This is a genomic window from Pedococcus cremeus, from assembly GCF_900111375.1.
Classification (GTDB): Bacteria; Actinomycetota; Actinomycetes; order Actinomycetales; family Dermatophilaceae; genus Pedococcus_A; species Pedococcus_A cremeus.
Genome location: NZ_FOHB01000005.1, coordinates 1 through 115343 on the forward strand (window position 1 = coordinate 1; position 115343 = coordinate 115343).

Here is a 115343-nt window from a genome sequence, read left to right on the forward strand (position 1 = left end):
GTGTGCCGGTGCGCGGGCTGGCTGGGACTGGCGGGAGCACGGAGCGAAGCGGAGTGCGGATGGAACGTCCGCGCACCGGCACACCCGTAGCGCGCACCCAGCGGCTCACCTGAGCGTGTGACGGGCGCGCGCCACGGACGAGTCATCTGAGCGTGCGTCGAGAAGTGCTCACCGTGCGAGTCACCTGTCGACCGAGTCCGCTGTGGGTGCCAGCTGTGGCCGGTCGGCCAGAGGGTCAGCGGCGGTCCTCGTCCTCGCGGTCCCGCTCCTCGTCCTCGTCGCGCGGCTCGATGCGGCACATGCGCTGGGTCGCCATGCCGGCCGCGGCGAGCAGGACGGCGCTGGCACAGAGGGCGAGCAGCCGCCAGAACAGCGCGCGGTACGACGGCAGGTCGATGTCGGGCGCGAGCAGCAGGATCTGCGCGGCGTAGAAGCCGAGCACGCCGGCCCCGGTGAGCGCGGCGGCCTGGGCGAGCACGAGCGTGCGCGCGGCCCGGATGGGACTCAGGGTCCGGGTGGCCCGCCCCTGGAGGAACCGGCGGATGGGCAGGCCGGCGGCGAAGACGAGCGCCGCGGTGACGAGGAGGATGACCGACGAGATCCACGTCGACGGCGGCAGCAGGTTGCCCCTGCCGAGGTAGATGCTCCAGCCCATCCAGGACAGCGCGCCCACGACGAGCGCGACGCCGACCAGGTGCGAGATCTTGAGTCCGCGTCCCTCGTTCACCATGCGCGAGTCACCACGAGTCGTCCAGGAGGTCGCCCTCGGGGCCCGGCCGCACGCCGGAGGTGTCCATCTCCGCCACGAGGTCCTCGACGCGCCGCACCCCGCCGTCGACCCGCAGGGTGGCCTCGGGATCCGCCTGCAGCCACGGCACGAGCACGAAGGCCCGTTCGTGGGCTCGCGGGTGCGGAAGGGTCAACGTGGTGTCGTCCGTCCGCACGTCGGTGTCGAACGCGGGGTCGCCGTACTGGATGAGGTCGAGGTCGAGCGTGCGCGGCCCCCACCGCACCTCACGCGTGCGCCCGTGCACGTGCTCGATGTCGTGCAGGAACCGCAGCAGTGCCCGCGGCGACGCCGAGGTGGTGCCCACCACGACGGCGTTCAGGTATGCCGGCTGGTCGGGTCCGCCGACCGGGTCCGTCTCCACCACGGGAGACACCGCGTCGATGTCGACCGCGCCGAGCAGCGCGACGACGGCATGGTGCAGGGTCTCGAGGGACTCGCCGATGTTGGAGCCGAGGGCGACCACCACGGGCGTCTCCCGCTCCCGGCGCACCCGCACCAGCACGTCGGTGAACGGATGGCCGACCGGAGCCTCCGGCTTGTGCACCACGACCTCGACGGCCTCGACGAGCGGCCGGGTCAGCACGGAGGTGGCGATGCGCTCGGCGACGGCCTCGATGAGGTCGAGAGACTCGCCCTCGATGATGCCGACGACGTCTCCGGCCACCTCGGCGTAGTTGACCGTGTCGGCGAGGTCGTCGCTGGCACCGGCCGGGGCGAGGTCGACCTCCATGACGACGTCGACGACGAACGTCTGGCCGTCACGCTTCTCGTGGTCGAGCACGCCGTGGAAGCCCTTGGCCGAGATGCCCTTGATGACGATCTGGTCGCTCATGGTGTCCCGCTCACGGTGCCTCGCTCACGGCTGCGGCCACCCGCAGGGCATCGAGGGTGGTGGGCACGTCGTGGACACGCACGCACCACACCCCGGCCTGGGCGGCATACAGGGATGTCGCCGCAGTCGCGGTGTCGCGCTCGAGCGGGGGCCGGGGAGGGCCGCCCTCCGGCACCCCGAGCCGCCCCAGGAAGGTCTTGCGCGAGGTGCCCACGAGCACCGGCAGGCCGAGCCCGACCACCTGGTCGAGGTGGCGCAGCAGGCTCCAGTTGTGGGCCGCGAGCTTGGAGAAGCCGAACCCGGGGTCGAGGACGAGGTTCTCGCGGGCGATGCCCTGCGCCTGCAGCTGCTCGACCCGCACCGTCAGCTCGGCGCACACCTCGGCGGCCACGTCGGCATACACCGCCTTGTCCTGCATGTCGCGGCTGTGTCCGCGCCAGTGCATCGCAATGAACGGGACCGCTGCGGATGCCGCGACGGCGGCCATCTCGGGGTCGGCGAGGCCGCCGCTGACGTCGTTGATGACGGCCGCGCCGGCCTCCACGGCCCGGGCCGCCACCTCCGCGCGCATGGTGTCGACCGACACCACCGCTCCGAGGCCAGCGAGCTCGCGGACGACCGGCAGGACCCGGCGCAGCTCCTCCTCCACCGAGGGACGCTCCGCGCCCGGCCGGGTCGACTCACCTCCGACGTCGAGGATGTCGGCGCCCTGCTCGAGCAGCTCACGGCCGTGGGCGAGCGCCGCCTCCGGCTCGAACCACTGGCCACCGTCGCTGAAGGAGTCAGGGGTCACGTTGACGACGCCCATCACGAGGGGCGTGGTGCGCGGCTCGAGGGACAGGCTCATCGCGACGCCCCCAGCCGGCCGAGCTTCGGCCAGGTGAGGAAGGCCTCTGCTTCCAGGGCGGCGAGCGCGGCACGGGGAAGGTCGCGCCCCGTGGGGTAGATCAGGAAGCGGGAGCGCCACTGCGGCTGGAACTTGGCGTTGAAGCGGTACAGGCTCTCGATCTGCAGCCAGCGCGAGGCGACGTGGAGCACCCACCCCCAGAGCCGGGCGATCGGACCGGCACCGAGGCGCTCACGCTCCTCGAGGCCGGAGCGGAAGGCCGCGAAGTTGAGGGACACCTGCTTCACGCCCAGGCCCTGAGCGGCTTGGAGGACCGCGGCGATCATGAGCTCGTTGACGCCGGGGTCGGCGTCGCGGTCGCGGCGCATGACGTCGAGCGAGATGCCGTCGGAGCCCCACGGGACGAACTGCAGGAACGCGCGCACGACCCCATCCTGCCGTGCCGCCACGAACACGCAGTCACCGTCCTCCCGCTCCAGCAGCCGCCCGAGCGCCATCGAGAAGCCCCGCTCGGTGTCGGAGCTCCGCCACGCCTCGGCGTCCACCAGCACCCGCCGGCGAACCCCCTCGTCCACCTCGGACGCCCGGGTCACCTCCACGACGTAGCCGGCCCGCTCGACGCGGCGCACCATCTGCCGCACGTTGCGCATCGGCCGGCCCTCGAGGGTGAACGTGGTGGTGTCGACCACCGCCTCGTCGCCCAGCTCGAACGCCGAGAAGTCGGTGTCCCGCACCCACGCGCGCCCGGCCCGCTCCGAGCAGGCCAGCACCACGGGGGTCCAGGCGTGCTCCTCCGCGCGCTCGAGGAACGCCTTCATGGCGCCCGGCCACGCCTCCGGGTCGCCCATCGGGTCACCGCTGGCCAGCATCACTCCGGAGACGACGCGGTAGGCGATGGCTGCCTTCCCGCTCGGTGACCAGACGACGTCCTTGTCACGACGGAGGTTGAAGTAGCCCAGCGAGTCGGGGTGGCGCGAGATGAGCTCGCGCAGCCGCTGCTCGTCGTCGTCCGACATCGCGGGCCGCGGCTCCGGCGGCCGCAGCGCTAGGTAGACCGGCGTCAGCAGGGTCATGAGGCCGAGGCCGAGCAGGACGGAGAAGACGACGTCGCCGGCTCGGTCGGAGGTGAACTGCAGCGGCCCGGTGACCCCGACGAAGCCGTAGACGAGCTCGGTCAGCAGGTCGGTCGTCGAGGGCCAGCCCCCCACGATGTCGTCGCGCGCCATGAAGATGACGAAGCTGCCCGCGACCAGGGAGAACGCCAGCAGGCCGGCGAAGGCACCGACCGAACGCCAGCGGGTCTTGGGGTCGCCGAGGGCCCGGAAGGAGGAGCGGTAGCGCACCAGCAGGGCCAGGCCGAGCAGCGACAGCACGGCTGACGCGGGCTCGGTCTTGACGATGTGCAGCGCCGTCGACATGGCCAGCAGGGCCACGGCGGCCCGCCACGCGCGCACCTTGCGCCGCTTGAGCGAGTGGCCGAGCACGATGAGGAAGACGCCCGAGACGATCGTGGCGGCGGCCGCCGCGTCGGACAGCGCCCCGGGCAGCAGCTCGGCGAGCCACTGGGTGCGCACCCGCCAGCCGTGGAAGAGGCCGGTCAGGAGGTCGACGACACCGACGAGGTAGGTGAGGTTGCCCAGGACCCGCGGAGCACGGGGGGAGGTGGGGCGGGTCGAGGACTGCTCGGTGGTGGGCGACCCAGTGGTCACCGCTTGCCACCGAGGAGGAGCGACATCGCCTCGGCGCGGGTGGCGGCGTCACGCAGCTGGCCGCGCACGGCGGAGGTGATGGTGCGGGAGCCGGGCTTGCGGACACCGCGCATCGACATGCACAGGTGCTCGCACTCCACGACGACGATCACGCCCTGGGCCTCGAGGTGCTCGACGAGGGCGTCGGCCACCTGGGTGGTCAGCCGCTCCTGCACCTGCGGACGGCGGGCGAAGACCTCCACGAGCCGGGCGATCTTCGACAGGCCTGTGACCCGGCCGTCACGCGCTGGGATGTAGCCGACGTGAGCCACCCCGTGGAACGGGACCAGGTGGTGCTCGCAGGTGCTGTAGACCTCGATGTCGCGCACGATGATCATCTCTTGGTGCTCGATCGAGAAGGTCGCCGACAGCACCTCCTCCGGCGTCATCCGCAGGCCGGCGAACGTCTCGGCGTAGGCCCGGGCGACCCGGGCCGGCGTGTCGACGAGCCCCTCGCGGTCGGGGTCCTCCCCCACCGCGATCAGGAGCTCACGGACGGCCGCCTCGGCGCGCGCGAAGTCGATGTCGTTGCGCGCGCCGACGGCGTCGCCCTCGGCCTCAGTGCGAGTTGGGGTCGACATGGCCGCCCTCGGGAACCTCGATCGTCTTCGTCGGCGGGTGCTCCTCGTGGTGCGGGTAGGCACCTGCCTGAGCGGCCTCGTCCACGGCGGCGGCCGTCTTCTGCTGGCCGTCCGCGCTCTGGACCGCGCCGTCGCCCTGCACCGCGCCGTTCTGCGAGCCGTTCTGGGCGGCGCGCTCGGCCGGGGTCAGCACCGGCGGCTGGTCGGACAGGAGCCGGGTCTCGCTCGAGAGCCAGGTCGGCCTCAGCGGGCGCTTCTTGACCGGAGCGAAGAGCTCCGCGAGCTCCTTGGCGTTGAGCGTCTCCTTCTCGAGGAGCTCGAGCACCAGGTGGTCGAGGATCGCGCGGTTGTCGTTGATGACGTGCCAGGCCTCGTCGTGGGCGGCGTCGATGAGGCGACGGACCTCCTCGTCGACGACGCTGGCGACCTCCTCGCTGTAGTCGCGCTGGTGGCCCATGTCGCGGCCGAGGAAGACCTCGCCCTGGCTCTGGCCCAGCTTGATCGCGCCGATGCGCTCGCTCATGCCGTACTCGGTGACCATCTTGCGGGCCATCGCGGTGGCCTTCTCGATGTCGTTGGCGGCGCCGGTGGTCGGGTCGTGGAAGACGACCTCCTCCGCGACGCGGCCACCGAGGGCGTACGAGAGCTGGTCGAGGATCTCGTTGCGCGTGGTCGAGTACTTGTCGTCGGTCGGCATGACCATCGTGTAGCCGAGGGCCCGGCCACGCGGCAGGATCGTCACCTTGGTGACCGGGTCGGTGTGGTTCATCGCCGCGGCGACCAGGGCGTGCCCGCCCTCGTGGTACGCCGTGATCTTCCGCTCCTTGGCGGACATGATCCGGGTGCGCTTCTGCGGGCCCGCGATGACGCGGTCGATGGCCTCGTCGAGCGCCGCGTTGTCGATGAGCTTCTGGTCACCGCGCGCGGTGAGCAGGGCGGCCTCGTTGAGGACGTTGGCCAGGTCGGCACCGGTGAAGCCCGGGGTGCGGCGGGCCACGGCCAGCAGGTCGACGCCGGTGGCCATCGGCTTGCCCTGGGCGTGCACCTCGAGGATGCGGTGGCGGCCGATCATGTCCGGCGCCTCGACGGCGATCTGCCGGTCGAAGCGGCCCGGGCGCAGGAGCGCCGGGTCGAGGATGTCGGGCCGGTTGGTGGCGGCGATGAGGATGACGTTGGTCTTGACGTCGAAGCCGTCCATCTCGACGAGCAACTGGTTCAGCGTCTGCTCGCGCTCGTCGTGACCACCGCCGAGGCCGGCGCCACGGTGGCGGCCGACGGCGTCGATCTCGTCGACGAACACGATGGCGGGGGCGTTGGCCTTGGCCTGCTCGAACAGGTCGCGGACGCGGGAGGCACCGACACCGACGAACATCTCGACGAAGTCCGAGCCGGAGATCGAGTAGAACGGCACGCCGGCCTCGCCGGCGACGGCGCGGGCGAGCAGGGTCTTACCGGTTCCGGGCGGGCCGTAGAGCAGGACGCCCTTGGGGATCTTCGCCCCCACCGCGAGGAACTTGGCCGGCTCGGCCAGGAACTCCTTGATCTCGTGGAGCTCCTCGACCGCCTCGTCCGCGCCAGCGACGTCGGAGAAGGTGACCTTGGGGGTGTCCTTGGTCGCGAGCTTGGCCTTGGACTTGCCGAACTGCATGACGCGCGAGCCGCCGCCCTGCATCTGCGACATGAGGAACCAGAAGAGGCCGAGCAGGATGATGATCGGGAGCAGCGACCCGAGCAGCGCCAGCAGCGGGTTGGTGTCCTTGACCTCCATGTTGTAGCCGCCCGGCGGCTTGTTCGCCGCGACGAGCTTCACGAAGTCCGGACCGGCCGCCTCGACGTACTGCGTGCGGACCTTGGTCGCGTTCTTGACGCCGTCGCCGTTGGAGTACGTCTGACCGGACTTGAGGTCCATGTCGACGACTTCGTTGTTGGTGATCTGGATGCGCTCGACCTTCTTGTCGGTGATCAGCTGCTCAGCTGCCGACGTGTCGATCCGCGTGTAGCCACCACTGTCGCTGAAGGAGAACACCATGAGGGTGGTGGCGACCACCACGATGACCCAGAACAGCGGGGTCCGGAGAATGCGCTTGAAGTCCATGTGTGTGCGGGGTGCTGCCACCCCGAGCCTCCTGCTCGATCAGCGAACGCGCCGGGCCCTGACGGGACGCGACGTAGTTGACGACGGTACACGGGCGTGATCGCCGCCTGTGGGGGTCAACGATGCAGTTCCCACGGGTGTTCCGCCACCGAAACCCTCAACGTGCCCGTCAGGGCCCGTCAGGAGTAGACGTGCGGGGCGAGGGTGCCCACGACCCGCAGGTTGCGGTACTTCTCGGCGTAGTCGAGCCCGTACCCGACGACGAACTCGTTCGGGATGTCGAAGCCGACCCAGCGGACGTCGATCTCGACCTTGGCCGCCTCGGGCTTGCGCAGCAGCGTGCAGATCTCCACCGAGGCGGGCGAGCGCGACTCGAGGTTGGCCTTGATCCACGACAGGGTCAGGCCCGAGTCGACGATGTCCTCGACGATGAGGACGTGTTTGCCGGTGATGTCGGTGTCGAGGTCCTTGAGGATGCGGACCACGCCCGAGGACTTGGTGCCCGAGCCGTAGGACGAGACCGCCATCCAGTCCACCGGGGCGGTGCCGGGCAGGGCCCGCGACAGGTCGGCCATCACCATGACCGCGCCCTTGAGCACGCCCACGAGCAGCAGGTCCTTGTCCTCGTACTCGGCCCAGATCTCCTTGGCCAGCTCGTCGAGCTTGGCGAGGATCTGCTCCTCGGTGATGAGCACCTTCTCGAGGTCGGCTCCCATGTGGGCAGCGTCCACGTTCCTACTCCTGTTGTCGGTTCGGTGTGATCGCAGTGCGGCGGTTCGCCTATTCAACCGGAGGCCGGCGGGTGATGGACACCCGGCCACCCGAGCGGCGGACCGAGAGCGGCCCGGGCACGCTGATCGGCCCCTGCCCGTGCCAGTGCGTCAGCAGGGCGTCGCAGGCCTCGACGTGCGAGAACGCCACCTGGCCGGCGGGGGCGCCGGCGGCCACGACGAGCAGCCGCCACAGCCGCGTGCGCACCGCCCGGGGCACCGCGGCCAGGGCGGCCACGTCCCAAGGGCCCTCCCCCAGCTCCTCGGCCGCGGCAGCCGCCTCGGCGTCGAGGTGGTCGGCGTCCTCGCGGAGCCGGTCTGCGGTGCGGGCGAGGGCGGCGGGGACCCCGGGTCCCAGCGCGGCCTCGAGGGCGGGCATCACCGAGCGTGCGCGGACCCGCGCGTATGCCGGGTCGTCGTTGTGCGGGTCCTCCCAGGCTTCCAGCCCGCTCGCCGCACACGCGGCGGCCGTCTGGGCCCGGGAGAGGCCGAGGAGGGGACGTGCGTAGCGGCCGCGCCGCGGCGGCATACCGGCGAGGGACCGGGCGCCGGACCCGCGAGCCAGCCCGAGGAGCACCTGCTCGGCCTGGTCGTCGCGAGTGTGCCCGAGCAGCACGAGCTCGGCGCCCAGCCGCTCGGCGGCCTCGTCGAGGGCCGCGTAGCGGGCCGTGCGCGCCGCGGCCTCAGGCCCGACGCGGGCGGGGTCGACCGCGACCCGCGCGACCTCGACCGGGTCGAGGCCCAGGGCCCGGCACTGCAGGGAGGCCCGCCGGGCGACGTCGGCCGACCCGGGCTGGAGCCCGTGGTCGACCACGACCGCGCCCGCCTGCACGGCCAGCTTGGGCGCCTCGAAGGCCACCGCGTCGGCGAGCGCGAGCGAGTCGGCTCCGCCGCTGCAGGCGACGAGCACGCGGGCGCCCGGGTCGAGCGTGGACAGCACGCCGCGGACGGCGTGCCGGACCGCCGCCACCACCGGCTCGGGACCGGTCATCGCAGCGTCACCGGCCGCTCCCCCGCCGTCACCGGTGTCTCAGCCGTGGACCCGGGCGACCCAGGTCGAGGGGTCCTCGATCTCACGCGGCAGCGGCAGCGTCTCGGGCGAGGTCCACACCTGGTTGAAGCCGTCGACACCGACCTGGTCGACAACCGACCGGACGAAGACCGCCCCGTCGCGGTACTGGCGCATCTTGGCCTCGAGGCCGAGCAGGCGGCGCAGCAGCCGGTCGAAGGCCCCGACGCCCTTGCGCCGCTCGTTGAAGCGCGCCCGGATCTGCGCGACCGAGGGGATGACCTGCGGCCCGACCTCGTCCATGACCACGTCGGCGTGGCCCTCGAGCAGCGACATGACGGCGGTCATCTGGGCCAGCCGCTCGCGCTGCTCGGGGGTGGCGATCAGCTCGGTGATGCCGGCGCCACCGCTGCGGAACGCCTCCGGCAGCTGCTTGGAGAGCCGGCTGACGATGTCCTGCAGCTTCTCGGGGTCCGGAGCCATCTCGGTGGCGAGCGCGCGGGCCCGGTCGACCATGTGGTCGCGCAGCCACGGCACCGCGGTGAACTGCACGCGGTGGGTCTCCTCGTGCATGCACACCCAGAGCCGGAAGTCGTCAGGGTCGACGCCGAGCTCACGCTCGACGTGCACCACGTTGGGGGCGACCAGGAGCAGCCGGGGCGTGCCGCCGGGCGCGAGGTCGTACTGGCCCAGCACCTTGCTCGCCATGAACGCCAGCAGCGCACCCGCCTCAGCGCCGGTGACCTTGCCGCCCACCGCGGCCACAGTCGGCGAGGGCTGCTGCTTGCGGCGCCCGACGATCTTCGCGAACACCGGGTCGACCATCGCCGACATCGAGTCGGCGTTGAGGCTGATCCACGTCGGCCGGTCGACCACGAGCGGAGCCGGCGCCTCGCCGGGGGCCTGCAGGCGGGCCGTCTCGGCCACCGGCTGCTGGGCCCGGGCAGCCGCCGCGCGGATCGAGGCCACCACCCCGGCCGCCTCGTCGGGGCTCACCTTGGGGCCGGCGGGAACGATGCGCGCCCCGGTCTGCTTGGCGAACTCCCAGTCCACCGGGCTCTGGCTCGTGTCGGTCATGCTCATCTCCCCACCGTAGGTCAGCGGCAGCCGCAGGACGCGAGGGCCGCCACGAACCGGTCCAACGCGGCACGTGCCCCGAGGGTGCCGGCGAAGCTCCCGGGCACCTTGTCGGCCATGACGACGAAGGTCAGGACCCGCCCGTCACGGTCGACCACGGTGCCGGCCAGGCTGCTCACGCCGGTGAGCGTGCCCGTCTTGGCCCGGGCGATGCCGGCGGCGGACCTGCTGCGCTGGCCGCCGAAGCGGTCGTGCAGGGTGCCGTCGAGCCCGGCCACCGGCAGGTGCGACAGGGTGTCGCGCATCGAGGGCACGGTGCCGCTCGCACCCAGCGCCAGCACGTCGCCGAGCACCCGGGCCGGGACGGCCTGGCCGGAGGTCAGCCCGCAGGTGTCCTTCAGCCGGACGCCGGTCAGGTCGACACCGAGGCCCTGCACGGTGCGGTGGACGAAGGCGACCGCAGCCCCGAAGGTCGCTGCGCCACCCGCCTTGACGGTGGCCTGCCGCGCCAGCGACTCGGTGAGGGCGTTGTCGCTGTCGTCGAGCGCGAGCGCGAGCACGTCGCCTACGGGCGCCGACTCAACGCGGCCCAGCTCGGTCGCCTGCGGGGCCGCCGTGGCAGCCCGTGCCGACTCCGGTGCCGCCGTCGCCGTGATCCCGGCCTTGCGCAGCGCGGTGACGAAGGCGGCGAGCGTGGCGTCCTCCGAGCGCAGCGGCGAGGGGTGGCCCGGCTTCGGACGCTGCGAGGCGAGTCCCAGCATCGAGACGCCCTGGGTGTAGCCGGCGTAGACGTCGGCCATGCTCCACCCGGGCGCGTAGCGCGGCCCGGCGGCATACCTCATGTCGAGCCGCACGGTGACCTTGCCGGTGCCGGCGGCCTGGAGCGCGGTGGCCACCTGGGTGGCGAGGTCGGCGAGCCCGGCCCGCCCGGCCACGGCGGTGGGGTTGCCCTTCCCGGGGGCGAGGAGGGTGTCGCCGCCGGCGACGAGGACGACCTCCGACGGTGAGCGGCCCTGCACGACGCGGGTGGGCAGAGTGCTGGTGGGGTCGAGCGTCACCCCCACGGCGAGGGCGGTGAGGATCTTGGCCGTCGAGGCGGGCACCCTGGCCCGGGAGGCGTCGACGTCGAGCAGGTGCGCGCCCGTGAAGGCGTCGCGCACCGTCACGCCGATCGACCGGCCGAGCGCGGGGTCGGCGAGCTCGCCGGCCAGCTCGCGGCGCAGCACGGTCGGCGCCGGCAGCGCGGCAGAGAGGGCCGCCTGGTCCAGCGGGGCCGCGGAGGCCACCGGGGTGGGCAGCGCAGGCTCGGGGGCGGCGGTGGCCGCGCCGGTGGCCGCGGGAGCGGGCACCGGTTCGGCGGGCGCCGTGCGGGTCAGGATGCCGGGCACGAGGTCGAAGACGTCGAGCGCGCCGTAGCCGACGACCAGCACCAGCAGGGCGAGCAGGGCGGCGACCAGTCGACGCACACGACCCCCTCATGCTCCTGAACCGCTGATACGGAAGACTTGCCCGCGAGCCTAGGTCATCGCGCACCACCCAGCGGAACGACCCAGAGGCACCGAAGCACCCAGAGACACCACAGAGAGTAAGGGGCAGCCGTCGTGGAGTTCGACGTCACCATCGAGATCCCCAAGGGTCACCGCAACAAGTACGAGGTCGACCACGAGACCGGGCGCATCCGCCTCGACCGGCTGCTGTTCACCGCGATGAGCTACCCGTCCGACTACGGCTACATCGAGGACAGCCTCGGTGAGGACGGCGACCCGCTCGACGCGCTCGTGCTGCTGCAGGAGCCGACCTTCCCCGGCTGCATCGTGCGGGCCCGCCCGATCGGCATGTTCCACATGCGCGACGAGGCCGGCGGCGACGACAAGATCCTCTGCGTGCCGGCCGGCGACCCGCGCCAGGCGCACATCAAGGAGCTCGACCAGATCAGTGAGTTCGACCGCCTCGAGATCCAGCACTTCTTCGAGACCTACAAGGACCTCGAGCCCGGCAAGTCCGTCGAGGGCGCGCACTGGGCCGGCCGCACCGAGGCCGAGCAGTGCATCAACGACGCGCTGCGACGGGCCGAGGACGCCGGCATGACCACCGCCCGGTGGACCCTGCCGAACCAGCACGACGAGGCCAAGCCCCCGGTGGCGCACACCGAGGAGGAGACCCTCAGCGCGAGCGCCAAGGCCTCCGGTGAGCTGGCCACCAAGGAGAAGCCGCTCCACGACGTGTGACCGACCCTGCACGAGACGAAGCCCGCCGAGATCTCGGCGGGCTTCGTCATGGGTGGGGTGTGGCGAGGTGTGGCGAGGTGTGCCGTGGGGTCAGCCGACCCGGCCGCCGTAGGGCAGCAGCTCGGAGCGGTAGATGGAGGCCACGCGGACGTTCGCGCCGGCGTGGGGCGCCTCGATCATCTGTCCCCCGCCGATGTAGAGACCCACGTGGTGGCTGGTCGGCCCATCGGCGCCGTAGAACACCAGGTCACCGGGACGCAGGTCGCTGATGGCCACGCGGGAGGTCTCGCCCCACTGGGCGCCGGTGTAGTGCGAGAGGTAGACCCCGGCCTGGCGCCACGCCATCAGCGTGAGGCCGGAGCAGTCGAAGCTGTTCGGGCCCTCGCCGCCCCACTGGTAGGGCTTGCCGAGCTGGGCGCGGGCGTAGGCGAGCACGGCGGAGACGCCACCGCTCTGGGCCGGGGGCGCGGGGGCCGGCTGCGGCGCCGGTTCCGGTGCAGGCCTGGGTGCGGGCTCGGGGGCGGCCGGTCGCGGTGCCTGCTGCTGCGCGGCGGTCTCGCGGTCGCGGGCCGCCTTGTCGGCGGCCGCCTTGCGAGCGGCCTCCTCGGCCGCGCGTGCAGCCGCGGCCTGGCGGGCGGCCTCCTCGCGGGCGCGCTGGGCCGTCTCCTGCGCCGCCTTCTTCGCGGCGGCGTCGCGGGCGGCTTGGGCGCGGGCCTCGGCCAGCCGCGCCTGCTCAGCGGCGGCAGCGGCGGCCGCGCGAGCCTCGGCGGCGGCCCGGAGGCCGTCCTGGCGCTGGCGCTCGAGGGCGACGGAGGTGTTGCGCAGGTGGGCCAGCTCGGTGGCCATCTGCTCCTGCTCGTGCTGGATCTGGGCCGCCGTGGCCACCGCTGCGTCGGCCTGGGCCTGAGCCGCACGGCGGGCGTCCTCGGCGCGCTGGGCGGCCGCCAGCTGCTGCGCCTCGGCCTGTGCCGCCTGGCGCCGCGCGGTGTCGGCGGTGGCGGCCGTGGCGGAGGCCTCCTGCAGGGTGCGGTTGCGGGCGGCCCCCACGGCCTCGAGGGCAGCGGCTCGGTCGAGGAGCTCCTGCGGGCCCTCGCTGCTGAGGAAGGCCTCGACGTCGCCGAGGCTGCCGTTCTGCTGGTAGACCGCCGCGGCGTAGCGCCGCACGGCCAGCGACGCGGTGTCCGCCTGCTTCTGGGCTACGCCGGCCCGGGCCTTCGCCTCGTCGGCAGCCTGCTGCTTGCGCTGCAGCTCGAGCCGGGCGCCGTTCCACTCCTCGGCCGCAGCGGCGGCCCTGGTCTGCACGTCCTCGAGGTGCGCCGAGGCCGCGGCGTACTTCGCGTCGAGCGCGGCGACCTTGCCGGCGGTGCTGGTGGCGGCCTTCTTGGCCGCGTCCACCTGCTTCTGCGAGGGGTAGACGGGCTCGGGGTCGGCGGCCGCGGCCACCGCGGTGGCCAGCCCGAGGCACGCGCACAGCGACGTCGTGACGGCCAGCCGCAGCGTGCGGTTGGCGAAGACGTGGTGGGCGGGGTGACTGCTCGGCACGGCGGACCCTTCTCGCAGGTGTGTCAGCCGCATGAGCGTAGAGCCCGATTTTCACGTCAGCCCCAGTTGTCACACCAATACCGCGGCTCCAAGGCCCTGTGGCGAAATGACATCCGTGTAGTTCGGGAATCACACGGATGTTTTTCAGCAGGCAGACGGCTCGTGGCACGTTCAAGCCCCGAAAGGTTGCGAAACGGTCACAAATTCGCTGCTGTCACTCCAGACCACCCGCGAGAGACCCTCGAGGAGCCTTCTCGCAGGTCAGGACGGGAGCTGGACCTCGCCGGCGCGCAGCGCGGCATACACCTCGGGGTTGTTCTCGCGGAGGTCGCGCCGCACCAGGCGGCGGTAGCGCAGGATCTGGACGGTGCCGATGGCCCACACGATGTACTGCACCGACATCGCCACCCGGAAGGAGTCGACGGTGTAGGTCGACGGGCCGCCCGGCGCCACCCTGTCGAGGACTGCACCGATGAGCATGACGGTGGACAGCGAGGCGACGAAGCCGCCCACGTTGACGATGCCGGTGGCGCTGCCGACCCGGGTGGGCGGGTTGAAGGTGCGGGCGAGGTCGAAGCCGACCATCGACCCCGGGCCGCCCACCGCGGTGACCACGACGAGCACGACGAGCAGCCAGAGCGGCGAGCGCCCCGGCCAGAGGAGCACGACCGCCCAGATCGTCATGATCGAGGCGACGATGACGAGCATCAGCGTCGACCGCGAGAACGGGTAGCGGGTGACGAAGGTGCCGATGAGCGGCCCGCCGACCACGGCCGTCAGCGTCATGAGGATCAGCAGCAGGCCGGCCGTGCCCGGGTCGAGGCCCTGCCCGGCCACGAGGAAGGGGTAGCCCCACAGCAGCGCGAACACGGTCGCGCCGAACTGCACGGTGAAGTGGGACCACAGGCCCAGGCGGGTCCCGGGGGTCGACCAGGCGGCTCTCAGCGCCCGCGCGAGGGCGCGGATCTTGATCTCGTCGAGCTCGTGGTCGGGGTAGGGCGAGTCGCGCACGACGAGCACCAGCACCGCACCGAGCAGCACACCCACCGCCGCGGCCGAGGCGAAGGTGGGGGTCCACCCGAAGTGGTGCAGCGCGGCGACCAGCGGTGACGCCGCGACGAGGGCTCCCATCTGGCCGAGCAGACCGGTGAGCTGGGTGACCATCGGGATGCGGAAGGGCGGGAACCACAGGGCCACCAGCCGCAGGAGCGGCACGAACACCATGGCGTCGCCGATGCCGACCGCCACCCGGGCGAGGATGCCGAACCCGAACGACTCGGCGAACGCGAAGCCGAGCTGCGCCAGGGTCATCGTCGTCACGCCCGCGACCAGCAGCCGCTTGGGGCCGAACCGGTCGAGCAGCGCCCCGACGGGGATCTGCATGGCGGCGTAGACGAACAGCTGCACCATGGTGAAGACCGACAGCTGGGTCGCGGCGATGTCGAAACGGTCGGCGGCGAGCAGCCCGGCGACGCCGAGCGAGCTGCGGTGGAAGACGGCCAGCACGTAGATCGCGACCGCCGCCACGTAGACCGACCAGGCCCGCCGCCCTCCCAGGGGGTACTCGCGGGGGCGGGCGTCGTTCACCGTTCAATTCTCGCGTACCCGGGCGAACGGCGCCGAACGGGTCCGTATGCCGTCAGACGGTGACGCTGCCCTGCCGCGCGAGGTGGTCGACGAACCAGTCGCGGGCCAGCCGGGCGGCCTGCGCCAGGGTCCCGGGCTCCTCGAACAGGTGCGTGGCGCCGGGCACCATGGCCAGCTCGTTCTCGCAGTGCAGCTGCCGCTGCGCCCGGCGGTTGAGCTCGAGCACCATCTCGTCCCAGCCGCCGACGATGAGCAGGGTGGGGGCGGTGACCTTGTCGAGCACCGGCATGGCCAGGTCGGGCCGGCCGCCACGGGAGACGACCGCCGCGATCTGCCGGGTGCGCACGGCTGCCGCGGCGAGGGCCGCTGCCGCCCCGGTGCTCGCCCCGAAGTAGCCGATCTGGAGCGGGGCGCCCCACGGCTGGCGCACCACCCAGTCGGTGACCGTGACGAGGCGCTCGGCGAGCAGGTCGATGTCGAAGACGTTGGAGCGGTGCGCCTCCTCGGCGGGCGTGAGGAGGTCGAAGAGCAGGGTGCCGAGGCCACCCTCCTGCAGCACCGAGGCGACGTAGCGGTTGCGGGGGCTGTGCCGGCTGCTGCCGCTCCCGTGGGCGAACAGGACGATCGCCGTCGCGTCCGCCGGAAGCGTGACGTGGCCCTGGAGCGCGGTGCCGGCGATGGGCACGTCGACGTCCTCGTCGACCGTGGCCCGCTCCGGCGCGATGTGGCGCACCGGCTCCCCGTGCTCGGCAGCATCGCCGTCGGCGAGCGGCGCGGAGGCCGCCGCCGCGAGCTTGAGCAGGGCCACCACCTCGTCGTCGGTCGTCTGGCCGAAGTCGTCGTAGAACTGCCCGACGGCCCAGAACTGCTCCGGCCTCTGCAGGCAGACGAACTCGTCGACCTCGGGCCAGTGCTCGGGGTGGCAGTCGGCCGGCGCCACGGGCACGGCGAGCACGACCAGGGCGGCACCGGCGGCGCGGGCCACGCCGCACGCCGCGTGGGCGGTCGACCCGGTGGCGATGCCGTCGTCGACGATCACGGCCACCTTCCCCTCGAGCGAGAGGGCAGGACGGTCCGGCCGGAAGCGCAGCGCCCGAACGGCGACGACGTCGCGCTCGCGGGCGGCCACGGTCGAGAGCTCGGCCTCGCTCATGTGCAAGTGGCGCACCACCTCGTCGTTGACCACGGTGACGCCACCCTCGCCGACGGCCCCCAGGGCCAGCTCCGGCTGGTAGGGGACGCCGAGCTTGCGGACCACGATGACGTCGAGGGGCGCGTTCAGCGCGGCTGCCACCTCCGCCGCCACCGGCACTCCCCCGCGCGGCAGGCCGAGCACCAGCGTGTCAGGCCCCCGGTAGCGCCTCAGGCCCTGCGCCAGCTGCCGGCCTGCGTCACGACGGTCACGGAACATGGCACACCCTCCCGAATTGGCCTCCTCGTCGTCACGCTAGGAGCGGGTCCCGGCCACCGGGCAGGGCCCTTGGTCCCTGCGCACGGGCGGGCACCGACGCCCTCGACCGGGGTCCGGCGGCACGCGGGGCCCACGGCCGGCCGGTACGGTCGGGCCCATGGACCGGTGCACCCGTGACGGGTTGTCGTTCGACGTCTCCGACGAGGGCCCGGCGGACGGTGAGGTCGTCGTGCTGCTGCACGGCTGGCCGCAGGACCACACCGCCTGGGACCGCGTCGCGCCCCTGCTGCACGCGGCAGGCCTGCGCACGCTGGCACCGGACCAGCGGGGGTACTCGCCGGAGGCGCGCCCACAGGGCGCCGCGGCATACGGCATGGGTGAGCTGGTCGGTGACGTGCTCGCCCTGCTCGACCAGGCGGGCGTCGAACGGGCCCACCTCGTGGGCCACGACTGGGGCGGGTCGGTCGCCTGGGCCTTCGCCGAGCGCCACCCCGACCGGCTGCGCAGCCTGACCGTGCTCTCGACCCCGCACCACCGGGCGATGGCGTGGGCCTTCCGCCACGGCGACCAGGCGCTGCGCAGCTGGTACATGGCCTCCTTCCAGCTGCCGGTGCTGCCCGAGCTGGTGCTGCGGCAGACGCTGCCGCTCGTGCTGCGGCGCAGCGGGCTGCCGGAGGAGGACGTCAAGCGGTATGCCGCGCGCTTCCGCGAGCCGGGCGCGGCCACCGGGGGCCTCAACTGGTACCGCGCGCTGCGACTCGGCCGAGGAGGTCGCGACGGTGCCGACCACCGTGACGGTGGCGACGGGTCCTCCGGAGGACGGAGGATCACGGTGCCCACGACGTACGTCTGGGGAACCTCCGACCCGGCGCTGGGTCGCGCGGCCGCCGAGCGCACCGCGCGGTACGTTTCCGCGGACTACCGGTTCGCCGAGGTGGCCGCCGGCCACTGGCTGCCCGAGACCTGCCCGGAGCGGGTGGCGCAGGAGATCATCGAGCGGGCGGGCTGAGCCGGCGCTGAGTCTGGGTGAGATCACCCATCGGGAGGTTGTGACGGCGGCACTGCCGTGACGACGCTGGCCCATGGCCTCCGCCCGCCGCTCCGTGCCGACCGAGGAGAGCACCGCCGCCACCATCTACGGGGTGATCGTCAGTGCCGGGGTGATGGCGGCCGCCCACGCCGAGACGGCCCTGGCCGTGGTGGTGGCCGTGCTCGTGACGCTGGTCATCTACTGGGTCGCCGAGCGCTACGCGCGGCTGGTCGCGGAGCGCATCCACCGGGGCCACCGGCCGACGTGGGCGCAGGCCCGCGAACAGCTCACCGACGGCTGGGAGATGGTGAGCGCGTCCTACCTGCCGCTCGCGGTGCTCTCGGTGCTCAGCCTGCTCGGGGTCGAGCTCTACGGCGCGGTGCTGTCGGCGCTGGTGTGCAGCACGGTGCTGCTCTGCGTCGCAGGGTGGGCCATGGGACGCAAGGGCCAGCTCACCACCCGTGAGCGCGTGGTCTCGACGGTGGTGGCCGGGCTGTTCGGTGTCGTGATGATCGCGCTCAAGTCACTGCTGCACTGACGGCGCGCTCGAGTCCCGGCTGCACCGGCCTCAGGAGCGGGACTGCTGCTTCGACGTCGTCACGCCCAGGCTGTTCAGCACGACGAGCAGGAGCGTCGCCCCGGCGACCGAACCCACGATGCCGCTCAGGCGGAGTGCGAGGCCGTCCCCGAACAGCAGGCTTCCCATCAGCCCGCCGAGCAAGGAGCCCGCCAGGCCGACGATGAACAGTCGCGCGTAGTTGGGCTCGCCACGGCCCACCAGCAGGTGAGCGGCCCAGCCCGCAGCCAGACCGATGACCAGGACCCCCAGGATCAGCACGGTCGGACTCCTCCCGCTCCGCGAGGTCGACACCGCTCGGTGTCGACACGCTGACGGTACGGGTCAGGCCAGCGGGGGCGGCTCACCCGCAGCGCATGAGGTGCCCGCCCCGGAGCGCTGCGTCAGAGCGAGCCGACGGCGACCCAGCGGCAGGCCTGCTCGAACGACTCGTGCTCGTCGCTGCCGAGGTGGACCTCCCGGTCCGTGCCGGCAGAGGGGTCGACGAGCCGAGCCGTCCAGAAGGGGGTGGCGAGCGGGGGCCTCAGGGTGGCCGTGCGGTCGAGGGTGCAGGAGGTCACGACGACCTCCTGGGCCCCGGTGACCCCGACGGCCCGGGTGACGGCGAAGGCGTGGCCATCGACGACGTGGGTGCAGCGCTCGGCGGCCTCGGCCTTCGTCTGGGCTCGTCCGAGGGCGGCGCGGGTGGAGTTGATGCCCGACAGGGCGACGGCGACGGCGGCGTAGGACACCTCGCGAGCCCGCTGCACCTCGGCGACGGCCACGTCGTGCGCCTGCTCGGCTCGCAGCAGCTCGGCGGCGATGTCGGCCCGCACCGTCGGATCGGCGCTGGCGACGTACCAGGCGTTGTCGAAGAGCCGTTCCATCAGTTTCATCGCGCCACCCCTTCGACACCGGTCCCGCGCCCCCTCGGCGCCGGACGTCTCGTCACCCGCCGGTGCCGAGACGTCCATGGTGGTGAGACGGGGAGGAGACCACATCGCACCGATGGTGGAGAACGGCGTACGCGCAAGTGCGGATCCGGCATCGCGGAAGGGGCATTTGCCTGTGGTGGGCCGCAGAACGGTGCGTGTCGTGATCGCGCCGGTCCGGTCGAGACCTCAGCGCTGGGAAGATCTCTTGTGGACGACCGTGGCCGTCCTTAGGCTCGTTGTGTGGTTCCGACAAGGAACGGGGCGGACACCTCGTCCGCCGCTGCCGACGACCTGGGGACCGCCGAGGTGTTCGCGGCCCTTGCACGGTCGTTGGCGGAGCTGGGCGCGATGCGGCCCACTCTCGAGCAGCTCGTCACCTGCGCCGTCGACCTCGTGCCGTGTGACTGGGCGGCCGTCGCCGCCGCTGATCACCTCGGCTCCCAACCCGCACGGCATTCCGCGGGGACCGACGAAGACCTGATGCAGACGGTTGCGGAGATCGCGGGAAGCATCGGCACGAGCCCCGGCTGGGACGCCTTCAAGCGCGGGACGGTCGAGTACAGCCGAGACCTCACCGCGGAGGGCCGGTACGGCAGCTACCCGTCGGAGATGGTGGCCCGCACGCCCATCCGCTCCGTTCTGTCCTTCGGGCTGCGGTTGCGTGACAAGCCACTGGGGGTGCTGACGCTGTACGGCAACGTGCCGGACGCCTTCGACGAGTGCGCCCAGACCCGTGCCGCCCTGCTGGCGGAGCACGCCACCATCGCGATCGACGCGGCCACGGCGGCCTACCGCGCCGAGACCCTCCGGGTCGCCCTCGAGACCAACCGTTCGATCGGCGCCGCCATCGGGATCCTCGTCGAGCGCCACAAGGTGAGCCCCGAGCAGGCGTTCGATCTCCTGAGGGTCGTCAGCCAACGCAGCAACCGACGGCTGGCCGACCTCGCGGACGAGCTGGTGCGCACCGGCCACGTCTCCGCGGCCGAGCACGTATCGGCGTCCGACCAGCAGGGGGCCGGTTGAGCGGCAGGGGCACACAGTCGAACCGGCGAGTCGCCCAGTGGGCGACTCGCCAGTCGATGAGCGTCCGGGCCAGCGGGTTGCCGGTCAGTCGCTGTCGCGCACCGCGCTCGTGGCCTTGACTTCCCACGTGGTGTTGTCACCGTGCTGCTGGGTCCAGAAGACGCGCCAGTGACCGTCGAAAGGCGCGGGGACCTTGGCGCCGAGCAGCCCGCCGACGCTCGCATCGCCGTCCGAGACGTGGATGCCCGTCACCTCGTTGTCACCGTCGTTGTAGCCCGGTGACGTCGTGGCGTCATACAGGGCGGAGGCGTCACGGCCTTCGGCCAGCCAGCGGGTGAAGTGGTGGCCCGCCCGGTCAGCACGCCGCAGGTCGACCACGAAGCCTGAGTCGAGGGCGTTGCGCTGCTGGTGCAGCGAGTCACCGGCATCCTCGACCACCAGCAGCTTGTCCTTGGTGGCAAAGGCGATGTTGTCGAGGCCGCTGTGCTTCACGTCCCCGGCGACCACGATGGCGAGGCGCCCGTTCCTCGCCGAGGGCGAGGTCTGGCTCACACGGAACACGCCGCCGTGGGCGCCGGGCAGGGTGCTCGCTGTGCTCGTGTCACCCGTCTCGGTGAAGTAGAACTCCCCGAACCCGGTCCCGGGGCGGAAGACCCCGTTCTCCGGACGCTTGAAGGGGGTGGCGTCCGCAGCCGCTGCGGAAGCGGTCGCATCGAACGCGTCGGTGCCGGTGTGCACGTCGACCCAGCTCGTGGCGAACGACGTGCCGGGCTTGTGCAGGTCAGCGATGTCGCGGGAGGCAGGGTTGGCGGCGAGCTGGGCTGCCGTGATGGGAGAGCCGTCGGAACGCTTGACTTGCAGGGCCTGCAGGGTGCCGCCGCGGGTGAGGTCGGTCTTGTCGACGGGGCGGAAGCGGTACACGAAGCTGTTCGGCTTCTTCCCGCCGCTCGCTGCGGCACCACCGATGTCCTCCACCAGCCACACGTTGCCGTCCGAGTCGTTCTGGACGCCCTCGTAGCCACCGGACCCCAGGGCAGGGAGGGCAACGGCCTTGCCCGTGGCGGGTGCTCCGGCGCCGTCGAGCGAGACGGCCCAGACGCCACCCTTGGGGGCCTTCGCCTCAGCGGTCAGCAGCAGCTGCTTGCTGAAGGGGTCCCAGGTGATGCCGTCGAACGTCGGGAGCGGGTTGCCGTTCGCGTCGGCGTCCGCGACGAGGGAGACCCGCTTGGCCGGGTCCGCCTCGTCGAGGTCGATGCGAGTCACGTAGCCCCGCGGGCCGCCTTCGTGGCCCTGGTACAGGAAGTGACGTCCGCCGAACGTCAGGTAGACGTTCTTGTCGGGCTCGGTCTTGTAGGCCTCATGCGCGTCCTGGGTCAGCGGACCGCCCGTGGTCGTCACGTAGCCGTAGTGCGTGACACCGGCCGACGCGTCGGGGTTCGTCAGGGGCAGGGCTCCCCACGCCACTGAGGTCTGCGAGAGACCGGGCGCGAGGACGTTGTTCTGGATGCCGGTTCGCGGGTTGGCCTGCGAGACAGAGCCTCCCGGCCATGACGGGCCGGAGGCCGTCGCCACCGCGGGAGCTACGAGCGCTGCAGCGACCAGCGCGGCGCCTGCCACACCGGCGGTTACAACCGTCGTCTTCGTCTTCATGGGTCCTCCTAGGAAAGGGACGAGCGTCCTGGAGAACCTCACCCCGCGCGGTCGTGCGTGAGGTGACGGCGGCGACAACGGAGCATTAACCTCGCGCGGCGGATCAGGACAAAAGGAGTCCAGTGGTGGTGCGCGAACGACTGGCCACTGAGGTGCGCGAACTCGACGAGGGGACACCCGAACAGCAGAAACGCCCCCCGGCGGACCGGGGGGCGTCGTCTGAGCCGCCTAAGGGAATCGAACCCTTGACCTTTTCATGACGGGCGCGGGCCGATGCGTCGGCGTCAATGGCACACCGCCCGAAAGCCCACCTGGTGTTCGCACGTGCGCCAGGTTCAACGCTCCTCGAAGTCGAGCACGAAGGCATCGTGGTCAGACAGCCGCCGTTCACGACAGACAGCCAGGACGGCCCGTGCTTCCCCCTGCAACCGCCGGTCGATCGCGATGTGGTCAATGCTTCGGACGCCAGGAAGACGGTGAGGAAGGCCAGCCGTTTCGGCGCGGAGCCCCAACCCGGCGAGCGCCTCTTGCAGCTGCCGGCGGCCAGCCATGGACCCTGCACGCTCGGGGCCTTCCAGGCTGTGGTTCCAGTCGCCGCCCCACACGAGCGGGCGATGTTCGGCCAGACGCGGCACAAGATCCGAGAGAGTCGACTGAGTCTTGGCGGCGTGGTTGCCGCCAACCCAGGGATGCTCCGACCGGGCGGACCTCCACGGCAGGATCGAGCTGCAGAAGGTGGTGCCTTCGACGACCGCAAGGCAGCTCGCCGGGTGAGGATCGGGCAGTCCGAGAACTGCGGATCTGGACCAGATGCCCGCCCAGCTCCGGGCACCGATGATGCTCTCAACTGTCCGGTGGCCCTCATATCCCTCAAAATCAAGTGCCGGATGCACCTCTGTCAGCAGCCATACGTCGCACTGTTGCCGTGTCATGAGGTCCCGATGATCTGACGACCAGCGTCCAGCCAAGTTCCACGTTCCTACGCGCACATGCGGGAGCGTCGCAGAGCTGGCCGACAGCGAGGCGTCCCGAGCGCTCGACTCGCCGGTCACCACGCGGATCTGCGCGTGTTCTTGTGCGCCGACGCGCGAGGAAAGTGACCGGGCATCGGGATGGGGGCGGCGGGGCGGATGGTGCGAATCTCGACCGCCATGTGTGGATCGTGTGCGCACGGGGCCCCTCCGCGGGGTGTGACCCTGCTTCCCTTGGGCTGCCGCGCGTCCCCACGCCGCCGGCTGGACCCGTCCCGCCCAGCAGAAACGCCCCCCGGCGGACCGGGGGCGCCTACTGAGCCGCCTAAGGGAATCGAACCCTTGACCTATTCATTGCGAGCGTCTGTGGGCACGCTCAGAGGTCGGCACCAACGGCGCCTGCCGCACGAACGGAGTCAACTTCGACCACTCGAACGCGTCAGACACGGTTGTCATGTGCCCATCTTGTGCCCACGCACAGCCTTGCCTCTTGGCGTCGCCTCGATGACTGGCCAACATCAATGCCATGGACGAGGACTACCGCGCCGTGATCCGCGAACTCGAGCAGATGCAGGAGCGTCTACGGGCTCTTCGCTTCCGTCTGTGTACCAAGGCGAGCCCGGAGAACATCCGTTACCGCAGCTTCTCCGGAGCGGTCTCCCACCTCAACAAGGTCATCGACGACCTAGAAGGGGACGTAGCGCGTCGGGCTGGCACCTAGGCAACAACATGGGTCTGCGCATTTGACCACAGCCCAATCCGCTGGGAGGTGCTCGGCTGCGATGCCCGGTACGGGACTCAGCCCAACGGGGTTGGACTCCCAGGCGGGCTGGTTGGTGGAGGCTGGGGCTTACGGCACCCATGCACGCGCAGGCCTCCGCCGTCCCTAGCGCCGTAGTAGGTGAACGCAGCCTGAGCTGAGAGCAGCGCCCTGGTCCTGCACCGCGGCGCTGCCCCCGTATGTGCCGGAGGCCCGCGGCGAAGCCGCGTTTGAGCCAGCAAGGAAACTCCTCACGAAGGCGGTGGTGCCTGGTGATCGCAATCAGTCAGCGGTCACGCAGTCGGAATCGGCAAAGGCGCTTTGCTTTTCCAGCCACTCTTCGACGCCACGGAGCGCCTCTTGGCGCAGAGGAGAGGGGCACGCGCTCACTTCGATCGACGTCCGGGCAATCCGCGCGAGGCCATCCGGGCGAATGCCCATCTTCATGTGTGCCGCCTCGTACTCCTCGTTGACCGTGGCACCACTGAACAAGGGCCCGTCGCTGTTCAGCGTCACCTTGACTTTCGCCTCGAGCAAGCCGATCAGTTGATGTTGCTCAAGCGACGGGGAGACCCGCAGGGACACATTCGAGTGCGGGCAGACGTCCAAGGAGACGCCCCGCTCCCGCAGCAGAGCCACGACTGTTGGATCCTCAACTGCGCGCACTCCATGACAGATGCGGGTAGCGCCGAGGTCCTCCACGCACGTCCGTACGCTTTCAGCCCCAGCTCCCTCGCCCCCATGAGGAAGGGCAGAGAGCCCGGCCTCGCGGCCACGTCGGAACACATCTGCGAAGGGTGAGGCGGAGAACCGGGCCTCGTCGCCGGCCAAGCCAAGACCGACCACCCCTTCACCCGCGTAGCGCATCGCAAGGGCGAGCGAGCGCTCTGCTGCCTCAAGGCCCAGCCCTCGGTTGATGCCGATGATCAAGCCGGCGGCGCTGGGGCGGGCACCTTCCGCAGCCGCCTGACTGGAGCCATCCGCAAAACCGGAGAGGACGGCTTCGACAATGCCTTCTTCGGGGCCTAGCCGCCCTGCGTAGGTGGGCGGAATGAGGTGCACCTCAGACCAGACCACCCCTTGTGCCGCGGCATCCCGCACCAGCTCGGAGGCAGCCCTTCTCACGTCCCCAAGAGACCGAACGAGGTCACGCGCACCTTCGTAGGCCACCACGAAGTCACTCAGTCCCTGAAACGGCCCCTCCTGGGGCAGAGGCAGGCCGTAGCGGGTGGCCCAATAGGAAGCGGTGGCTGGCCGCAGTGACGACTCGAAGTGCATGTGCAACTCAGCCTTAGGAAGGGACGCAATGTGCAGCGGCTGCACTTCGGTCGTCACTTTGCGGTTACTCCTGCCCCAGGTAGACGGTCTTGCCCCACGTGTAGAAGTCAATGGCGTAGGGGCCTTGCTCCCGGAAGGTGTTGGACGACGAGTCCTTGACACCGCCGAAGGGCACATTGAGGTCCAGCCCAGTCGTTGGACGGTTGATCTTGACCACGCCGACGTGGGCACGCGCAGCGAAGTCATGGGCTGCTCGGAGGTTGGTGGTGCAGATTCCCGCGGTCAACCCGTACTGCGAGTCGTTGACTCGGGCCAGGCCCTCGTCGTAGTCCGACACCTTCATGGTCGCGACGACCGGCCCGAAGACCTCGTTGCGCGCGACGTCGGACTCGTGCGCGACGTCAGCCAGAACGGTGGGCCGGAAGAACGAGCCTTCGGCCTCGCTTCCACCCACCACGACGGTGGCACCCTCCTCACGCGCCTTTGCGACAGCGTTCGCGTCGATGGCCAGCTGCTCGTCGCTGACGACGGGACCCATGGTGGTGCCCTCAGCCAAACCGTCACCCGGGACATAGCTTCCTGCTTCGCGCGCGAGAGCCTCGACAAAGGCATCGTGGACGCCAGCCGTCACGTAGACCCGTGAGGTTGCGGTACACGCTTGGCCCGTCAATGAGAAGCCGCCAGCGGCGACGACTTTTGCGGCTGCCGCTACGTCGGCGTCATCCAGCACGAGGTAAGCGTTCTTCCCGCCCATCTCCAACTGGACCCTTGCGCGCCTGGCAGACAGGACTTCGTGAAGACCCAGACCCACCTTCGTGCTGCCTGTGAACGACAGTGCGCCGACTCGCTTGTCGCGAGCAAGTGCATCCCCAACGACCGAGCCGCGGCCATGGACGACGTTGAACACGCCCTCAGGGAGGCCCGCGTCCATGAGGGCCCGGGCAAGGTGGGTGGCAGACAGAGGCGTCAGCTCCGCAGGCTTCAGGACAACAGCGTTGCCGCTGATCAGCGCGGGCGCGGCCTTCCATGCGGGAATGGCGATGGGGAAGTTCCACGGTGTGACGAGCGCAGCGACGCCGATCGGCTCGTGCCGTGTGAACACCTGCGTTCCGGGAAGGGAGCTGGGCAACACCTCGCCGCCCAGCCGCCAGCCGTGCGAGCCGAAGTATCGCAACACGTCGATGGCCCGGCGAACTTCGCCCATGGCCTCCGCACGTGTCTTGCCCTCCTCCCGGACAAGGTCCTCAGCAACCTGAACGTGACGCTGGCGCAGGATGTCAGCAGCGTCCTGAAGAATCGCACCGCGAGCAGGAGCCGGCATGGCTGCCCAACCGGGCTGAGCGCTGACAGCAGCTGTCACGGCATCGTCCGCGGCCGAGACGTCCGAGCGCGGGGCAGCCGCAACGACCTCATCCCGTCGAGCAGGGTTGCGCCGCTCATGCTGTGGCTCACCGGTCCACCGACCGCCGATCAGGTTGAGCACCTCAGTCGTCATTGCAAAACTCCAGTTCTCATTTGGGTAGTCATGGGTGGTCAGAGGCTTCGAACAAGCCCTCCGTCGCAGCGGACTGCAGTGCCATTCACATACGAGGCGGGTGAGCTGCACAGGAACGCAGCGACTGATCCGAATTCCTCCGGGTCGCCGTAACGCTGCGCCGGAATGGTTGCGCGCGACTCGGCAGACACCTCCTCCTGCGTGCGTCCTTCGCGATCGGCCGCCGCCGCGTCGAGTTGAGCCACTCGATCGGTGGCAATGCGGCCTGGCAGCAGCATGTTCACCGTCACGCCGTCAGCAGCAACCTCGCTGGCGAGCGTCTTCAGATACCCGGCCAGCGCCGACCTACCGAGGTTAGACATGGCGAGGTTTGGCAACGGTGCCACAACGCCGCTCGATCCGACCGCTAGGATGCGGCCCCATCGACGTTCGCGCATCCCGGGCAGTGTCGCTTGGATCAGCTCGAGATGCGGACGGACCAGTACCTCGAGTGCCCGCTCGGCGTCAGGCCATGATGCGGCATCGGCACTGCTGGGCTTCGGTCCCGGCCCATTGAGGACGAGTACATCGACGCCGCCCAGCTTGTTCACGGCAGCCTCATGCAGACGACGTGGACCGTCAGCTTCTGACAGGTCACATTCAACCGCGGTCGCATTACCCGGGCCGGCCTCATTGAGTTCATCGGCTATGGCGCGGGCCCGGTCCCGACGACGACCGGAGACGAGCACGTGTGCTCCTTCAGCAGCCAGGGCGCGTACGACTGCCTCGCCCAGACCCCCAGTCGAGGCACAGACAAGGGCTCTGCGTCCTTGCAGTCCGAGATCCATCAGCGCACGCCCTGCAACGTGGTTGCCGTCTCGACGGCGTTGAGGTGTCTCCTCAACTGGTCGAGGAGCACTTCCGGCATCGGAAGAGCCGGCGGTCGCACGGAGGACTCCATTATGAGACCACGCTGCCGCAGACACTCCTTCCTGATGGCCAACGCAATCCCGGCCTGTTGTTCGAAGTTCACCAGAGGGAGGTATGGCAGGAAGGCTTCCCTTGCGGCCTCGTAGTTCCCTGTTCGCCATGCGTCGACACACGCAATCAGGCCCTCTGGGTATGAGAAACCGGTCATCGCGCCAGCCGACCCGCCGGCCAGCTCGTCGAGGAGACCGATTCCCCCTAGGCCCCCGAAGACGGGGACGTCCAGAGCCTGCGTCAACGCGGGGACAGCGGTGGAGGTCGGTGGCGCTTCGGCCTTAACACCGATAACGAAAGGCAGCGACTTCGCTGCTGCTGCAAGGGCCTGGCCGGAGATGCGCACCCCACTGACCAACGGGTAATCCTGAACGACGACACCAGCCCCGGTCGCTTCGTGCACGGCTTTGAGATGCCGCGACAGCACCTCGGCGTTGCCGGAGTTGACCTGGACCATGGCACCCGCCATTCGGTCGCCGAGCACCTCCTGCGCAAGACGCACCTCCTCGATCACCGGTGCAGTGGCCAGCGTGGTGGCACCGACGACCAGCGGCAGTTCAACCGTGTCCGCCACGGTCTCCAGGACCGCTCGCCTCTCCTCGGACGAGAGTGCTGCCGCCTCACCGAACACGCCGAGGACGGTCAGGCCGGTGACGCCGACCTGCTCGTAGTGCTCAACCAGTCGAGCCAGGCTTCCTTCGTCGAGGTCGTAGGTGGACCCATTGAACGGCGTCGCAACGACACCCCAGACGCCGTTGCTCAGGGGAGATGTACTCATGGTGTGTGACTCCTTGCTCTCAGCTCGTTCTGTCAGGTGGTACCTGCGCCAGGAGCTGCTGACGTTCTATTGAGGTGCGGGACAGTTGGGCTAACTAGCGGCCGGTCCACACCGGGGGTCTCTTCTGCTGGAACGCCAGCACGCCTTCCTTGCTGTCCTCGCTGTCCAGGGCAGCAACCAAAGCGGGCACACGTTGCGTCCTGGCGTCTTGCGCCGTCATGTGCCTGGTGCGCTGGACAACTTGCTTGATGGCTCGCAGGGAGCTTGGAGAACAAGCCAGGATGTCCTGAACCCATCGATCGACCGCGGCGTCCAGCTCGTCGGCCGGCACGACCTCGTTGACGAGGCCCATTCGGTGCATCTCCGCTGCGGATGCGCGACGTCCAGTAAGCAAGAGCCCCATGGCCTGGGTGTACGGCACGCGGCGGACCAGCTGTGTGATGCCGCCGTCCAGAGGCAGCCTCCCTACGCGCGGCTCGCTCAGGGCGAACTTGGCACCTTCGGAGGCGACGACGATGTCGCACCCCAAGACCATCTCCATTCCGCCGCCCATGGCATAGCCGTTGACCCTCGCGATGACGGGAACATCCAAGGTGGTGCGCAGACTGAGCCCGCCGAAACCATCCGCGTCCACTTTCGCCCAGTACTCGAGCCCCGTCTGCTCGATCGCGGCGGATGACATGTCGGCACCGACGCAGAAGGCCCGCTCACCCGCACCCGTGACCACAACGGCACGCACGTCCGGGTCCGCTTCAATGGACGCCCAGATGTCCCGCAGCCGCTCGTGCGTAGCGCCGTCAACGGCATTAAGCACTGCAGGCCTGTCGATCGTTACCCGCGCAACATGGTCAGCTACCTCGTACCGCACCTCATCGGTGCCTGCCCCCTGCCGCGGCCCGGTTGCCGTCCCTCGCTCAGTCATCGCAGAACTCCCGCCTCGACCAGCTTGTCGATCTCCGCCTGGCTGAAGCCGTGCTCGAGGAGCACCTGAGCGTTGTGCTCACCCAGCCGGGGAGGTGCATGACGGATGGTCCGTGGGGTTGAGGACAGCTTGATTGGGGCATCAAGAGACTTGTAGCGACCAGCCGTGGGGTGCTCCAGCTCCAGGACCATCCCGTTCACGTGTGTCTGCTCGTCAGCCAGCGCCTCCTCGAGCGTACGGACCGGCGCACAGAGGATGTCCTCGGCCTCGAGCCGCTGCACCCAGTAGTCCGTGGTCTTGGTGGCTAGCCGCTCCTTGAATATCGCTTGGAGCTGTGGACGGTGGTCGAACTGACTCTCCAAGGTGGCGAACTCAGGCCGCTCCGAGAGGTCCTCTCCGAGCTCTAGTGCTGCGGAGATATGCCGCAGCGGGTTCTCCTTGAAGGCGCCGACCATGCAGACCGCGCCGTCTGTCGTGGCAAACACACCGCTCAGGGGCATAGAGGCCCAGTTGATTTCGTAACCCCGGTTGAGCTGCATGCACGCCTCTTGCATCTGCATGTGAAGCATGGAGTCGTACATCGTGACGTCCACGCGCTGCCCCTCGCCGGTGACGTTGCGCGCGATCAATGCCATGAGGATGCCCTGCATGAGGTGCATGCCAGTCGTGTAGTCGCAAAGCGTCGTCGGGTACACCGTGAGCGGGGTGTCAGGCGACTCGCGGCGCCACATCACGCCTGAATACGCTTGGGCGATGACGTCCTGACCGCCCTTGTGTTTGTACGGTCCCTCGTCACCGAAACCCGTGCCCTGGGCCCAGATGAGGCCGGGGTTGATCTCCTTGAGCTTCTCGTACCCGAAGCCGATCCGATCCATGACGCCGGACCGGAAGTTGCTGACCACGACATCGGCGTCCCTAACGAGGTCGTGAACCAGTTGGACCCCCTCCGGGGTCCGCGTGTCGATCGAGACGCTGCGCTTGTTCCGGTTGATGGACAGGAAGATCGGGTTGTCGCGTCCGTCCTTGTCCGGGATGGAGTTCCGCGAGAGGTCCCCTGCCCCAGGACGTTCGATCTTGATGACGTCGGCTCCGAAGTCGCCGAGCATCTGCGTGCAACTGGGACCCATGTAGACCTGGGTGAAGTCGATCACCGTGATGCCTTCAAGGGGCAGCGCCGTGCGTTCCTCATTCGCCTTGAGCGACTCGGGCGTCTCGGTGCGGCTGTCGGTAGGAGTTGACATGGTTCAGACCTCCGTCATCTCGGCGACGCTGGCGTTCGGCGCTGGCTGGTCCCCAGGGTCGGCACCTTGTTCTCTCATCCGGCTCTGAATAAGCGGTGCCTCCACCTCGCGCACCGTGATGCCCTTGTCCACCGCGAGCGCGGCCGCGATACCGGCTGCCTGACCCATGGCCATGCACGGGGGAATCTCGCGTGACATGCGCTGTGCATCCGGAGTTGCGGAGTAGTGGCGTCCAGCGACAAGAAGCTGGTCCACCTCTCGCGGGAGCAAGGCTCGGTAGGGCGTGTAGTAGTCGCGCCCACGAGCTACCGCATCCGCAAAGTGGACGCGGCCCACGATGTCCTCTTTGGTGACGACGTACTCGCCCTGCAGCAGACGGGTCTGACGAACGCCCATCTGCTCCGCGACGTCCAGCAGGTAGCAGTTCTCAAATCCAGGAAGGTTCTCGCGTACGTAGTCGATAGCGGCGACCATCTTGTCTCTTGCCTCGAACTCGGCCGCTGTGAGTGAGGCCGGATCGGTTCCGTCGAAGCCTGTCATGTGCGGGCAGTTGCACCAGACCACACCAGGGACCGGTGTCTTGAGCCACCAGAGGTCCCAAGCACCGCCGAGCAGGCGCTTGACCTTGCGGTTGATCGCCCTTGCCTCACGCGGGTTCTCCTGCTCGAACCGCTCAGCCGCTGCGGTATCCACACCACCGAGGCGGAAGACAAGCGTGGTCAGGTAGCTGTCCTTGGTGTAGGCAGCACCGGCACGGGATGCCACGTCGATGTCGCCGGTTGTGTCGACGACAACATCCGCAAGGACGGCCTGTGGGCCCTGCTTGGTCTCGCAGATGACCCCGGCCATTCTCCCGTCCTCGACGATGGGGCGTGAGAACCACGAGTGGAGCCGCAGGTTCACGCCGGCTTCCCGGACGAGGTCGTTGGAAACACGTTTCCATCCGTCGGGGTCAAAGGCTGCTGCGTAGCAGATTGGTTTGGGGCTGCTGTGCGAGTGAAAGTCGAAGGTGCCCCATCGACCCCACTTGTTCCAGGTCTCCGTCGAGGAGTGGCGGTCCTGCTCGGGTGGGACGACAACGAGACCCATCTTGCCTAGCCGCTCGACGTACTCGGAAACGATCCCTGTGACGGAGATTTCGGAGCCGTTGGCCATGTCGTCAAGCACCAGAACCATGCCGCCGGAGGCCAGGCCGCCGAGCGCGGGGTACCGCTCCAGCAAGGTGACACTGGCCCCGGAACGAGCAGCGGAGACAGCGGCACTCACTCCAGCAGGGCCTCCACCAACCACGACGATGTCGGACTGGCTGACCACCGGCATGTCGATGTCTTTGCGAGAGACCCTGAGGTCTGATCGAAGCATTGCAATACCTTCTTTGTTCGGGTTGCGCACGCAGGAGTGCGCCGAAGCGAGGGGAAGCCGACGTGGTGTTCGCCTAGGCCTTGACGTCCGCCTCCCAGGTCACCACCAGTCGCTCGATGAGGCCGATCAGTCCGAAGAAGAGAACCGCCATGATTGAGGCAACGGTCATGGTTGCGTACAGCAGTGGCGTGTTGAAGTTGTAGGTCGCCTGGATGATCAGGTACCCCAGTCCCTCTTGCGATCCGATCCACTCCGCAACGATGGCGCCGATGACCGAGTTGCCGGCCGCGATCTTCAGCGACGCGAAGAGGTAGGGAAGGGAGGCGAACATACGGACTTTCCAGAGCACCTCGTTACGCGAGGCGGAGAGCACGCGGAGCAGCTCCAGCGACTGCTTGTCCACCGACTCGAGACCCTTCACCATGTTGACCAGCGTGGGGAAGAACGAAATCAGCGCGGCGATGAGGATCTTGGGCGTGTACCCCTGACCGAACATGATCACGAGCACGGGCGCCACTGCGACGATGGGAATCGTCCGGATGAACACCGCGACCGGCATGAGTGCGCGCTCTGCCAACTTCCAGTGCACGAACAACACGGCGAGAAGGATGGCCACGAGGTTGCCCAGCGCGAAGCCGAGAACGGATTCGATGAGAGTTGGCCAGGTGTTCTGCATCAGCATGGCCCAGTTCTCACTGAGTGACTGCCACACCTCTACCGGAGACGGAATGATGTACGTGGGGATGTTGAAGACGGAACAGGCCAGTTGCCACACCAGAATCAGCCCGACAACGACTCCGATGGGGAGGAGCATCCGTCCGAGCGTGGGACGGCGGCGGCGCTTCTGCACGGGCAGCTCTGGGCCTTCAGTGATGCGCCTGTCAGTGAGAGTTGTGGACATCAGCAGGTCTCCAGGAGGCGGCGCAGGTGGGCTGCGATGGCGGTGAACTCGGGGGTGTCGCGAACCTCGAGCTTGCGGGGGTAGGGAAGGTTGATGTCGACGAGCTCGCGGACGCGACCGGGATGGGAAGAGAGCACAAGCACTTGCTGCGAGAGGAACACCGACTCGGGGATGCTGTGTGTGACGAAGAGGATGGTGGTGCCCGTCGCTTCCCAGATCCTCAACAGTTCCTCGTTGAGACGATCTCGCGTGATCTCGTCCAGGGCACCGAACGGTTCGTCCATCAGCAAGACCCGGGGTCGACAGACGAGGGCGCGTGCGATGGAGACACGCTGTCTCATTCCGCCGGAGAGCTCGTGCGGATAGGCGTTCTCTCGACCCTTTAGCCCGACCAGTTCGAGGAGTTTCTCGGGTGACTCCGCCTCGCCTCGTGCTCCCCCGCCGACCTGGAACGGCAGACGTACGTTCTCGATAGCCGTGCGCCAAGGGAGGAGCGCGGCGTCCTGGAAAACGAATCCCAGTTCGCGTGACTTCCGCGCTTCCTCCGGCGTCCGCCCCAGAACAGTGATGTCGCCGGCCGAGGGGTCAAGCAGGTCTGCCACGACGCGGAGGAGCGTGGACTTGCCACAGCCCGACGGGCCCAGGAGCGACACAAACCCGTGCTCGGGAAGGCTAACCGTGATGTCCTGAAGGGCAGTCACCCGGCCGCGGTCGGTATTGAACGTGACCGTGACGTTCTCGAGCGTCACCGCACCGGTGCCTTGGTGCGAGGCCAAAGTTGCCGTGGAAATGTCAGTCATGGTGAGTTCCAATTCCTCTGAGACACAGTGCCGCTGGCCGAAGCCCTAGGCCTTGCGTGCTTCCTTGGTTGCATCGAGAACGTCGAACGTCACAAAGTCCTCGAGCTTAGGCGGAGTCCCCTTGAACTGCTTCAGTTCGGTCCACGTGTCCAGTTGGCTCTGCCAGACATCACGGTTCATGGTTCCCCAACCGTCCGTCTTGGTCGCGTCGTTGTACGCGTACTTGAGGAGTACCTCGCCCTGAGCGGCGATGTCCTCGGCCTTGAGGGTGGGCTGCAGCTTGACCACCATCTCGGCAGCCTCTTGGAGGTTTTCTCTCGCGAACGACCACCCCTTGGCGGTAGCGGAGACCCACTTCTCAACCAGGTCACGCTGTTCCGACATAACGGAGTCAGTGGTGTAGTAGGGGTAGCCGTAGAGGTGGATCCCGGCATCCCACAGCCGCATGGACACGTACTTGTCCTTGAGCGGTCGCATGGCAGTCACGTTGCTCAACCATCCTGTCCACACGTCCACCTGTCCGGTTGTCAGCGGGGTGACATCCGCCCCAATAACAACGACTTCCACATCGCCGGGGTCGATGTTGTTCTTTGCCAAAAGCGCGGAGAGAAGGATTTGACCGGTTGCCTGCGTACCGACCTTCTTGCCGATCAGGTCCTTCGGCTCGTGCACGGGCTTGTTGGGAAGCGACACGTAGGCGTACGGGTGTTCCTGCACTCCAACAGCGAAGGTCTTCACTGGAACGCCCTGGGAGCGCGCCAACATCAACGAAGGGCTTGAGGACACCTCGCCAAGCTGGCTGCGCCCGCCGGCTACGAGTGAGACTCCGTCGATGCTTGGACCGCCCGGCTGAATTGAGAGCTTGATTCCGTTGTCGGCGTAGTACCCCTTGGCAAGGGCAACCGCCTCACCTAGCTGGCCCTCGCTGATCAGCCAGCCGAGCTGGAGCGAGACGTTTCGAGAGCCGCTACCTGCGGACTTGCCTTCATTTGCCTGCTTGGCGGCGGCGTTACATGAAGCCAACAGAGCAGAGCCTGCGATAGTGCCAACTACTAGGCCGGACCTACCGAGAAACCCTCGACGGGAGAGCGGCTGGTTGTTCATCGTTCCTCCTGGAGCGTGAGAGCCGACGTGGGCTCTCCTGAATTTGGATACGCCGACATACACCAAAGGACTTCCTTTGATGGGACTGACGGGCCTGGCACCGAGCCCGCCCGCTACTTCTGGGTCAGAACGTTGGGGGCGTGATGACCCAGATGGCCTTCACGGTCTCCGTCCCGGCGTTGCGATACCAATGAGGTGTGGTGCTGGGATAAGTGATGGAGTCGCCCGGACCGAGCTCGTACCGCACTCCATCGAGGTAGACCTCGTGTCGCCCTTCTAGGACGACACCGAACTCTTCGCCCGGGTGCGTGAAAGGCGTTGCTGACGTGTCGTAGCCAGGGGGCGCCTCGATCCAAACCGCTTCCAGCGCCCCATTTAGATCGGGTGACATCAGCTCGTGGCTGGCATCTCCACTCGGGCCGTGCACGTCGAGGCTCCGACGCTCCGTGGAACGGACCAACGGAGAGGTGTCATCGGCTGCGTGAAACAGACGACCGATCGGGACGTCGAGTGCGTGCGCCATCTGAACAAGCGTGTTGAACGAGGGGTTGCCTCGACCACGCTCGATCTGGCTAATCAGGCCGATGCTCACGCCGCTACGGGCGCTCAGGGCCTCAATCGTGAAAGTCCGCATCTTACGAAGCGTTTTCAGCTGTGCGCCGACCGTGGACATGAGCTGCTCCGCAGACGCACGGCCGTTGTCTTCGGCATCTGGCTGAGCAGTCACGGTGACTCCGATCGGCACACGGTGTGAGGTGCTTCACTAAAGCAGAGGATTTTCACTACATCAATAGCCAGTGAAAAATTTCAGTGGCGAGATCTCATCGTTCGGTTCGTCATGTTCTGCCATTTCGGGGCTTGATGGAACCCGGTATGGCCTCGTCTAGCAGTCTCACGTCCCGTGCGGCTGCCACAGGCGCGTCCAGGGGTCCGGACCCTCTCGGCACTTCCCCGGATTCGGCGAGGGAGCTGGCCTGCCTTTGGAGGACCTCTCCCCCTCGGAGGAGCGGGACATCGTTCGCCGTCTGACCTCTCGCACGTTCGATGACTGGACCGCGGCGACCCGGGCGCTCGGCCTCGGTGGGTGACGCCGCGCGACCTCCGCCGCACGTTCGGGTCCCTCGCCCGGGCCGCCGGGGCCGACCTTCGGTGGATCCAGCGCGCGATGGGCCACGAGTCCATCACCACCACGGCGAGGATCTACGCCCACCTCTACGACGACGAGCTCGACATCGTCGCCTCTGCCCTCGACCGGCTCAGCCAGGCCGCGAACGGCACCTAGGGGTGAGGGGTGAACACGGTGGATCCCAGGGGCATGTGCCCAAATAGTGCCCAAGTGATGCTTTGCGAGGCCATCTCGGCCCTGCTGGCGCAGGCGTGGACAGCGCTGCTGGCCCTGGCAGGAATGGGCCCTGACCAGCAGAAACGCCCCCCGGCGGACCGGGGGGCGTTGTCTGAGCCGCCTAAGGGAATCGAACCCTTGACCTATTCATTACGAGTGAATCGCTCTGGCCGACTGAGCTAAGGCGGCAGGTGCCCGAGGGCACGGGGCATGAGTATACGGATGCCCTCGTCAAACACCGAACCGAGTCAGCACTTCAGGCCGTCTCGGGGCACCTGCTTCTTCACGTAGTAGTTGTCGATGGCGTCGTCGACGCACGCGTTGCTGCGGGTGTATGCCGTGTGCCCGTCGCCGTTGTAGGTGATGAGCGAGCTGTTGGCCAGCTCGTTGTTGAGCCTCACCGACCACTCGTACGGCGTCGCCGGGTCGCGGGTGGTGCCGACCACGACGATGGGCCCGCTCCCCGCCGCGGTGATCTTCTTGGTCTCACCGGTCGCCTTCACCGGCCAGTAGCCGCACGGCAGCGAGCTCCAGGCGAGGAACGGCCCCCAGGTGGGCGCCGAGGCGGTGAACTCCTTGGCCTGCTTCTCGTACACCTTCAGGTTGGCGGTGTCGGGCTTGTCGAGGCAGTTGACCGCGTAGATGACCTCCATGATGTTGCCGGTGTAGCGGCCGGTGTCGGTGCGGTCGGCGTAGGTGTTGGCCAGCGACATCAGCTGGCGGCCGTCGCGGTTCTGCACGGCCGCCCGCAGCGCGTCGGTGAGGATGCCCCAGGAGCCCTGGTCGTACATCGCGGCGGCGATGCCGAGGGAGCCCCAGCCCTCGGTCAGCTGTGGCACGTGGGCGTCCCCGGACGGGATGGGGTTGGCGTCGAGGCCCTTGAGGAAGTCGCGCATCCCCTGCATGACGTCGTCCACGGAGCTGCCGAGGGGGCAGTCACCCTCGTCGACGCAGTTCTTGGCCCAGGCGCGGGTCGCGACCTCGAAGCCGGCGGCCTGCCCCTGGTTGATCTCCTCCGAGGTCAGGTCGGGCGGGACGACGCCGTCGAGGACGAACTGCCCGACGGTCTTGGGGAAGAGGTCGGCGTAGGTGGCCCCGAGGAACGTGCCGTAGGACTTCCCGAGGTAGTTCAGCTTCGGGTCGCCGAGCGCCGCCCGGAGGATGTCCATGTCCTTGGCCGCGTCGACCGTGGAGACATGGGCCAGCAGGGGTCCGGCGTGGGTCTTGCACGCCTCCGCGAACGACTTGGCCGTCTGGGCGAACGACTGCTCCTCCGTCGGGGTGTCCGGCGTCGGGTCCTCACCGAGGAAGCTGTCGAGCTGGCGGTCGTCCAGGCAGTTGATGGGCTCGGACCGGCCGACGCCTCGAGGGTCGAACCCCACGATGTCGTAGCGCTGGCGCACCGGCTTGCCCACGATGAAGTCGGCGGCCTGGGCGTAGTCGATGCCCGAGCCTCCGGGGCCACCGGGGTTGACCACCAGCGACCCGAGGCGGTTCTTCTTGCGCGTCGCGGGGACCTTGAGCACCTTGACCTTGATGGTCTGCCCCTGCGGGTCGTCGTAGCTGAGCGGGACGGTGAGGTTGGCGCACTGGCCTCCGGGGCACTTGGTCCACGACAGCTTCTGCCCGTAGTACTTGCCCAGGGCCTCGGCCCCGGTGGGCGGGGTCTGCGGCGTGGCCGACGCCGGCGCCGGTGCATCGGAGCCGCCGCCGTTGCCGTTGCCGTCGAGCAGGCTGCAGCCCGACAGGCCGAGGGCCAGCACGGTCGCAACGGCGGCGGCGGCGAGGGGACGTCCCGTCAGGCTCATGCACCCGACCGTATACGGACGACCTGTGGCGGGGCCCGTCAGGACGGGAGGCGGAGCGAGAGCGCCATCGCCTCGAGGGCGAGCAGCGGGTTGACGTTGAGACCGATCCGCTCACGCGCGGTGCCGATGGCGTCGATCGCGTGGAGCAGCTCCTCGGGGCTCATCGCCTGCGCGAGCTGCTGGACCGCTGCCATGGCGTCCTGGTTGACCAGGTCGATGGGCGCGCCGGTGTGCAGGACGAGCGCGTCGCGGTAGATGGAGAGCAGGTCGAGCAGCGAGCGGTCGAGCACGTCGCGGGCGTAGCGGGTGGCCCGGGCCTTCTGGTCCTTCTCCAGCGCCGCGAGCTGGGAGCGGATGTGCGGCGGCTGGGTCCGTGCCGTCGGGTCGGCGCCGAGGACCTCCATGAGCCGCTGCCGCTCGGCGGCGTCGCGCTCGGTGGAGGCTGCGCCCGACTCGTCCTCGGCGATCTTGGCGAGGTCGGACGCTGCGTCGATGGCGTGGCCGACCCCGCGGATCTTGCCGGCCAGCGAGATCACCTCACGACGCCTGATGCGGGCGCCCTCGTCGCGGGCGAGCCGACGGGCGAGGCCGACGTGGCTCTGGGCCGCGCGCGCGGCATACAGGGCCATCGGTGCGTCGACGCCGTCGCGCCGCTGGAGCAGCTCGGCCACCGCCTCGGCGGGCGGTGTGCGCAGGCGCACGTGCCGTGAGCGGGAGCGCAGCGTGATGATGACGTCCTCGACGGACGGGGCGCAGAGGATCCACACGGTGCGGGGGGTCGGCTCCTCCAGCGCCTTGAGCAGGGCGTTGGCGGGGGCGTCGGAGAACGCGGTCAGCCGGTCGGCGTCCTCGATGATGATGATGCGCCAGCGCCCCACCGACGGGCGCAGGGCCGCGAGCTGCACGAGGTCGCGCACGAGGGCGACCTTGATCGAGAGCCCCTCGGTCGCGATGACGTCGACGTCGGCGTGGGAGCCGTCGATGGCGGTGCGGCACTCCCGGCACTCTCCGCAGCCACCGTTCGGGCACTGCAGCGCCGCGGCGAAGGCGCGAGCCGCCACCGAGCGGCCCGACCCGGGCGGGCCGGTGAGCAGCCAGGCGTGGGTCATCGAGTCCGGGTCGTTCGCCGCCCGGTGCAGCGTGGCCACCGCGGTGTCCTGGCCGATGACGTCGCGCCAGACGGTCACGGCTCGACCACCCCCAGCTTCTCGAGGCGGCGCATGACCTCCGCGTGGATCTGCTCCGGCGGCAGGGTGCCGTCGACGACGAGGTAGCGCCCGGGGTTGCCGCGGGCCATGGCGAGGAAGTGCTGGCGGATCGCCTCGTGGAAGGCGTCCTCCTCGGACTCGAGGCGGTCGTGCACGGCTCCCCGACGGCGGCGGCCCTCCTCGGCGCTGATGTCGACGACGACGGTCAGGTCGGGCACGAGGTCCTCGACCGCCCACATGTTGAGGTCGTGCACCTCCTGGGCGCCGAGCTCGCGGCCGGCCCCCTGGTAGGCGACGGACGAGTCGGTGTAGCGGTCGCTGATGACGACCTCGCCGCGCTGCAGCGCCGGCCGCACCAGCGTCTCGACGTGGTGGGCCTTGTCGGCCGCGAAGAGCAGCGCCTCGGCGCGCGGGGCGACGTGGTCGCCGTGGAGGACGAGGTCGCGGATCTGCTGCCCGAGCGGGGTGCCGCCCGGCTGGCGGGTGACGGTGACCTCACGGCCGGCCCGCTCGAGGGCCTCGCGCAGCAGGGCCACCTGGGTGGACTTGCCCGCGCCGTCGCCGCCCTCGAAGACGATGAAGGATCCGCTGGTCACGCGACGAGCCTAGGCCACCGCACCGACGCGCCTCACCGGTGCAGGGCCACCAGCACCCAGGTCGCGGTGACCGCCGAGAGCAGCAACACGGCCGCCGGCAGCAGTGTCAGCCGCAGCACCTCCCCCGTCCGGCGGGCCGCGCCCACGGCGCTCAGCCCCAGCAGGATGACTACGGGCGCCAGGGAGTTCCCGATGTTGCCGCCGGCGAGCTGACCGGCCAGGAGGTCGGCCGGCCGGTCGCCGACGAGGTGGGCCACGTCGGCCTGCAGCGAGGAGAACAGGGCGTTGGAGCTGGTGGTCGACCCGGTGATGAACGATCCGAGGGCGCCCACGAGCGGCGCGATCGCCGGGTAGGCGTGGCCGGTCGCCACAGCGGCGCCCTGCGCGACGGTGCGCACCATCCCGCTGTCGACCAGCACACCCGCCACCGACGCGAGCAGCACGACGGATGGCGACGACTTCCACGCCTGGCGAAGGGCACCCCGCCACACGGGCCCCCAGGCCCCCCTGCCCCACACACCGATGCGGCGCCACACGAGCACGCTGCCCAGGCAGGCCAGCAGCAGGAACGTCCCCGGGTGACCGACGAGCGCAATGGGGTTGTAGAGGTCGACCGCGTCGTTGACCGTGCCGTGCGATGTCGTCGTCTGGGGGAAGGCGGGCCCGAGCAGCAGGTGGCCCTTCGCCCAGGCTCGCAGGGCGGGAGGCAGGAAGACGGCGAGGGCGATCACTCCGAGCAGCGCATAGGGCACGGCTGCGGCACGCGCACGCTCACGCGTTCGTTCGGCCGACTCGCCGTCGTCCGGTCCGGTCGCCGAACCGCGAGGCTCGGAACCGTGCGCCCGTGGGAGGTCCGGCTCCAGCCGGCTTCGGTATGCCGTGGCGTGGCCGGCCGCCACGCCCACCGGCTCCGCGGTCCCCAGTTCGGACGGACGCTCCCCCCGCCTGGTCAGCACCCGGAGCACGAGGACGACGGCGATCCCGGATGCCCCCGCGCAGAGGGCGCCGATACCGGGCTCGAGCCGTGCCGCACCCGCCTGCACGAGCGCCATGACGGGGCCGGCGGTCAGCAGCATCCGCCAGCCTTGGCGCAGGCCGCCCCACCCACCGTCCATGAGCGCCACCAGGACGCCGGACACCACGCAGTTGATGCCCAGGACGACGGCCGCCGCGGCGGCATACCCGGCCCGCTCCGCGGTGTCGAGATGGGCCGTGAGGGCGCCCATGTAGAAGGACGAGCCCATCGACCCGAAGCCCACTGCCCAGTGGTAGCCGATCAGCGGCAGCGCCACCGCACGGGTGGTGCTGACACCGAGGGCAACGAGCAGTGGGGCCGCCACCGCGATCGGGGTGCCGAAACCCGACACACCCTGGATGAACGAGGGCAGCACCCACGCGAGCAGCAGCACGTTCTCGGTGCGGCGGGGCAGCAGCGTGGAGAGGGCCCGCCCGAGCGCCGTCATCCCGACGTGGGAGGCGAGGTGGTGCATCAGCAGCGCCGGCCAGATGACGTACAGGATCCACACACCCACCCACGCCCCCTTGCCGAGGCCGACGGCCACCGTGAGCGGTCCGGCACCGAAGGCGACGACCGCCACCACCACGCTGTAGGCGACGGTGGTGAGCGCGTTGACGATCGTGGAGAAGCGTCCCCAGAGCACCAGTGCGAGGAGGAGGACCACCGGGCTCACGGCCAGCAGCCAGGTCGGCAGCGGCACGGCGGTCAGCGCCGTCTGGGCCTGTTGTCCGAGGGTCAGGGAGGGGAGTGGCATAGATTGTCTTTCGTATACGAACTGCCAGGAGTGGCGAAGCGGTCGAGGACCGCCCGAGGACGGACGAGGAAGAAGGGGCAATGGCGCTCACCGACGGGGACCGCACGATCGGAAGCCGGCACCAGGCGCTGCGCGACCAGGTGCTCGCGGAGCTGCGGCAGCGGATCGTCGACGGCGACTACCCGCCGGGGCAGCGGCTCACGGAGGACCGCCTCGCCGCCGACTTCGGCGTGTCCCGCAACCCCGTGCGCGAGGCCCTGCGGATCGTCGAGGCCGACGGGCTCGTGACCATGGTGCCGCGGCGAGGCGCAGTGGTCGCGACCCCGGACGCGTCAGCCATCTCGGACCTGTTCGCCGTGCGAAGCGCGTTGGAATCCGTGGCAGCCCGGCTGGCCGCCCAGCGCGCGACCCCGCAGGACGTGGCCGACCTCCGGGGCCTCCTCGACGCCGCGCGTGAGGCCACCGAACGCGACGACCTCTCGCGCGTGGCCGAGCTGAACACCGAGCTGCACCAGCGCGTGATCGAGATCAGCGGCAACCGCTGGCTCTCGTCGATCGCGAGCGCGCTGTACCTGCACGTGCAGTGGGTGTTCCGCATCGGAGCCGCACACCGAGCGCCGCACTCCTGGCAGGAGCACATCCGCCTGGTCGACGCCATCGAGGCGGGCGACGCCGAGGGTGCCGAGGCTGCCGCACGCGCCCACACGGATGCGGCCGCGCACGCGGCCCTGGAGCACGCGGGCGACGACACGGTCGGCGAGGTGCGCTGAGCCGCGCCCCGCTCAGCGGCCCACGGCATAACCCTGCATCCCCCGCGGGTTGGCGCCGGCGCGCAGCACCCCTGACCCAGGATCGCGTGTGACGGCACAGAGACGGCCCAGGCTCCAGGGGTCCGAGACGCGGACGGTGTGGCCGCGGCGCTCGAGGTCGGCGAAGGTGTCCGCGCCGAGTCGGTCCTCGGCCACGAGCACACCGGGCTCGGTCTCCCGCGGGTAGAACGACCCGGGGAAGCTGGTGGTGTGCCACGCCGGCGCGTCGATCGCCTCCTGGAGCCCCTGGCCCTGCACCAGGTGGCGCAGCAGGAAGAGCAGCTGCCACTGGTCCTGCTGGTCGCCGCCCGGCGAGCCGCAGGCCATGTAGGGCTGCCCGTCCCGCAGCACCAGGGTCGGTGTGAGGGTCGTGCGTGGGCGCCTGCCGGGGGCGAGGGAGGAGGCAAGCCCCTCCTCGAGCCAGAACATCTGCATCCGGCTGCCGAGGCAGAAGCCGAGCTCGGGGATCGTGGGCGAGCTCTGCAGCCAGCCACCGCTGGGCGTCGCCGAGATCATGTTCCCCCACCGGTCGACGACGTCGACGTGGCAGGTGTCGCCACGCGTGACACCCGACCGCGACACGGTGGGCTCACCGGTGGTCGCGTCCCCGGCGCGGGCCGCCCGTTCGGCTCGGCCCAGCACGTATGCCGCGACGGCCGGTGCGCGTCCGTCCGGGCTGCCGGGGCGCAGGTCCTCCGAGGCCCGCTCGCCGATCAGCGACGCGCGCTCGGCCGCGTACTCGGTGGAGAGCAGGGTGTCGAGGGGCACCTCCCCGTCGCCGTACCACGCCTCACGGTCGGCGAAGGAGAGCTTGATGGACTCGGCGACCACGTGGATGCCGTCGGGCGTGCTGGGGTCCAGCGCGGCCGGGTCGGCCGCCGCGTCGAGCAGGCGCAGGGTCTGCAGCAGGGCCGGACCCTGGCCCCACGGGCCGGTCTTGGCAACGGTGTGACCCTGCCAGTCGATGGTGGCCGGGTCCTCCCACACCGCCGTGTAGGCGGCCATGTCCGCACCGGTCACGAGGCCGGAGTGCGCCTCCCCGCTGGAGTCACGGAACGCCTTGCGGGAGAACGCATCGACCGCCTCGGCGACGAAGCCCTGGCTCCACGCGAGGCGGGCGGCGTCGATCTGGGCCTCCCTGCTGCCCCCGGCTGCCTCCCCCTCCCGCACGAGCCGCTCCAACGTGTCGGCGTAGGTCGGGTTGGTGAACAGCGACCCCGGCTCCGGCACCCGGCCCTGGCTCAGCCAGAGGTCGGCCGAGGTGGGCCAGTCGTTCTCGAAGAGCTCCCGCACCGTCTCGATCGTGGCGCTGACGCGTCCGAGGAGCGGGTGGCCGAAGCGGGCGTAGCCGATGGCCGGCTCCAGCACCTCGGCGAGGCTGCGAGTCCCCTTGTCGCGCAACAAGAGCAGCCATGCGTCGACGGCGCCCGGCACGGCCGCCGCCAGCGGGCCGGAGCCGGGGATGAGGTCCAGGCCCTCCGTCCGGTAGTGCTCGATGGTCGCGGCCGCCGGCGCTGGCCCCTGCCCGGCGAGCACCCGCGGGCGCGGGTCGTCCGCCGTGGCGATGATGGCCGGCACCTCGCCCCCGGGTCCGTTGAGGTGGGGTTCCACGACGTGGAGGACGAAGCCGGCGGCGACCGCTGCGTCGAAGGCGTTGCCCCCGAGCTCGAGCAGGCGCATCGCCGACTGGGAGGCTGTCCAGTGCGTCGACGAGACCATGCCGAAGGTGCCCTCGAGCGTCGGCCGGGTCGTGAAGGTCATGCAGGGCTCCCTGTGGTGGCTGGCTGGTCGTGGCGGATGTCCGGAGCACTGCCATCCTCGTGCACGAAGTGACAGGCCACCGATGCCCCTCCCGAGCGGCGGAGCTCGGGCACCTCCTCGGCGCACCGGGCCACCGCGATCGGGCAGCGGGTGTGGAAGCGGCAGCCGGACGGCGGGTCCATCGCGGAGGGCAGGTCGTCGCCGAGCAGCACCCGGGTGCGGGACCGCTGACGACCAGGGTCGGCCACCGGCGCGGCAGCCAGAAGCGCCTGCGTGTACGGGTGCCGCGGTGTCGCGAAGATCTCCGCGCGGGAACCCTGCTCGACGAGCTGCCCGAGGTACATCACGGCGATGTCGTCCGCAAGGTACTCGACGGCCGAGAGGTCGTGGGTGATGAACAGGCAGGCGAACCCGATGTCGCGCTGGAGGTCGGCCAGCAGGTTGAGCACGGCGGCCTGTACGGAGACGTCGAGGGCGCTGGTCGGCTCGTCGGCCACCAGCAGGGTCGGCTCCGACATCAGGGCACGGGCGATGCTGACCCGCTGGCGCTGGCCACCCGAGAGCTCGTGCGGGTAGCGCCTTGCGACCTCGGGCCGCAGTCCGACGCGCCGCAGACCGTCGGAGACACGTTCGGCGCGCTCCTTGCGCGAGAGGCGAACGCCTTGGAGCTGGAGCGGCTCGGCGACGATGTCTCCGACCAGCATGCGCGGGTCGAGAGACCCCGCTGGGTCCTGGAAGACGATGGACACCTCGCGCCGGTGGCGGCGCATCTGTGAGCGCGACAGGTGCGTGATGTCCGTGCCGCCGAGGCGGACCGCACCGCCGGTGGGCTCGACGAGCCGCACGATGCACCGGCCCACCGTGGACTTGCCCGAGCCGCTCTCCCCCACCAGCGCCGTGACCTGGCCGCGGCGGATGCGCAGGGAGACACCATCCACCGCACGCACGGGGCCGAAGTGCATGGCGAGGTCCTCGAGCTCGAGGACCGTGTCGGTGTCGGCTGCGGCGACCTCGTTGGCGCGGGACTCCTCGTCGCGGACCTCGTTCACGCGTGCTCCTCCACGGTCGGGCGGGGGCGGTCCCCGCGGGGGTGCCAGCACGCCACCTCGTGCGGGTGGTCACCCACGTCGGCTGCCAGCGGTGCCGGTTCGAGCGGGGGTGCCGCTGACGAGCACCGCGCCGTGGCGGCCGGACAGCGGTCCGCGAAGGTGCACGCGTCCGGCTGGGCCTCCAGCACCGGCACGAGCCCGGGGATCTCCTGCAGCCGGTGCGTGCCCGCATGGCGCCCGGGCGTCGGTGAGGCGGAGAGCAGACCGGCGGCGTAGTGGTGTTGCGGACGGTCGAACAGGCGCTGCACACCGGCGCGCTCGACGATGCGGCCGGCATACATCACCACCACCCGGTCGGCGATGTCGGCGATGACGCCGAGGTCGTGGGTGATCACGAGGATGCTGGTGCCGAACCGGTCACGCAGGTCCCGGAGCACGTCGAGGATGCCGGCCTGGACGGTCACGTCGAGGGCTGTGGTGGGCTCGTCCGCGATCAGGACCTTCGGGCTGCAGGCCACCGCCATGGCGATCATCACCCGCTGCCGCATGCCGCCGGACAGCTGGTGGGGGTAGTGCTTGACCCGCTCCCGGGCCGACGGGATGCCGACCAGGGCCAGCAGCTCCACGGCCCGCTCCAGCGCCTCCCGGCGCGAGAGCCGCTCGTGCACCTGCAGCACCTCGGCGACCTGGCGCCCGACGGTGAGCACGGGGTTCAGCGAGCTCATGGGCTCCTGGAAGATGTAGGCGATGTCGCGCCCGCGCGCGGCCCGGAGGGTGCTGGGACGCGCCCCGACCAGCTCCTGGCCCTGGAGGCGCACCGAGCCGTCGATGCGCGCGCTGCGCGGCAGGAGCCCCGCGAGGCTCATGGCGGTGACGCTCTTGCCGCAACCGGACTCGCCCACGATGCCGACGATCTCGCCGGGAGCCAGGCTCAGGTTGACGCCGTCGACGGCCGAGACCGAGCCGGTCTCGGTGCGGAAGGTGACGCTCAGGTCGCGCACGTCGAGGACGGGTGGGGCGTCGACGAGGCTCTCGGGGGGTGCTGTTGCGGTCATCGCCGGTTCGCCTTCGGGTCCAGGGCGTCGCGCAGGCTGTCGCCGAACACGTTGAACGCCAGGGCAAGGATCATGATGGCCAGGCCGGGCAGCACCGCCGCCCACGGAGCCCGGGCGGCGAACTGCTGGGCGTTCGCCAGCATGGTGCCCAGGCTCGGTGACGGTGGTTGGATGCCCAGCCCGAGGAAGGACAGCACGGCCTCGCCGAGGATGGCTGCCGGGATGGCGACCGTGGCCTGCACCAGGACCACCGAGGTCGCGTTGGGCAGGATGTGTCGTCGCAGCACCCACAGGTCGCTCGCTCCGTCCACCACTGCGGCGGCCACGAAGTCGAGCGACTTCAGGCGGAGCGCGTCGGAACGGACGACCCGGATGACGCCCGGTATCTGCGCGATGCCGATGGCCACTGCGGCGTTGCCCAGACTGGCACCGCGGATCGCGGCGAACCCCACGGCGAGGATGAGGAACGGGAAGGCGAGCAGCAGGTCGGTCAGGCGCGAGATCACCGAGTCGGCCGCACGGAAGTAGCCGGCGACCAGGCCGAGCGGCACACCGATGACGAGCGCGGTGAAGACCGCCAACGCCGCGACCTGGAGCGAGGCCCGGCTGCCGAGGATGATCCGGGACAGCACGTCGCGCCCGAGGTCGTCGGTCCCCAGCAGGTGCCCGGGGGTCCCCGGCGGGGCGAGGGTGTTGGCGAAGTCGGTCTGCTCCGGGGCGTACGGCGCCAGCAGGGGCGCGAACACGGCCACGACGACCGCGACCGTGAGGACGCAGAAGCTGACGACCGCCAACGGGTTTCGGCGCAGTCGTCGAAGGACCCGTGACCCCTGGGATGCCTCCGCCGGCGCCGACGCAGGCACTTGGGTGAGGGCGGTGTCGACGCTCATGAGGCATCTCCGGTGACGCGGACCCGTGGGTCGATGATCGAGTAGAGGAGGTCGACGGCGAAGTTGATGACGATGTACGAGCTCGCGGTGACCAGGACGACGGCCTGGATGACGGGGTAGTCGCGCTGGAAGACCGCGTCGATCGTGAGCTTGCCGAAGCCGGGGAGACCGAAGATCTGCTCGGTCACCACGGCGCCGGAGATGAGGCCGCCGAGCTGCAGGCCCACGATGGTGACGACCACGATGAGGCTGTTGCGCAGGGCGTGGCGGCCGATGACCGCTCGCGGCCGCAGCCCCTTGGCTTCCGCGGTGCGGACGAAGTCGGTGGACAGGGCGTCCAGCATCGACGAGCGCGTCTGGCGCATGATCACGGCGGACAGGCCGGTGCCGAGGATGACGGCGGGCAGGACCAGGTGGTGCAGGTTCTGGGCCACGCTCTCCGACACCGGCACGAAGCCCGAGGCGGGGAACAGGCCCGTGGCGACCGAGAGGTACAGGATCGCCACCAGGCCGAGCCAGAAGTGCGGCACCGACAGCCCGAGCAGGGCGAGGGCGTTGGCCACCCACTCGGCGGGACGGCCCCTGCGCACAGCGGCCACGACACCCGCGCCGACGCCGAGCACCACGGCGATGGCGATCGCGAGGAGGGACAGCTCCAGCGTGACGGGCAGCGCGGTGCGCAGCATGGAGCTCACGGGCTGCCCGGTGCGGATCGAGGTGCCGAGGTCACCCTGCAGCGCGTTGGTCAGGAACCGCCAGAACTGCACCGGCAGCGACTGGTCGAGTCCGTACTCGCGTCGGATGGCCGCCAGCGCCTCCGGGGTCCGGTCCTCGCCCGCGAGGGCGAGGGCCGGGTCACCGGGGAGCGCACGGACGCCCAGGAACACCACGACCGTGGCCAGCACCAGGGTCAGCAGGGACTGCCAGGCCCTGCGCAGGAGGTAGCCGCGCACAGCCGGTTACTTGGCCATCCCGGCGAAGCCGAGGCGGACGACACCGTCGGGGAAGACCTGCACGCCCTTGACCTTCGTCGACACACCGGTCAGGTTCCGCTGGCGGTAGAGGTAGATCAGCGGGTCGTCCTGGTGCAGCTTGTCGATGACCTGGGCGTAGAGGTCCTTGCGCTCGGCGAGGTCCTGCGACTGGCGCGCCTTGTCGAGCAGGCTGTCGACCTCGGCGTTGTTGTAGCCCGCGACGTTCTGGCTGCCGCCGGTGCCGACGAAGTTCGTGATGTTGGCGTCGGGGTCGATGCGACCGGACCAACCGAGCTGCAGCAGGGAGAAGTCGCCGCGGTCCTGCTGGTCGAGCAGCGAGGCGTACTCGACCGGCTGGATCTTCAGGTCGAAGCCACCCTCCTTGACCATGGCCTGCAGGGCCTGGGCCAGCCGCAGGCTGTCCGGGTTGTTCGAGGTGATCATCTGGATCGGGAACGGCGTGGTCACGCCGGCCTCCTTCAACAGCGCCTTGGCCTTGGCCGGGTCGTGCGGGGTGCACTTCTGCACGGCGTCGGTGGAGAACTCGCTCTTGGGCGAGATGGGCGAGCAGGCAACGGTGTTGAAGTTGTTGAAGATGACCTTCACGAGCCCGGCCCGGTCGATGGCGTACTCGAACGCCTGGCGGATGCGCGGGTCCTTGGCCTCCGGGCGGTCGATCGGCTTGGCGGGACTGCCGACGCCGTCGACGTTGCCCACGTTGAAGGTGACGCCCTGGTAGCCCAGCGACTGCGACTGCAGGATCTGGAGGCTCTTCTCCTTCTGGAGGGCGGGGACGTCCTGGGCGGAGAGCGAGTCGGCCACCATGACGTCGCCAGAGCGGAGGTTCGCGGCGCGGATGCTGGCGTCGGTGATGATCCGGTAGGTGATCTTGTCGAAGTTCACCTTGTCCGCGTCGTAGAACTTCGGGTCCTTCACGAGCTCGATGGAGTTCTGCGGCACACGCTTGGAGAACTTGAAGGGGCCCACGCAGACCGGTGCGGTCGCGAACTTCGACCCGAGCGCCTTGGTCGCCTTCGGGCTGAGGATCATGCCGGCGCGGTCGGTGAGCGCTGCGGTCAGCGGAGCGAACGGCTTCGCGAGGGTGATGACCACGGTCTTGGCGTCCTTGGCCTCGACCTTGGTGATGGGCCCCAGCTCACTCTTGCGGCCGGAGCCTTCGAGGGTCAGGTTGCGCTCGATGGTCGACTTCACGGCCTCCGCGTTGAACGGTGTGCCATCGGCGAACGTCACGCCCTCACGCACGGGGATGGTGACGGTCTTGCCGCCGTCGCTCACGGTGGGCAGGGCGGTGGCCAGCTGGGGCACGACCTTGGCGTCCTGGTCGACGTCGTAGAGCTTCTGGCACATGGCGTGGAAGACGTAGCGCGAGTAGAGGCTGCGCGACAGCGTGGGGTCGAGCTGGTCTGGTTCCGCAGAGAGCGCCATCACCAGCGTGCCGCCCTTGGTCACGTCGCCGGCGGAGGCCGGCTCGCCGTAGACGTCCGCGCCGGCGGCGCCACCGGCCGTGCCACCGCTGGCGCTGCCGCCCTGGCCCTGCGCTGAGCCCACGGCGCTGCACCCGGCCGCGGTGAGGGAGACGGCGGCGACGGCCGTCGCCAGGAGGCGTCGTCCCGACCCGGACGGGAGGGGCGGGAGGGGAAGGAAGAAGTGCGAGGTCATGAGGCGCTCCGCTCCAGGGGATTTGGGAGAGTTCGCCCGCTAAGAGGCGATTCCCGGACCGTATCCTGTATACAAACGACAGAGAAGACCTCGCCGGAACTTTTTTCCTCCTGGCGACGGACACATGCTCATCGGTCCCCGGGGCGTCGGACCACGAGCCGCGATGTCTCACCATCTGGTGATCTCTGTGGGCATCGGCCGCACGCCCAGCCCGAAGTTGCGAGGGACCAGGCACCTCTCTGATGACCCTCCACCAGACGCCCGGTGCCATGATGCGGTCATGGCTGTGCGCATCGTGAGGCTCGGCGAACCCCGCACCGAGGGCGAGGGCCTGCGCATCGGCACGGTTCGCCGCCCTCCGCGGGGCGTGCCCAAGGAGGAGTTCGCCGCCCGCGACTTCTACGACACCTGGCTCCCCGAGCTCTCCCCCAGCCAGGAGCTGGTCAGCCAGGCCATGGCGGCGCAGACCGACAAGGAGTGGCAGGCGTTCATGCGGGCCTACCGCAAGGAGATGGGGACCCCGGCAGCCCGTCACCTGCTCGAGCTGCTGGCCGCGCTCTCGCACCGCACGGACATCGCGGTGGGCTGCTACTGCGAGGACGAGAACCGCTGCCACCGCTCCGTGCTGCGCGAGCTGCTCGCCGAGCACGGCGCCGACGTCACCCCCGTCTAGACGTCCCCTCCCGATGCACGCACGGCCCGGTATGCCGCGTGCGCGCGGTGCGCACGCGGCATACCGGGTCGCGGGGTCAGGCTGTGGTCCGGCGACGGCGCAGCAGGTGGGCGCCCACGCCGGCGAGCACCAGCGCGGCGGCCAGGGCCGTCATCGGTGCGGCGTCGGAGCCGGTGTTGGCCAGCTGCGGCGTCGCGCTGGCCGGTCGGTCGCCAACCGCGGGGACGGGCGCTGCGGCCGGGGCCGCCGTGATGGTGAACTTCCCGACACCGACGCCCACCGGCGTCGTGCCACCCGTCGCCCAGTCCCCCGAGGCCCGGCAGTCCACGAAGACGTAGGCCGGCCCGGGACGGGCGGTGAAGAGCTGGTTCGGGTCCTGGGAGCTGGCCCTCACCGGCAGCTCGGCCAAGACCGTGCCGTCACCGGAGGGCACCGCCTCGGCTCGGGAGAACGACGCGTGCGCGTCGGCGCGGATGGCCATGAACCGGGCCCTTGGTGGCGCCGGGCTGGCACGTGGCCGAAACCCGGATGGTGCCCCCGACCGGTACGCGTGACGGCGAGACCGAGACGGGGAGCTCGACGCTGGGGTGACCGGCGGCGACGATGTAGAAGCTGCGGTGCCCCTCGGCCAGCGGCATCCCCGTGCCGTAGGCGTAACAGCTCACCTGGACGCTCGCCTGCCCGCTGCCGCCCTCGGTGATGTCGATGGCCTTCCGGTAGGAGCCGTTGGGGGCCAGGTCGACGGCAGCCCCACCGACGCCCATCGGGCCGTGCTCGACGACGATCGCCGCGGAGTCGGCGCCGGCGGGGCAGCGACCACTGACCACGAACGGGTCGTCTGCGCTCACCACCAGTCCGGGCAAGGTGATCGAGACCTCTGCGGCCTGGGCGGGCGCGGTCGCGGCCGAGCTGGGTGGAGCGCCGAGCTCGGGTGGAGCCCGGCGCCGTGTCGGCGGGTCAGCCGCGGGTCAGGCGACGCCGCAGCGTGTGGGCGCCCGCACCCGCCAGCACGAGGCCGGCGGCGAGGGCGGTCATCGGGGCGGCGTCGGAGCCGGTGGTGGCCAGCTCCTGCGCGGAGCCGGACGAGCCCGACGCGCCGGAGGGCGCAGCACCCTGCACCACCGCGGCCGGGGTGATGGTGAACCGGGCCAGGCCGATGCCGACCGGACCGGCGCCCTCCTCGGCGTCCATGTCACCGCAGAAGACGACCACGGTGCCTCCGCCCGCCACCGGAGCCAGGCCGCCGCGGTTGTCGGGGTCCTTCGCCATGACCACCTGCACGGTCAGCGAGCCGTCGGGCGCGGGGTTGGCGGGCGCCTCGGCGAAGGCCTCGTCGGCGGCGGTGTTGCCCACGAGCACCGTGGCGTCGACGGTGCCCGGACGGCACTGCGCCGACACGGTGATGGTGCCGCCGAGGGCCACCCGGCTGGGCGTGACCCGCACCGGCACCTCGTAGGGCATCTGGTCGCCGGCGACGGCGTAGAAGGCGGCGGAGTCGGTGCCGAGCGGGGTGGCGGTCCCGTAGGCCATGCAGGCGACCTCGGCGACGGCCTCGCCGGACGCGGCCTTGGAGATGTCGAGCGCGGCACGGTACGACAGGTCGGCCCGCAGGTCGACGGACGCGCTGGCGAGGGTGTCCCCCTCCTGCCGGACGGTCACGACGGCGGTCTGGCTCCCGGCGGCGCAGGTGCCCGAGACGACCAGCGGGTCGGCAGCGGCGACGACCTGGTCCACGACGAGGGTGGCTCCGGCCGCGTGAGCGGGTGCCGCCGCCGCGACCATCACGCCGAGCGCCAGGCCCCCTGCGACCACCACGCCGCGTCGAGTCGTCAACCGCATCGTTCCCCCCGGGACGGACGAGACCCGGCCACGTCGCCGGGTCACCTTGGGCCGGAGCGTAGCGGTTCGGTGTCCCCGGTGGGGCGATTCGGGCGGTATGCCGGGTGCGCGCGGTGCGCACCCGGCATACCTGGTGCTCCGAGTCGGTCCGGGTCAGTCCGGGTCAGTCCGGGCCAGCCTGTTCAGCTCTGCTCAGCCCTGGTGACGGTCGGCGTTGGCGTGGATCGCGTCGCGCACGTAGTGCGCCATGCCCGGACGGATCTCGTCGTAGGTCGCCGTGAAGCGGGGGTCGCTGACGTACATGTCGGCGAGCCCGCGGTGCATCTCGTAGGAGCAGTCGTAGAACCGCTGCATCGAGGCGCGGTGCAGCTCGGCGGCGTCCATGGCCACCTCGCTCGTGGGCGGCTCGCCGGCGTCCATGGCGTCGGTGAACGCCTGGTGGGTGCGGTCCGACTCGGCCTTGACCTCCTCCCAGTCGGCCTTGGTGTAGCCCTTGGTCCGCTCCTGCGACTGGTGCCAGGCGTCGGTCTCGCCCCAGCGCTCCTCAGCCTCGGCCTGGGCGTCGTGGAACCCCTCGCCGAAGAGCTCCTTCATCTCGTCGGGGGTGGCTGGCTGGTTGCTCATCTCTCTCTCCAGTGCTCGGTCGATCGCCGTGACGAGGTCGCGCATCTCGCCCAGCCGCTGCAGCACCGCGGTCCGCTGCCGGCGCAGGTGCTCCACCGCCCCCTCGGGGTGCTCGAGGAGCATCGCGACGTCCTCGAGGGCGAACCCGAGCCTGCGGTAGACGACGACGTGCTGCAGCCGGGTCAGGTCCTCCTCGGTGTAGAGGCGGTAGCCGGCGTTCGAGCGCTCGCTCGGGCTGAGCAGCCCGATCTCGTCGTAGTGGTGCAGGGTGCGCACGGTGACGCCGAACCGCTCGGCCACCTGGCCGACGGTCAGCGTCACCCCTGTCGTCTCGGTCATGACCTCACTGTGTCGCCTGACGCGGCGTGAGGGTCAAGTGCTGCGCCCGACGGCTCCGTGGCGCCGGTGCGCAGGCGGCCCCCGGCACTGTGGCCAGGGCCCCCGGGACTGTGCCCACACTGCGTCGCCCTGCCCACCGAAGTCGGTGGGCAGGGCGACGTGAGGCGGGCAGAGTCGCCCAGAGCAGCACCCGGGGACTAGAGGCGCTGCCCGGTCTTGATGCGCCGGCGGTTCAGCCAGGAGGTCAGGCCGTTGCGAGCGGTGCCCCAGATGCCGTGCCGGAACGCGAGCACGATGACGATGAAGATCGTGCCGGTGATGATGCCGATGCCGTTGAACCCGGACGACGCGAGCCGGTCCTCGAGGAGCACCACGACGGCCGCGCCGATCGGCCCGCCCCACAGGGTGCCGATGCCGCCGAGCACGGTGACGAGCACGACCTTGCCGGAGGTGGTCCAGACCAGCTCCTGCAGGGAGGCGAACCCGTGGCTGATCGAGAACACGCCACCGGCGAGACCGGCGAGGCCGGCCGAGAGCACGAACACCATGATCTTGTAGCGCTCGACGTCGTAGCCGAGGGCGCGGGCTCGGGCGGGGTTGTCGCGGATGGCGACCAGCACCCGGCCGAACGGGCTGTTGACGATGCGCCAGGCGATGAAGACGCCGATGAGGATGATCGGGATCGCGGCGTAGTAGAAGTAGAAGGCGTCGGTCTCGACGAGCTCGACCCCGAAGAACGCCTTGGGGATGCCCTGCAGACCGTTCTCACCACCGGTGACGTCGCCCCACATGTTCGCGAGGAAGTAGAGCATCTGCGCGAAGGCCAGGGTCACCATGGCGAAGTAGATGCCGGTGCGCCGCACGGCGAGGTAGCCGGTGGGGATGGCGAGCAGCATGGCCACCACGGCGCCACCGACCACCGCGACGGGGAACGGCATCCCCAGCTTGATGGCGATGAGCCCGGTCGAGTAGGCCGAGGCGCCCCAGAAGGCGGCGTGCCCGAACGACAGCAGGCCGGTGTACCCGAGCAGCAGGTCGACCGAGATGGCGAACAGCGCCCACGCGGCGATGTCCATGGCCACCGGCGGGTAGACGAACCACGGCAGGGCAAGCACCACGACCAGCCCGACCGCCAGCATCAGCCAGCGCAGGGCAGGGCGAGCCCTGGGGATGACGGACTGGGCGGGGAGCTCGACATCGACCTTCTGGGTCAGCTGCTGGCTCATGCCGCCTCCTCCTTGCCGAACAGGCCCGCAGGCCGGATGAGGACCACCAGGGCCATGAGGACGAAGATGAGCACCTGGGAGAACCGGTCGGCGTAGGCCTGGCCGAAGGCCTCGACGAGCCCGACGAGGAACCCGGCGACGACGGCGCCGAGGATCGACCCCAGACCGCCGATCACCACGACGGCGAACAGGACGATGATGAAGTTGCTCCCCATGTCTGCGTTGACGGCACGGAACGGCGCGGCCAGCACCCCGGCCAGTCCGGCGAGGGCGATGCCGAACCCGAACACGGGCGTGACCCAGCGGCCGACGTTGATGCCCAGCGCGCGGGAGCGCTCGGCGTCCTCGGTCGAGGCGCGCACGATCATGCCGATGCGCGTCTTGGTGAGCAGCATCCACACGGCGAGACACACGAGCACGGAGAAGACCGACACGAACAGCTGGTAGCGCGACAGGCTGAGCGAACCCAGGTCGATGCGCCCCTCCAGCCCGGCCGGCACCTGGTACGGCAGCGAGGAGACGCCGTAGCGCCGCTTCACGAGGTCGACGAGGACCAGCGTGATGCCGAAGGTCAGCAGGAAGTTGTAGAGCGGGTCCAGCTTGAGCAGCCAGCGCACGAGCAACCGCTCCATCAGGACGCCGAAGACGAACATCAGCAGGGTGACCAGCGGCAGGGCGGCCCAGAAGCCGAGCCCGAGGGTGTCGAGCAGGACGGTCGCGGCCACGGCGCCGAGCATGTAGCAGGCGCCATGGGAGAAGTTGACGACGCCGAGGACGCCGAAGATGACGGCGAGGCCGAGTGCCGACAGGGCGTAGAACCCGCCAGTCGAGAGGCCCTGCAGCGTGTACTGGATGAACGCGGTCATGCGACGAACTTCCTGTCCTGGGTCAGGTCTGGGTCACGCCCGGCTGCGCCGGGGAGGTATGCCGCCCGCTCACCGTGAGCGGGCGGCATACCCATCGCTGTGGAAAGGCTTGTCCCGGAAGGGGACTCGTCACATCTTGCAGGCGCCGCTCGGCGGTGCGTAGGCGGTCGCCGCGGGGATCGTCTTGACGATCTCCTCGAGGTCCCAGTCCTCCTTGACCTGGTCCTTGCTCTTGACCTTGGCCAGGTAGACGTCGTGGGTGACGTTGTGGTCGGCCGCGCGCACCTCACCGTTGCGCAGGAAGACGTCGTTGATCTTCTTGCCCTCGAGCTGCTTGACGACGTCGTCCGCCTTGTCGGTGCCGGCGGCCTGGACGGCCTCGAGGTAGTTCAGGGCCGCCGAGTAGTTGCCGGCGTGCGCGAAGGAGGGACGGACGTTGGTCTTCGCCTTGAAGCGGTCGGCCCAGGCGCGGTTCTGGTCGTCGAAGTTCCAGTACCACGCGTCGGTGAACTGGGTGCCCTGGAACTGGTCGACGCCGAGGTTGTGGATGTCGGTGATGAACATCAGGCCGACGGCGAGCTTGGTCTTGCCCTGCAGGCCGGCCTGGTTGAACTGCTTGACGAAGTTCACCAGGTCACCGCCGGCGGCCATGGTGCCGATGACGTCGGGCTTGGACGACTGCGCCTTGGTGATGAACGTCGCGAAGTTGTCATTGGGGAACGGCGTCGCGATCGACTGCTGGACCTTGCCGCCGCCCTTCTCGATCGCAGCGGTGAACGACTTGTTCATGTCCTGGCCGAAGGCGTAGTCGGGGTAGACGATCGACCAGTTCTTGCCACCCTGGTCGACGACGGCCGAGGCCGTGCCCGCGGCGAGCATGGCGGTGTCGTAGGCCCAGTGGAAGGTGTACTTGTTGCACGACGCCCCGGTCAGCGCGGTGCTGCCGGCGCCGATGTTGATGTAGAGCTTCTTCTTCGCCTTGGCCTGGTTGGCGACCGCCAGGGCAGCCGACGAGGTCGGGACGTCGAGGATGATGTCCGCCTTGTCGCGGTCGTACATCTCCTGGGCCTTGGTGTTGGCGATGTCGGGCTTGTTCTGGTGGTCGGCCTGCACGATCTCGATGTCCTTGGCGACCGCCTTGTCGCCGTACTTCTTCTTGTAGTCGTCGATCGCCATCTGGATGGCGACCTTGCTGTTCGGCCCGGAGAGGTCCTTGTAGACGCCGGACTGGTCGTTCAGCAGGCCGAGGACGACCTTGCCGTCACTGATCTTGCCGCCGGCCGAGGCCGGTCCTCCGCCACCGCAGGCAGCGAGGAGCAGGCTCCCGGTGACGGCGGTGGCGGCCACCGCGATGGACTTGGTGCGCATGTCCCCTCCTGGGGTGTGGTGGTGCTGGCTGGTTGAGAAGTGGTGACTTGTGAGACGTGGTGGTGCCGGGGCAGCCGTCCGGTGGGTGTGCCGGGGTGGCTACATGCCGAGGTACTCGAGCAGCTCGGTGGTGCGGGACTGGAAGGCGTCGTTGTCGAGCGACTCGACGACCCTTCCCTGCGCGAGCAGGTAGTGGCGGTCGGCGACGGTGGACGCGAACTTCACGTTCTGCTCCACGAGGAGGACCGCCACGCCCTGGGCCTTGATCTGGCGGATGATCTCGCCGATCCGCTGCACGATGACCGGCGCGAGGCCCTCGCTCGGCTCGTCGAGGAGCAGCAGGCGCGAACCCATCCGCAGCACCCGGGCCATCGCCAGCATCTGCTGCTCGCCTCCGGAGAGCTTGGTGCCCGGGAAGTCGCGGCGCTCGTGCAGCACGGGGAACTGCTCGTAGACCTGCTCGAGGGTCCACGCGTCCTTGTTGACCACGGGCGGCAGCGTGAGGTTCTCGGCGACGCTGAGGCTGGCGTAGATGCCCCGGTCGTCGGGGACCCAGCCGATGCCGGCCTTGGCCCGCGCGTCGGGCGAGGCCTTGCCGAGCTCGCGGCCGCCCCAGCTGATGGTGCCCTCGACGTGCCGGTGCAGCCCCATGATCGAGCGCAGCAGCGTGGTCTTGCCCGCGCCGTTGCGGCCCACGAGGGTGACCACCTCGCCGGGTTGCACGGCGAGGGAGACGTCGGTGAGCACCCGCGCCTCGCCGTACCAGGCGGACAGGGACTCGACGGCGAGCACGTCGCCGGAGGCCCGCTCGGTGGCCGTGGGCTGTGCGGTGGCGCGCTCAGACATGCGCGTCACCCGCTTGGCCGAGGTATGCCGTGATGACCCGCTCGTCGTTGCGCACCTGCTCGTACGTTCCCTCCGCGAGGACCTGCCCGGACTGCAGCACCGTGACGGTGTCGGCCAGCGACCCGACGACGTGCATGTTGTGGTCGACGAAGACGACGGTGCGGCCCGCCGCAACCTTCTTCACCAGCGCGATGGTGCGGTCGACGTCCTCCAGGCCCATGCCTGCCGTCGGCTCGTCGAGGAGCAGCAGCCGGGGGTCGAGCGCCAGGGCGAGGGCGAGCTCGAGGGCGCGCTTCTGGCCGTAGGCGAGCGAGCCGGCGGCCTGTCCCGCGCGGTCGCCCAGGCCCACCTCGTCGAGCAGCTCCATGGCGCGGTCGCGGAAGCGGCGCAGCTGGGCGTTGGAGCGCCAGAACCGGTAGCCCATGCCCGTCGGTGAGGCCAGGGCGAGCTCGAGGTGGTCGACCAGGCTCATCTGGTCGAACAGGCTGGTGATCTGGAACGAGCGGGCGATCCCGAGGTGGGCGATCTGCTCCGGCTGCTTGCCGGTGATGTCGTCGCCGCCGAAGAGGATCTGGCCCGAGCTGGGGGCGAGGAAGCCGGTCAGCAGGTTGAACAGCGTGGTCTTGCCGGCGCCGTTGGGGCCGACGAGCGCGTGGATGGTGCCCTCGGCGACGCGCAGGCTCACCTCGGACACTGCCCGGAAACCGCGGAACTCCTTGGTGAGGGACCGTGTCTCGAGCAGCGGAGCGGCAGTGGCCTCAGCAGGCACCGGCACCTCCTCGTGCAGGGCAGGGCCGGCGGGGTGCCGGCTCAGGTTCTGCTGAACACTAGGGGCGCGTTCACCGCGGAGACATGTCGGGGTCGTCCACATACCTGTGACGAGACATGTGCCACCACCACATGCCGGGGCACCGCCGCAGAAGAACCCCCTCCGGTATTCCTCAGAAGAAATTCCTCAGAAGAAGTTGTGCCAGCCGTGGCCGATCTTCGTGTGGGTCGGGAAGCCGCCCCTGCCGTTGCCCTTGTAGACGTAGAGGTCGCCCGACATGGTGACCGCCCCGAGGTCGGCCCGCCCGTCACCGGTGAGGTCACGACCGGAGAAGACCGCCCCGAAGGCGCCCCAGCCCGGCCCGACCACCCGGGATGCCCCGAACCCGCCCCTGCCGTTGCCGGGGTAGATCCGGAGCCTGCCGGCCGCGTCGACCGCCAGCAGGTCGGCCCTGCGGTCGCCGGTCACGTCGGTCGCGGCGAACACCGTCTGCATCGTGTCCCAGCCTGAGCCCACCCGCGTGGCGCTGGCGAACTTCGCGTTCCCGCGACCGCGGTAGAGGTAGAGGCCACCCGACGGGTTGACGGCGACGATGTCGGCGACCTTGTCCCCCGTGAAGTCGGCACTCGCATCGATGAACCGCATGCCGCCCCACCCGGTGCCGACGAGGCCGGAACCGATGCCATGGCCACTGCGGTCGACCGCCGCCATCTCGAGGTCACCCCAGGCCGCGAGGACCAGGTGGCTGCTGTAGATGTCGTTCCCCTCAGCCGGATGGGGCCGGTAACCCGTCCAGTCAGCGACGTTGTTGGCCGTGCCCAAGCCCGGTTTGCCCGTGCCGCGGTAGAGCCTGACCACAGCGTCGGCCGGCGGCTGCACCATGGCGAAGACGTCGTTGCGCCGATCCCCGTTGACGTCGCCGGCGGCCCAGATGTTCCCCGACAGCAGCGGAGTGGCGGAGACGGTGCTCGTCGGGCCGGGACCGACACTGCTCTGGGGCGTGATCGTGAAGGTGTACTTCCTGGCGTTGGTGAGCCCGGTGACGACTGTCTCCTGGTAGTCCCTGCCGTTGGAGGCGACCGTGAGGACCCGACCGCCGGGGTTGACGGTGACCCGGAAACCCGTCAGCTGGCTGCCCTGACCCGCCGGCACCGACCACCGCAGACCAGCCGCCCGCGGTCGGGAACGCGCCACAGCCGAGAGAGCCGAGGGCGTGACCCGGACGTCGAGGGTCGAGAGGTCGAGCGTGTGCCGCCCCGTGGACTCGTAGGGTCGCCTCAGCAGCGTGCCGTCCCGCTGGTAGGTCGCCTGGTTGCCCTTGCTGTCCATCAGCTCGACGGAGGCGAGCTGCACGTCGCCGACCACATCGGCCGGCAGGGTGTCGGTGAAGGAACCGGTGGCCGGAACCTTGGTCGCGCACAGGGAGAACGCTGGGATGTCCGTGCCGCGCCTGACGTAGCGGAGCACTATCTGGCTGAGCGGCAGGGTGTCCTCATTGAACGCGTAGGAGACCGTGACCCGCCCACTCGCCCGCGACGTTCGACGGTCGACCGAGATCGCCGTGAGGACGGGCGACCGGTCGTCGTAGGTGGAGCCGGTCACCGAGAACCCAACCGATGAGAAGCCGATGGTGTGGGTGCCGGACTCGGTCGTCGCGTCGTAGGGAAGGTTGGTCATGCGACCGTCGGCATACCACGTCGTGGTGTTCCCGAGGACGTCACGCAGACGCACCATCGAGAGGAGGTGGCGGTCGTTGTAGACGGCAGAGGAGAGAGGGCGGGTGAACCTGACGGCCGCCAGCTCGCTCGTCGTGGTCGAGGACATCGTGAAGCTGCTGGGCTTCGTGGCGCCGGTGAAGGTGAAGCTCGCTTCCACGACGGGGTGCGCGTCGTCCGCCGTCCACGCAACGGTCACAGGCTGCCCCGGCTTGACGTCGGGGGTGGTGACCGAGACACCTGTCAGCGTGGGCCCGGTGACGTCCTCCTCACCTGAGACCGTCACGTCCTTGCCGGGGAGGTCGAAGGTGTGGAGAGCGCCGCGGCTGGTCGTCCCGTCCCGGTCGTAGCGAATGGCGGCAGTCCCGTCGGTGGACATGACCGTGACCGACATGAGCTGGTAGGTGCCGTTGCGAGCCCCGTCGGGCACCGACCAGGTGAGGGTGCCACCCAGGGGCGCGTCATCCACCCGCATCACAACGTTTCCCCGGACCCCGGCCGGGGAGGCGTACCAGGCACTGATGTAGCCGAGCGTCGGCGTGTCCGCAGCCACCGAGTACCGCAGCTCGACCGAACCCGGGGAGGTGACCGACGTGGTCGACACCGAGAGTGCGGTCAGCACCGGTGGGTCGGTGACCGCCACGGCGACGGAGGCCGTTCCCATGGTCGCGACCAGTGCGGCCACGACGGCCAGGACGAGGCGGCGGACACGCGCAGGCGCCATGAGTTCCCCCCAGAAGATGTGACGTCTGGCGGAAGCCTAGAGACGAACGGGCCGTTTCGGGGCCAAACGGGCGCAGCCGGCCGAGTCCGCCCGGGTGTCAGTGCCAGCGGTCGGGGTGCACGTCCCCGGGGATGTCGGCCGCCGGGTCGTAGGGCGTGCGCGTGAAGCGGAACGAGCCGAGGTCGAGGTGGCTGACCCGGCCGGCGTCGTCGCGCACCACCGTCAGCAGCTCCCCCTCGAAGTAGCCGTCGAGGCCGACCCAGCCGCCCTCGACCGGCCGGAACCGAGAGCCGCGCTGCACGCCGGGGGCACCGAGCACCAGCTGCCCGTCGCGCCCGAGCGACAGCGTGTAGCCGGAGGTGCCCCAGTACCACTCGCCGACCAGCTCGAGCGAGGCCGCCTGCTCGGCGTCGGCCGACCACGGAGGCGGTGCGACCGGCTCACGCTCGCGCAGGGTGCCGAGCAGGTCCTCGGCCAGCGAGGGCCGCAGGCCCGAGGTGGCGTTGGCGAACACCACGCAGCCGTCACCGGTCTCCAGGTCGACCCGCAGGCCGGCGAGGAACCCGGGCATGGAGCCGCCGTGGCCGCCGTAGCGGGTGCCCTCGACGTTCCACAGCTGCCAGCCGAGCCCGTGCGCCCCGACCCACCCGGTGCCGGGCACGTCGTTGACCGCGATGGGCTGGCACATCTCGGCCAGGGTCTCCTTGGACAGCAGGCCGCCCGTCTCGCCGGCGAGGAAGGCAGCCCATCGCGAGAGGTCCTCGATTGTCGACCAGAACTGGCCTGCCGGGGCCATGGCTCCGGCGTCGTGCTCCGGCTCGACGTGCAGCACGTCGGCCAGCGGGTGCACGCCCCAGCCGCGAGCCGCCGGCTCTTCGGGGCGAGTCGTGGTGCGGGTCATCCCCAACGGCAGGAGCAGGCCCTCGCGCACCGCGTGGTGCCACGGCACCTCCCGCAGCCGAGCCACGAGCTCGCCGAGCACGGCATACCCGACGTTGGAGTAGTGGAAGCGAGCCCCGGGGCGGAACAACAGCTTCGGCCGCGAGGCCACCAGGTCGTCCCACGAGCCGCCCGCGACCCGTTCCCACCACGGCCCGGCGGTCTCCGCCTGCAGCCCGGAGGTGTGCGACAGGAGCTGGGCGACGGTGACCGCGCCGTGCGGCGCATCGGGGAGGTGCGCCGAGACCGGGTCGTTCAGGTCGAGGCGGCCCTCGTCGCGCAGCCGCAGCACCTCGACCGCCACGAAGGTCTTGGTGATCGAGCCGATCCGGTACTGCGTGCGGGGCGTCGCCAGCTCGCCGTCGGACCGTCCGTCGACGGTGCCGACCGCATCTGACCAGACCAATGCACCGTCGCGGACCAGCCCGGCCGCCACGGAGGGCAGCCGGCGCTCGGCCTGCTCCACGGCGAGCCGCTGCGACAACGCCCGAGCGGTGGTCGCCTCGATGCCTCCCGCCGTCGCGGCTGCGGCCGTCGTGGCCCCCGGCTCGGCGCCCCCCGACACGGTCACGCCTTCTTCGTCGCGCTCTTGGCCGTCGCCTTCTTGGCGGTGGACTTCTTCGCCGTCGTCTTCTTCGTGGTCGTCTTCTTGGTGGCGCGCTTGCGCGTGGTCGGACCCTTGGCGCGCTTCTCGGCGAGCAGCTCGGCGCCGCGCTCGGGAGTGAGCGACTCGGGCTCGTCGTCCTTGCGCAGCGTGGCGTTGGTCTCGCCGTCGGTCACGTAGGGACCGAACCGGCCGTCCTTGACCACCATCGGCTTACCGGACACGGGGTCGTTGCCGAGCTCCTTGAGCGGGGCGGTGCTCGCACCGCGGCCACGCGCCTTGGGCTGCGCGTAGATGGCCAGCGCCTCCTCGAGCGTGATGTCGAAGAGCTGCTGCTCGCTCGTCAGCGACCGCGAGTCGGTGCCCTTCTTCAGGTAGGGCCCGTAGCGCCCGTTCTGCGCGGTGATCTCGACCTGCGTGCCGTCCTCCTCGGTCGCCACACCGACGACGCGCGGCAGCGACAGCAGCTTCAGCGCGGTGTCGAGGTCGAGGCTCGCGAGGTCCATGTCCTTGAAGAGCGACGCGGTGCGCGGCTTGACCTTGGCCTTGCCCCGCGACTTCGTCGCGCCGGAGGTCTCCGCGGTCTCGTCGGTGAGGACCTCGGTCACGTACGGCCCGTAGCGGCCGGCCTTGGCGACGATGTCGCGACCGGTCTCGGGGTCCTGGCCGAGCACCCGGCCGTCGTCGGACGACTGCTCGAGCAGCTCGCGCGCCTTCTGCGGGGTCATCTCGTCGGGCGCGACGTCGTCGGTGATGGTGGCGCGCCGCGGCTGGCCGCTCGCGCCCTCGGCGACCTCGCCGGTGGTGAGGTCGACGCCCTCGGGCGCCGCCTCCTCCACGTACGGGCCGTACCGCCCGACCCGCACGACGATGCCGTCGCCGATCGGGATGGTGGAGATCTCGCGGGCGTCGATCTCGCCGAGGTCCTCGACGAGACGGCGCAGGCCGTCCTGGGTCTTGCCCTCGTCGCCGAAGTAGAACCGGGCGAGCCACCGGGCCCGCTCCTCGTCACCGTTGGCGATGCGGTCGAGGTCCTCCTCCATGGAGGCGGTGAAGTCGTAGTCGACCAGCGAGCCGAAGTGCTCCTCGAGCAGACGCGTCACCGCGAACGCCAGCCAGGTCGGGATCAGGGCGGAGCCGCGGGTGTTGACGTAGCCGCGGTCCTGGATGGTGCCCATGATCGACGCGTACGTCGACGGACGGCCGATCCCCTTCTCCTCCATGGCCTTCACCAGGGTCGCCTCGGTGTAGCGCGGGGGCGGGCTGGTCTCGTGCCCGTCGGCCTCGGCGCGGATCACCGTGATCGCGACACCCTCGCTGAGCTTGGGCAGGCGCCGCTCCTCGTCGGTGGCCGAGCTCCCGCGGCCACCGTCGTCGTCGCGCCCCTCCTCGTATGCCGCGAGGAAGCCGCGGAAAGTGATGACCGTGCCGCTGGCGGAGAACTCGACCGTGCGGCCGTCCGCGAGCGTGGCCCCCAGCTTCACCGTGGCGGTCGAGCCGCGGGCGTCTGCCATCTGGGAGGCGATCGTGCGCTTCCAGATCAGCTCGTAGAGGGCGAACTCGTCGCCGCGCAGCTCGCCGGCCACCTGGGCGGGCGTGCGGAAGCGGTCACCCGCCGGGCGGATCGCCTCGTGCGCCTCCTGGGCGTTCTTGACCTTCTTCTCGTACAGGCGCGGCGACTGCGGCACGTACTCGGCGCCGTAGAGGTCGCGAGCCTGCTGGCGGGCGGCGGACAGGGCCGCCTCGGACAGCGTGGTGCTGTCCGTACGCATGTAGGTGATGTAGCCGTTCTCGTAGAGGCGCTGGGCCACGCGCATCGCGTTCTTCGACGACAGCCGCAGCTTGCGCGACGCCTCCTGCTGGAGGGTGCTGGTCGTGAAGGGCGCGGACGGCCGGCGGGTGTAGGGCTTCTCCTGCACCGCCGTGACCGAGACGCTCGCGGACTGCACGGCCTCGGCGATGGTGCGGGCGGCAGCCTCGTCGAGGTGCGTGACGCTTCGGGACTTCAGGGTGCCGTCGTCGGCGAAGTCGCGGCCGGTGGCGACGCGGGCGCCGTCGACCATGGTCAGGCGCGCGGTGAACTGGCTCTTCTGGTCGCCGGGCGTGAAGTCGCCCTCGACGTCCCAGTAGGAGGCACGGACGAACGCCATGCGCTCGCGCTCACGCTCGACCACCAGGCGGGTCGCCACGGACTGCACACGGCCCGCGGACAGGCCGGCCTTGACCTTGCGCCACAGCACGGGTGAGACCTCGTAGCCGTAGAGGCGGTCGAGGATGCGCCGGGTCTCCTGGGCGTCGACGAGCCGGGTGTCGAGGTCGCGGGTGCTGTTGACGGCGCGCTGGATCGCCTCGCGGGTGATCTCGTGGAACACCATGCGCTTGACCGGCACCTTGGGCTTGAGCACCTCGAGCAGGTGCCAGGCGATGGCCTCGCCCTCGCGGTCCTCATCGGTGGCGAGGTAGAGCTCGTCGGCGTTCTTGAGGAGGCGCTTGAGATCCGCCACCTTCTTCTTCTTGTCCGCGTCGACGACGTAGTACGCCTCGAACCCCTGGTCCACGTCGACGCCGAACCGCCCGAACGGGCCCTTCTTCACGTCGGCCGGCATCTCCGAGGGGGTCGGGATGTCGCGGATGTGGCCGACCGACGCCTCGACGTCGTAGTCCTTGCCCAGGTAGCCACCGATGGTCTTGGCCTTGGCCGGCGACTCGACGATGACGAGCTTGCGCCCCGTGCTCACGTGTTCACACCTCAGTCCTGCCGGCACGTGCAGCGGATTCGTCGCTGCGCGGACGTGCTCGACGTGAGGCACGGTAGCCGGTCGGCCCCACCGCGCGTCCACCCGGTGGCCGGGAATGGGACGCCGGCCACAGCCGGGACACCCGTATGCCGCCGCAAGGCCAGCCCCGAGGCGCCACCGAGGCGCCACCGAGGCGCGGACTGCCGCGAGCCCGCGGCATACTGGTCTGGTAGTTGAATGTTAAACTTGTTTAGGCGTACACTGCTGCCATGACCGAGACCGCCGTCCGCCAGCCCGTGCTCTACCTGAGCCACGGTGCCCCGCCGCTCGCCGACGACCCCGTGTGGACGCGGCAGCTCGCCGACTGGTCGACGCGCTTCGGGAAGCCGACCAACATCCTCATGGTCTCCGCCCACTGGGAGGAGGCCCCGCTGGCGCTGAGCTCCACCTCCGGGCGGACGCCGCTGGTCTACGACTTCTGGGGCTTCCCGCAGAAGTACTACGAGGTCACCTACGACGCCCCCGGCGCACCCGAGCTCGCCGACTCGGTCACCCGCCTGGTGCACACGAGCGACAACCCGGTGCACCGCGACGAGAGCCGCGGTCTCGACCACGGCGCGTACGTGCCGCTCGTGGAGATGTACCCCGAGGCCGACGTGCCGGTGCTCCAGATGTCGATGCCCACGCTCGACCCGCAGCACCTCTTCGCGCTCGGCCGCAGGCTCGCGCCGCTGCGCGACGAGGGCACGCTGATCGTGGGCTCCGGCTTCACGACGCACAACCTGCGCTGGTTCAACCCCGCCGCCGGCCCCAACGGACCTGTGCCACAGGCCTCCTCGGAGTTCGACCACTGGGCCGCCGAGGCGCTCGAGCGCCACGACGTCGACGCCGTGCTCGACTTCCTGCACAAGGCGCCGGCGGCCCACGCCGCGCACCCCCGCACGGAGCACTGGGCCCCGCTGTACGTCGCACTCGGCGCGGCCTACGAGTCGGGCTCGCTCGACAACGAGAGCGTCATCGACGGCTTCTGGTTCGGCCTGAGCAAGAGGTCGTGGCAGTTCGCCTGACCCGGCAGGTCGACCCGGAGTAGCGTTCGCGCCGACCGCCCGGGCGCAGCCGCGGCGGTGACCACTGCTCGGGGGGCGTGACGTGGTTGCAGGCAGGCGACGCGCGGTGGCGCTGGTCGGTGTCGTCGTGCCGTGCCTCGGCATGCTGCCCCTCGTGACCGCCTGCGGCGCGGGAGCCCGAGACGAGCCATCTGGCGGCCCTCGCGCGGCGAGCGGCATCTCCCGCAAGGAGTACTGCGCGATGGGCCGCCCCGTCATCACCCGGATCAGCGCCGAGCAGGAGCAGGCCACGGTCGTCGTGCGCTGGCGAGAGGTGTTCGAGTCGTTGGACGAGCGGGTCTTCCGCGTCTACCGGCGCAGCGGCCCCGACGCCCCGTGGGCCCGGGTCGCGGAGGTCACGCTGCCACCCGGCAACGGCGGCTCCTGGCGTGACCCGGCCCCCCTGACCGTCGGCACCGCCCAGTACGGCATGACCCAGGTCACCACCACGTGCGGGGAGGGCCGGCTGTGTACCAGCACGGCACCCGGCGCGCAGTGCAGCCTGGCAACGGTGGCGCGGCGCGAGCAGTGAAGCGTCCAGTCATGGGTGGGGGTTCCGCTACGCCCGGGTAGGTGCACACCATGGTTGATGGCTGACACCACCACCTCCTTCGGACGACGCGTGTTCCTCCGCTCGGCCACGGCCGCAGCCACCATCGCCACCATCGAGCTCACCGGCGCGGGCACCGCCACCGCGCACGACCGGCACGGGCACGGTGACGACCACCACCGGCACGACCACCGGGGGCGCGCGCCGCACACCGTCGCGCTTCCTGACGGCCTGCAGCCGGAGGGCATCACCTCCGGCCCCGGAACCCGCTACTACGTCGGCTCGCTCGCCGACGGGCGGATCATCACCGGAGACCTGCTCGCCGCCACCTCCTCGGTGCTCCTCGCCGGCACGACCGGGCGCTCGCTGCGCGGGCTGAAGTGGGACCCGCGCACCAACCTCGTGTGGGCCGTCGGCAGCCTCGGCACGACAGGCAAGGTGTATGCCGTCAACGGCCGCACCGGTGCGGTCGTCGCCGACGTCACCGTGCCGGGCGCGAAGTTCCTCAACGACCTGGTCGTGACGAGCCGGGCGGTGTGGGTCACCGACTCCTACGTCGACCGGCTCACCCGCGTCCCCCTCCACCACGGCGGGGCACCCAGCGGTGTGGCACCGGCATACCTGCCGCTGCGCGGGGCCTGGCCAGCCGGAAACGGGAAAGACTTCTGGGCCAACGGGATCCGGCAGCTGCCGGACGGCAGGCTGGTGCTCAACAACAGCACCGCCGGCGGCCTGTGGCAGGTCGACCGCGCCACGGGCGTCGCCCGCTCCATCCCCGTCAGCGGCGGCCCCGCGATCACCTCCGGCGACGGCCTCGAGCTCCGCGGCGACGTGCTCTACAACGTGCGGGGCACGGGGGGCAACGACGTCGCGGTGCTGCGGCTGCACCGGCGGCACGACGGTTGGGAGGCGCGCTGGCGGGACGACCTCACCGACCCGACCCTCGACACGCCCTCGACGGCGACCCTGGCCGGCGGCTGGCTCTGGGCCGTCAACGCACGGTTCGGTGTGGCCTCGCCGACGACCGCCCACTACTGGATCACCCGGCTCCCGGCCCAGCACCACTGGCGGTGAGCTGGGCGCCCTGCTCGACGCCGCAACGGGTCGCGCCTGGCGCCTCAGCGGCCCTGGGGCGTCAGGCGCGCAGCTCTCGCTTGAGGATCTTGCCGGAGGCGTTGCGGGGCAGCGCCTCGACGAAGGTGATCCGCTTCGGGATCTTGAAGGGCGCCACCCGGCCCCGCAGGTGCTGGGTCAGCTCGTCCGCCGTGACCTCCGCCTTGCGCACGACGAACGCCGCGACGGCCTCGACCCACTTCTCGTCCGGCACCCCGACCACAGCGACCTCGGCGACGGCCGGGTGCGTGTAGAGGGCGTCCTCGACCTCTCGGGACGCGACGAGCACGCCGCCCGTGTTGATGACGTCCTTGATCCGGTCGACGACGAAGACATACCCCTCCTCGTCCACCCGCACGAGGTCGCCCGAGTGGAACCAGCCGTCCCGGAACGCCTCCTCGGTGGCGACCGGGTCGTCCCAGTAGCCGTCGCACAGCTGCGGCGACCGGTAGACGATCTCCCCGCTCTCCCCCGGCATGACGTCGTGGCCGTCCGCGTCGACGACGCGCGCCTCGACGAAGAGGACCGGACGCCCGGCGGAGTCAGGGCGGTCGGCGTGCTCCTCCGGTCGCAGGACGGTCGTGAGCGGCGCGACCTCGGACTGCCCGAAGCAGTTGTAGAACCCCAGGGCGGGCGCCTTGCGCTGCAGCCGCTCGAGGATCGGGCCGGGCATGATGGACGCGCCGTAGTACGCCCTCTGGAGGCCGTCGAGGTCGCGTGACGCGAAGTCGGCGTGGTTGGCCATGGCCACCCAGAGCGTGGGCGCGGCGAAGAAGGCTCTGTGCCCGTCCTGCTCGATACGGCGGAGGATCTCGCCTGCGTCGGGCACCTCGAGGACGGTGTTCGTCGCGCCGATGGCCAGCCACGGCATGAGGAAGACGTGCATCTGCGCCGAGTGGTAGAGCGGCATGACGTGCAGGGGGTTGTCGTCCGCCTTCAGGTCGAGCGCGACGAGGCACGAGAGGTACTCGTGGACGAGGGCCTTGTGGCTCATCATCGCGGCCTTGGGCCGCGAGGTCGTCCCGGAGGTGTAGAGGAACTGCGCGAGGTCGGTGTCGGCGACCTCCGCCTCGACCTGGGGCACCTCTCCGCTGCTGACCCTGGCGAGGAGGGAGTCAGCGGCGTCGCGCAGCGGGATCCGGTGCTCGACGCCACGCGCCCCCTCACCGTCGACGTCGTCCAGCGCCGCCGCGAGGGCCGGGTCGACGAGGACGGCCCGTGAGCCCGACTGGCCGAGGAGGTAGGAGAGCTCACTACCCGTGAGGTTGTAGTTGAGGGGCACGTGGACGAGACCCGCACGCGCACACGCGATGAACCCGATGAGGTAGGCGTCGGAGTTCTTGCCGAAGGCCGCGACGCGGTCCCCCTTCTCGAGCCCCAGGCCGAGCAGGTACGACGCAGCCCGGCTCACGGCGGCGTCGAGGGCGGCATACGTCCACTCCCTGCCGTCGAACCGCAGCGCCACCCGCTCCGAGAAGGCTCGGGCGCTACGGCGGAGGATGCCGTCGACGGTGCTGCTGCGCGTGATGACGGACATGCGCACACCCTAGGCAGGAACACGATGACCGGTATGCCGTTTGCCTGGTTGGGCGCCGACGTCCGGTGTGCCGCGGGCACCGTGTGCCGGCACGGCGCAGCGACACACCGGACGTCAGGTCAGGTCCGCGCTCCTGCCCCGGCCGGCTCGGACTGTGCGCCGGGCCCGTCGGCGGCCGGCGCCTCGCCGGTGTCGACGTCCACGGCCGCGCCGCTGAACTGAGCGGCATACAGGCGGGCGTAGGCGCCGTGGCGCTCGAGCAGGTCGGCGTGCGAGCCCTTTTCGACGATCCGGCCGTTCTCCATCACGAGGATCAGGTCGGCGTCGCGGATGGTGGACAGCCGGTGCGCGATGACGAAGCTGGTGCGGTCGCTGCGCAGCGCGGCCATCGCCTGCTGCACCAGTCGCTCGGTGCGGGTGTCGACCGAGCTGGTCGCCTCGTCGAGGATGAGCAGCGCCGGGTCGGAGAGGAACGCCCGCGCGATGGTGACGAGCTGCTTCTCGCCGGCGCTGATGTTGCCGCCCTCGGCGTCGAGCACGGTGTCGTAGCCGTCGGGCAGGGCGTGGACGAAGCGGTCGACGTAGGTGGCACGCGCCGCGGCCATGACCTCCTCGTCGGTGGCACCGGGCTTGCCGTAGGCGATGTTGTCCCTGATCGTCCCGCCGAAGAGCCAGGCGTCCTGGAGCACCATGCCGACCTGTGACCGCAGGCTGTGCCGGGTCAGGTCGGTGATGTCGACCCCGTCGAGGGTGATGCGGCCGGCGTCGAGCTCGTAGAACCGCATGATGAGGTTCACCAGCGTCGTCTTGCCGGCGCCGGTCGGGCCCACGATGGCCACGGTCTGCCCGGGCTCGACCACGAGGTCGAGGTCCTCGATGAGCGGGGTGTCCGGCCGGTAGGAGAAGGAGACGTCCTCGAACTCCACCCGGCCGTGGGTGGCTTCGAGCGTGTGCGCCGTCGCCGGCTCGGGACGCTGCTCCGGCGCGTCGAGGACCTCGAAAACCCTCTCGGCAGAGGCGACACCGGACTGCATGAGGTTGGCCATGGAGGCCACCTGCGTCAGCGGCTGGGTGAACTGCCGGGAGTACTGGATGAACGCCTGCACATCACCAAGGCTCATGGTGCCGTTGGCCACCCGCAGCCCGCCCACGACGGCGATGGCGACGTAGTTGAGGTTCCCGATGAACATCATCGTCGGCATGATGATGCCGCTGATGAACTGCGCACCGAACCCGGCGGCATACAGGTCGTCGTTCCTCGCGGCGAACGCCGCCTCGGTGTCGTGCTGGCGACCGAACACCTTGACCAGGCCGTGGCCGGTGAAGGTCTCCTCGACCACGGCGTTGAGCTCACCGGTGCTCTTCCACTGCTGGACGAAGTGGCGCTGCGAGCGCTTGCCGATCATGGTGGTCACGACGATCGACAGCGGGATCGTCACCAGCGCGATGAGGGCCAGCAGCGGCGAGATGACGAACATCATCGTCACCATCGCCACCACGGTGAGCAGCGACGTGAGCAGCTGGCTCAGGGTCTGCTGCAGGCTCTGGGCCACGTTGTCGATGTCGTTGGTCACCCGGCTCAGCAGCTCGCCGCGGGGCTGTGCGTCGAAGTAGGGCAGCGGCAGACGCGACAGCTTGTCCTCGACGTCGCGCCGGAGGCCGAAGATGGTGCGGTTGACCGCGCCGGTGAGGACCCAGCCCTGCGCCCAGGAGAGCACCGAGGCGACCACGTAGATCGCCAGCACGCTCAGGAGCACCCGGCCGACCGCACCGAAGTCGATGCCCTGACCGGGCACCACGTTGAGCGCGGACAGCATGTCGGCGAGGGTGTTGTCACCGCGGGCCCGCAGCCCCTGCACGATCTGCTCCTTGGGCACGCCGGCGGGCAGCCGGCTGCCGACGACGCCGGAGAAGATCAGGTCGGTGGCGTGGCCGAGCACCTTCGGGCCGATCGCGGTCAGCGTCACGCTGACGAGGGCGAAGCCCAGCACCGCGAGCAGGGCTGCCCGCTCGGGCCGCAGCAGGCCCAGCAGCCGCTTGGCCGACGGCCAGAAGTTCTGGGACTTCTCGACGGGCACGCCCATCGCCATGTGGGGACCGCCTCGCCGGGCACCACCAGCCGGGCCACGGCGTGCCTCTGCCGCGCGCTCCTCCTCGGTCTTGACTCCTTCGCTCATGCCGCCACCTCCTCTGCGCTGCGCTGGGACTCGACGATCTCGACGTAGGTGGGACAGGTCTCGAGCAGCTCCTCATGACGACCGGACCCGACCACTCGGCCACCGTCGAGGACGACGATGTGGTCGGCGTCGACGATGGTCGACACGCGCTGCGCCACCACGATGACGGCGGCGTCCCTCGTCACCGGCCGCAGGGCCGCGCGCAGCCGGGCGTCGGTCGCCACGTCCACGGCGGAGAACGCGTCGTCGAAGAGGTAGACGTCGGGCTTGGCCACGATGGCCCGCGCGATGGCGAGCCGTTGCCGCTGGCCGCCGGAGACGTTCGTGCCGCCCTGCGCGATGGGTGCGTCGAGGCCACCTGGCATGGCTCGCACGAAGTCGTCCGCCTGTGCGACCCGCAGCGCCTCCCAGAGCTCGTCGTCGGTGGCGTCGGTGTCGCCGTAGCGCAGGTTGCTCGCCACCGTGCCGGTGAAGAGGTAGGGCCGTTGCGGCACCAGGCCGATCCGGGACCAGACGTCCTCGAGGGACGCGTCGCGCACGTCGACGCCGGCCAGCAGGAGCGCTCCCCCGGTGACGTCGTAGAGACGTGGCACGAGGGAGACCAGGGTCGACTTGCCCGAGCCGGTGCTGCCGATGATGGCCGTGGTGTGCCCCGGCTCGGCCGTCATCGAGACCCCGTGCAGGACGGGGGCGTCGGCGCCGGGGTAGGTGAACTCGACGTCGCGCAGCTCGACCGTGGTGCGACCGGTGGGCAGCGGCACCGGGTGCTCCCGCTCGGTGACCGACGACGTCGTGCCGAGCACGTCGCCGATCCGCCCGGCCGACACCGTGGCCCGCGGCAGCATCATCGACATGAAGGTCGCCATCATCACCGACATGAGGATCTGCATCAGGTAGGACATGAAGGCGGTGAGCTCGCCGATCTGCATCTCCCCCGAGGCCACGCGGTGCGAGCCGAACCACAGCACGGCCACCGTCGAGGCGTTGAAGACCAGCATGACCAGCGGGAAGGCGAGCGCCATCAGCCGACCGACGGCGAGCGCCGTCCCGGTGTACTGGGTGTTGGCCTCGGCGAAGCGCTGGCGCTCGTGGTCCTCGCGGACGAAGGCGCGGACCACCCGGATGCCGGTGATCTGCTCGCGCAGGATCCGGTTGACCCAGTCGACCGACTCCTGCATGAGGCGGAACTGCGGGATCATCCGGCGGATGATGAGGCCGACGCCCAGGGCCAACAGGGGCACGGCGACGGCCACGAGCCACGAAAGGCCCACGTCCTCACGGAGGGCCATGATGACTCCGCCGACCATCATGATCGGCGCCGACACCATGAAGGCGAGGGCCATGAACACGGCCTGCTGCACCTGGGTGACGTCGTTGGTGTTCCGCGAGATCAGGGTGGGCGCACCGAACCGGGACACCTCCTGGGCGGAGAACTCCGTGACCCGGGTGAAGAGCGAGCCACGCAGGTCGCGACCCAGGCTTGCCGCGGACCGGGCGCCGAGGTAGGTCGCCCCGATGGTGGCGGTGATCTGCACCAGCGAGACGGCGAGCATCCAGGAGCCGGTCTGCAGGATGTAGGCCGTGTCCCCCTTCGCCACCCCGTTGTCGATGATCTGGCCGTTCAGGCTGGGCAGGTACAACGACGCCATGGTGCCGACGAGCTGCAGCACCACCAGGACGGCGACGAGGTTGCGGTAGGGACGCAGGTGCTCCCTGACCAGGCGTACGAGAGTCACGGTCGTCCTTCCCCCTCTTCCAGGACCCCGTGGAGCACGAGGTCGACGATCTCCTCGGCCGATGACCGGCCCCCGCCGAGCATCGGGTGGGCATTCGAGAGCGTGAGCAGCCGCAGGTAGCCCACGACCTGCTCCGGGCTGACCCGCAGCCGGGCCGCGTCCTCCTCGCCGATGACGGCGACGAGGTCGGCGTCGAGCTCGTCCTGCACGGCGCGGTGCTGCTCGGGCCGGGCGTCGGGGTGCGGGCCGAACCGCTTCCCGGCGGCGTGCAGCGTCGTCATGAGCGCGAACATGTTCCGCAGGTGCGCCTGCACCACCTCGACGGCGTCGACGAGGCGGCGGTCGAGCGGCTGGTCGCGGTCGATGGCCTGCAGCTCGCGGCGCAGCGCGGTGGTGTCGAAGACGCTCTCGACGCAGGAGCGGATGAGGTCGTCCTTGCTGTCGAAGACGCGGAAGATGGTGCCCTCGGCCACTCCGGCGGCCCTGGCGATCTCGCGGGTGCTGACGGCCGGCCCCTGGGACCGGAGCAGGGGGACGGTGCTGGCGACGAGGGCCGCACGCCGCTCGTCGGCGCTCATGGACGGGGCGCGTGGACTCACGCTTGTAGAGTAAGTGAGTGAGCACTCACTCACAACGGGGTTTCTGACCTGCGGGTATGCCGCGCGGCAGGCGGAGCGCGCTCGCATCACTCACGTTCCCACCGGCTCCTGCCCCGCGTCGACCCGTGGGACCACCACGAGTCGACGCCGCCGCGGCGGCGGACCCGATGTCCGCAGCCGAGCCGATGCCGCCTCAGCGGACGAGGAGGCCGCCGGCGACGAGGTCGCGGATGACGGGGAGCGCTGAGGCGCGCAGCTCGTCGGCGGGCACGTCGAGCAGCGAGGCGATGGCAGTCAGCGCCTGTCCCGCGGTGAGGTCGCCGTCGCAGACGCTGGCGAAGGCCGCCATCGCCGTGTCGAGCCGGACCGCCCGACCGAGGCCGCCACCCTGGCGCAGCAGGATGACGCTGGGGTCGTCGGCGCCGGGTCGGCCGTGGCGCTCCTCGGTGACGTCGGGGGCGCAGCGCCACGCCACGGCCAGCAGGTCGTCGTCGGAGTGCTCGGCCAGCCAGGTGCGGGACCGCAGGCCTGCGAGCACGGCCGGGCCCATCGGCGCGGCCACCCGCCCGGTGGCCTCCTCGAGGCAGACGAAGGGCTCACGGCCGGTGGCCGGGCGCTGCAGGGTGATCACGCCGAAGCCGATCGCGGTGACGCCGCGGGAGGCGAAGTCGTCGAGCCACGCGGCATACATCGACGCGAACTCCGCTGTGGCACTGTGGTGCCCGCCGTCGCGGGCCCAGGTCTCGGCATACTGCGCGGGGTCCTGCAGCTCGCGCTGCACCACCCAGGCGTCGAGGCCGGTGCCGGCCACCCAGCCGCGGACGCGGTCGCGCCAGTCGGCGTCGCCGACGATCTCCCAGTTGCCGAGGAACTGCGCGATGCCGCCCGGCTCGAGGTGCTCGCCGATCGAGCGGACGAGGTCGGCGACGATGGTGTCGCCGGAGGCGCCGCCGTCTCGGTACTCGAACAGCGGCACCCCCGCGCGCCGCGGCGTGATGACGAACGGCGGGTTGCTGACGATGAGCCCGAACCGTTCTCCGACAAGGGGTTCCAGCATCGAGCCGGCACGCAGCTCCCACTCCACCTCGTTGAGCAGGGCGTTGAAGCGCGCGTAGGCGAGGGCTCGCTCGGAGATGTCGGTCGCGGTGATGTGCCGGGCGTGGGCGCCGAGGTGCAGGGCCTGCACACCGCAGCCGGTGCCGAGGTCGAGCGCCCGCTCCACCTGGGGGCGCGGCGTCCAGGACGCCAGCGTGGTGGAGGCGCCGCCGATGCCGAGCACGTGGTCCTCGCGCAGCGGCTGCCGGGTGGCGAGCTCCGACAGGTCGGAGGCCACCCACCACTCGTGCTTCTCGTCGCCGTAGGGCCGCAGGTCGCACGTCGCGACGACGCCCGGTCCTTGGAGCGTGACCAGGCCGAGGTCGAGCGCGCCGGTCACCCCCAGCGTCGGCAGGGCAGCACCGGCCTCGGCCTCGTCGACCGCGTCACCGAGCGTGAACAGCCGCACGAGGGTGGCCACGGGGCTGTCCGCGTCTGCCGTCACCCGCTGGGCCGGCAGGGTCTGCTCGCGGTCGAGCGCGGCGCCGGCCAGCGGGCCGAGCAGGGCGGACACGCCGTCGACGGTGTAGCCGGCGGAACGGAGGTCGGCCCGCAGGCGGCCGACGAGCGCGGCGTCGGCGCGCGGCGGTGCGGTCGTGGAGGTGGTCACCTGCCGGCTCATCCGTCCAGGAACCCGCCGAGGTTGAACCCGCCCCCACCCTGCTGCTGGGTCGGCGCGCCCATCCACTCGCTCGGCTGGACCACCACGAAACCCGGGCCCTGGAAGGCGTACTGGAACGCCTCGCCCGAGCCGCCGCGCAGCATCGAGCGCACGTTCATGCTCGAGACCAGCTGCGGCACCAGGCTGGCCGACCACGCGACGCACGCCTCCACGTCGACGTAGGTCGGCTGGGTGCTGCAGTCGAGCACGACCGGCTGCCCGACGGCCGTGATGGCGACGGTGCCGGTGCCCTGCAGCGTGGTGTTGAACAGGCCGCCGCTGGCCATGCCCGCGCCCTGTACCCGCTTGATGTCCCAGTTGACGCTGGAGTCGAAGGCGAGCAGGTTGCGCGCGTTGACCGACAGCCCGTCGCCGGTGAGGTCGAGCAGGTAGACGTAGCCGGCCGCAGCGGCGAAGAACACGTCGCCGGTGCCGGAGACCCGCATGAGCGAGACGTCCTCCCCCGTGACGACCTTCTTGAACATCTTGCCCATGGAGCCGGACTTCTCGTGGTCGAAGCGGATCGACCCCTGGTAGGCCACCATCGCGCCCTTGACGGCCAGGACGTCACCGCCGAGGTGCACCCGCAGCATCTGTGGGTTCTGCAGCGCGAACCGCTGGTCCGCCTGGACCTCGAGGTTGGCCTGCTCGAAGAGGGCACTGTGCATGCGCACAGGGTATGCCGCGGTGCCCGCCTCACCGCGGCGGCATACCGGTCCCTGCGCCTCGCCCTCAGGGCCTGCCGGACGGCTCAGGGGGGGGCACCCGGGGCCCTGGCTGGCTCAGGCGAGGGGCAGGCGGTAGGCGAGCCAGGTCGAGCGCTCGGCGCCGGTGGCGTCGTAGAGGCGCTGAGCCCGCGCGTTGTCGGGTGCGGTCTCCCAGGCCAGATCCTCACACCCGTGGTCGCGCGCCAGTTCCGCACACGCGTCGAGGAGCATTCGCCCCACGCCTCGGCCGCGCGTGCCCTCGAGGACGAAGAGGTCCTCCATCACCGCGAGCGGGCTGCCGGTGGCGGTGTCCCAGCTCCACAGCACGGTGGCGAACCCGACCAGCTCGCCGGACTCCGCGCGGGCCACCAGCTGGCTGCCCCCGCCGGTGCCCTCGCAGAAGGCGCGCGCCATGCCGAGGAGCGCGTCGTCGTCAGGATGGACGCCGTAGAAGGAGCTGTAGCCACGCAGCAGCGGCAGGAGGTCGGGCAGCGCCTCGACGGTCGACGGCTGGACCACGCTTCTCATACCCGAGCACCCTAGCCGCGCGGCACGGGACGGGAACGGCGGCGGCCGGCGCCACCACCAGGGTGACGCCGGCCGCCGGCTGCTCGTCGGGAGCTCAGTGGCGCAGGTTGTCCTGCTCCAGCTCGCTGCCGTGGGTGTGGTCGCCGTCGGGGCCCGGGCCGTGACCCGGCACGTGGGCGTGGGCCACGGCGGCCTCCTCCTCGCCGAGCTCCTCGGGGGACTCGCCACCGATGGCGAGGTCGCGCGACTTGGAGACGGCGACCGCGCCGATCACGATGACCAGGGCCGCGGCGGCGATGCCGTAGCGCAGGACGGGGCTCTCGCCGTTGCCGACGGTGAGGGTGACGATGGCGGGGGCGATCAGCACCGACACCAGGTTCATCACCTTGATGAGCGGGTTGATGGCCGGGCCGGCGGTGTCCTTGAACGGGTCACCGACGGTGTCACCGATGACCGTCGCGGCGTGGGCGTCACTGCCCTTGCCACCGTGGTGGCCGTCCTCGACGATCTTCTTCGCGTTGTCCCACGACCCACCGGAGTTGGCGAGGAACACCGCCATGAGGGCACCGGCGCCGATGGCACCGGCGAGGAAGCCCGCCAGGGCGCCGATGCCGAGGCCGAATCCGACCGCCACGGGCATGAGCGCCGCGAGGAGACCGGGCGTTGCAAGCTCACGCAGCGAGTCCTTGGTGCAGATGTCGACGACCTTGCCGTACTCCGGCTTGGTGGTGCCCTCCATGATCCCGGGGATCTCGCGGAACTGGCGGCGCACCTCGAAGACGATCGCCCCGGCCGCCCGGGTCACGGCGTTGATGGCCAGACCCGAGAACAGGAACACCACGGCCGCACCGAAGATCAGGCCGACCAGCACACTCGGCGTGACCACCTGCAGGTCGAACATCGACTGGACGTACTTGCTCGGCTCCTGGGTCAGCTCGCCGGCGTTGGCGATGCGACGCAGCTCGGTCTGCCAGGCGTCGCTGTAGGAGCCGAACAGGGCCGTGGCGGCCAGGACCGCGGTGGCGATCGCGATGCCCTTGGTGATGGCCTTGGTGGTGTTGCCCACCGCGTCGAGGTCGGTGAGGATCTGCGCGCCCTCGCCGTCGACGTCGCCCGACATCTCGGCGATGCCCTGGGCGTTGTCGGAGACCGGCCCGAAGGTGTCCATGGCGACGATGACGCCCACCGTGGTCAGCAGGCCACAGCCGGCGAGCGCGATGAGGAACAGCGACAGCGCGATGGAGCCGCCACCGAGGAGGAACGCGAGGTAGACCGCGCCGCCGATGATCGCCGCGGTGTAGACCGCCGACTCCAGGCCGACACCGATGCCGGAGAGGACGACCGTGGCCGCACCGGTGAGGGAGGTGCGGGCGACGTCCCGGGTCGGGCGCTTGTCGGTGCCGGTGAAGTGCCCGGTCAGCCACAGGATGATCGCGGCGAGCACGATGCCGATGATGACAGCGCCAATCGCGACGATGCGCGGGTTGCCGTCGAGGGCCTGGATCTCCTGGTTGTTGCTGCCGAGACCGGCGAAGGTGGACGGCAGGTAGAGGAAGGCGGCGATGGCGGACAGCACCGCGGAGATCACCGCGGAGATGTAGAAGCCGCGGTTGATGGCCTTGAGGGCGTTCTCACCCGGGCGGACCTTGGTGATGAAGACGCCGATGAGGGCGGTGACGGCGCCGATGGCCGGGACGATGAGCGGGAAGACCAGGCCGTACTCGCCGAACGCGACCGAGCCCAGGATGAGCGCGGCCACCAGCGTCACGGCATACGACTCGAAGAGGTCGGCGGCCATGCCGGCGCAGTCGCCGACGTTGTCGCCCACGTTGTCGGCGATCGTCGCCGCGTTGCGCGGGTCGTCCTCGGGGATGCCTGCCTCGACCTTGCCGACGAGGTCGGCGCCGACGTCGGCGGCCTTGGTGAAGATGCCGCCACCGACACGCATGAACATCGCGAGCAGGGCAGCGCCGAAGCCGAAGCCCTCGAGCACCTTGGGCGCGTCACCCTTGTAGAGCAGCACCACCACGGAGGCACCGAGCAGGCCGAGGCCGACCGTCGCCATGCCGACGGTGCCGCCGGTGCGGAAGGCGATCCGCATGCCGGAGTCGCGGTCGCCGTCGCGGGCGGCCGAGGCCACGCGCACGTTGGCCTTCACGGCCAGGCTCATGCCGAGGTAGCCGATGGAGGCCGAGAAGAGGGCGCCGACGATGAAGAAGCCGGAGCGGCCCCACCGGACACCGGCGGTGTCGGCCGGCAGCAGGAGCAACAGGCCGAAGACGAGGACGACGAAGATGCCGAGCGTCTTGAACTGCCTGGCCAGGTAGGCCTGGGCTCCCTCTTCCACGGCTGCGCCGATTTCCTGCATCTTCTCGGTGCCGGGGTTGGCACGGAGCACCTGCTGTCGGAAGAAGACGCCCATGACCAGAGCGACCACCGCGATGGCGGCGACCACGATGGCCAGGGTGAGATTGGTGCCGGTCAGCGACAGATCAGCCGCTGCGGCGGACGCGAGGCCCGACATTCCATCCTCCTTGATGGGTGGCATGACGCCGTCCCCCTGGCGCACCACGGACCCGCGGTACTGAGACGGTTGTGGCGACAGTAATGCACATCACAACCGCATGGAGGTGCTGTGAGGACCTTCACACCGGCGATTTGCCGCAGTTCAGGACGGTTTCGCGCCCACTGCGCAGTAACGCGTCCGTGACGGCCGCATGAACGTTCCCCCCGGGCGCGTTGCGCCTCGGGCAGGGGCGGTCAGCCCTGGGCTGCCGCGGCCTGGGCGGAGTCGACCGAGTCGTAGATGTGGAACACCTTGTCGAGGCCGGTGATCTTGAAGACCTTGAGGATCCGGTCCTGGCTGCTGACGATCCGCAACGTGCCGTTCTGGCCGCGCACGAGCTTGAGGCGCCCGACGAGCACCCCCAGGCCGGTGGAGTCCATGAAGGTGACGTCCTCGAGGTCGACGATGAGGTCGGTCCGACCCGCAGCGACCTGCCGGTCGAGCGCCTCGCGGAGGAGCGGCGCGGTGTAGACGTCGATCTCGCCCCCGACGTGGACGACAGTCAGCGCGCCATGGTCGCTGGTGGAGACCGAAAGGTCCACGGGCGCACCCCTTCTTCTTCGCAGTGTCCTGACCGGACGCACTGGCGTCATCACCGTGCGTTCGGTTTACCGTATCGGCAATGTCCAGCACTCCAGAACAGCGGATGTCCGGCGCGCCGTTCGACCCGGCCTCCGCGCTGGCCCGGCTGGCCTCCGGCAGCCGGGCGGGAAGGCTGCTGCACGTCCACGAGGTGCCGGCTCGGCAGGCCCGCCGGGCCGAGTGGCCGTCGTGGGTCCACCCGGCGGTGTATGCCGCGTTCGCCAGCTCCGGTGTCACCTCCCTCTGGTCCCACCAGGCGCAGGCGGCCGAGCTGGCACGGGCCGGTGAGCACGTCGTCATGGCGACCGGGACCGCCTCCGGCAAGAGCCTGGGCTACCTCGTGCCGGTGCTGTCGTCGCTCGTCGAGGGCGCGGACGCCCCGACGGGCCGAGGGGCCACCGCGCTGTACCTGTCGCCCACCAAGGCGCTCGCCGCCGACCAGGTGGCGCGGCTGCAGGCCCTGGCGATCCCGGGGCTGCGGGCCGCGACCTACGACGGCGACACCCCGCAGGAGGAGCGGCGCTGGATCCGCGAACACGCCCAGCTCGTGCTCTCCAACCCCGACCTCGTGCACCACTCGCTCCTGCCGCAGCACCAGCGCTGGGCGCCGTTCCTGCGGGCGCTGCGCTACGTCGTCATCGACGAGTGCCACGTCTACCGCGGCGTGTTCGGCTCCCACCTGGCCGCCCTGCTGCGGCGGCTCCGGCGGGTGGCCGCCCGCTACGGCGCCTCCCCCACCTTCGTGCTGGCGTCGGCGACCGTGCGCGATCCCGCCCTGCACGCCCAGCGGCTCACCGGGCTCCCGGTGCACGCCGTGGAGGAGGACGGGTCGCCGCGTGAGGCCATGACCTTCGCGCTGTGGGAGCCGGGCGACCTCCCCGGCCGGGACGCAACCGGTGCGCCGTTCGACGGCCCCGGCGGTGAGGACGTCGACACCTCCGGGGAGACCCCGGCGCGGCGCAGCGCCACGAGCGAGGCGGCCGACCTCCTCGCGGACCTCGTGGCCGGCGGGGTGCAGACCGTGGCCTTCGCCCGCTCCCGCGCCGGCGTCGAGGCGCTCGCCGGCAGCGCGCGGCGCTCGCTCGGCGAGGTGGCGCCGGGGCTGGAGGCCGCCGTCGCGGCATACCGGGGCGGTTACCTGCCCGAGGAACGCCGGAGGCTGGAGCGGTCGCTGCGCGAGGGCTCCCTGGTCGGGCTGGCCGCGACCAACGCGCTCGAGCTCGGCATCGACATCAGCGGCCTCGACGCCGTGCTGCTCGCCGGATGGCCGGGCACCCGGGCGTCCCTGTGGCAGCAGGCCGGTCGCGCCGGCCGCGCCGGCACGCGCTCGCTCGCCGTGTTCGTGGCCGCCGACGACCCCCTCGACACCTACCTGGTGCACCACCCGGAGGCGGTGTTCGGGCAGTCGGTCGAGGCGACCGTCATGGACCCGGAGAACCCGCACGTGCTGGCACCCCACCTGGCCGCGGCGGCCGCGGAGCTGCCCCTGACCGAGGCGGATCTGGGGCTGTTCGGCCAGGACGCGCGCGCCCTGGTCGAGGCCCTGGTCGCACGCGGCATCCTTCGCCGGCGGCCCACCGGCTGGTACTGGGCTCGCACCGACCGAGCCACGGACCACGTCTCGCTGCGCGGCTCCGGGGAGGTGGTCGGGATCGTCGAGCGGCGGACCGGTCGGGTGCTCGGCACCATCGACGAGGAGTCGGCCCACTCGCAGGTGCACACCGGGGCGGTGCACGTGCACCAGGGAGAGACCTACGTGGTGACCGACCTCGACCTCGAGGGCCGCACCGCCTGCGTGGTACGCGGAGACCCCGGCTGGAGCACGTTCGCGCAGTCGGACAGCGCCTTCGACATCGTCGCAACCGAGCGCTCGTTCCACTGGGGCCCGGTGACGGTTTCGTTCGGTCCGGTGAAGGTGCACACGCAGGTCACGTCGTTCCTGCGGCGGCTGCCCAGCGGCGAGATCATCGGGACCCACCCGCTGGACCTGCCCCGGCGCACCCTGTCGACCAAGGCCGTGTGGTGGACGATGCCCGTCGAGGTGCTCGAGGCGTGCGGAGTCGAGGAGCCGGACATCCCCGGTGCCGCGCACGCGGCCGAGCACGCGGCCATCGGCATGCTGCCGCTGGTGGCCACCTCGGACCGCTGGGACATCGGCGGCGTCTCGACCGCCCTGCACCCGGACACCGGGCTTCCCACCATCCTCATCTACGACGGCCACCCCGGTGGAGCCGGCTTCGCCGAGCGAGCCTTCGACGCCTTCACCACCTGGCTGGGCGCCACCCGGGACGCCATCGCCTCCTGCGGCTGCGAGCGCGGCTGCCCCGCCTGCGTGCAGTCGCCCAAGTGCGGCAACGGGAACGACCCGCTCGACAAGGCCGGCGCCGTCGCGCTGCTGTCCATGGTCCTCGCATGGGGAGAGGCCGCCGTCTCTCGAAAGGCGCAGGTCACGGCTGCGGGCTAGCCTCGTCAGGAGGGCAAGGACGCGAACAGCGTCCCCTGACGACGGAGGTACCGGACCGTGATCGTGCTCGGACTCATTCTCATCGTCCTGGCAGTGGCCGCCGGGGCAGTTCTGTTCATCGCGACCCAGCCGTTGACGGACCCGGTGTCGCTGGAGGCGCTCGGTGTCCAGGCCAAGGTGCTGCCCCTGGTTCTCCTGATCGCCGGGGCAGCCGTCCTGCTGCTCTTCTGGCTGGGGCTGGTGATGGTCCGCGGCAGCGTGCGCCGCAAGGCCCGCCGTCGCCGCGAATCCAAGGAGCTCGCGCTCCAGGCCGAGCGCGAGGCCGAGGCCCGTCGCGCAGCCGAGGCTCGCGCCGAGGAGGCCCGTCTCGCCGACAACCGCGGGAGCTACCGGGACGACCGCAAGGCGGAGACCCTGCCCCCCGCTCGTTACGCGGACACCCGCGAGCGTCCCGGTGACGGTTGGGCCGACGACGCCCCGACCGGTCGCCATGCCGCCCCGACCACGACTGCGACGCGGGTGGACGACTCGGACACCCGCACCACTGCACAGGACTCGCCGTCGATGGCGGACCGGCTGATGGGCCGCGACAAGCACCGCGACGGCGGTCGCGCCTGACGTCGACGTCACGGCACCGTTCCCGCGCGCGCCCGTGCCCGCGCTGGCCCCAGGGCCAGTGTGGGCACGGGCGCGTTGACGTCGACCCGCACCTCCACCGTCACCCGGCCCTCGGCGTCTGTGATGCAGGCAGTCAGGACAGCGCCGTTGGCTGCCGCGACCAGGCCGGCCCGTGCACACGCCCCTGCCGCGGCGACCGGTGCTGACGGCGCGCGTTGAACCGCGGCGCCCGCCAGTGCCGACAGGTCGGCCGCAGCGCGCGCCGTGTGGGTCGCCCGGACGACGGCGACCAGCGCCAGCCCACCGAGCAGGCACAGGAGCACTGCCCCCACGGCTGCCACGCCCAGCACCGTGCCGGATCCCTGTTCCGGGGAGGCGCGCCCGAGCCGGTGCCCCGGAGAGCGGAGCCACCTCACGGCAGCCCCTCGCTGGGCGCGGAGCCGCTCGCGATGGCGTCCTCGCGCGCCGCGACCGCGTCGGCCGAGGGCCGCACCGAGAGTCCGACCCACCTCAGTCCCACCACCGGCGGCGCCGTCACCACGACGGTGACGTCCGTCGGCCCCGTGGTCAGGTGCACCTCTGAGCCCGACGGCGCGAGCCTCTCGGCAGCCGTGACGGCCTGACCGGGCAGCTCCCCGCGGGCCGCGAGCCGCGCGGCGGCCCGGGCGGCGTCGACGCACCTCACCTGGTCGGCCCCGGCCGAGAGGGCCGCGAGGGACAGCCCCAGCACGAGCACGACGCTCGGCATGGCGACGGCCAGCTCGACCGTCGCCATGCCTCGTTCGCGGGCTACGACCCGACCCCGAGCGCCGAGGTGATCACGCTCGCGAGGGCCGACTTCACCGGCCCGGACTTGACCACCGCGAGAAGCACCGCGGCGAAGGCCACCGCCGCGAGGGTGCCGACGGCATACTCCGCCGTCGTCATGCCCGCCGCGGCCGTGGCCCTCACCGCGCTCACCCGGGTCCGCAGCGCCCGTCCCGCCTGCGCGAACCGCGCCTGCCCCGGCCGGCGTGCGACCCACCTGCGCGTCGTTCGTGTCATGGTCTTCCCCTTTCCGCCGGCCGGCAGCCGGCACCAACCCGGCCCTCATGGGCCGAGGACCGTGTGGGCGATCGCCATCACCACCGGCACGACGGCGGTGCAGGCGAACGCCGGGAGGAACGCCAGCGCGAGCGGCAGGACGAGCCCGACGCCTGCCCGTGCGGCGGAGCTCTGCAGGCGGCGATCCTCGGCATCCCGGACGCGCCAGGAGGCGTCCTCCACCAGCTGGGCGGGCCCTGCTCCGGCACGCTCGGCGACCTCCCAGGCGAGGGCCGCCGGCCGCCAGGCCTCGGGCACGTGCGACCACGCATCCCGTGCCGGCTGGCCCCAGCGCAGCGCCGCGGCGACCGTGCGCAGGTGTGCCGCGACCGGGCCGGGGTCCGAGCCGGCCACCCGCTCGAGCGCCTCCTGCTGCCCCATGCCGGAGCGGAGCGCGAGGGAGAGCAGCACCAGGGCATCGGCGACGTCGTAGCTCGTCGCCGCCTGTCGGCGTGCGGAGTCGGTCGACGGAGCCCCTCGCCCGAGCACCCTGCCCCGGGGCGGCAGCTCGCTCCTGCGCGGCGCGACCAGCACGGCGAGGGCCGCCAGCGCGGCGACGAGCAGGGGGCTCACGGACCGTCTCCGACCGTCGAGGGCCGCAGGGCCCGACGCATGATGGCCCGGCTCCAGAGCCAGCCCGCCCCGGCGAGGACGACCCCGACCGTGGCACACAGGGAGCCCGCTGTGGTGCCGTAGAGCTCCGAGGGGCCGAGACCGAAGAGCAGCCCGATCACCGGTCCGCTGGCGGGGAGCAGGGCCAGCAACACCATGGAGGCCCGGGCCCCGGCTGTCGCCGCCGAGAGCGCGCTCGCGGCGGCCTGTCGGGCCCGCAGGCTCCGCGAAGCGACACCCAGGGCGACCGAAAGGGGCACGCCGGCCTCCTCGCTCAGCGACCAGGCGCGCGCGACGAAGCCGACCTCGGAGCTGCGCCCGGTCACCGCCGTCCTGGCCCAGACCGTGGCCAGCGACCCACCGCCGCGGGCCGCACGACCCAGCTCGTCGACCAGTGCGCCGAGGGGCCCGTGACCGACGGCCCCTGCGGCCATCTCGACGGCGGCCGCCTCGGTCGCCCCGGCGCGCAGCGCGGGCACCATGAGCTCGAGCAGCTCCGCGAACGCGGCGTCGTCGACCGCCCCCACGCCGGCGCTCCGGCCACGACGCAGCCGGGCCACGCGCCCCTCCAGGGCATGCGCGGCGGCACCTGCGACCGAGCCTGTCACCGGACCCGGGAGCCTCCCGCTCCATGGCCCGCTGGGCCGGCGCGAGGGCCAGACCAGCACCGCCGTGACGGCGAGGACCACCAGCAGCCCAGGTGCGAACCCACTCACCGCGGCACCCCGAGGAGCTCGGCCAGGCGCGGCCACCCGGGGCCCTTGCCGGCAGTTCCGCCCGGCGTGGGCGGGCACTCGAGCGCGACGGACACGCCGACGCCGCCACCAAGACCGGCGCCGCCACCAGCACCCACGCCGGCAACGCTGCCGCCGTCGCGCTCCTCGAGGCCGCCGCCTCGGTGGAGGACCGACAGGGAGGCCATATGGCGGCCGCCACGGCTGCGCCGAAGGTGGACGACCGCCTGGACGGCGCTGACCAGCTGGGCGTGCACGGCGGCCCGGCCGAGCCCGGCCAGCGCTCCCAGGGCCTCGAAGCGGGGCACCACGTCGGCCGGGCTGTTCGCGTGGACGGTGCCACCGCCGCCGTCATGGCCGGTGTTCAGGGCTGCGAGGAGCTCACGGACCTCGGCACCGCGGACCTCGCCGACGACGAGCCGGTCGGGGCGCATCCGCAGGGCCTGGCGGACGAGGTCGACGAGCGTCACCTCACCCGCTCCCTCCACGTTGGCCGAGCGCGACTGGAGCCGCACGACGTGCGGGTGGGCGACCGACAGCTCGCGCACGTCCTCGACCAGCACGACCCGTTCATCGCCGGGCACCTCGGCCAGCAACGCCCCGAGCAGGGTCGTCTTGCCGCTGCCGGTGCCGCCGGTGACCAGGAAGGAGACGCGACGTTCGACCAGCCGCCGCAGCAGGTCGCCCGTGCCGGCGTCGAACATGCCGGCGACCTGAAGGTCGTCGAGGCGGCTCAGCGAGCGACGCGGCACCCGCAGGCTGAGGTGCGCCCCGCCGTCGACAAGGGGTGGCAGGACGGCGTGCAGCCGCACGCCACCGGGGAGCAGGCCGTCGACCCACGGCTGCGACTCGTCGAGGCGCCGACCAGCCTGCCCGGCGAGGCGGACCGCGAGCAGCCGTGCGGCGTCAGCGCCCAACGGCTCGCCCGCGGCCGCTTCGAGGCCGTCGCCCCGGTCGAGCCAGATGGAGCCGTCGCCGTTGACCAGCACGTCGGTCACCAGCGGGTCGCCCAGGTACGGCTCCAGCGGCCCCGCACCGAGCAGGGCCGCCCCGAGGGCCGCCCGAACCTCCCCTGCCCCGACCGTGCCGAGGCGCACGGTGTCGGCGGCCACCAGCTCGTCGAGCTCCTCGGGTGCCGGTGCCCTCCCGCGGCGGATCGCCTCGCGGATTCCAGCGTCGAGCGGGCTCATCAGGCGACCCCCCGGTGGGCATCCTCGCCCTCGAGCGGCCGGACGAGCGGCCGGACGAGCGGCCGGACGATGAGGTCGTCGAGCAGGCCGAGGCAGAGCCCGCCCAGCGAGGACCGACGGCTCAACCCCGGGGTCAGCCCCCGCTCGGCGTCGCGGGCCACCCGGCCGTCGTCGCGGCACCGTGCCGCCAACGGCAGGCCGAGGTGGTCGGCCACGGCTGCGGCCAGCTCACCGGTGGAGCCTCCGCCCCGCAGCACGAGCCTGGCGTCGGTCGGTGCCGAACCAGACGCTGCCTGCGCCAGCACTGCCCGTGCGGCGACCGCGTCGGAGAGGTGTCGGGGCGTCGCACCGGCCAGGAGCAGCACCACGTCGCACGCGTCGACCAGCGGCGGCGCGGCGTCCGCGCGCGCAAGGTCGACGACCACCAGGTCGGCCGTCGACCGCAGGGCGGCGACCACCGAGGCCACCACCTCCGGGGGCGGATGCGGGCCTCCCGGGACGGTCGAGAGCACCCACGCCGCGCCGGCCATGGGCAGCTCGTCGGCGAGGTCGAGGCCGGACACCTCGCCGCGCGTCCCGGCCAGGTCGGACCAGCGCAGACCGGGCACGTGCTCGACACAGGCGGTCACGTCGAGACCACCACCGGCGACAGCGCCGTCGACCACGACGGCAGGCACGCGTCCTCGGAGGCCCCCGTCGCGCGCGGCGACCACCGCGAGGGCGACGGCCAGTGTCGAGGCGCCCAGACCGCCGGAGGCGCTGAGCACGCCGACGACGCGACCGGAGACGGGAGGCGGGGCGTGGGAGGGCATGGGTCCACCGTGGTCGCGAGCGACCCCCGGTCCCAGCGCGGTTCGGCGCCCTGTGCACGGCGTGACGAACACGACCGGGCTGTGGACGGCGGCCGGGCGCACATCAGGCGGCAGAGGTGCCCCGGAAAAGGGGACGGCCCCGGTCGGGGGGACAACCGGGGCCGTCGACGCGCCATGCTCCGGGGGGGAGGAGCTGGTGCGCCGGCTCGCTCGACCCCGAAGGGGAGCGAGCACTGCAATGGTGGACCTTTAAACCGCCCAAAGCAACTCCTGACGGGTGTTTTGCTTCACACCGCGTTCACCGGGGCGTCGCGACGGGGCGACCACCCGCTCTGGCCGGCGCCCCCACACGAGATGGCACCCCGCCTGGGCGGGGTGCCATCGGCCGTGAGCCGTCTCGGGTTACCAAGCGTGCAGAGGCGATGTCGCATCGGGACAAGCCCGCCACGACCGGTCCATCAGTGGACTTCCCGCACGTGGGTGCCCAGCAGGCTCACGGTGGTTCGTGCACCTCCTGTGTACCCCACTACGGCGTCGAACGTAAGCCTTGACTTTTGCCCGCAGGAGCGCCGTCAGAGGAACCGGCCGGCGCGCACCGCGTCGCAGATCCGCTCGCCCTCCTGCGCACCGGCGACCACCGCCTTCGAGCAGTGCTCGAGCCACAGCGCCACCCCTTCCGGGGTGCCCGTGCCGTATGCCGCCAGCGCACCGAGGTAGGCCGGCCCGCCCTGGGCGCCGTGACCGGCCTCGGGCACGGCCACGCCAGTGGGGTCCAGGCCGGTGGACTGGATGACCGCCCGCTCCAGGGCCCGGGCGACGGCGCCGTTGCCCCGCACGAACGGCCGCACGTGGGCGACCTCGGCGTGCACGAGGGCCGCGATGACGACCGCGGGCACCTGGTCACCGGCCAGCAGCACGTCGACGATGCCGGCGAGCCGCTCCTGCACGACGTCGGCGCCGGGAGCCGGCCCGATGTCGACGAACTCGGCGCTGTCCTCTCCCGCCTGCCGGGGACGGCCGAGCTGCTCGGGCTCGACCAGCCCGGAGGCCGCTGCCACGTGCAGCCGGGCGAGGGCCTGCAGGGGTGCGGTGCGCAGCATGGGGCCGAGGCGCTCGGTCTCCGCGGTCGCCTGCACGACGCCCCGCGCGACCTGCTCGACGGGGTCGGGGTCCTCGGGCCAGGGGGTGGCGCCGCGCATGAGGTCGCGGACCAGCTCGACGGAGAGGTTCGCACCCTCGAGGGCCGCGCTGGCGTGGGCGCCGCGGACCCGCGACTCGGCCGCGGCCTCAGGGATCCTGCGGCGGAGCGCCTCGTGCCAGCGCAGGCGAGTGCACGCCTCGCGCGCCGCGGTGGTCTGCTCGGGCACCCCGGGAAGGGAGGCGAGCCGGTTCAGCGAGGCAGCGACGTCGGGCACGGGCAGCAGCCTAGAGTTCGCCGTGTGTCGGGCAGCTTCCACCTCCCCACGGCGATCGTGGTCACCGGGGCCTTCCTGCTCGTCATGGGTCTGGTGCGGCTGCTGCGGCAGGGTCGCCGCGGGTCGCGCGGCTTCGTTTCCGACGTCGACCACGCCACCCACGCGACCCTGCACACCGCCTCGATGGCGTCGCGCCACCTGCAGGACGGCCTGACGCCCGAGGGCACCGCCCGCGCGGCCAAGCACCTGCGCGCGCTGCTCGGCTCCCCCGCGATCGCCGTGTGCGACCCGTTCTCCCTGCTGGCCTGGGAGGGGGTCGCCGACCACCACCGCGACCGGGCTCGGGCCGACGCGGAGGAGGTGCTCACGACCGGCCGCACGATCGTGCTGGGCCAGGACGCGGTCGGCTGCGACGACCCCGACTGCCCCGTCAAGACCGCCGTCATCGCCCCGGTGGTGACCGAGGACCGCGTGGTCGCCTCGATCGCCGCCTACGGCCCCCAGGCCTCTGCCGGCCTCGCGCGCGCCACCGAGGAGGTGGCTCGCTGGGTCGCGACGCAGGCCGAGCTCGCCGAGCTCGGCCGGGAGCGGACCCGCACCATGGAGGCCGAGCTGCGGGCGCTGCGCGCGCAGATCAGCCCGCACTTCATCTACAACTCCTTGGCCGCCATCGCGTCCTTCGTGCGCACCGACCCCGAGCGGGCGCGCGAGCTGCTGCTCGAGTTCGCCGACTTCACCCGCTACGCCCTGCGCCGCGGCGGCGCCTTCACGACGCTCGCCGAGGAGCTGCGCAACGTCGAGCGCTACCTGACCCTGGAGCAGGCGAGGTACGGCGACCGCATGCGCATCTCGCTCATGGTCGCGCCCGAGGTGCTTCCGGTGACGGTGCCCTACCTCGCGATCCAGCCCATCGTCGAGAACGCGGTGCGCCACGGCATCGCCGGCAAGGAGGGCGGCGGCCAGGTCAGCATCGTGGCGACCGACCGAGGGTCCGAGGCCGAGATCGCGATCGAGGACGACGGCACCGGCGCCGAGCCCGAGGTCATCCGCCGCGCCCTCGACGGCCTGGCGGACTCCGACAGCGTGGGACTCGGCAACGTCGACGCCCGGCTGCGCCAGGTCTACGGCGACGACTTCGGCCTCGTCGTCGAGACAGCGCCGGGGGCCGGGACCAAGGTGACCTTCCGGGTGCCGAAGTACGCCCCGGGCGTGCACGCCTGACCGGGCAGGGACCCCCTAGGCTCCCTGCCGTGAGCACCACCCGTCCTGACGCCCCGCACGGCGCAGACCGTCCCACCGCCGACAGCCGCGCGGTGGTCGAGCGTGAGCTCACCCGGTTGTTGCGGCGCGCCCGCGCCTCCTCCGCGCGCATCGCGGCGGACGTGCACCCCGACCTCGACGCGGCGGCGTATGCCGTGCTGGTCGCGATCGTCGACCTCGCCGCCGCCTCGACGGCGGGCGTCCACGCCGCCCTGCTCGCCGAGGCGGTGGGCCTGCACAAGTCGACGATGAGCCGCAACCTCGCCCAGCTCGAGCAGCTCGGCCTCATCGAGCGGGTGACCGACCCCGCCGACGCCCGGGCCCGGCTGCTGCGGCTCACCCCGCTCGGTGAGGAGTCGGTCGAACGCTCGCGCCGCGGCCGCCGCGAGCGCCTGGCCGCCCAGCTCGACGACTGGTCCGACGCCGACCTGAGACGTCTCGGCACCCTGCTCGGACGACTCAACGACAGCATCTCCTGACCTCTCGGGGAGCTCGCCCATTCGCCCGCGCGGCGCGGGCGGCATACCTCTCCTCCTTCCCGACTTCTGGCCACCGACTCGGCGCGGGGCCGCCGTCTGCGCGCCCGTATGCCGCGTGAGTGGCCGGACGTCGGGGCCCCACGCCGGCTTTAGTTGCATATGGCAACCATGTTCTCTATAGTTGCTTACCGCAACCAAAGGAGTTCCATGTCCATCCCAGCCTCACGGACCGACGACGCCGCAGACCTCCTGTCGGCCGTGCTGGTCCTGGTCCGCACCGCCCGTGCGGTGGGGCACCGCCGGACCCAGGCCCTGGGCCCCAGCGGCACCCCGTATGCCGTCCTCAAGACCCTGGCGGCCTGTGACGCCCGCGCCGGCGACCTGGCCACCGCCCTGGGCGTGAGCCCGTCGGTGATCTCCAGGGCACTCGTGCCCCTGGAGCAGGCCGGCCTCATCGAGCGTCGGCACGACGCCGACGACGCGCGAGCCTGGCGCCTGACCCTCTCCGACCTCGGGCGGCAGACCTTGGAGGAGCAGCACGCCGAGTACGTCCGGCTCTTCACCGAGTCCCTGTCCGACTGGGACGACGACGAGCTGCGGAACGCCACCAAGGCCCTGATCCGCCTCGAGCAGGTCATCGGCGAGCAGGCCGACAGCTTCCGCACCGCACACAACCCCATCCCCCTTGCAGCACCGACCCCTGCAGCACAGGAAGTCACCGCATGAGCGTCGCTCCGCCCCACACCAGGGCCACCACCGAAACCGCCCCGTCGTCACCCGCCGGCGGCGACAAGCCGATGTCGCACCGCGAGGTGCTCGAGGCCATGACCGGCCTCATGGCCGCGCTCTTCACCGCGATGCTGTCGTCGACCATCGTCTCGACGGCGCTGCCGACGATCCTGGCCGACCTCAAGGGCACCCAGAGCCAGTACACCTGGATCATCACCGCCTCGCTGCTCGCCACCACGGTCAGCACCCCGATCTGGGGCAAGCTCTCGGACCTCGCCAGCAAGAAGGTCCTGGTCCAGCTCTCGATCGTCGTGTTCGTGCTCGGGTCCGTGGTCGCCGGCATGGCGCACAACGTCCCGCTCCTGATCGGTGCCCGCGTGCTGCAGGGCCTGGGCATGGGCGGCCTGACGGCGCTCACCCAGTCGATCATGGGCGCGATCGTCTCCCCGCGTGAGCGTGGTCGCTACGGCGGCTACATGGGTGCCGTCATGGCGGTCAGCACCGTCAGCGGACCGCTCCTCGGTGGGCTCATCGTCGACACCCCGTGGCTCGGCTGGCGCTGGACCTTCTACCTCTGCATCCCCCTCGCCGTCATCGCCCTCGTGCTGCTGCAGAAGACGCTGCACCTCACCACCGTCAAGCGGCGCGTCCAGTTCGACTACCTCGGGGCTGTGCTCATCGCCGGTGGCGCCAGCCTCCCGCTCCTCTGGGTGACCTTCGCCGGCCACGACTTCGCCTGGCTGTCCTGGCAGACCGCCGCCTACCTGGGCGCCTCGCTGGTGCTCCTGGCCGCGGCGACCGTCGTCGAGCTGCGCCACCCCGAGCCGCTCGTGCCGCTGCGCGTGCTGGGCAACCGCACCGCCGTGCTCGTCATCATCGCCAGCATCTCGGTCGGCACGGCCATGTTCGGCGGCTCGGTCTTCCTCACCCAGTACCTCCAGGTGGCTCGCGGCTACAGCCCCACCGAGGCCGGTCTGCTGACCATCCCGGTCATGCTCGGCTCGTTCGTCGCCGCGACGGTGGCCGGGCAGATCATCACCCGTACCGGCACGTGGAAGGTCTTCCTCGTCATCGGCGGCGTGCTGCTCACCGCAGGCCTCGGCGGCCTGGGCACCCTCGACCACACCACGCCCATCTGGCGCGCCAGCGTGTTCATGGGCCTGATGGGCCTGGGCATGGGCTGCCTGATGCAGAACCTCATGCTGGCGGTGCAGAACACCGTCGACGTCACGCAGATCGGAGCCACCTCGGCCACCGTCTCGTTCTTCCGCACCCTCGGTGGTGCGGTGGGCGTCTCGGTGCTCGGCGCCATCCTCGCGACCCGCATCAAGGACGGCATCGCCGAGGGCCTGGCTGCCATGGGCGTCAAGGCCGGCGGCGGCTCCGCCGGGGCCAGCCTCGACATCAGCGCGCTGCCGAAGCCGATCGCCACGCTGGTGCGGTCCACCTACGCCGACGCCACCGGTCACATCTTCGTGATCGCCGCGGTCATCTCGCTGGTCGCGCTGGTGGCCGTGGTGTTCATCAAGGAGGTGCCGCTGCGCACGTCGGTGCACCTGGGCGAGGCCCAGGAGGCCGCGACCGCTCCCGCAGTCGCCGCCCCCGACCTCGGCGAGCCGGCCGAGGTGGAGCTCCGCACGGTCGCCAAGGAGGCCGCCGAGGCCACGGAGGCCACCGAGGCCACCGAGGCCGAGGAGTCCGTCGAGTGGGAGACCGCGCGCGCCTGACGTCAGGGACCCGCACGGCCCGGACGGGCGAGGGCCCGCACGGCCCGCACCGCCCGGAGACGGGCGGTGCGGGCCTTCGCACGTCCGGGCCCAGCTGCGCGGGCCTGACCCGAACGAACCGGCGCTCGTCGTAGGCTCCCCCCTGTGGCGAGCGCCGGAACGGGTTCCTCCGCTGAGCGCCGCCCCGAGCCCGCCAGTGCCGGCGGGGCGGGCGGTGCCCGTCTGCGCGCCCTCGTCGTCGATGACGAGCTGCCTGCCCTGGAGGAGCTCGGCTGGCTGCTGCGGCAGGACGACCGCATCGGCGAGGTGCGCACCGCGAGCAGCGGCACCGAGGCGCTGAGGGCCCTGGAGGAAGGGCCGGTCGACGTCGTCTTCTCCGACATCAACATGCCCGGGCTCAACGGCATGGACCTCGCCCGGGTGATCGCCCGCTTCGCTCAACGTCCCAAGATCGTCTTCGTCACGGCATACGACCAGCACGCGGTCGACGCGTTCGCCGTCGACGCCACCGACTACGTGATGAAGCCGGTGCGTCCGGACCGGCTGGCCGAGGCGGTCCGCCGGGTGGTCGAGGGCTCCGGCGACGGCCCGGAGGCCGGTGCGCCGGCGCAGCCCGAGGATGAGACGATCCCCGTCGAGCTCGGTGGGGTCACCCGCTTCATCTCCCGCAGCCAGATCCGCTACGCCCAGGCCCAGGGCGACTACGCGCGGCTGCACACCGACACCGGCTCCCACCTGGTGCGCATCCCGCTCACCACGCTCGAGGAGCGCTGGGGCGCAGCCGGTTTCGTGCGCATCCACCGCAGCACCCTGGTCGCGCTGCCGCACGTGCGCGAGGTGCGCATGGAGCACGGCCGCTGCACCGTGGTGCTCGACGGGGCCGAGCTGCAGGTGAGCCGGCGACACACCCGCGAGCTGCGCGACCGGCTGCTGCGGGCCCCCCGCCACGCGGCGCCATGACGCCCGGGAGGACTGCGGAGGGTGCCGACCACCCCGACCGGCTCGCCCGACCGCCCCGGGTGCGGGTCACCAGCTCCCGCCGCGGCGCGGCTACCCGGCGCGACCTGCGGCCGCTGACGCGCGACCTCGACGAGCAGACCGACCTCGGTGAGGTCTACATGGCGGGGCTGATGTCGGCGCAGCTGCGCCTCGCCTCGCGGGTACTCATCTTCGGCGCGCTCGGCCTGGGCGGCCTGCCGCTGCTGTTCCTGCTGGTGCCCGACACCCGCACCCTCGAGGTCGTGGGCCTGCCGTTTCCCTGGCTCGTGCTCGGCGTCCTCGTCTACCCGGTCGCCCTGCTCGTGGCCCGCTACTACGTGCGCCAGTCCGAGCGCATCGAGCGCGAGTTCAGCCAGGTGGTGGGCCGGCGGTGAACACCGTCTACGGCGTCACCGCCATCGTGCTGGTCTGCCTCACGACGCTCGGGGTCGGCGCCTTCGGGCTGCGCCTGTCGCGCACGACGAGCGACTTCTACGTCGCCGGTCGCACCGTCACCCCCTACCGGAACGCCAGCGCCATCGGGGGCGAGTACCTCTCCGCCGCAAGCTTTCTCGGCATCGCCGGACTGGTCTACTCCAGCGGCCTCGACATGCTGTGGTTCCCGGTCGGCTACACCGTCGGCTACGTCGTCCTCCTGGTGCTGGTCGCTGCCCCGCTGCGCCGATCGGGCGCCTACACGCTGCCCGACTTCGCCGAGGCCAGGCTCGAGAGCAGCCGCATCCGGCTGCTCTCCTCGCTGCTCGTGGTCGGCATCGGGTGGCTCTACCTGCTGCCCCAGCTGCAGGGCGCGGGTCTCGCGCTGCGGGTGGTGACCGGAGCACCGACCTGGGTCGGCAGCCTGGTCGTGGTGCTCGTCGTCATCGCCAACGTGGCGGCCGGGGGGATGCGCTCCATCACCCTGGTGCAGGCGATGCAGTACTGGTTGAAGCTCACCGCGATCGCCGTCCCCGCGTTCGTGCTCCTCACCGTCTGGCTCGGCGACGGCAGGCCGGGCCCCCAGCTCACCGCAGGCACCGCCGTCGACTGGGCGCAGCCGCTCAGCGGCTTCGGCGGCCAGGACCACCCGGTCTACGCCACCTACAGCACCCTGCTCGCCCTGGCGCTCGGCACGATGGGCCTCCCGCACGTGCTGGTGCGCTTCTACACCAACCCCGACGGCCGGGCAGCCCGGCGGACCACGCTGACCGTCGTGGCGCTGCTCGGCCTGTTCTACCTGTTCCCTCCCGTCTACGGCGTGCTCGGCCGGGTCTACCTGCCGCACCTGCCCGACGGCCTGCGGGCCGACTCGATCGTGCTCGCCCTGCCCGAGGCCGTGGTGCCGGGCAGCTTGGGCGAGGTCCTGTCCGCGGTGCTCGCCGGTGGCGCGTTCGCGGCGTTTCTCTCCACCGCGTCCGGCCTGACGATGTCGGTGGCCGGCGTCCTCGACCAGGACCTCCTGCGCGGCCGCCTCGGCCGCCTCACCGGCGAGGACGCCACCGTGGTGCAGGGCTTCCGGCTCGCCACCGTGCTCGCCATGGTGGTGCCGTATGCCGCGGCGCGCTTCGTCGAGCCCATCGGGCTCGCCACCACGGTGGGGCTGGCGTTCGCCGTGGCCGGGTCGACGTTCTGCCCACTGCTGGTGCTCGGCTCGTGGTGGCGCGGGCTCAGCACGGTCGGCGCCGCCGCGGGCCTCGTCTCGGGGGGTGTGCTCGCGGCGGGGGCGGTGCTCATCACCATGCTGGCCGGTCCCATCAGCGGGTGGCCCGGCGCCCTGCTCGGGCAGCCGGCGGCCTGGACCATCCCGATCGCCTTCAGCGTGGCCGTCGTCGTCTCCCTGGCCACGCCGGCCCGCATCCCTCGGCACACCGCCCGCACCATGGTGCGGCTGCACACCCCCGAGGACCTCGGGCTGGAGCGCAGCACGCGCCACCGCTGACCGGGGAGCGGACCGCCGGTGAGCGACCGTTGGTCGCTCGACGCCGACCGTTCGGCGCAGTGTGACGCGCCACACACCTACGGTGACGCCCACCCGGCGCGCACCCGCGCGCCGCATCTTCTGCCCGCCACACCCCGTCGCGACAGTGGGCCCCAAACCGCGGGAGCCGCCCGCGTGAGGCCACGGAGGTGCACAGTGAGCAACGAAGCTCGCGAACACACCGGAACCGAGTACGAGGAGCTGCAGCGCACCGAGGAGTTCGGTGAGCTGCGGCGACGGTTCCGCAGGTTCGTCTTCCCCATGACCGCGCTGTTCCTGGCGTGGTACTTCCTCTACGTCCTGCTCGCCGCCTACGCGCCGGACTTCATGTCGCAGAAGGTGTGGGGCGAGATCAACGTCGGGCTCCTCTTCGGCCTCGGGCAGTTCGTCTCCACGTTCGTCATCACGGTGCTCTACGTCCGGTGGGCCGACCGCGAGTTCGACCCCCGCGCCCAGGCCCTGCACGACCGTCTTGAAGGGGGCCGTCCGTGAACGCCTTCGTCGTCCCGGCTGCCACCAACGTCGGCAGCCCCGCGCTGAACATCACGATCTTCGGCATCTTCGTCGCGGTCACCCTCGTCATCGTCATCCGGGCCTCGCGCAGGAACGTGTCGGCAGCCGACTACTACGCCGGCGGCCGGGCCTTCTCGGGCAGGCAGAACGGCATCGCCATCGCCGGTGACTACCTGTCGGCCGCGTCGTTCCTCGGCATCGCGGGCGCCATCGCCCTCACCGGCTACGACGGCTTCCTCTACTCGATCGGCTTCCTCGTCGCCTGGCTGGTGGCCCTGCTGCTGGTGGCCGAGCTGCTCCGCAACACCGGCCGGTTCACGATGGCCGACGTGCTGAGCTTCCGGCTCAGGCAGCGCCCGGTGCGCACCGCGGCGGCGATCTCCACCCTCGTGGTGAGCTTCTTCTACCTGCTGGCCCAGATGGCCGGCGCTGGTGGCCTGGTGTCCCTGCTGCTCGGCCTCGACGGTGACACGGCGCAGAACATCGTCATCGCCCTCGTCGGCGTCATCATGATCACCTACGTGCTCATCGGCGGCATGAAGGGCACCACCTACGTCCAGATCGTCAAGGCCAGCCTGCTCATCGCCGGCTCGATCGTGATGACCGTGTGGGTGCTCGCCAAGTTCGGCTTCAGCCTCTCCAACGTCATGGGCGCAGCGGTCGACAACTCGCCCAAGGCGGGCGAGAAGCTTCTCGGCCCGGGCCTGAAGTACGGCACGTCGAACCTCACCAAGATCGACTTCATCTCGCTGTCGCTGGCCCTCGTGCTCGGCACGGCCGGCCTGCCGCACGTGCTCATGCGGTTCTACACGGTGCCGTCGAGCAAGGAGGCCCGGAAGTCGGTGGAGTGGGCGATCTGGCTGATCGGCCTCTTCTACCTGCTCAGCCTCGTCATGGGCTACGGAGCGGCCGCCCTGGTCGGCCCGGGCAAGATCCTCTCCGCCCCGGGCAAGGCGAACTCCGCCGCACCGCTGCTGGCCTTCGAGCTCGGAGGCGAGATCCTGCTCGGCCTGATCTCGGCGATCGCGTTCGCGACGATCCTGGCGGTCGTCGCGGGCCTGACCATCACGGCGAGCGCCAGCTTCGCGCACGACATCTACGCCCAGGTGATCAAGCGGGGTCAGGTCAACGCCGACGCCGAGGTGCGGGTCGCCCGCATGACCGCGCTGGTGATCGGCGCCGTCGCCATCCTCGGTGGCATCTTCGCCAAGAACCAGAACATCGCGTTCCTGGTGGCACTGGCCTTCGCCGTCGCGGCGAGCGCCAACCTGCCGACCATCCTGTACTCGCTGTTCTGGAAGCGGTTCAACACCCGCGGCGCCCTGTGGAGCCTCTACGGCGGCCTCATCTCGGTGATCACGCTGATCGTGTTCAGCCCCGTGGTGTCCGGCAAGGCTCCCCTGGTCGAGGGCGGCCCGAGCCCGTCGATGATCACCGACCCGAGCGTGGACTTCAGCTGGTTCCCGCTCGACAACCCCGGCATCATCTCGATCCCGCTGTCCTTCTTCCTCGGCTGGCTGGGCACGGTCACCAGCAGCGAGAAGGCCAACGAGGTGAAGTTCGCCGAGATGGAGGTGCGCAGCCTCACCGGCCACGGCGCCGAGAAGGCGGTCGCGCACTAGCCGCTCTCCGGGCACGGCAGCGCACGACAGGCGCGGTATGCCGGGTGGTCACCACCCGGCATACCGCGCCTCTGCACGTGGCTCGCGTCAACCGCGGCACCGTGTGCCACGTCAGTGGGGTGTCCGAAAGGGGGACACCATGCCACTCACCTCGCGTGCGGTCGTCCGACCGCTCCTCCTCGCCCTCGTCGTCGGAACGGTCCCGCTGACCGCCGCCGCGGCCACCGCCTCCACCCCCGCGGCCACGCCGTACTGCGGCATCCGCTGGGGATCGCTGGCCAAGACGAGCAGCACCTCCGTCGCCGGGCCGATCACGAACGTGCGGTCAGGCCGGCACGCCTGCTACGACCGGCTGGTCATCGACCTCAAGGGCAAGGCGCCCGGCTACACCGTGAAGTACGTCAACACCTTCACCGGTGCCGCGTCAGGGCTGCCGATCCCCCTGCGCGGTGGCGCGAAGCTGTCGGTCACGGTCAACGCACCGGCCTACACGCCCAAGGGCACCGCCAGCTACACGCCGGCCCACCGGGCCGAGGTCGTCGACGTCACCGGCTACCGGACGTTCCGGCAGGTGCGGTGGGACAGCAGCTTCGAGGGCCAGACCCAGCTCGGCCTCGGGGTCCGGGCGCGGCTGCCGTTCCGCGTGTTCACCCTGCAGGACGCGACCACCAGCCGGCTCGTCATCGACGTGGCGCACCACTGGTGACGCGCGCGGCCGGCTGGGTCGCGCCGCCGGTCGGCGCCCAGCGGCGCCGCACCGGGGCCAGGACCACCCGGCCGACGACGAGCACGACCGCCAGGGCGGCGGCGACCCAGAACCATCCGACGTGACCGGTGAGCAGGTCGGTCGCGGCGTGCTGCCACTGGGTTCGGAGGAAGCTCCAGGCCGCCTCGACCACCAGGCGCAGCTCGCCGCGCTTTGAGCCCACGTCCATCCGGGGGTGCAGGATGTCCCAGCCGTGCCGCAGGGCGAGCGCGCCCAGCGAGACGGCGAGCCACAGCAGGAGCACGCCCGCGACGGCCCACAGCGTCGGCGCGACGCGGTCCCACGTGGCGACGGCGAAGGGCAGCGCCAGCGCCACCGCGAGCGCAGCGCCCGTGGGCCAGGTCGCCTGGGTGAGGGCCGCGACCACGGCGAGCACGCCCGCGACCGCCACCGGTCCGCGACCGGCGCGGCGGCCGACGAGCAGGCCCACGACCGCTGCGGCGAGGAGCAGCAGCACGAGCACCTCGCGCTCGTCCGGCGCGCTGTCGACGGCCGGGGCACTCATCCACCAGGCGAGCGCGCTGCAGCCGGCGACGACGGCCAGGCGCGGCCAGGGGGCGGCGACGAGGGCAGCCACCACGGCGGCCGACGCGGTGGCGGAGAGCACCACCACGTCACCGTCGATCGCGCGGAGCGGCACGTGCAGCCACGCGTCGAGGCCCCAGAAGCCGGTGGGCCACCACAGCAGCGCGGCCGCGACGACGGCGACCAGCGGCCGGCCCCGGCGCCAGGCGGCGGACAGCGCGGCACGCCTGTCGAGGGGTTCGCGCGAGACGGCGTCGTCGGCCACGGAGCGAGGTTAGCGGCTGCCGCTGGCCCGTGCGGGGCACACCGCTCGTCGCACCCACGGCCCGCCGGGCGAGCGCGTCCGGGGTTCCGCTTGATGCCGAGGAGCGGAGGAGGTTGGGTAGGGATGTTCCCGGTCGCGCCGACGCGGCCGCCGCGCCGTACCCAGGAGGGAAGCCGTGTCCGAGGAGAGCCTGTCGACCGTGCTGCAGCAGGACCACTCGTTCGAGCCCAGCGACGAGTTCGCGGCCAAGGCGAACGGCAAGGCGGAGATGTATGCCGCGGCCGAGGCCGACCACGAGGGCTTCTGGGCCGAGCAGGCGCGGAAGTACGTCACCTGGAGCAAGGACTTCGAGACCACGCTCGACTGGAGCGGGGCGCCGTTCGCCAAGTGGTTCGTCGGCGGTGAGCTCAACGTCGCCTACAACTGCGTCGACCGGCACGTCGAGGCCGGCAACGGTGACCGGGTCGCGATCCACTTCGAGGGCGAGCAGGGCGACACCCGCACGATCACCTACGCCGACCTGCAGAAGGACGTCGCCAAGGCCGCCAACGCCCTCACCTCGCTCGGCGTGGGCAAGGGCGACCGGGTCGCCATCTACATGCCGATGATCCCGGAGACGGTCGTCACGATGCTGGCCTGCGCCCGCCTCGGGGCCCCGCACTCGGTGATCTTCGGCGGCTTCTCCGCCGAGGCCCTGCACACCCGCATCAACGACGCCGAGGCCAAGCTGGTCGTGACCACCGACGGTCAGTGGCGCCGCGGCAAGGCCGCTCCGCTCAAGGCCGCGGTCGACGAGGCGATGAACCACGGCGACCACCCGGTGGAGAACGTGCTGGTCGTGCGCCGCACCGGCACCGACGTGGAGTGGGCCGACGGCCGCGACATCTGGTGGCACGACCTCGTCGACGACCAGCCCGACACCCACGAGGCCCAGCCGATGGACAGCGAGCACCCGCTGTTCATCCTCTACACCTCGGGCACCACGGGGAAGCCGAAGGGCATCTTCCACACCACGGGCGGCTACCTCACCCAGTGCGCCTACACCAACTCCGTCGTCCACGACGTGCACCCCGAGTCGGACGTCTACTGGTGCACCGCCGACGTGGGCTGGGTGACCGGCCACTCGTACATCGTCTACGGGCCGCTCGCCAACGGCGCCACCCAGGTGCTCTACGAGGGCACCCCCGACACCCCGCACCAGGGCCGCTGGTGGGAGATCGTCGAGAAGTACAAGGTCAGCATCCTCTACACCGCGCCCACCGCGATCCGCACGTTCATGAAGTGGGGCGACGACATCCCCGCCAAGTCCGACCTGTCGTCGCTGCGGCTGCTCGGCTCGGTCGGCGAGCCGATCAACCCCGAGGCGTGGCTCTGGTACCGCAAGCACATCGGCGGCGACCGCTGCCCGATCGTCGACACCTGGTGGCAGACCGAGACGGGCGCGATCATGATCAGCCCGCTCCCCGGCGTCACCGACCTCGAGCCCGGCTCGGCGCAGAAGGCGATCCCCGGCATCAGCGCCGAGATCCTCGATGACGAGGGCAAGCCGTTCACGGAGCCGGAGAAGGTCGGCTACCTCGTGCTGACCAAGCCGTGGCCGTCGATGCTGCGCGGCATCTGGGGCGACCCGGAGCGCTACAAGGAGACCTACTGGAGCCGCTTCGGGCCGAAGTACTACTTCGCCGGTGACGGCGCGAAGTACGACGCCAAGGGCAACATCTGGCTGCTCGGCCGCGTCGACGACGTCATGAACGTCTCGGGCCACCGCCTGTCGACCGCCGAGATCGAGTCGGCGCTCGTCTCGCACCCGAAGGTCGCCGAGGCCGCGGTCGTGGGTGCCGCCGACGAGACCACCGGGCAGGCCGTCTGCGCCTTCGTCATCCTGCGCAAGGAGGCGGTCGAGGAGGCCGACGAGCCGGGCGAGGGCAAGGACCTGGTGCAGGAGCTGCGCAACCACGTGGCCCACGAGATCGGCCCGATCGCCAAGCCGCGCTCGATCATGATCGTCGCCGAGCTGCCCAAGACCCGCTCCGGCAAGATCATGCGCCGCCTGCTGCGCGACGTCGCCGAGAACCGCGAGGTCGGCGACGTCACCACGCTGGCCGACTCCTCGGTCATGAGCCTCATCAAGGAGGGCATGAGCTCGGGCGCGTCCTCGGAGGGCTGAGTCGGGCATCGCGGCGGCCCCGGACTCCTCGTCCACGGGCCGCCGCGGTCCCGTCGTCCCCGCGCCACCTTCACCCCGCCTCCACCCCGACTCCACCCGCCGGGGACCGGCCGGGCGCAGCAGCCCGTGTCGTGGCCCCTGCGGCTACTGTGCCCCCGTGACGACGACCGACCTCGACGGTGGCCCGGACCGCGGCCCGCAGCCGCCCCGGGCCCTCATCGTCACGCTCCTCGGCCTCTACGTCCGCGAGCTCGGGGGCTGGATCAGCGTCAGTGGGCTGATCCGGCTCATGGCGGCGGCGGGGGTCGACGAGCAGGCCGTGCGCTCGGCGCTGACCCGCCTCAAGCGACGGGGGATCGTCGAGTCCGAGCGCCGCGGCGGCGTCGCGGGCTACGCCCTGTCCACGTATGCCGGCCGGGTGCTCGAGCTGGGCGACCGCCGCATCTTCGCGGCCCGCCCCGACTCCGAGCGGGACTGGGTGGTCGTCGTCTTCTCCGTGCCCGAGAGCGAGCGCCAGCGGCGGCACACCCTGCGGGCCCGCCTGTCCTGGCTCGGCTTCGGCACGGTGGCGTCCGGGGTGTGGATCGCGCCGGGCCACCTCGCCCAGGACACCCGCGAGGCGCTTCTCGCCGAGGGCCTCGAGCCGTACGTCGACCTGTTCCGCGCGGAGTACCTCGCCTTCGGCGACCCGGTGGCGAAGGTCGCGCAGTGGTGGGACCTCGACGCCCTCGAGCAGCTCTACGACGACTTCCTCGACGCGCACGGGCCGGCCCTGCGGCGGTGGGGAAGGGCCGGAGCGGAGGTGCCGTCGGGGGCCGAGGCCTTCGCCGACCACCTGCGGGCACTGACCGCGTGGCGTCGTCTGCCCTACCTCGACCCCGGCCTCCCGACCGACCTGCTCCCCGAGGACTGGTCGGGGACCCGTGCGGCGGAGACGTTCTTCGCCCTGCACCACACGCTGGCCGGCCCGGCGCACGACTTCGTCACCGCGCAGGCCGCAGCCTCTCGTCCGGGATGACGGCCACGCCGAGGATCTCGATCATGGCCTCGGGCTGCCACAGCGCGGTCGTCCCGATGCCGGCCATCGCCGGGTAGACCGGTCCGGCGAGCTCGCGCCACACCGCCCCGATCTCACGGCCGTGCGCCTGGTAGTCCGGGATGTCCGTGAGGTAGATCGTGATGCTCACGAGGTCCTCCGGCACGCCCCCTGCCTCGGCAAGGGTGGCCAGCACGTTGGAGAACGCCTGCCGGAACTGCTCGACGATCCCACCCGGGACGATCCGCATGTCGGCGTCCAGGGCGGTCTGGCCGCCCAGGTAGAGGGTGTTGCCCGACAGCGTCCCGTGCGAGTAGCCGCTCGGTGCCGGCAGCGAGGCAGGGTTCACGGGGACGGGGGTCAGCGGGTGGGCGGGCATCGGGTCCTCCAGCAGTGGGCGGGGCGTCGGCCGTGCGCCGGCGGGCGCGCTCGCGCGCCTGCCGGGCTCCAGGCATACGCCGAGGGTAGCGGACCTATTGACGCTTGGCGACGATCGTGAAAATCTCGCTATATGCAGTTCGGCACCGTCGCCACGCGCGGCACCACCACCGCCGCGGTGCGGACGCCGGACGGCTGGCGTGCGCTCCCGGCGCCCGACCTGTCCGCGTACCTCGCCGCCGGCGGCCGGCTCGACGCCAGCACCCCGCTCGGCGACCTGCTCGAGGACGTGGAGGTGCTCGCGCCGCTCCCCCACCCGGGCAAGGTCGTCTGCTGCGGGCTCAACTACGCCGAGCACATCCGCGAGACGGGGCGCGAGCTGCCCACGCACCCCACCCTGTTCGCCAAGTACGCCGACAGCCTCGTCGGGCCGGGCGACGACATCTGCCTGCCGGCCGACGTGGACGTCGACTGGGAGGCCGAGCTCGCCGTCGTCGTCGGCGCCCCACTGCGCGGCGCCGACCGTGCCACCGCCGCTGCCGCGATCGCCGGCTGGACCGTCGCCAACGACGTGTCGGTGCGCGACTGGCAGTACCGAACGCTGCAGTGGTTCCAGGGCAAGGCGTGGGACCGCTCGACCCCGACCGGCCCGGTCGTCGTGACGCCCGACGAGGTCGACCCCGCAGCCGGCCTGACGATCACCTGCCGCGTCGACGGTGAGGAGGTGCAGCGCGACAGCACCAAGACCCTGGTCTTCGACGCCCCCGACCTGCTCGCGTACATCTCGACCTTCACGGTCCTGCGTCCCGGCGACCTCGTCCTCACCGGGACGCCGGGCGGTGTCGGCACCGCTCGCGACCCGCAGCGCTTCCTCGCCGACGGCGAGGTGCTCGAGACCGAGGTCGAGGGAATCGGCCTGCTGCGCAACACCATCCGGCTCACCGACGACTCAGTGCAGACCTGAGCCGCCTCGCCCCGGTCCCCCCACGACCCGATGACGACCACCAGCAACCCGTCCCGACCGCAGCAAGGAGCTCCCGTGGAACCCGACTTCAGCAGGTACCAGCTCGAGGGCGACCCGTCCCCCTGGGCCAACGAGAACGGCCTCGTCGTCCCGGTCGTGACCCGGGCCGGCTCCGAGGGCGGCGACACCGGCCAGAGCTCCGGCGCCAGCCGCATCTCCGGCGTCAGCATCCAGCACACGCCGGCCAAGCGCCTGTGGTTCGGCAAGGTGAGCAACGAAGCCGGCTACCGCTCCGTCCCCCACCACCACGGCGAGGCCGAGACAGGCGGATACGTCCTCTCCGGTCGCGCCCGCATCTACTTCGGCGAGCGGTTCGAGGACTACATCGACATGGAGGAGGGCGACTGGGTCTTCGTCCCGCCGTTCATGCCGCACGTCGAGTGCAACCTCGACCGCAACAACCCGCTGACCTGGATGACCACCCGCACCCCCGAGAACATCGTCGTCAACCTCCCGCAGGTCGACGACGCGGACCTGCGGCACTGGGTGGACCGCCCTTGAGCGCCCAGGAGGCACGGAGCGCCCAGGAGGCACGGAGCGCCGAGCGGGCGTCGACCGCGGGTTCCACGCGGACGAGCCCCACGTCCGAGGTCCTGGCCCGGGCCCTCGAGCTCACGCCAGCCGAACCGCAGCGCTTCGACGTCGCGTTCACCGCCACGACACAACCGTGCCCGTGGCCGAAGGCCTACGGCGGCGACATGGTGGCGCAGGCGGCAGCGGCCGCGATGCTCACCGTCACCGACGGCAAGGCCATGCACTCGATGCACAGCTACTTCATGCGGCCGGTCGACATCGGCGCGCCGGTGACCTACGAGGTCGAGGTCCTGCGCGACGGCCGCGGCTACGCGACGCGGCAGGTCCGCGCCTTCCAGAACGGCAAGCCCGCCTACACCTGCCTCGCCAGCTTCGCCGCCGGCGAGGAGGGAGGCCGGTATGCCGCGGCCGCGCCCACCGACGTACCGGCACCGGAGTCGCTGCCCAGCTCGGCGGCATACCTCGCGGACGTGGCGCCCGGCAGCGGCACGACCATGACGGACGCGTCCAAGGAGTACTGGTCCGCGGGACGCAGCTTCGACATGCGACACGTGCCGGGCCCGGTCTACGTCGAGGTCGATGGTGGCCGCGTGGCGCAGCAGGCGGTGTGGATCCGGCCGTTCGACGCCCTGCGCCCCGTCGACGGACTCACGGACGCCCAGCGCGACCTCGCGGCGCTCGCATATGTCTGCGACTACACGATCCTCGAGCCGGTCCTGCGGGTGCTCGGGGTGCCGTGGGCACAGCCTGGCCTCGTCACCGCCAGCCTCGACCACGCCATGTGGTTCCACCGCGCGCCCGGCCCCGGCGTCCTCGACGGCTGGCTGCTCTACGCGCAGGAGGCCCTCGCGGCCGGCGCCGGCCGCGGCGTCGGCCTCGGCCGCTTCTTCACCCCCGACGGCGAGCACCTCGCGACCGTCGTGCAGGAAGGCATGATCCGCACCAGCTCCGGAGGCTCGTGATGTCGTCCACCCCCACCCGTCCCCGGCCCGGCCTGTCGCCGAGCGGCCACGTCGACACCTTCGCCCGCGACCACCTGCCGCCCGCCGAGCAGTGGCCGGTGCTCGAGTTCACCACGCCGGACCTGCAGTACCCCGAGCGCCTCAACGCAGCCGTCGAGCTGCTCGACGAGACCATCCGCACCCACGGCCCTGACCGCCCCGCGCTGCGCACCCCCGACGGCACGGTGTGGACCTACGGCGAGCTGCTGACCCGCACCAACCAGGTCGCCGCCGTCCTCACCGAGGACCTCGGGCTCGTCCCCGGCAACCGCGTCCTGCTGCGCGCCCCCAACACCCCGTGGACCGTCGCCGCCTGGCTCGGCGCCCTCAGGGCCGGTGGCGTGGTCGTCACGACCATGGCCGCGCTGCGCGCCCGCGAGCTGGGGCCGGTCGTGGAGAAGACCCGCCCCACCGTCGCCCTCGTCGACCACCGCTTCGTCGAGGACGTGCTCACGGTGCGCGACACCGTGGCGCCCGATCTCGTCGTCGTCCCCTACGACGGCGACTCGGGCGACGACCTCAGCCGCCGCGCTGCCACGAAGTCCGGCGAGTTCGAGGCCGCCGACACCGCCGCCGACGACGTCGCCCTCTTCGGCCCGACGTCGGGCAGCACCGGCGTCCCCAAGATCACCACCCACTTCCAGCGCGACATCCTGTCGATCGACAACACCTTCGGCCGGCACGTCCTGCACCTCGAGCCCGACGACGTGGTCGCCTGCACCGCGCCCTTCGCCTTCACGTTCGGGCTCGGCATGCTCGTCGTCTTCCCGCTGCGAGCCGGCGCCTGCGCCCTGCTCACCGAGTCCGCGACTCCGGTCCAGCTCGCCGAGCTGGTCGAGGAGCACGGGGTGACGGTCCTCGCGACGGCCCCCACGGCATACAAGCAGGTCATCAAGAGCGGCAACCTCGCGCGGCTGCGCGGGCTGCGCAAGGCGGTCAGCGCCGGCGAGCACATCGCCCGGGACGTCTGGGAGGCGATCCGCGACGAGCTGGGGCTGAAGGTCATCGACGGCATCGGCGCCACCGAGATGCTGCACATCTTCATCTCCGCGGCCGGTGACGACATCCGCCCCGGCAGCACCGGCAGGCCCGTCCCCGGGTACCGCGCCACCGTCCTCGGCCCGGACGACCGGCCCGTCCCACCCGGCACCGAGGGGCGGCTCGCGGTCATCGGCCCGGTCGGCTGCCGCTACCTCGACGACGAGCGCCAGCGCGGCTACGTCGTCGACGGGTGGAACGTCACGGGCGACACCTTCGTGCAGGACGAGGACGGCTACTTCTTCTACCGCGCCCGCACCGACAACATGATCGTCTCCTCCGGCTACAACATCGGCGCGCCCGAGGTCGAGGCGGCCATCGACGTCCACCCCGACGTCGTCGAGGTCGGGGTCGTCGGCGAGCCCGACGCCGAGCGGGGCTCGATCGTCAGCGCCTTCGTCGTCCTGCGCGAGGGGGTCGTCGGCGACGACGCCAAGGTCCGCGAGATCCAGGACCACGTCAAGGCCACCCTCGCCCCGTACAAGTACCCGCGCCGGGTCCGCTTCGTCGACCGGCTGCCCCGCAACACCAGCGGCAAGCTCCAGCACTTCAAGCTGCGCGAGCAGGCCCAGCACGCCCAGGCCGAAACGGCCGGCAAGGAGACGTCATGAGGATCGCGGTCGTCGGCGGGGGGCCCGGTGGGCTCTACCTCGCCGCCCTGATGAAGCAGCTCGACCCGGCCCACGAGGTCACCGTCTGGGAGCGCAACGCCCCCGACGACACGTTCGGCTTCGGCGTCGTCTTCTCCGACGAGACGCTCGGCGGGATCGAGAACGCCGACACCACGATCCACGCCGCGATGGAGCGGCAGTTCGCGCGCTGGACCGACATCGACGTCAGCGTCGACGGGCGCTCCTCGACGATCGGCGGCCAGGGGTTCGCGGCGATGAGCCGCAAGGAGCTGCTGCGGCTGCTGCAGGCCCGGGCCGCCGAGCTCGGCGTGGTCGTCCACTACCGCACCGAGGCGCCCGACACCGAGGAGCTGCGCGCGACGCACGACCTCGTCGTGGCCGCCGACGGGCTCAACTCGCAGGTGCGCACGCGGTATGCCGACGCGTTCGGCCCCAGCCTCGACCGCCGGCACAACAAGTACATCTGGTTCGGCACCGACCTCGTCTTCGAGGCTTTCCAGTTCATCGTCCGCAACACCGAGTTCGGGACCATGCAGATCCACGGGTACCCGTACTCCGACCAGGGCTCGACGTTCATCGTCGAGATGCACGAGGACGTCTGGCGCGCAGCGGGATTCGACCGCACCGAGCACGAGGTCTTCCCGCCCGGGGTGTCCGACGAGTACGCCGTGCAGCGGGTCGCCGAGATCTTCGCCGACGACCTGCAGGGCCACCGCATCCTGACGAACAACTCCAAGTGGATCAGCTTCACCACGGTCCGCAACGAGTCGTGGCACCACGGCAACGTCGTGCTGCTCGGCGACGCCGCCCACACCGCCCACTTCTCCATCGGCTCAGGCACCAAGCTGGCCATGGAGGACGCCCTGGCCCTGGCCGCCTGCCTGCACGAGCACCCGACCGTCGAGGCGGCGCTCACGGCATACCAGGAGGAGCGCAAGCCGGTCGTGGAGTCGACCCAGCGCGCGGCCCAGGCCAGCTTGGAGTGGTTCGAGAACATCGGGATGTACGCCGACCAGGACCACGACGAGTTCGTCTTCAACCTGCTCACGCGGTCGCGCCGCATCACCTTCGAGAACCTCCAGGAGCGCGACGCCGAGTTCGCGGCGCGCATCCAGGCGGCCTACGCCCACCAGGTCGCCGGGGCCGACGCGGACGAGGCGGCACCGGCGATGTTCCAGCCGGCGAGGATCGGTGCGCTGGAGCTGAAGAACCGGGTCGTGCTGTCGCCCATGGACATGTACAGCGCGGTCGACGGCGTGCCGGGCGAGTTCCACCTGGTGCACCTCGGCTCCAAGGCGCTCGGCGGCGCCGGCCTGGTGATGTCGGAGATGACCTGCGTGTCGCCCGAAGGCCGGATCACCCTGGGCTGCCCCGGTCTGTGGGACGACGAGCAGCGGGACGCGTGGGCGCGGATCACCCGGTTCGTCCACGAGCGCAGCACCGCCAAGATCGGGCTGCAGCTCGGCCACTCCGGCCGCAAGGGCTCGACCAAGCTCATGTGGGAGGGCATGGACGAGCCGCTGCCCGAAGGCAACTGGGAGGTCGTCGGCCCGTCGGCAGTGCCCTACGGGGAGGCCACCCACGTGCCGCGCGAGATGACCCGGGCCGACATGGACCGCGTCGTGGCCGACTTCCGCGACGCCGCGCGCCGAGGTGTCGACGCGGGCTTCGACCTCGTCGAGGTGCACGCCGCCCACGGCTACCTGCTGTCCTCGTTCCTGTCGCCGATCTCGAACGTGCGCACCGACGAGTACGGCGGGTCGCTGGAGAACCGGCTCCGCTTCCCGCTCGAAGTGTTCGACGCGGTGCGCGAGGTCGTGCCCGAGCCGGTGCCGGTCACCGTGCGCATCTCGGCCACCGACTGGGTGCCCGACGGCAACACCGAGCACGACTCCGTCGAGATCGCGCGCGCCTTCATCGAGCACGGCGCCGCCGCCATCGACGTCTCGTCCGGCCAGGTCACCCAGGACGAGAAGCCGGCCTTCGGCCGGTCGTACCAGACGCCGTTCGCCGACCGGATCCGCCACGAGGTCGCGCGGCCCGCTGGTGTCGCCGTCATCGCGGTCGGGGCCATCTCCTCGTACGACGACGTGAACTCGATCCTGCTCGCCGGTCGCGCCGACCTGTGCGCCCTCGGGCGAACCCACCTCTACGACCCACAGTGGACCCTCCACGCCGCGGCGGAGCAGGGGTATGCCGGGCCGGCCGCCGAGTGGCCCGACCCCTGGAAGGCCGGGCGTCGCCGTCCGCCCACGTCGCGCACCGACCGCGTCCCACCGCGGCTCGCGCTGCTGCGCGACGGCGAGCAGGGCCAGGTCCACCTGCGCTGGCGTCCGGGGGCGACCGAGTCCGCGCCACTGACGCCTGAGACCGTGCCGGTGTGAGGACACCGAACGCCAGCGCGACACTGCGCTCCCGCATCGAGTGGATCGACACGGACGCCGCCGGCATCTACCACAACAGCACCGTCACGCGGCTGGTCGAGTCGGCCGAGGCGTCGCTGGCCCGCGAGCGCAGCCTGGACGGCTACTTCCCCGTCGCGCCACGGGTCCGCTTCGAGGCCGACTTCGAGGCGCCGCTGTTCTTCGGCCAGGAGGTGATCACCACCGTCACCGTCACCGAGCTGGGGAGGTCGTCGATGGTGTTCGCGTTCGAGGTCTGGGGCGAGGAGTTCGACGGCGCACCCCGCGTGCGGGCCGCGAAGGGCCGGTACGTCACGGTGCACCTCGACCGCAGCGGTCCCGGACGCCCGCAGAGCGCCCCCTGGCCCAGCGACTGGGTCGACCGCCTCACCGCGTCCTGACGGCGCCACCTAGGCTTCCCGCATGGGTCGCCCGCGCCTGTCCGTCGTCATCGCCAGCACCCGCCCGGGCCGGCTCGGCCCGACTGTGGCGCAGTGGGTCCTCGAGCAGGTGCCGGACGACCGGTTCGAGGCGGAGCTGCTCGACCTCGCCGACTTCGCGCTGCCGTTCCTCGACGAGCCCCGCGAGCCCTCCGAGGGCAACTACGCGCACGAGCACACCCGGCGCTGGTCGGCGGCGATCCGCGACACCGAGGCGCTGCTCGTCGTCATGCCGGAGTACAACCGCGGCTACAACGCGGCGCTGAAGAACGCGATCGACTTCCTGTACGCCGAGTGGGAGGGCCTGCCCGTCGCCTGTGTCGGGTACGGCTGGTACGCCGCCCGCTACGCCAAGGCGGCGCTGCGCCAGACGCTCGAGCGGGTGAAGATGACCGTGGTCGAGGCGCCGGGCCTCGAGCTCGGCACCACCCTCGTCGACCGCCAGGTGGTGCCCGACGACGCGCTCCTGCGCGAGCTCGCGCGGACCTTCGAGGACCTCGCGGCCGCGGTAGCCCGGTCCTCCCGCGGGCCGTCGTAGCCAGCGGGTCGGTAAACTGGCTCCTGGTGTGCCGGGAAGTCTGGTCGGCGGCGCCCGCCCGTCGGCGGGGGTCTGAGCGAGGCCCCGACCCCCAGGAGACCCTGTGACGCATCCGCCCCTTCGTCCGCGCATCCTCCGGCGCCCGAGCTGGGCCGAGGCCCAGCGGGTCGCCGCCGCGCTGCGCACGGAGACCGTCGGTGGGGCGCTCCTGCTGGCCGCCGCGGTCGCCGCGCTGCTGTGGGCGAACTCGCCGTGGCGGGAGGGGTATGCCGCGCTGCGCGACTTCTCGTTCGGTCCCCACGCACTGCACCTCGACCTGTCGCTCGGCCAGTGGGCTGCCGACGGGCTGCTGGCCATCTTCTTCTTCGTGGCCGGCCTGGAGCTCAAGCGCGAGTTCCTCGTCGGAGACCTGCGCGACCCGGCCAAGGCCGCCGTGCCCGTCGTCGCCGCCCTGTGTGGCGTGGCTCTTCCTGCCGCGCTCTTCACCGCGGTGGTGCTGGGCCTGGGCCCCTCGGGTGACGCGCTGCGGGGCTGGGCGGTCCCCACGGCCACCGACATCGCGTTCGCGCTCGCGGTCCTGGCCGTCATCGGCACCCACCTGCCGGCCTCGCTCCGCTCGTTCCTGCTGACCCTGGCCGTCGTCGACGACCTCGTGGCCATCACGATCATCGCGATCTTCTACACCTCCTCGCTCGACCTGCCGGCGTTGGCGCTCGCCGTGGTGCCCCTGGCCGTCTTCGCCTTCCTCGTGCAGCGACGGTTCACGCAGTGGTGGCTGCTGCTGCCGCTGGCCGTCGCCACCTGGGCGCTGGTGCACGCGTCGGGCATCCACGCGACGGTGGCCGGCGTCCTGCTGGGCCTGACCGTGCCGGTGCGGCCCCGGGAGAGCGTGCCCCGGCTGAGCACCCTCAGCGCCGGTGTCGACGTGGCGCAGCGGTTCGAGCACCGCCTGCGGCCCCTCTCGGCAGGGGTGGCCGTGCCGGTCTTCGCCTTCTTCGCCGCCGGGGTGACCGTCGTCGGCGGCCTCGGTGCCACCTTCGCCGACGAGGTGGCCCTGGGCATCATGGTCGGCCTCGTCGCCGGCAAGCTCGTGGGCGTCTTCGGTGGCACGTGGCTGGTCACCCGGTTCACCCGCGCCGAGCTCGACGAGGGACTCTCGTGGTGGGACGTCCTCGGCCTGTCGCTGCTGGCCGGCATCGGTTTCACCGTCTCGCTCCTCGTCGGCGAGCTGGCGTTCGGCACGGGCAGCGAGCGTGACGACCACGTGAAGCTCGCCGTGCTCATGGGGTCGGTGCTGGCCGCCCTGCTCGCCTCGGTGGTGCTGCGCACCCGCAACCGGGTCTACCGGCGGATCGCGCTGGAGGAGAGCGAGGACGCCGACCAGGACGGCATACCCGACGTCTTCCAGCGCTCAGATGTGGATACCCCGGGTCGCGGCTAGGGTGGAGGCGGCCCGCACGGGCCGCGGTAGACGACACGAAGGGGACTGCCCATGGCCACCAGCACCTCCGGCCCCCAGCCCACCCTCGGCCAGGAGCGCCCCCTCGGTCAGGAACGCACGATCGGCCAGCTGGTCGCGGACGCCACGGCCGACTTCTCCGCCATCGTCCGCAACGAGATCGCGCTGGCCAAGGCCGAGATCACCGGTGAGGCCAAGCTCGCCGGCAAGGGTGCCGGCCTGCTCGCCGGGGCCGCCTTCGTCGGGCTCCTCGGCGTCATCTTCCTCTTCCACACCATCGCCAACGTGATCGCCATCTGGCTGCCCCTGTGGGCCGGCTACCTCATCACGACGGCCTTGCTCTTCGTCATCGCCGCCATCCTCGGGGTCGTGGGCAAGAACAACGTCACCAAGGTGCAGCCCAAGCCGGAGCGGACGATCAAGAGCGCCCAGGAGACCATCGAGGCCCTCAAGTCCGGCGAGTGAGGATCGACCCCCTCCCGGGACCTCGACCCGCCTGACCTCCAGCGGATTCGGCCGGGCCAGCACGCCGGCCGCGGCTCGCTGACAGACTGACCCCGTGTTCCCCACCAACCCTGACGCCGCCATGGTGCTCGTCGACGGTCCGTGGGAGCACCGCTTCGTCGCCGCGAACGGCGCCCGCTTCCACGTCGCCGAGCAGGGGCAGGGGCCACTGGTGCTGCTGCTGCACGGCTTCCCGCAGTTCTGGTGGGCCTGGCGCCACCAGATGCAGGCCCTCGCCGACGCCGGCTACCGCGCGTGCGCCCTGGACCTGCGCGGCTACGGCGCCTCCGACAAGCCTCCGCGCGGCTACGACACGCGCACCTCGGCCACCGACGCGGCCAGCGTCATCCGATCGCTCGGGGAGTCGCAGGCGGTGGTCGTCGGCCACGGCTGGGGCGGCTGGATCGCGTGGAGCATGGCGTCCCTGCAGCCGGCCGTCACCTCCGCGGTGGGCTCCCTGTCCATGCCCCACCCCCTGGTCTTCCGGCACGCCTCGTTCACCAACGCCCGGCAGGCGCGGGCCAACGGCTACCTCCTGGGGCTCCAGCGCCCGTTCGTGCCCGAGCGGGAGATGACGGTGCACGGCGGCTACGTCCAACGCCTGCTGCGCGAGTGGGCCTCACCGACGGGCATCTGGCCCAGCCTCGAGGAGGCCCGCATGTATGCCGACGCGATGGCGCTGCCGTTCGTGGCCCACTCCGCGGCCGAGTACTACCGATGGGTCGTGCGCAGCCAGGTGCGCCCCGACGGCTGGCAGTTCGCCAAGCGGGTCAGCGGGCCCGTGGGGGTGCCGGTGCTGCAGCTGCACGGCGAGGACGACCCCGCCGTGCTCCCGGAGATCATGCCGACCTCACGCGCCAGGTGCGCCGGACCGTTCGAGGCGCACGAGGTGCCCGGAGCTGGCCACTTCCTGCCCGAGGAGGCGCCCGAGGCCGTCAACGGTCACCTGGTGCGGTGGCTCGACGGCCTGCACGGCTGAGCTCGGTGCCGCGACCTCAGCGGTGGTGACGTCGGCTCAGCCGGCGACGCAGGGTCCGGTGCTCACCGGCTGGTTCGCCGACGCCGCCGCCTTCAGCACCGGCTGCGCCTCGGCGAGGGTGAGCGCGTAGCCCGTGGTGTTGTCGTCGAGCGACTTGGCGAAGATGACCCCCACCACGTCGCCGGACGTCGACAGCAGCGGGCCACCGGAGTTGCCCGGCCGGACCCGCGCGTAGAGGGAGTAGACCTCGCGGCGGGTGCCCGGCGTGCCGTAGATGTCGGACCCGCGGGCCTGCACGACGTCGCGCACCCGGGCGGCGTCGAGCCGGTAGGGGCCGTCGAGCGGGAAGCCGGCGACCACGCCACCGTTGCCGCGCTTCAGGTCGGTGCCCAGGCGCAGGGGCGGCGCGGGCAGCCCGGGGGCGGCCACCACGGCGAGGTCGCGCTCCGGGTCGAACACCACCACGCGACCCTGGTACGCCGGACCAGTGCCCTTGACCCGCAGGGTCACCGAACGCATGCCGGCGACGACGTGGGCGTTGGTGACGACCCGGCCCGGGGCGACGACCCAGCCGCTGCCCTCCTGGCCACGGTTGCAGGCGTCGGCGATGCCGGTGAGCTTGATGACCGAGCTCCCGGCCGCGGCGACCCCGGGCGTGCGGGCGACGTTCGGGTCCGGCGGCTCGACCGGGGCGATCGGCTCGGCCTGGATGCCCTCGAACACACGCGGGAAGCCCTCGCGGTCGAGCACCTCGCGGAAGCCCGCGAAGAGACGCGACGTCTCGGGGGGGACCACCGTGTCGATGGCCCGCAGCACCCGCGACTCGCCGATGGCGCGAGCCAACGGAGCCGGTGCACCACCGCGCACGGCACCGGCGACGAACCAGATGACGAGCGACACCGAGACGACGACGGCGACCGCCCCGAGCGCCGAGTCGAACGCGCGGGCGGGCCGGGCCCGGACGTGCGAACGCAGCCGTCCGCCCATGCCGACCGCGACCGCCTGGCCGATGCTGGCGAGGATGAACACCCCGGCCACCATCACCACGGCCCGCATGACCGGCGTCGACTCCAGCGACGTCCACTGGTGGATGGCGAGCGGTAGCAGCCACATCGCCACCGCGCCGCCGGCGAGGAAGCCGGCCAGCGACAGCACGCTGACCACCAGGCCCTGCCGGTAGCCGGAGACGGCGTAGCCGACGAGCAGCAGGATGAGCAGCACGTCGAGGATGCCGAGGCCGAAGATCACTGGTGGCTGCCCTCCTGCCGGGACGGGGACTGCGCCCCGGGCTGCGACCGGGGGTGGAACCGCTCCGGCAGCGGCCGGCGGACCGTGGCGTCCCAGGGCCGCTCGAGCCCGGCGAGCTGCATGACCCGGCTGAACAGCATCGCGGTGAACCCCCAGATGTAGAGCCCGTCGACCTCGAAGGCGGGGCCTTCGTAGCCCATCGGGTGAACGGTGGTGAAGCGGATGGACGCGTCGAGCAGCAGGTCGACGGACACCATCTCGGCCCGGTGGACCTCGCCGGCGTGCACGTTCTGGAACGCCCTCGGCACCGGCCACCAGGCGAGCACCGGCGTCACGACGTGCTGACTGGGGCTGAGGAACAGGGCCGGCAGCTCGGCCACGACGTCGACGGTCTCGGGGGCGATGCCCACCTCCTCGTGCGCCTCGCGGAGGGCGGCCTGCACGGCGTCCTCCCCCGGCTCGAGCGACCCACCGGGAAACGAGACCTGCCCCGGGTGGGAGCGCAGGTGGTGGGCGCGTTCGGTCAGCACCACCTCCTCGCCGCCGTCTTCCGACGGGGCGAAGAGCATGAGCACGGCAGACTCGCGGCCACCCTCGTCGGGAGGCTGGAACCGGTCGAAGTACTCCGGGTCGGGATGGGCGAGGGCGTCCTGGAGCCGGGTCATCCACGCGGGACGGGGCGCGCTCATCCCTGGGAGGCCCCGTCCGCCGGGGAAACCGTGGGCGCCGCCACCGGCGAGGC

Annotated in this window: 107 protein-coding genes and 1 tRNA gene (1 of these 108 running past the window's edge); 35 read left to right on the forward strand and 73 right to left on the reverse strand. The window is 71.2% G+C overall.

The annotated features are described in order from the left end of the window. Positions 1-235: 235 nt before the first annotated feature. From BMW78_RS10770 to dacB, 10 genes are all read right to left on the reverse strand, one after another. Positions 236-730, reverse strand: coding sequence for a DUF3180 domain-containing protein (locus BMW78_RS10770; RefSeq protein WP_091759211.1), 495 nt, complete (start codon positions 728-730; stop codon positions 236-238). 7 nt (positions 731-737) lie between these two features. After that, complete coding sequence (gene folK / locus BMW78_RS10775) at positions 738-1622, reverse strand: 2-amino-4-hydroxy-6-hydroxymethyldihydropteridine diphosphokinase (RefSeq protein ID WP_091759213.1); 885 nt, start codon at positions 1620-1622, stop codon at positions 738-740. A 10-nt stretch (positions 1623-1632) separates the two neighbouring features. Next, the gene (folP, locus tag BMW78_RS10780) at positions 1633-2469 is read right to left on the reverse strand and encodes a dihydropteroate synthase (RefSeq protein ID WP_091759215.1); all 837 of its coding nucleotides are present in this window, start codon (positions 2467-2469) and stop codon (positions 1633-1635) included. Then, complete coding sequence (locus tag BMW78_RS10785; protein ID WP_091759217.1) at positions 2466-4178, reverse strand: phosphatidylglycerol lysyltransferase domain-containing protein; 1713 nt, start codon at positions 4176-4178, stop codon at positions 2466-2468. The genes folP and BMW78_RS10785 overlap by 4 nt, the downstream gene beginning before the upstream one ends. Then, complete coding sequence (gene folE / locus BMW78_RS10790; RefSeq protein ID WP_091759219.1) at positions 4175-4798, reverse strand: GTP cyclohydrolase I FolE; 624 nt, start codon at positions 4796-4798, stop codon at positions 4175-4177. The genes BMW78_RS10785 and folE overlap by 4 nt, the downstream gene beginning before the upstream one ends. After that, positions 4776-6893, reverse strand: coding sequence for an ATP-dependent zinc metalloprotease FtsH (ftsH, locus tag BMW78_RS10795; RefSeq protein ID WP_091759222.1), 2118 nt, complete (start codon positions 6891-6893; stop codon positions 4776-4778). The genes folE and ftsH overlap by 23 nt, the downstream gene beginning before the upstream one ends. 179 nt (positions 6894-7072) lie before the next feature. Then, positions 7073-7624, reverse strand: coding sequence for a hypoxanthine phosphoribosyltransferase (gene hpt / locus BMW78_RS10800; protein ID WP_091759224.1), 552 nt, complete (start codon positions 7622-7624; stop codon positions 7073-7075). Positions 7625-7673: 49 nt separating this feature from the next. Beyond that, complete coding sequence (gene tilS, locus BMW78_RS10805) at positions 7674-8654, reverse strand: tRNA lysidine(34) synthetase TilS (RefSeq protein WP_091759226.1); 981 nt, start codon at positions 8652-8654, stop codon at positions 7674-7676. A gap of 39 nt (positions 8655-8693) precedes the next feature. Then, entirely contained in the window at positions 8694-9755 is a 1062-nt protein-coding gene (locus BMW78_RS10810; protein WP_425439052.1) for a zinc-dependent metalloprotease, read from the reverse strand. Positions 9756-9769: 14 nt separating this feature from the next. Next, on the reverse strand, positions 9770-11215 hold the full coding sequence (gene dacB, locus BMW78_RS10815; RefSeq protein ID WP_091759228.1) for a D-alanyl-D-alanine carboxypeptidase/D-alanyl-D-alanine endopeptidase: 1446 nt from the start codon (positions 11213-11215) through the stop codon (positions 9770-9772). A gap of 135 nt (positions 11216-11350) precedes the next feature. Between dacB and BMW78_RS10820 the strand changes: the two genes are divergently transcribed. Continuing rightward, the gene (locus BMW78_RS10820; protein ID WP_091759230.1) at positions 11351-11977 is read left to right on the forward strand and encodes an inorganic diphosphatase; all 627 of its coding nucleotides are present in this window, start codon (positions 11351-11353) and stop codon (positions 11975-11977) included. A gap of 90 nt (positions 11978-12067) precedes the next feature. On the opposite strand, the gene BMW78_RS10825 is transcribed toward BMW78_RS10820, so the two are convergent. From BMW78_RS10825 to BMW78_RS10835, 3 genes are all read right to left on the reverse strand, one after another. Then, a complete protein-coding gene (locus BMW78_RS10825; RefSeq protein WP_091759232.1) occupies positions 12068-13519 on the reverse strand; it encodes a C40 family peptidase in 1452 nt (483 codons plus the stop codon). Between the two features lie 261 nt (positions 13520-13780). Next, positions 13781-15106: an MFS transporter gene (locus tag BMW78_RS10830; RefSeq protein WP_091759234.1), complete on the reverse strand. Its 1326-nt coding sequence runs from the start codon at positions 15104-15106 to the stop codon at positions 13781-13783. Positions 15107-15158: 52 nt separating this feature from the next. Further along, on the reverse strand, positions 15159-16517 hold the full coding sequence (locus BMW78_RS10835) for a phosphoribosyltransferase family protein (RefSeq protein WP_091759236.1): 1359 nt from the start codon (positions 16515-16517) through the stop codon (positions 15159-15161). 157 nt (positions 16518-16674) lie between these two features. On the opposite strand from BMW78_RS10835, the gene BMW78_RS10840 reads away from it, so the two are divergent. Both BMW78_RS10840 and BMW78_RS10845 read left to right on the forward strand, forming a co-directional pair. Continuing rightward, the gene (locus BMW78_RS10840) at positions 16675-17526 is read left to right on the forward strand and encodes an alpha/beta fold hydrolase (protein WP_091759238.1); all 852 of its coding nucleotides are present in this window, start codon (positions 16675-16677) and stop codon (positions 17524-17526) included. 73 nt (positions 17527-17599) lie between these two features. Then, the gene (locus tag BMW78_RS10845; RefSeq protein WP_091759240.1) at positions 17600-18085 is read left to right on the forward strand and encodes a hypothetical protein; all 486 of its coding nucleotides are present in this window, start codon (positions 17600-17602) and stop codon (positions 18083-18085) included. A 30-nt stretch (positions 18086-18115) separates the two neighbouring features. Here the strand turns inward: BMW78_RS10845 and BMW78_RS10850 are convergent, their stop codons facing one another. Both BMW78_RS10850 and BMW78_RS10855 read right to left on the reverse strand, forming a co-directional pair. Beyond that, positions 18116-18385 carry a hypothetical protein gene (locus BMW78_RS10850; RefSeq protein WP_091759242.1) on the reverse strand — a complete coding sequence of 90 codons (270 nt, stop codon included), beginning with the start codon at positions 18383-18385 and terminating at the stop codon, positions 18116-18118. Between the two features lie 122 nt (positions 18386-18507). Further along, on the reverse strand, positions 18508-18999 hold the full coding sequence (locus tag BMW78_RS10855; RefSeq protein ID WP_143056220.1) for a hypothetical protein: 492 nt from the start codon (positions 18997-18999) through the stop codon (positions 18508-18510). Positions 19000-19278: 279 nt separating this feature from the next. Between BMW78_RS10855 and BMW78_RS10860 the strand changes: the two genes are divergently transcribed. Then, positions 19279-20061, forward strand: a complete 783-nt coding sequence (locus BMW78_RS10860; RefSeq protein ID WP_091759246.1) for a GAF and ANTAR domain-containing protein — start codon at positions 19279-19281, stop codon at positions 20059-20061. An 84-nt stretch (positions 20062-20145) separates the two neighbouring features. On the opposite strand, the gene BMW78_RS10865 is transcribed toward BMW78_RS10860, so the two are convergent. Beyond that, a complete protein-coding gene (locus BMW78_RS10865; RefSeq protein WP_143056221.1) occupies positions 20146-21711 on the reverse strand; it encodes an alkaline phosphatase PhoX in 1566 nt (521 codons plus the stop codon). A gap of 335 nt (positions 21712-22046) precedes the next feature. Beyond that, positions 22047-22883 carry an endonuclease/exonuclease/phosphatase family protein gene (locus BMW78_RS20460; protein WP_342707726.1) on the reverse strand — a complete coding sequence of 279 codons (837 nt, stop codon included), beginning with the start codon at positions 22881-22883 and terminating at the stop codon, positions 22047-22049. A gap of 325 nt (positions 22884-23208) precedes the next feature. Between BMW78_RS20460 and BMW78_RS10875 the strand changes: the two genes are divergently transcribed. Next, the gene (locus BMW78_RS10875) at positions 23209-23403 is read left to right on the forward strand and encodes a hypothetical protein (protein ID WP_091759252.1); all 195 of its coding nucleotides are present in this window, start codon (positions 23209-23211) and stop codon (positions 23401-23403) included. A gap of 321 nt (positions 23404-23724) precedes the next feature. Here BMW78_RS10875 and add read toward each other — a convergent pair whose 3' ends face one another. The 11 genes from add to BMW78_RS10930 all read right to left on the reverse strand — a co-directional run bounded on the left by add (position 23725) and on the right by BMW78_RS10930 (position 35010). Beyond that, a complete protein-coding gene (add, locus tag BMW78_RS10880) occupies positions 23725-24777 on the reverse strand; it encodes an adenosine deaminase (RefSeq protein ID WP_177180355.1) in 1053 nt (350 codons plus the stop codon). Between the two features lie 7 nt (positions 24778-24784). Next, positions 24785-26215 (reverse strand): aldehyde dehydrogenase family protein, encoded by a 1431-nt coding sequence (locus BMW78_RS10885; RefSeq protein WP_091759256.1) that lies wholly within the window; start codon positions 26213-26215, stop codon positions 24785-24787. 38 nt (positions 26216-26253) lie between these two features. Then, positions 26254-27042 (reverse strand): SDR family oxidoreductase, encoded by a 789-nt coding sequence (locus BMW78_RS10890; RefSeq protein WP_091759258.1) that lies wholly within the window; start codon positions 27040-27042, stop codon positions 26254-26256. Beyond that, positions 27042-27953: a dihydrodipicolinate synthase family protein gene (locus tag BMW78_RS10895; protein ID WP_091759260.1), complete on the reverse strand. Its 912-nt coding sequence runs from the start codon at positions 27951-27953 to the stop codon at positions 27042-27044. Before BMW78_RS10895 ends, BMW78_RS10890 begins: the two co-directional genes overlap by 1 nt. A 94-nt stretch (positions 27954-28047) precedes the next feature. Continuing rightward, positions 28048-28875: an enoyl-CoA hydratase-related protein gene (locus BMW78_RS10900; protein WP_091759262.1), complete on the reverse strand. Its 828-nt coding sequence runs from the start codon at positions 28873-28875 to the stop codon at positions 28048-28050. Continuing rightward, the gene (locus tag BMW78_RS10905) at positions 28872-30116 is read right to left on the reverse strand and encodes a CaiB/BaiF CoA transferase family protein (protein WP_091759264.1); all 1245 of its coding nucleotides are present in this window, start codon (positions 30114-30116) and stop codon (positions 28872-28874) included. The genes BMW78_RS10900 and BMW78_RS10905 overlap by 4 nt, the downstream gene beginning before the upstream one ends. A gap of 3 nt (positions 30117-30119) precedes the next feature. Further along, positions 30120-31478 carry an FAD-dependent oxidoreductase gene (locus BMW78_RS10910; protein ID WP_091759267.1) on the reverse strand — a complete coding sequence of 453 codons (1359 nt, stop codon included), beginning with the start codon at positions 31476-31478 and terminating at the stop codon, positions 30120-30122. A gap of 73 nt (positions 31479-31551) precedes the next feature. After that, entirely contained in the window at positions 31552-32379 is an 828-nt protein-coding gene (locus tag BMW78_RS10915; RefSeq protein ID WP_091759270.1) for an ABC transporter permease, read from the reverse strand. Further along, the gene (locus tag BMW78_RS10920) at positions 32379-33128 is read right to left on the reverse strand and encodes an ABC transporter ATP-binding protein (protein WP_245735792.1); all 750 of its coding nucleotides are present in this window, start codon (positions 33126-33128) and stop codon (positions 32379-32381) included. The genes BMW78_RS10915 and BMW78_RS10920 overlap by 1 nt, the downstream gene beginning before the upstream one ends. 96 nt (positions 33129-33224) lie before the next feature. Then, complete coding sequence (locus BMW78_RS10925; RefSeq protein ID WP_091759276.1) at positions 33225-34283, reverse strand: ABC transporter substrate-binding protein; 1059 nt, start codon at positions 34281-34283, stop codon at positions 33225-33227. 124 nt (positions 34284-34407) lie between these two features. After that, a complete protein-coding gene (locus BMW78_RS10930) occupies positions 34408-35010 on the reverse strand; it encodes a helix-turn-helix domain-containing protein (RefSeq protein ID WP_245735793.1) in 603 nt (200 codons plus the stop codon). A gap of 357 nt (positions 35011-35367) precedes the next feature. Between BMW78_RS10930 and BMW78_RS10935 the strand changes: the two genes are divergently transcribed. Continuing rightward, positions 35368-35565 (forward strand): tyrosine-type recombinase/integrase, encoded by a 198-nt coding sequence (locus BMW78_RS10935; protein ID WP_091759281.1) that lies wholly within the window; start codon positions 35368-35370, stop codon positions 35563-35565. Between the two features lie 175 nt (positions 35566-35740). Here BMW78_RS10935 and BMW78_RS10940 read toward each other — a convergent pair. The 5 genes from BMW78_RS10940 to BMW78_RS10960 form a co-directional block, all read right to left on the reverse strand. Beyond that, a tRNA-Thr gene (locus BMW78_RS10940) sits at positions 35741-35814 on the reverse strand. A 59-nt stretch (positions 35815-35873) separates the two neighbouring features. Further along, positions 35874-37433, reverse strand: coding sequence for an alpha/beta hydrolase (locus tag BMW78_RS10945; RefSeq protein ID WP_091759284.1), 1560 nt, complete (start codon positions 37431-37433; stop codon positions 35874-35876). A 38-nt stretch (positions 37434-37471) separates the two neighbouring features. Further along, the gene (locus BMW78_RS10950; RefSeq protein WP_091759287.1) at positions 37472-38620 is read right to left on the reverse strand and encodes a DNA polymerase III subunit delta'; all 1149 of its coding nucleotides are present in this window, start codon (positions 38618-38620) and stop codon (positions 37472-37474) included. Continuing rightward, positions 38617-39237: a dTMP kinase gene (tmk, locus tag BMW78_RS10955; protein ID WP_091759290.1), complete on the reverse strand. Its 621-nt coding sequence runs from the start codon at positions 39235-39237 to the stop codon at positions 38617-38619. The genes BMW78_RS10950 and tmk overlap by 4 nt, the downstream gene beginning before the upstream one ends. A 32-nt stretch (positions 39238-39269) precedes the next feature. Beyond that, entirely contained in the window at positions 39270-41009 is a 1740-nt protein-coding gene (locus tag BMW78_RS10960) for an L-lactate permease (RefSeq protein WP_091759293.1), read from the reverse strand. An 80-nt stretch (positions 41010-41089) separates the two neighbouring features. On the opposite strand from BMW78_RS10960, the gene BMW78_RS10965 reads away from it, so the two are divergent. Then, entirely contained in the window at positions 41090-41779 is a 690-nt protein-coding gene (locus tag BMW78_RS10965; protein WP_091759296.1) for a GntR family transcriptional regulator, read from the forward strand. A 12-nt stretch (positions 41780-41791) separates the two neighbouring features. Here BMW78_RS10965 and BMW78_RS10970 read toward each other — a convergent pair whose 3' ends face one another. From BMW78_RS10970 to BMW78_RS10995, 6 genes are read right to left on the reverse strand one after another with little or no spacing between them, the layout of a single operon-like run. Continuing rightward, the gene (locus tag BMW78_RS10970) at positions 41792-43579 is read right to left on the reverse strand and encodes a gamma-glutamyltransferase family protein (RefSeq protein ID WP_091759299.1); all 1788 of its coding nucleotides are present in this window, start codon (positions 43577-43579) and stop codon (positions 41792-41794) included. Continuing rightward, positions 43576-44628, reverse strand: a complete 1053-nt coding sequence (locus BMW78_RS10975; RefSeq protein WP_218144324.1) for an ABC transporter ATP-binding protein — start codon at positions 44626-44628, stop codon at positions 43576-43578. Before BMW78_RS10975 ends, BMW78_RS10970 begins: the two co-directional genes overlap by 4 nt. Then, the gene (locus BMW78_RS10980) at positions 44625-45683 is read right to left on the reverse strand and encodes an ABC transporter ATP-binding protein (protein WP_091759303.1); all 1059 of its coding nucleotides are present in this window, start codon (positions 45681-45683) and stop codon (positions 44625-44627) included. Before BMW78_RS10980 ends, BMW78_RS10975 begins: the two co-directional genes overlap by 4 nt. Continuing rightward, positions 45680-46573 (reverse strand): ABC transporter permease, encoded by an 894-nt coding sequence (locus BMW78_RS10985; RefSeq protein ID WP_091759306.1) that lies wholly within the window; start codon positions 46571-46573, stop codon positions 45680-45682. Before BMW78_RS10985 ends, BMW78_RS10980 begins: the two co-directional genes overlap by 4 nt. Beyond that, positions 46570-47526 carry an ABC transporter permease gene (locus BMW78_RS10990; protein ID WP_091759309.1) on the reverse strand — a complete coding sequence of 319 codons (957 nt, stop codon included), beginning with the start codon at positions 47524-47526 and terminating at the stop codon, positions 46570-46572. The genes BMW78_RS10985 and BMW78_RS10990 overlap by 4 nt, the downstream gene beginning before the upstream one ends. Positions 47527-47532: 6 nt before the next feature. Then, positions 47533-49227, reverse strand: coding sequence for an ABC transporter substrate-binding protein (locus BMW78_RS10995; protein WP_091759312.1), 1695 nt, complete (start codon positions 49225-49227; stop codon positions 47533-47535). Between the two features lie 280 nt (positions 49228-49507). Between BMW78_RS10995 and BMW78_RS11000 the strand changes: the two genes are divergently transcribed. Then, a complete protein-coding gene (locus BMW78_RS11000; protein ID WP_091759315.1) occupies positions 49508-49900 on the forward strand; it encodes a DUF488 domain-containing protein in 393 nt (130 codons plus the stop codon). Between the two features lie 76 nt (positions 49901-49976). Here BMW78_RS11000 and BMW78_RS11005 read toward each other — a convergent pair whose 3' ends face one another. From BMW78_RS11005 to topA, 12 genes are all read right to left on the reverse strand, one after another. Further along, positions 49977-50381, reverse strand: a complete 405-nt coding sequence (locus BMW78_RS11005) for an LPXTG cell wall anchor domain-containing protein (RefSeq protein WP_091759318.1) — start codon at positions 50379-50381, stop codon at positions 49977-49979. Then, a complete protein-coding gene (locus BMW78_RS11010) occupies positions 50320-50751 on the reverse strand; it encodes a hypothetical protein (RefSeq protein ID WP_091759321.1) in 432 nt (143 codons plus the stop codon). The genes BMW78_RS11005 and BMW78_RS11010 overlap by 62 nt, the downstream gene beginning before the upstream one ends. A gap of 106 nt (positions 50752-50857) precedes the next feature. Continuing rightward, positions 50858-51733: a hypothetical protein gene (locus BMW78_RS11015; protein WP_143056224.1), complete on the reverse strand. Its 876-nt coding sequence runs from the start codon at positions 51731-51733 to the stop codon at positions 50858-50860. Between the two features lie 198 nt (positions 51734-51931). Continuing rightward, positions 51932-52702 (reverse strand): MerR family transcriptional regulator, encoded by a 771-nt coding sequence (locus tag BMW78_RS11020; RefSeq protein WP_091759326.1) that lies wholly within the window; start codon positions 52700-52702, stop codon positions 51932-51934. Positions 52703-52899: 197 nt separating this feature from the next. Further along, positions 52900-53928, reverse strand: coding sequence for a branched-chain amino acid ABC transporter permease (locus BMW78_RS11025; protein ID WP_091759329.1), 1029 nt, complete (start codon positions 53926-53928; stop codon positions 52900-52902). Beyond that, positions 53925-54794 carry a branched-chain amino acid ABC transporter permease gene (locus BMW78_RS11030; protein WP_091759333.1) on the reverse strand — a complete coding sequence of 290 codons (870 nt, stop codon included), beginning with the start codon at positions 54792-54794 and terminating at the stop codon, positions 53925-53927. Before BMW78_RS11030 ends, BMW78_RS11025 begins: the two co-directional genes overlap by 4 nt. A 129-nt stretch (positions 54795-54923) precedes the next feature. After that, complete coding sequence (locus BMW78_RS11035; RefSeq protein ID WP_091759336.1) at positions 54924-56162, reverse strand: ABC transporter substrate-binding protein; 1239 nt, start codon at positions 56160-56162, stop codon at positions 54924-54926. Positions 56163-56261: 99 nt separating this feature from the next. Continuing rightward, positions 56262-57008: an ABC transporter ATP-binding protein gene (locus BMW78_RS11040; protein WP_218144325.1), complete on the reverse strand. Its 747-nt coding sequence runs from the start codon at positions 57006-57008 to the stop codon at positions 56262-56264. Further along, the gene (locus BMW78_RS11045; protein ID WP_245735794.1) at positions 57001-57777 is read right to left on the reverse strand and encodes an ABC transporter ATP-binding protein; all 777 of its coding nucleotides are present in this window, start codon (positions 57775-57777) and stop codon (positions 57001-57003) included. The genes BMW78_RS11040 and BMW78_RS11045 overlap by 8 nt, the downstream gene beginning before the upstream one ends. A 186-nt stretch (positions 57778-57963) precedes the next feature. Continuing rightward, complete coding sequence (locus BMW78_RS11050; protein ID WP_091759342.1) at positions 57964-60216, reverse strand: FG-GAP-like repeat-containing protein; 2253 nt, start codon at positions 60214-60216, stop codon at positions 57964-57966. Positions 60217-60313: 97 nt separating this feature from the next. Then, positions 60314-61726 carry a serine hydrolase domain-containing protein gene (locus BMW78_RS11055; protein WP_245735795.1) on the reverse strand — a complete coding sequence of 471 codons (1413 nt, stop codon included), beginning with the start codon at positions 61724-61726 and terminating at the stop codon, positions 60314-60316. Beyond that, positions 61723-64497 carry a type I DNA topoisomerase gene (gene topA, locus BMW78_RS11060; protein WP_091759345.1) on the reverse strand — a complete coding sequence of 925 codons (2775 nt, stop codon included), beginning with the start codon at positions 64495-64497 and terminating at the stop codon, positions 61723-61725. The genes BMW78_RS11055 and topA overlap by 4 nt, the downstream gene beginning before the upstream one ends. A gap of 269 nt (positions 64498-64766) precedes the next feature. Here topA and BMW78_RS11065 point away from each other — a divergent pair, with 269 nt between their 5' ends. The 3 genes from BMW78_RS11065 to BMW78_RS11075 all read left to right on the forward strand — a co-directional run bounded on the left by BMW78_RS11065 (position 64767) and on the right by BMW78_RS11075 (position 67227). Further along, the gene (locus BMW78_RS11065; RefSeq protein WP_091759347.1) at positions 64767-65564 is read left to right on the forward strand and encodes a dioxygenase family protein; all 798 of its coding nucleotides are present in this window, start codon (positions 64767-64769) and stop codon (positions 65562-65564) included. A gap of 82 nt (positions 65565-65646) precedes the next feature. Further along, complete coding sequence (locus BMW78_RS11070; protein WP_143056225.1) at positions 65647-66135, forward strand: hypothetical protein; 489 nt, start codon at positions 65647-65649, stop codon at positions 66133-66135. A gap of 57 nt (positions 66136-66192) precedes the next feature. After that, positions 66193-67227, forward strand: coding sequence for an NHL repeat-containing protein (locus BMW78_RS11075; RefSeq protein ID WP_091759351.1), 1035 nt, complete (start codon positions 66193-66195; stop codon positions 67225-67227). Positions 67228-67288: 61 nt separating this feature from the next. Here BMW78_RS11075 and BMW78_RS11080 read toward each other — a convergent pair whose 3' ends face one another. From BMW78_RS11080 to BMW78_RS11120, 9 genes are all read right to left on the reverse strand, one after another. Continuing rightward, the gene (locus BMW78_RS11080) at positions 67289-68803 is read right to left on the reverse strand and encodes a fatty acyl-CoA synthetase (RefSeq protein ID WP_091759353.1); all 1515 of its coding nucleotides are present in this window, start codon (positions 68801-68803) and stop codon (positions 67289-67291) included. Between the two features lie 119 nt (positions 68804-68922). Next, positions 68923-70980, reverse strand: coding sequence for an ABC transporter ATP-binding protein (locus BMW78_RS11085; protein ID WP_091759355.1), 2058 nt, complete (start codon positions 70978-70980; stop codon positions 68923-68925). Continuing rightward, entirely contained in the window at positions 70977-72716 is a 1740-nt protein-coding gene (locus BMW78_RS11090; protein WP_091759358.1) for an ABC transporter ATP-binding protein, read from the reverse strand. The genes BMW78_RS11085 and BMW78_RS11090 overlap by 4 nt, the downstream gene beginning before the upstream one ends. After that, positions 72713-73315, reverse strand: a complete 603-nt coding sequence (locus BMW78_RS11095; RefSeq protein ID WP_177180356.1) for a TetR/AcrR family transcriptional regulator — start codon at positions 73313-73315, stop codon at positions 72713-72715. The genes BMW78_RS11090 and BMW78_RS11095 overlap by 4 nt, the downstream gene beginning before the upstream one ends. A gap of 193 nt (positions 73316-73508) precedes the next feature. Then, entirely contained in the window at positions 73509-75032 is a 1524-nt protein-coding gene (locus BMW78_RS11100) for a DUF7059 domain-containing protein (RefSeq protein WP_091759363.1), read from the reverse strand. Next, a complete protein-coding gene (locus tag BMW78_RS11105) occupies positions 75029-75739 on the reverse strand; it encodes an AIM24 family protein (RefSeq protein WP_091760027.1) in 711 nt (236 codons plus the stop codon). Before BMW78_RS11105 ends, BMW78_RS11100 begins: the two co-directional genes overlap by 4 nt. Positions 75740-75853: 114 nt before the next feature. Then, on the reverse strand, positions 75854-76306 hold the full coding sequence (locus tag BMW78_RS11110) for a GNAT family N-acetyltransferase (RefSeq protein WP_091759366.1): 453 nt from the start codon (positions 76304-76306) through the stop codon (positions 75854-75856). A gap of 94 nt (positions 76307-76400) precedes the next feature. Next, a complete protein-coding gene (locus BMW78_RS11115) occupies positions 76401-78830 on the reverse strand; it encodes a sodium-translocating pyrophosphatase (protein ID WP_091759369.1) in 2430 nt (809 codons plus the stop codon). Between the two features lie 236 nt (positions 78831-79066). Further along, a complete protein-coding gene (locus BMW78_RS11120; RefSeq protein ID WP_091759372.1) occupies positions 79067-79414 on the reverse strand; it encodes an anti-sigma factor antagonist in 348 nt (115 codons plus the stop codon). 80 nt (positions 79415-79494) lie between these two features. Between BMW78_RS11120 and BMW78_RS11125 the strand changes: the two genes are divergently transcribed. Together BMW78_RS11125 and BMW78_RS11130 are read left to right on the forward strand one after the other, a co-directional pair. Continuing rightward, a complete protein-coding gene (locus BMW78_RS11125; protein ID WP_245735797.1) occupies positions 79495-81918 on the forward strand; it encodes a DEAD/DEAH box helicase in 2424 nt (807 codons plus the stop codon). A gap of 57 nt (positions 81919-81975) precedes the next feature. Then, entirely contained in the window at positions 81976-82536 is a 561-nt protein-coding gene (locus BMW78_RS11130; protein WP_091759378.1) for a hypothetical protein, read from the forward strand. 8 nt (positions 82537-82544) lie between these two features. Here BMW78_RS11130 and BMW78_RS11135 read toward each other — a convergent pair whose 3' ends face one another. The 8 genes from BMW78_RS11135 to BMW78_RS11170 form a co-directional block, all read right to left on the reverse strand. Beyond that, positions 82545-83045: an Rv3654c family TadE-like protein gene (locus BMW78_RS11135; protein WP_342707728.1), complete on the reverse strand. Its 501-nt coding sequence runs from the start codon at positions 83043-83045 to the stop codon at positions 82545-82547. Further along, positions 82949-83311, reverse strand: coding sequence for a TadE family type IV pilus minor pilin (locus BMW78_RS11140; protein WP_091759385.1), 363 nt, complete (start codon positions 83309-83311; stop codon positions 82949-82951). Before BMW78_RS11140 ends, BMW78_RS11135 begins: the two co-directional genes overlap by 97 nt. A gap of 14 nt (positions 83312-83325) precedes the next feature. Beyond that, complete coding sequence (locus BMW78_RS21195) at positions 83326-83580, reverse strand: DUF4244 domain-containing protein (protein ID WP_091759388.1); 255 nt, start codon at positions 83578-83580, stop codon at positions 83326-83328. A gap of 45 nt (positions 83581-83625) precedes the next feature. Continuing rightward, complete coding sequence (locus tag BMW78_RS11150; RefSeq protein WP_091759390.1) at positions 83626-84192, reverse strand: type II secretion system F family protein; 567 nt, start codon at positions 84190-84192, stop codon at positions 83626-83628. Beyond that, the gene (locus BMW78_RS11155) at positions 84189-84791 is read right to left on the reverse strand and encodes a type II secretion system F family protein (protein ID WP_091759393.1); all 603 of its coding nucleotides are present in this window, start codon (positions 84789-84791) and stop codon (positions 84189-84191) included. The genes BMW78_RS11150 and BMW78_RS11155 overlap by 4 nt, the downstream gene beginning before the upstream one ends. A 152-nt stretch (positions 84792-84943) precedes the next feature. Beyond that, positions 84944-86155, reverse strand: coding sequence for a TadA family conjugal transfer-associated ATPase (locus BMW78_RS11160; protein ID WP_091759396.1), 1212 nt, complete (start codon positions 86153-86155; stop codon positions 84944-84946). Then, entirely contained in the window at positions 86155-86967 is an 813-nt protein-coding gene (locus tag BMW78_RS11165; protein ID WP_091759400.1) for a CpaE-like family protein, read from the reverse strand. Before BMW78_RS11165 ends, BMW78_RS11160 begins: the two co-directional genes overlap by 1 nt. A gap of 572 nt (positions 86968-87539) precedes the next feature. Next, positions 87540-88382 (reverse strand): Fic family protein, encoded by an 843-nt coding sequence (locus BMW78_RS11170; RefSeq protein WP_245735798.1) that lies wholly within the window; start codon positions 88380-88382, stop codon positions 87540-87542. Between the two features lie 24 nt (positions 88383-88406). Here BMW78_RS11170 and BMW78_RS11175 point away from each other — a divergent pair, with 24 nt between their 5' ends. From BMW78_RS11175 to BMW78_RS11220, 10 genes are all read left to right on the forward strand, one after another. Beyond that, entirely contained in the window at positions 88407-89603 is a 1197-nt protein-coding gene (locus BMW78_RS11175; protein ID WP_245735799.1) for a sensor histidine kinase, read from the forward strand. A gap of 29 nt (positions 89604-89632) precedes the next feature. Further along, positions 89633-90121, forward strand: coding sequence for a MarR family winged helix-turn-helix transcriptional regulator (locus BMW78_RS11180; protein ID WP_091759403.1), 489 nt, complete (start codon positions 89633-89635; stop codon positions 90119-90121). Positions 90122-90328: 207 nt separating this feature from the next. Continuing rightward, positions 90329-90847, forward strand: coding sequence for a MarR family winged helix-turn-helix transcriptional regulator (locus BMW78_RS11185; RefSeq protein WP_177180357.1), 519 nt, complete (start codon positions 90329-90331; stop codon positions 90845-90847). Then, positions 90844-92577, forward strand: coding sequence for an MDR family MFS transporter (locus tag BMW78_RS11190; protein WP_245735800.1), 1734 nt, complete (start codon positions 90844-90846; stop codon positions 92575-92577). The genes BMW78_RS11185 and BMW78_RS11190 overlap by 4 nt, the downstream gene beginning before the upstream one ends. A gap of 144 nt (positions 92578-92721) precedes the next feature. Then, positions 92722-93537, forward strand: coding sequence for a LytR/AlgR family response regulator transcription factor (locus BMW78_RS11195; RefSeq protein WP_091759409.1), 816 nt, complete (start codon positions 92722-92724; stop codon positions 93535-93537). Beyond that, positions 93534-93950 carry a hypothetical protein gene (locus tag BMW78_RS11200; protein WP_091759412.1) on the forward strand — a complete coding sequence of 139 codons (417 nt, stop codon included), beginning with the start codon at positions 93534-93536 and terminating at the stop codon, positions 93948-93950. Before BMW78_RS11195 ends, BMW78_RS11200 begins: the two co-directional genes overlap by 4 nt. Continuing rightward, a complete protein-coding gene (locus BMW78_RS11205) occupies positions 93947-95491 on the forward strand; it encodes a sodium/solute symporter (protein ID WP_091759414.1) in 1545 nt (514 codons plus the stop codon). Before BMW78_RS11200 ends, BMW78_RS11205 begins: the two co-directional genes overlap by 4 nt. 195 nt (positions 95492-95686) lie before the next feature. Next, positions 95687-96022, forward strand: a complete 336-nt coding sequence (locus BMW78_RS11210; protein ID WP_091759417.1) for a DUF485 domain-containing protein — start codon at positions 95687-95689, stop codon at positions 96020-96022. Continuing rightward, entirely contained in the window at positions 96019-97665 is a 1647-nt protein-coding gene (locus BMW78_RS11215) for a solute symporter family protein (RefSeq protein WP_091759420.1), read from the forward strand. Before BMW78_RS11210 ends, BMW78_RS11215 begins: the two co-directional genes overlap by 4 nt. A 139-nt stretch (positions 97666-97804) precedes the next feature. After that, complete coding sequence (locus BMW78_RS11220) at positions 97805-98371, forward strand: AMIN-like domain-containing (lipo)protein (RefSeq protein WP_245735801.1); 567 nt, start codon at positions 97805-97807, stop codon at positions 98369-98371. On the opposite strand, the gene BMW78_RS11225 is transcribed toward BMW78_RS11220, so the two are convergent. Beyond that, positions 98346-99221 carry a hypothetical protein gene (locus tag BMW78_RS11225; RefSeq protein WP_091759423.1) on the reverse strand — a complete coding sequence of 292 codons (876 nt, stop codon included), beginning with the start codon at positions 99219-99221 and terminating at the stop codon, positions 98346-98348. The two genes, BMW78_RS11220 and BMW78_RS11225, sit on opposite strands and share 26 nt — an antisense overlap. 175 nt (positions 99222-99396) lie before the next feature. Here BMW78_RS11225 and acs point away from each other — a divergent pair, with 175 nt between their 5' ends. Continuing rightward, complete coding sequence (gene acs / locus BMW78_RS11230; RefSeq protein WP_091759426.1) at positions 99397-101388, forward strand: acetate--CoA ligase; 1992 nt, start codon at positions 99397-99399, stop codon at positions 101386-101388. Positions 101389-101545: 157 nt separating this feature from the next. Further along, positions 101546-102406: a PaaX family transcriptional regulator gene (locus tag BMW78_RS11235; RefSeq protein ID WP_091759429.1), complete on the forward strand. Its 861-nt coding sequence runs from the start codon at positions 101546-101548 to the stop codon at positions 102404-102406. Here BMW78_RS11235 and BMW78_RS11240 read toward each other — a convergent pair. Continuing rightward, on the reverse strand, positions 102372-102803 hold the full coding sequence (locus tag BMW78_RS11240; protein ID WP_091759432.1) for a RidA family protein: 432 nt from the start codon (positions 102801-102803) through the stop codon (positions 102372-102374). The two genes, BMW78_RS11235 and BMW78_RS11240, sit on opposite strands and share 35 nt — an antisense overlap. A gap of 132 nt (positions 102804-102935) precedes the next feature. On the opposite strand from BMW78_RS11240, the gene BMW78_RS11245 reads away from it, so the two are divergent. The 10 genes from BMW78_RS11245 (at position 102936) to BMW78_RS11290 (ending at position 113353) form a co-directional block, all read left to right on the forward strand. Next, positions 102936-103766, forward strand: coding sequence for a fumarylacetoacetate hydrolase family protein (locus tag BMW78_RS11245; protein WP_091759435.1), 831 nt, complete (start codon positions 102936-102938; stop codon positions 103764-103766). Between the two features lie 75 nt (positions 103767-103841). Beyond that, on the forward strand, positions 103842-104327 hold the full coding sequence (locus BMW78_RS11250; RefSeq protein WP_091759438.1) for a cupin domain-containing protein: 486 nt from the start codon (positions 103842-103844) through the stop codon (positions 104325-104327). A gap of 92 nt (positions 104328-104419) precedes the next feature. Then, positions 104420-105322 carry an acyl-CoA thioesterase gene (locus BMW78_RS11255; RefSeq protein WP_245735825.1) on the forward strand — a complete coding sequence of 301 codons (903 nt, stop codon included), beginning with the start codon at positions 104420-104422 and terminating at the stop codon, positions 105320-105322. Continuing rightward, positions 105322-107010 (forward strand): AMP-binding protein, encoded by a 1689-nt coding sequence (locus BMW78_RS11260; protein WP_091759443.1) that lies wholly within the window; start codon positions 105322-105324, stop codon positions 107008-107010. Before BMW78_RS11255 ends, BMW78_RS11260 begins: the two co-directional genes overlap by 1 nt. Then, positions 107007-109415, forward strand: coding sequence for a bifunctional salicylyl-CoA 5-hydroxylase/oxidoreductase (locus tag BMW78_RS11265; protein ID WP_091759446.1), 2409 nt, complete (start codon positions 107007-107009; stop codon positions 109413-109415). Before BMW78_RS11260 ends, BMW78_RS11265 begins: the two co-directional genes overlap by 4 nt. After that, positions 109412-109834, forward strand: a complete 423-nt coding sequence (locus tag BMW78_RS11270) for an acyl-CoA thioesterase (RefSeq protein WP_218144327.1) — start codon at positions 109412-109414, stop codon at positions 109832-109834. Before BMW78_RS11265 ends, BMW78_RS11270 begins: the two co-directional genes overlap by 4 nt. 22 nt (positions 109835-109856) lie before the next feature. Next, positions 109857-110411: an NADPH-dependent FMN reductase gene (locus BMW78_RS11275; protein WP_091759449.1), complete on the forward strand. Its 555-nt coding sequence runs from the start codon at positions 109857-109859 to the stop codon at positions 110409-110411. A 103-nt stretch (positions 110412-110514) separates the two neighbouring features. Beyond that, a complete protein-coding gene (gene nhaA, locus BMW78_RS11280; RefSeq protein ID WP_091759452.1) occupies positions 110515-111852 on the forward strand; it encodes a Na+/H+ antiporter NhaA in 1338 nt (445 codons plus the stop codon). A 51-nt stretch (positions 111853-111903) separates the two neighbouring features. Next, positions 111904-112335 carry a phage holin family protein gene (locus BMW78_RS11285; protein ID WP_091759456.1) on the forward strand — a complete coding sequence of 144 codons (432 nt, stop codon included), beginning with the start codon at positions 111904-111906 and terminating at the stop codon, positions 112333-112335. Positions 112336-112429: 94 nt separating this feature from the next. Further along, entirely contained in the window at positions 112430-113353 is a 924-nt protein-coding gene (locus BMW78_RS11290; protein ID WP_245735802.1) for an alpha/beta fold hydrolase, read from the forward strand. Positions 113354-113389: 36 nt separating this feature from the next. Here the strand turns inward: BMW78_RS11290 and BMW78_RS11295 are convergent, their stop codons facing one another. The 3 genes in view from BMW78_RS11295 to nth are tightly spaced (each overlapping or abutting the next) and all read right to left on the reverse strand, a layout consistent with a single transcriptional unit that may run on beyond the window. After that, a complete protein-coding gene (locus BMW78_RS11295) occupies positions 113390-114601 on the reverse strand; it encodes a MarP family serine protease (RefSeq protein WP_245735803.1) in 1212 nt (403 codons plus the stop codon). Next, positions 114598-115290 (reverse strand): NUDIX hydrolase, encoded by a 693-nt coding sequence (locus BMW78_RS11300; RefSeq protein ID WP_091759459.1) that lies wholly within the window; start codon positions 115288-115290, stop codon positions 114598-114600. Before BMW78_RS11300 ends, BMW78_RS11295 begins: the two co-directional genes overlap by 4 nt. Continuing rightward, a protein-coding gene (nth, locus tag BMW78_RS11305) for an endonuclease III (protein ID WP_091759463.1) crosses the window boundary here: on the reverse strand, positions 115287-115343 show its 3' portion. The gene runs 678 nt beyond the window's last position; only the last 57 of its 735 coding nucleotides appear in the window; its start codon lies beyond the right edge, outside the window; the stop codon is at positions 115287-115289. Before nth ends, BMW78_RS11300 begins: the two co-directional genes overlap by 4 nt.

Coding starts and splice junctions, on each gene's coding strand:
- BMW78_RS10770 (WP_091759211.1), bottom strand. CDS start 730: ATGGTGAACGAGGGACGCGGACTCAAGATCTCGCACCTGGTCGGCGTC.
- folK (WP_091759213.1), bottom strand. CDS start 1,622: ATGAGCGACCAGATCGTCATCAAGGGCATCTCGGCCAAGGGCTTCCAC.
- folP (WP_091759215.1), bottom strand. CDS start 2,469: ATGAGCCTGTCCCTCGAGCCGCGCACCACGCCCCTCGTGATGGGCGTC.
- folE (WP_091759219.1), bottom strand. CDS start 4,798: ATGTCGACCCCAACTCGCACTGAGGCCGAGGGCGACGCCGTCGGCGCG.
- ftsH (WP_091759222.1), bottom strand. CDS start 6,893: ATGGACTTCAAGCGCATTCTCCGGACCCCGCTGTTCTGGGTCATCGTG.
- tilS (WP_091759226.1), bottom strand. CDS start 8,654: ATGACCGGTCCCGAGCCGGTGGTGGCGGCGGTCCGGCACGCCGTCCGC.
- BMW78_RS10810 (WP_425439052.1), bottom strand. CDS start 9,755: ATGAGCATGACCGACACGAGCCAGAGCCCGGTGGACTGGGAGTTCGCC.
- BMW78_RS10835 (WP_091759236.1), bottom strand. CDS start 16,517: ATGTTCCGTGACCGTCGTGACGCAGGCCGGCAGCTGGCGCAGGGCCTG.
- BMW78_RS10840 (WP_091759238.1), top strand. CDS start 16,675: ATGGACCGGTGCACCCGTGACGGGTTGTCGTTCGACGTCTCCGACGAG.
- BMW78_RS10845 (WP_091759240.1), top strand. CDS start 17,600: ATGGCCTCCGCCCGCCGCTCCGTGCCGACCGAGGAGAGCACCGCCGCC.
- BMW78_RS10855 (WP_143056220.1), bottom strand. CDS start 18,999: ATGAAACTGATGGAACGGCTCTTCGACAACGCCTGGTACGTCGCCAGC.
- BMW78_RS10865 (WP_143056221.1), bottom strand. CDS start 21,711: ATGAAGACGAAGACGACGGTTGTAACCGCCGGTGTGGCAGGCGCCGCG.
- BMW78_RS10875 (WP_091759252.1), top strand. CDS start 23,209: ATGGACGAGGACTACCGCGCCGTGATCCGCGAACTCGAGCAGATGCAG.
- BMW78_RS10885 (WP_091759256.1), bottom strand. CDS start 26,215: ATGACGACTGAGGTGCTCAACCTGATCGGCGGTCGGTGGACCGGTGAG.
- BMW78_RS10890 (WP_091759258.1), bottom strand. CDS start 27,042: ATGGATCTCGGACTGCAAGGACGCAGAGCCCTTGTCTGTGCCTCGACT.
- BMW78_RS10895 (WP_091759260.1), bottom strand. CDS start 27,953: ATGAGTACATCTCCCCTGAGCAACGGCGTCTGGGGTGTCGTTGCGACG.
- BMW78_RS10900 (WP_091759262.1), bottom strand. CDS start 28,875: ATGACTGAGCGAGGGACGGCAACCGGGCCGCGGCAGGGGGCAGGCACC.
- BMW78_RS10905 (WP_091759264.1), bottom strand. CDS start 30,116: ATGTCAACTCCTACCGACAGCCGCACCGAGACGCCCGAGTCGCTCAAG.
- BMW78_RS10910 (WP_091759267.1), bottom strand. CDS start 31,478: ATGCTTCGATCAGACCTCAGGGTCTCTCGCAAAGACATCGACATGCCG.
- BMW78_RS10915 (WP_091759270.1), bottom strand. CDS start 32,379: ATGTCCACAACTCTCACTGACAGGCGCATCACTGAAGGCCCAGAGCTG.
- BMW78_RS10925 (WP_091759276.1), bottom strand. CDS start 34,283: ATGAACAACCAGCCGCTCTCCCGTCGAGGGTTTCTCGGTAGGTCCGGC.
- BMW78_RS10945 (WP_091759284.1), bottom strand. CDS start 37,433: ATGAGCCTGACGGGACGTCCCCTCGCCGCCGCCGCCGTTGCGACCGTG.
- BMW78_RS10960 (WP_091759293.1), bottom strand. CDS start 41,009: ATGCCACTCCCCTCCCTGACCCTCGGACAACAGGCCCAGACGGCGCTG.
- BMW78_RS10965 (WP_091759296.1), top strand. CDS start 41,090: ATGGCGCTCACCGACGGGGACCGCACGATCGGAAGCCGGCACCAGGCG.
- BMW78_RS10970 (WP_091759299.1), bottom strand. CDS start 43,579: ATGACCTTCACGACCCGGCCGACGCTCGAGGGCACCTTCGGCATGGTC.
- BMW78_RS10980 (WP_091759303.1), bottom strand. CDS start 45,683: ATGACCGCAACAGCACCCCCCGAGAGCCTCGTCGACGCCCCACCCGTC.
- BMW78_RS10985 (WP_091759306.1), bottom strand. CDS start 46,573: ATGAGCGTCGACACCGCCCTCACCCAAGTGCCTGCGTCGGCGCCGGCG.
- BMW78_RS10995 (WP_091759312.1), bottom strand. CDS start 49,227: ATGACCTCGCACTTCTTCCTTCCCCTCCCGCCCCTCCCGTCCGGGTCG.
- BMW78_RS11000 (WP_091759315.1), top strand. CDS start 49,508: ATGGCTGTGCGCATCGTGAGGCTCGGCGAACCCCGCACCGAGGGCGAG.
- BMW78_RS11005 (WP_091759318.1), bottom strand. CDS start 50,381: ATGGCCATCCGCGCCGACGCGCACGCGTCGTTCTCCCGAGCCGAGGCG.
- BMW78_RS11020 (WP_091759326.1), bottom strand. CDS start 52,702: ATGACCGAGACGACAGGGGTGACGCTGACCGTCGGCCAGGTGGCCGAG.
- BMW78_RS11025 (WP_091759329.1), bottom strand. CDS start 53,928: ATGAGCCAGCAGCTGACCCAGAAGGTCGATGTCGAGCTCCCCGCCCAG.
- BMW78_RS11030 (WP_091759333.1), bottom strand. CDS start 54,794: ATGACCGCGTTCATCCAGTACACGCTGCAGGGCCTCTCGACTGGCGGG.
- BMW78_RS11035 (WP_091759336.1), bottom strand. CDS start 56,162: ATGCGCACCAAGTCCATCGCGGTGGCCGCCACCGCCGTCACCGGGAGC.
- BMW78_RS11040 (WP_218144325.1), bottom strand. CDS start 57,008: ATGTCTGAGCGCGCCACCGCACAGCCCACGGCCACCGAGCGGGCCTCC.
- BMW78_RS11050 (WP_091759342.1), bottom strand. CDS start 60,216: ATGGCGCCTGCGCGTGTCCGCCGCCTCGTCCTGGCCGTCGTGGCCGCA.
- BMW78_RS11065 (WP_091759347.1), top strand. CDS start 64,767: ATGACCGAGACCGCCGTCCGCCAGCCCGTGCTCTACCTGAGCCACGGT.
- BMW78_RS11075 (WP_091759351.1), top strand. CDS start 66,193: ATGGCTGACACCACCACCTCCTTCGGACGACGCGTGTTCCTCCGCTCG.
- BMW78_RS11080 (WP_091759353.1), bottom strand. CDS start 68,803: ATGTCCGTCATCACGCGCAGCAGCACCGTCGACGGCATCCTCCGCCGT.
- BMW78_RS11085 (WP_091759355.1), bottom strand. CDS start 70,980: ATGAGCGAAGGAGTCAAGACCGAGGAGGAGCGCGCGGCAGAGGCACGC.
- BMW78_RS11100 (WP_091759363.1), bottom strand. CDS start 75,032: ATGAGCCGGCAGGTGACCACCTCCACGACCGCACCGCCGCGCGCCGAC.
- BMW78_RS11105 (WP_091760027.1), bottom strand. CDS start 75,739: ATGCACAGTGCCCTCTTCGAGCAGGCCAACCTCGAGGTCCAGGCGGAC.
- BMW78_RS11110 (WP_091759366.1), bottom strand. CDS start 76,306: ATGAGAAGCGTGGTCCAGCCGTCGACCGTCGAGGCGCTGCCCGACCTC.
- BMW78_RS11115 (WP_091759369.1), bottom strand. CDS start 78,830: ATGTCGGGCCTCGCGTCCGCCGCAGCGGCTGATCTGTCGCTGACCGGC.
- BMW78_RS11125 (WP_245735797.1), top strand. CDS start 79,495: ATGTCCAGCACTCCAGAACAGCGGATGTCCGGCGCGCCGTTCGACCCG.
- BMW78_RS11140 (WP_091759385.1), bottom strand. CDS start 83,311: ATGGCGACGGTCGAGCTGGCCGTCGCCATGCCGAGCGTCGTGCTCGTG.
- BMW78_RS21195 (WP_091759388.1), bottom strand. CDS start 83,580: ATGACACGAACGACGCGCAGGTGGGTCGCACGCCGGCCGGGGCAGGCG.
- BMW78_RS11160 (WP_091759396.1), bottom strand. CDS start 86,155: ATGAGCCCGCTCGACGCTGGAATCCGCGAGGCGATCCGCCGCGGGAGG.
- BMW78_RS11165 (WP_091759400.1), bottom strand. CDS start 86,967: ATGCCCTCCCACGCCCCGCCTCCCGTCTCCGGTCGCGTCGTCGGCGTG.
- BMW78_RS11185 (WP_177180357.1), top strand. CDS start 90,329: ATGTCCATCCCAGCCTCACGGACCGACGACGCCGCAGACCTCCTGTCG.
- BMW78_RS11190 (WP_245735800.1), top strand. CDS start 90,844: ATGAGCGTCGCTCCGCCCCACACCAGGGCCACCACCGAAACCGCCCCG.
- BMW78_RS11200 (WP_091759412.1), top strand. CDS start 93,534: ATGACGCCCGGGAGGACTGCGGAGGGTGCCGACCACCCCGACCGGCTC.
- BMW78_RS11220 (WP_245735801.1), top strand. CDS start 97,805: ATGCCACTCACCTCGCGTGCGGTCGTCCGACCGCTCCTCCTCGCCCTC.
- BMW78_RS11240 (WP_091759432.1), bottom strand. CDS start 102,803: ATGCCCGCCCACCCGCTGACCCCCGTCCCCGTGAACCCTGCCTCGCTG.
- BMW78_RS11245 (WP_091759435.1), top strand. CDS start 102,936: ATGCAGTTCGGCACCGTCGCCACGCGCGGCACCACCACCGCCGCGGTG.
- BMW78_RS11260 (WP_091759443.1), top strand. CDS start 105,322: ATGTCGTCCACCCCCACCCGTCCCCGGCCCGGCCTGTCGCCGAGCGGC.
- BMW78_RS11265 (WP_091759446.1), top strand. CDS start 107,007: ATGAGGATCGCGGTCGTCGGCGGGGGGCCCGGTGGGCTCTACCTCGCC.
- BMW78_RS11275 (WP_091759449.1), top strand. CDS start 109,857: ATGGGTCGCCCGCGCCTGTCCGTCGTCATCGCCAGCACCCGCCCGGGC.
- BMW78_RS11285 (WP_091759456.1), top strand. CDS start 111,904: ATGGCCACCAGCACCTCCGGCCCCCAGCCCACCCTCGGCCAGGAGCGC.
- BMW78_RS11300 (WP_091759459.1), bottom strand. CDS start 115,290: ATGAGCGCGCCCCGTCCCGCGTGGATGACCCGGCTCCAGGACGCCCTC.